This window comes from Colwellia sp. C2M11, assembly GCF_018860915.1.
Lineage (GTDB): Bacteria > Pseudomonadota > Gammaproteobacteria > Enterobacterales > Alteromonadaceae > Colwellia.
The window spans coordinates 1-115,343 of record NZ_JAHKQD010000048.1 but is presented as its reverse complement, the minus strand read 5'-3'; the positions used below and the strand labels follow the sequence as shown (position 1 = coordinate 115,343).

Here is a 115,343-nt window from a genome sequence, read left to right as displayed (position 1 = left end):
TGTTACTAAGGCAACTAGGCTCATAACAAATAATGCTATAATCCATAAGTAATATTGTTGCTGTTCAATAAAGTCGACTTCGTAACCTTGGGTAAGTTGATTACGTTTAGAAACAGCAAAATAGCCTACGATAGTATCATCAACGATTACTTCTGTTTTGCTGTATTCAATTTCCTCAATATATTTACCAACCACCAGGTTTTTATTATGATCAAGTAATGCATAAAATGCTTCATTTTCTCGGGGTGGTGGTGTTCTTTCCTCATGGAAGTCATTTCTAGGTGGCCGACCTTGTTCTTCTGCAGGACGCATTGGTGGCGGGCGACGAAAAGATAAATGTTCAGGTGAGCGACTTTTTTGTTTTGAGGTAAAGTTACTGTCAGCAAGTTGCTTGGAAACTAAGCGGATAAATTTACCATGACGTCCTTTCATGCTAAGCCAATTATTTTTTATCTGATATTCTTTAGCTAGCTCGATTACTACGGGCTCTAGCGCTTCTATTTCTTTGGTATTTACATAGTTAATCATGCCTTTACCAATGCTCCATTGCATCAGGAAGACTAATAAAGCGACGAGTAAAAAACTAAAGCTAAATAAAATCAAAAATAATTTATTTTGAATTTTCATTTGAAAATACGATCCTAGTCCAGTCGGGATAAATCAAGTGTAATATCGCAATATTCACACTTTTCAACAATGCTTAAGCATAACTAAACAATGTGCAAACTATGTGCATAAACCAGAAATAATGGAAGTAAAATAACAGAACCAATTTTTATGATTTTATTCGGCGCGTGTTACGTTATTTCTGCCATTGGATTTACCAAGATAAAGTGCTTTATCAGCACTTAACACGATTGAATCTACCGAGGTTTCTTGTGCTTGAGATACAGTGACAACACCTAATGTTAAGGTAATAAATGCGCTAGTTATTGATTTTTCGTGGACAATTTTCAGATTTTCTACTGCCGAGCATAAGCGCTCCGCAACAAGAGTTGATTCGGCTATTGAGGTATTTGGTAGAATAATGGCAAATTCTTCGCCACCATAACGGCAATTGGCGTCGGTAATACGGGCTACATTTTCAATAATGCATTGAGCTACTTGCTTAAGACACTCATCTCCTTTTTGATGTCCATAAAAATCATTAAAAAGTTTAAAGTGGTCTATATCAGCAATAATAAGCGAAAGCGGTTGTTTTTGACGGCGATGTCTACTTATCTCTTCAGTTAAGCGTTTATCAAAATACCGTCGATTATATAAACCGGTTAAGCCATCTTGATAGGTAAGTATTTCTAATTGCTTATTTACTGCTATAAGGTCTTTAGCTTGGGCATTCAATGACGCAGTTTTTTCCATGACTTGCTCCTCAAGTGCAACAACAAACTTTTTCTGTCTATCAATTTCTTTTTGTTGTAGTCGTGTTCTAAAATAAATAAAGATAAATATCGTTAGAATAGAAACTAATACGTATAGACTATAAGCCCACCACGTTTTCCAGGGAGGGGGAGATACAACGAGGTCAATGGACAATATTTTCTTGCCCCATTTACCGCTACTGTTTGTTGCTTTCACCAATAATTTATAGGTACCACCATCTAAATTGTTAAAAGAAACTACATTCCTATTGCCCATGTCAATCCAGTTTTCATCGTATCCTTCTAATTTATAGGCATACATATTTTTAGTGGGAGAAACAAAGTCTAATACCGAAAATTCAAAAGAGAAAAAATAATCAAGATAAGATAGTTGTATTTCACTGATATAAGCGTGAGGTGTATCAAGTTTGACAGGCTTACCCATTTTATTGAAACCAGTTAATACAATATTAAATTCATGATCATTTGTTTCAATAGGTGAGGTACTAAAAAATTCAACACCTCGTTGACTACTGGTAAAGAGAGTTTCATTAGCAGCTTTTACTAGACTACCAGGGTAATAATTTAGGCCTAATAACCCACTATAGCGATCAAAGTTAGTTACCTCTTCGGTTTGCGGATTTAATTTTGAAATTCCTTTGTTAGTTGTTAGCCACAAATTGCCATTGTTATCGTCGGTAATTGCACGGATTAATGATGTGGGTAACCCATTTTTCTTGCCAAAATGTTTAAACGTTTTAGTTTTAGAGGTATATAAATTAAGCCCTTTTTGTGTGGCAATCCACAATTTTCCATCTTGTGATTGATAGATATCTTGGACGATCTTCCCTAATAAACTACCTGTTTTATTTATATCATGCTTAAATATAGTAAACTTTTGATTCTCTTCATCCCAAAGGTTTAACCCATCACCAGTACCAACCCAGATCTTTTGTTCATTGTCTTTATATATTTTTAATACTTCTGGGTGAGATAGGCCCAAAGCGTCATCTAAGTGGGTGAAACTATTAGTTGATGGATTATAGTGATATATACCGTTTTTATATGTTCCTATCCAAATAATGCCATGGCGATCAATGTTAAGTGCTCGTATCTCTCGAAACTGTTTGTAATGTGGATCTGATGGAGGATATTTTACTAATTGAACTTGTTTAGTAATGAAGTTAAATTTAGCTAAGCCATCATCCTGTCCAAGCCATATACTGTTTACTCCATCTGAAACCATAATAGGCTTATCGAATAACCTATTTCCTTCATAGCTATTCTCATTACTAAAAATATTTGGTGATAATGTTTCTAACTTTTGTGATGATACGTGCCATTTATACAAGGCAGATAATGATGATGCAATTAACACATCGCCATTAGGATCAGCAGTGATGCCATTAGGAGCTGTTAAATTATTACTATTAATATTTTTAAATTTTCGTTTTGGTATTATTTTGTAAATACCGTGATTCTCATTAGTAACCCATAATGTTCTGGAGCTATCTTCAAAAGCTATTCTTAAACCATGACTGTATTCAAGCTCAAATTTTTCAATGTGGGAACTTGAGTGTCGTTGATGAAATAAGCCTTTACTCGTCACAAACCAAATATTACCTTTATGGTCTTCAATCATTGAATTGACTTGACCTAAATTTTGATCGATTAACGTTTCTAATGAGCTAAAAGTACTATTTACTTTATCAAATATAAAGGGCCCTTTTTGAGTGCCAACATAAATTTTATTTTTTGACGTTTTTAAAATGCTTCTAATTTCGTTTGCGCCTGTAGGCGTTAAATTTTCTGGGTCTGGGAGGAAATGGGAAAAAGTATGGTTCCGCTTATTATATAAATTTAAGCCAAAGCTCGTCGCTATCCAAAGGCTATCACTATCGTTATCTTCAATATCCCATATCCTATTATGAGATAAACTTGATTCGGTGCCTTCAACTTTTTGAACGTGCTCAAAGCTATTACCGCCAAGATATTTATTCAAGCCATGTTCATAGGAGCCTAACCAAATAGTACCTTCTTGATCGTGATACAAGCTTTGTATGCGGTTAGATGAAATAGAATCAGCACGTTTTGCATCATGAATAAAATATTTAAATTCTCCGGTAGTAGGATCATACAGGTTAGCGCCACCTCCCCATGTACCGATCCATATCTTTCCTTCACGGTCTAACATCAGATTGCCAGCATAATTATGGGATAAACCAGTAGTACTAATACCGTCAGACTCAAAAAGAGTGACTTTACGGCCGTCGTAGCACATAACGCCATTTTCACCGGTACCAAACCAAAGTAACCCTTGAGTATCTTGAATAATGGAGTAGATTTCTGACGCAACAAAACCATCTTCTGCTGTTAACATTTCAACAGAGTATTCGTTAGTTAGTTGTGAAGGACGTTCATTACTGAAAGCAGGTAAAATAATGCCAGTAAGAAATATAATAAAACATGTAAATTTATTAAAAAACAATAAAATATATCCCCTAAACCTGAATGTGCTAACAATAAAGTGCGTTTAAAATATAATAATATTATCTTAGTGTATTTAACTGCGTATTTCTATCATCAATCAATATAAGGTTGCTGGTAAGTTAATATAATAATTGCTGATACTATTGTTAATGAGGAAACTTAGCTCTATTAATGTAGAGCTAAGCTTGCTTAGTAAAATAAACAGGAAATGATTAAACAGATAATTCTATACGCGGTTGTGCGTTTTCGCTACTGTCTATTTTAGGAGAACATAATAACAGCCTTGATGAAGCAATGCCGCCATGCTCTATAATATAATCTTTAAACGCGGCTTCTCGTTGCTCGGCAATTTCTTTGAGTTGATTAATATGTTTTGCATCTGTTATTTTGGTGCCAGCACTCAGATTAATATCGCCGGGGACACTAATACCACAAATATTTACTCGGGTTTTTTCTTTATCTTGCATTAAGGCGATAAAACCTTGTAAGTAGGCCTGTTGTGCTTCATTTGGTTCTATTTGTTTGGTTTGATATATTAAATCATCAAAACGTAATTTTAAGGCAAATTCACCTACGCTCATCGCAACAGAAACAACATTTGCATAAGGGACGAATGTCGTCATAACGTACTCTTTTGTAGCCATCCAAATAGCTTTTTGGGTTATTAAAGTGACGATACTACTCATACCAAAATTTGGATCTGAGGTTGAACCTGATAGCGGCACATCAAGCTCTACATCACCATGACCATCTTTAAGCATGCCAAGCGCCATATTAAAAGGTAATGCGCCTTGCTCAATCAGAGAGCCTGCTTCATCACTGCCTGCTACCGCTGTTTCTAAACTTCGTAATAGAATAAGGATCTTACCATTAAGCTCTTCCCCTGTTAGCGTCACATTAATATCAGTATTGAGTTGACCACTTTTTAGTTCCATATTTACTGCTTTTTTCATGTAGCGAGAAACTGCTGGTAATGAAAGTTCTTGTAAAGAGCCTTCTAAATGATGTTTTTGAGTTTGAGAAAAGGGCAGGGTGAACCCCTTAAAATCAAAGTGAGCATATTTATTAATGCGGCCTTTTAATTCGAATGGTGTTTGCTCTTCTTGTTTGCTAACTGCATTACTTAATGCACCTAGTGTTAGTGTGTCTATAATCACTTTACTTTGCATCATAGGTTCAACACTATGATCTAACAGTGTTAGCTGGTTATCATTTATTAATGAAAACTCGTTTAATGAAATAATAAAGGGAGCGTCTTGTGTTGGGTCTGCAACTTCAACAACGGCGACCATTTCTTCTTGCGCTTCATCTTTTTCAGATCCATCTTTTGCTATAGGTAATGACACTAAGTTAGCTAACGCACTTTCTTCATTTAAAATTAGGTTACTTTGTAAGCTATCTAAAATGATTGTATCGATAGAGAGTTGTTTGGCATTAGCAAATACATCTTTGACACTAAATTGTTTTAAAGTCACGATAGGGGGATGTACAGTATCTTCATTTTTTGACCCATAAATTTCGTCAACAATAAAATTTGCTATTTTTACTTGTGGCTCGCCGTTAGTTAAATAAAAGCTAATATCTTGTAATGCTAATTGCTTAATGTAAGCTAATTTTTGACTGGCTTTTTCATAATGCACCTCTGCATCATTCAGCGTTACTTGGCTCATACCACTTAACTCAGTAATTTCATCGCCACTGAGTGTCAGCAGTAGATCATCGATATTTGTTTCAAAGTTTTTAAGGGTAACAAATTGTTGTTGATAACCAACAATAAGGTCTGTGTTGCTAAGTTCAGCTTTATTCACATGTAATTTAACTATATCTGACGCGATAGTTAGCTTTTGCTGACTTGTAAAAGAAAGCAAACCACTTAATTCAGATAGTTCGGCGACGTAAGGTTGTACTTTTTGAATTGGGTAACCGTTGAGTGATAACTGACTATTTACTTCACCTTGTCCGTTATCAAACACTGCATCAGCTGTTAGTTCCAGTGCTGTGCCATCGACAACACTTTGCAGACTTAAGAGCGCCGTTTGAGATTTAAGATCAGCTTTTACTTGGCTAATTAATAGCTCATCGATGTTTATCTGGTGATTAATCTCGTTATTATTGAGTTCAATATTGACTGTATTTAATGATAATCGTGGCAATATTAGCTGAAATGGAAGTGGCTCTGATACAGTTTCAGGTGTTTTTTCTTCAGGTGTCGCATCACTTTCTTTATTTAAATCAATACCTGCAATGATTAGCTGAGAAGGCGTTTTTACAACGTTAAGATAAGCATCATTTAGTTCAAATTCACTAACGACAACCTCGTCGAATAATAAACGATATAAGGTTAAGCGAACGGTTAACTTATCTAAAGAAAATACTTTTTTTTCTTCATTACTAAATAATGCAAAATCTTTAATCGTTAATTGGCTTAAAAAGGGGTTGTAGTAAATGCTCGCTTCAGACGATAGTGTTAATCCCTGTTCTTGTAATACAGGTTCAATAAAATACTTACTAACAGGAGATGAAATACCCCAAATAATCAGATAGATACTTATAAAAATTGCGGGGATTATTTTTAGTGATTTATGTGAAAACAGTGATTTTTTTGGAGTAGAAGCAGGTGTGTTCATAGATAAGTAAATACGTCTTTGTTAATATATTTTTATTCAAAATAAGGAAGTTCAATAATAACAGATAAACCATTATCTGCGTTATTTTTAGCAAAAATTTCACCTTGATGTGTGATAATGGCTTGTTTCGCTATTGCTAAACCTAAGCCTGTTCCACCTGTCGCCCGATCTCTGGCAAGATTAACTCGATAAAATGGTGTGAACAGCTGCGTTAATGATTCTTCAGGTACACCATTACCCTTATCGCTAACGACTAAAATAACTTTTTGCTTTTCTATCGATAATTGAACGTTAATAGTACTTTGCTCTGGGCTATATTTCACCGCGTTGTTAAGTACGTTACTAATGGCACTTGTGAGTAAGGTTTGATCAGCTAATAACATTATTTTAGCGGGAGCATTATAGTTAATACTGATCGACTTTTTATCCGCAATAAATTGTTCATCGTTTATGATATTTTGTATTAGTGTTGAAAGGTTAACTTGTTCATACTCTGCTTTTTGCAAGGTATTCTCTAAGCGAGATAGCACTAATACATTTTCAATCATGTGATCTAATCTATCTATTTCTCGTTGACAACGTTGTAAATATTGCTCACGTGCTTGTGGCGTTGTTGATTCTTGTTGTGCTAACCCCAGAGCCATCTGAAGCCTTGTCATAGGTGATCGTAGTTCATGTGAAACATCACCTAATAAGCGTCTTTGTGAGCTTTGGTGTTGCTGTAATTGCTCTGCCATTTTATTAAAACTATTAGCTAATTGTTCTAACTCGCCGCTAAGCTGACCTACGCCTTCAACACGTGAATCAAAATCACCTTGGCCTAATCTTGTTGTCGCTTTTTTAATTAATCGAATAGGCTTACTAAATGAATGTGCTAGTAGCAAACAAAGTAAAAAGCTAATCAAGGTTGGCGTCACAATACGCAACCAGTAGGGAAGTGATTGAACAATTTGACTAATGTTTGGTTTGTGAACTTTACGCGAAATAAATAGTTGATAAGGTTGATTATTAATATTGATTAGTACGGGGCCTACTATTTCCGTATGCGAAAAAAAGCTAGTTGTGGGTTGCGTAAAAGTATTCTCGCTAAGGTAATCGGTTAATACGCGTTGAAAATTTTTCGGTAATGGGATAGCGCTAACAATCCTTGAATTACCATCGATACTTTTTAACCAAATATTAAATGGGGTTAGAGCAAGTCTTTTTTTTTGTAGCGTTAAGAATTGCTCAATATTTTCTGCTTTATTACGCTTGATACGTTTTGCCATTTTATTGAGCTGATAAAGTTCATCAGGTTTTGATTTATGACTAACTACTTCACGAATAACATCATTGGATAGCTGCTGTGAAATCCAGCGTGTGCTAATAATAGATGTAATTGCAATGAGCCAAAACCAGACAAATAGTTTAATGGTAAATGAAGATAATAAGGTTTTTATTTTAGAGGAGGCTTTGATTAGGGACATGTTAACTATCTTCACCTGTTAAGAATAAATACCCTGCACCGCGGACGGTTTTTATTTTTTCAGTGGTACAAAATGGTAGAAATTTTCTACGAATATTACCAATATGTACATCAATGCTACGATCAAATGGACTAAGCTTTCGGCTTAATACTTTTTCTGAAATAGTATCTTTAGAAATAATTTTGCCGTGATTTTCCAATAATAAGGTTAATATTTGGTATTCAGTACCTGTGAGTTCAATTGGGTTATCATGGCAAGAAGCTGCTCGGATAGCATGGTTTAGTGCTATATCATTTACGGTTAAAATAGATTTTTCTTGTTCGTGACCTGCTTCAAGGGGAGACTGGCCTTGTTGGCTCGCTAATTGAATCCGGCGTAAGATGGCATTTATACGTGCTAATAACTCTTGATGGTGAAAGGGCTTTGCTAGGTAATCATCAGCGCCTAATTCTAAGCCTCTAACTTTATCGTTATGATCGCCTTTAGCTGTTAACATTAAAACTGGCGTTTTATGCTCTTGACCCAGCGCCTTCAATACTTCAAAACCATTAAGTTTGGGCATCATTACATCAAGTAATATTAAATCGTATTGATTCGTGAATGCCTGCTCAAGTCCTGACTGACCGTCAAAGCAACAATGAACAAGGAAGTCCTGCTGAGCTAAATAATCGGCTAAAAGCTCTGCTAACTCATGATCATCATCAATTAATAATATGTGCTTTTTATTCAAGAGAATTTTTACCTTATGTTAGAAGTACAATCATTTTACCTTAATCATTATTAACTTGTACTTCATTGTGTAACCTTTACTTAATCTTTACATTGGCTTTGCGTTTCTTTGCATTGAATTACTTATACTAGCTTTCGTGAAATTTATTTAACCTTTGGAGCCAACAATGAATATTACTAAACCAATGAAAACTATTGTTTCTATTTCTGCAGTCTGTGCCGTATTAGCTTTTACCGGTATGTCTAACGCCAATGTATCATCAGAAGATAATGTGGAGACTAAATCACATAAACATTATCAAAAAAGTGAACGTCATCATAGAGGTAAAGATATGATGAAAAAAATGAGTAAATATCTTGGCCTTTCTGAAGAACAAAAAACTCAGATGAAAGCGATTAAAACTGCAGCTAAAGAGCAAGATGTTTCTTTACGAGCAGAAATAAAACAATTCAAAGAAGCTGAAAAACTATTGCTACAAGCAGAAAAATTTGATGAACAAACCTATATCGCTTTACATGACTCTTATAAAGAAACGTTTGCGCAAATGGCATTAGCCAAAGCAAAAACGAGAAATGCAATGTTTAATGTCTTAACGCCAGAGCAGCAAGTAAAGTGGGAGAGTAAGATGGAGCAAAGAAAAAGCAAAATGCAAAGAAAAGGAAAAAATAAAAAGGCAAAAAGTGAAGATGTTAGTGAAAGCTAACTATGTAAACTAAACGCAAACACCTTAGACATTTGGCTTTCTACCGGCTTCCCGTTAACTTTAGCGGGTAGAAATCGCCATTGTCTTATTGCTGAACGAATTGAATTTTTAAAATAACTGACTTTTTGTTGATTGATAAATTGAAGGTTTTTAACCTTACCATTAATGTCGATAGTAAAGTTCACTTCCACTTCAAGCTCAATACCTTTACGTTTGGCGATATTTGGATAAATAGGGTTTACAGATTTTAGTTTTTTCGCATTACGTCTAATTGGTGCAATAGTTATAACTTTATCTTCTGGTTCTATATGAGCACTAGCTGAAGTAACAGCTGTTTTACTGATAGCATGATTTAATAAGCTTGACTCTTTTGATGTCTCGTTCTTATCGGCATTAGTCGTAAACTCATTATTTAGCACCGAATTGTGCGGAGATTTTTTGCTGGCATGATTACTAATAAATGTATTCGATAAATGTGAGTCATCTCTTAATTGTATTAGCTCTTGTTGATAAGCGCTGTTAGACGTTGTTCGTTCAAATGCTTTTGTCACCATTAATGAATCATTGTTTACATTATTTTTACTTAATTGTTCAGGTTCAGTTGCAGTATTTTGCGATGAATTCTTTAGCTGAATAGGTTCATTGGAATTAGGCTGTAAATTATTTAAAGCTAATGAATTACGTTTAATAATATCCATGTCTGATTTTTTTTCTATTGGCCTATCCACAGATACTAAAGTCGTTAATATATTATTCGTTGATAGCTCTTTTTTACCTAATACCGTTTTAAAGGTGTTATCAGCAGGTTTATTAGGTGATGGTGTTGTAATACTAGGTAGATTTTCACTAAAAATAGGTGAGAGCAGTGTTACGTTATTGTTGAGCGTGTTTTGATTTTCTTCACTTTTGGTTGTTTGTTTCCACGGTGTTTCATCTGGCCAAAGGTCCAGCAGTGGCATAGTCAGTAATTGTTTGCTTGACAGCAATACTATCGAGAAAATAATGGTAGCACTAGCAAACCATTTACTGATGTTATTATTGGGAGCGCAATGATGGTCAACTAAACGAATAACACGTTGTTTTAAATCACCGCCTGACGCTGCCATGGCCATATTAGGTATCGTATTATTGTGAATTTTAGTACATAAAGAAGCGGTATCTGCTAATGTGTGTGCATAAGCTATTGCGTCACCGCAGTGTTGTACGGCAATATCATCGCTACAATATTCACGTTCGTTACGCATTTGTTTAGAAACCCATGATACCGCCGGGTGGAAAAACAATAATATCTCGACCAACGTCTGTAAAAAATTAACGAGGTAATCATGACGTCGAATATGGGCAAGTTCATGCAAAATCAACATTTCAAGTTGTGCATTATTTAAACCGCTGATCATTGAAGCAGGAATTAGTACAACAGGTTTAAGCCAGCCAATGGCCATTGGCACATCAACTTTTAATGAAATCAATAGTCGTGGCAATATGCGTAGACTGATTTGTTTTGCCAATTCATCAAAGCGCTTTTGTAACTTATCACTTGGCTCTACCGTACCTTGGAGCGGAAGTTTATTAACAGTAGATATTTCTATTAATAACTTACTTGCTAATAAGGTCACAGTTGCCAGCCATAAAATTGATAAATAAGGCAATAATATATTAAGGGTTTCTATTAACTCTTTATAATTAAATAGCGAATCAGGTTGTTCTAATTCTTGTATAAATTCATTTAACGCAAAAGAGTTAACAAAGAAGTGAGTTGACGAAACCTCTGTTTGATAAATAACAATAAAAGTTATCAGTGGTAGTAGTAAATTAATCAACATAGCAAATGCAGATAAGGCATAACGCAATTGAGGTTTACTATTATTGAAAATAAGTAATGCTGATTTTAGTACGATAGCCACTAATAACCCTTGCCACAAAAAGTGCAATAAGGTGAGTGCTAAACTAGTTAGCAATGGGCTAGTAAATACGTTATCTAACATTTTTATTGTTAAGCTATTACTGTTAAGTTTCTTTTTCTAAAGAATTTAGAAGTTGACGAATATCATTAATATCTTCTGCAGATGTTGATTCATCGATAGCGCGCATCACTAATTTAGAGGTTGAGCCGCCAAAAGCTTTGCTGATTAAGTCTTTTATTAACGATGATTGTGTATGCATTTCGCTATTTGCGGCAGCATAAACATGTGCTCTATTTGTTTCATCACGAGTTACTAATGATTTTTCATGCATTATTTGTAGTATTTTTAGTACGGTTGTATAACCAGTTTTATGTGTCTCAGTTACTTCTTCGTGAATTTGTCTGACGGTAGCAGGCCCCATTTGCCAAAGAATATTGAGTAATGATAACTCAGCTTCTGTTGGCTTCACTGCGGATTTTTCACGTGCCATGTTTCTTGCCCCAATTATTAATTTTATTTTATGCCCAGAGGGTTGGAATTTTAGTTGTAAAAGTGGTTACGAATATAATCGTAAAACTTGGTTGTTAATCCTATACTTTGTGGAATTAATGAGCAACCATTAATTTAAGCATCACTTTTTTCGACTAAATCTGCATAATGCTCACCTAATCTTGTCACGGTTTCAGGTCCAGCATTAGCGGCAAATTCAACCATGTTGGGGGCGAAGGTACTGACAACAGTAGAGCCTAACTTGAAACGGCCCATTTCATCACCTTTTTCAAAGGTAATTGCATCAATCCCTTTTGCTGGATATTGCCATCTGAAAATATCCTTTCCTGCTGGTGGTGTAATAGTGCCTGCCCACGTTGTTTCTATGCTTGCGACAATAGTTGCGCCTACCAGTACCATAGCGAAAGAACCATGCTCGGTATCAAATACTGTTACCACACGCTCATTGCGCGCGAATAAATCAGGAACGTTATTCGCAGTTAATGGATTCACTGAAAATAACTCACCAGGTACATAAATCATTTCACGTAATGTAGCCGCCATAGGCATGTGAATTCGATGGTAGTCTTTAGGTGCTAAATAAATACAAGAGAACTTACCTTTTTGAAAAGGAGCGGCCGTTCTAGCATCACCACCTAACAATGAGGTAAGGCTGTAATTAAAGCCTTTGGCTTGAATTAATCTTCCTTCAACAATATCTCCTTGCTGAGATATTGCGCCATCAACGGGATAACATAAAGTACTTGAGTCTGAATCAATAGTACGGGCACCTTCTTCTAATTCGCGCGTGAAAAAGTCATTAAAGGTGGCAAAATCTTTTGCATTTTTTAATTTTGCTTCATTCATGTTGATCTTGTATGCCTTGATGAACATATCAATGAGTTTAGTGGTTAACCAACCCATTTTAGCAGCAGCTAATTTTCCCACTAAACGAGAAATAGCATGCTTAGGCATGGAATATTGCAAGGCAATCTTAATTTTATCGCTGAACTTAGTCGTTGAAGATTGATTCTGTGAAGACACTTTTTTTCCTTTATTTACTTAGTTTTAATTTATTTGGTAATTAATCATTAAACCGTGAAGTTAATTTGTTGTCACCTAAGCTGGCGATAATACGGGTAAAGCTAGCAAGTCGTTTAGGGTGAATTTTATCCTCGGCAGCTGAGGTCAATGCACAACCAGGATCATTTTTATGTTTGCAATCTCGGAATTTACATAATCCTTGAAATTGCTCAAACTCTTTAAAGCCGTTAAAGACTTGATCAGGCGTTAAATGCCATAGGCCAAACTCTCTAATCCCTGGGGAGTCAATTAAGTCACCACCTTCTTCAAAATGATATAATCGAGCGACAGTTGTTGTATGTTGCCCTAACCCAGAGTTTTGTGAAACCTCTTGAGTAACTACGCCAAGCTCTGGCATTAAAGCATTCACTAATGTTGATTTTCCCACACCTGATTGACCAACAAAAATACTAATATGCTGGCTCAATTGAGTTTTTATTTCGCTAATACCTTCATTAGTTTGACTGCTACCATAAAGTATCTGATAGCCTATTTCTCTATAGATTTGTAATTGTTGTTCAATTTCATCTTGCTCGTTTTGGCTTAGCTCGCTAAGTAGATCTATTTTGTTTAAGACAATAACTGGCGTTATGCCCGTTTGCTCAGCAGCAACTAAGTAGCGATCAATAATGTCACTGTTAAATGCCGGCAATACAGAAGAAACAATTAAAATTTGGCTAATATTAGCTGCAATAGGTTTTACGCCATCATAAACATCAGGTCTGCTTAATACAGTCTCACGATCATGCACGGCTTCAATAATGCCACAAATGCTATGTTGAGTTTCTTTGCCTAAACGCCAAAGTACTTTATCGCCACAGACTAAAGTTTTGATAGAACGGCGTAAATTACATCGGTATATTGCACCATCATCACCCTCTACATCCGCATGTTGACCAAATCTACTGATCACAATACCTTGTTGAGTAGCACCTAGCTCTTCATCTTCCCACTGAACTTTACCGCCACTAGCGTTTACTTTCGTGTGCAATTTTTTGTCGTGATTAGCTTTAATGCGTCTTTGCTGACCATTAGTTAATTTTTTCTTAGCCACAAGTCTTAATCATTTTGTTTAATCCTAGTTATTTGTTCGCTATTATACTGATAATTACTAGCTATTGCTTGTGCAATTTTTAAGGGATATTTATGACGTGTAACAATACCAATTTAATTTGGCTTGATTTAGAAATGACTGGGTTAGAGCCTGAAATTGATGTAGTGCTCGAAATTGCTACTATTATTACTGATAGTCAGTTAAATATTTTAGCTGAAGGCCCCGTTTTTGCCATTCATCAATCAGATGATGTGTTAGACAATATGAGTGAATGGTGTATTGAACATCATGGTCAGTCAGGTTTAACTAAACGATGCCGTGAGAGTAAGATTAGCCTAGCTGAAGCTACCGCTCAAACTATTGCCTTTGTTCAACAATATGTGCCGAAAGGTGTTTCACCAATGTGTGGTAATAGTATTGGTCAAGATCGACGTTTTATTAATAAGTATATGATTGAATTTGAAGAATATTTTCATTATCGTAATTTGGATGTAAGTACAGTGAAAGAGCTTGCTCGTCGCTGGAAACCTGAAGTATTAGATAAAGTAGTAAAAACGGGAGCTCATTTAGCTTTAGATGACATTAGAGAGTCGATCGCCGAGTTAAAAGTCTACCAAGAGCACTTTTTCAAAATTTAACTAATCATTTGTCACTCTTTGGGCGTTAACTTAATATTGAATATAAGTGCCAGTGATAATATTGTAAAAGTCAGTTTATTTAATGCGCACATCAACTTGATGTGCGCTATGCTCTCACTATATTTCGTCTGTAAATTAGTAAAAATATTCACTTAATCTTTATCAATCTATTATTATCATTGTAGTTTGGTATAAACTAACGTCATTAAGGGATGTAGAATAAAAAAACACTATGAGTAATATTGACGGCGTTGCAGAGCATATTGAAAATAACACTGAGCAGAAGCAACACCATAAGAAAATTAAATTAAAGCTTTTTTATCAAAAATTTAGGTTTAAATTTGTAGCATTATGTTTTTTAATCATCATTACGATAGGCTTAACCTCTGCCTTATTTTACCAAACTAATGTGCAGGACAATGCGACACTCAAAAATCAATTAATACCGATAAAACAAGCGTTAAAACAAATTAACGCGTTGCAAGCAGTCGAGCAATTAATTGAAGATATACTCCAACCGGATAATACTGGCAATTTGGTTAAGTTACATGATGAATTAATTATATTAAATCGTAACTTACTGCAAGCGCATAGCGACAATAAACAAGTTTTTCAGCAATGGCTAGATAAAAACTTACTTGCTGAAGATGTTGTTTCACGTGTGCAAGACAGCTATACCTATAATCAGCAGCTAAGGCAAAGCAGCATTATTCAATTGCAACTAGTGCTTTTTTCTATCCAGCAAGTTATCGATGAGCAATTTGCTAGCCAAAAAATACTAAATGAACAATTAGAAGTTGAGCAAGCAAAAAATAGAGTGACTTACAGTCGAGCTAATCTATATGTGCAACTGGCTCAAAAATCGAATGATTTACAACAATTAAAAACGTTATTAATTGATGTTTTAATGCGGTTTAAAGCATTGAATACCAATACATCGCTAACCGTTTTTGAGGAATTACGTCTTCAGATGCGGCAATTGTTTACTCAGCATCAACAAATTATAAGTGATGGGTTAATAAAGGGCATTCTTGATGTTAATCAGCAGTTTGATACGTTGGAAAAAATAGTATTAACAGAACAAAAATCAATACCTAAATGGCAAAGTTATATTCGTTTAGTTCAAGATTATCAAACTAATTTAAAAGAGCAACAAGAAGGTGTTAAGCGGCTATTATTAACCCCTTACAAGAATGATATTCAAACCGGTGACATCAGCGTTATAAAGGCTTTTTTGGCTAGTTATACTATAGAATTATCAGAAAAAAATATTGTTAATATTTTGTTGGCTAGTATTGCTCTGTCGCTACTTTGTTTTTTCTTTTTATTATGGCGATTACACAAGCAAATTAAGATTTCAGCGCAGCAAGGTGTTGAGAGCATTGTCAACACCATCAATAACGCACCAAATAAAAGTGTTGTTGCTAATTGCATTGAAACGCAAGTCATAATCGATCATTTAGAGAAAACTTCAGGTCATTTAGAAAGTCATGAAGAGCCGCAGCATAATGAAGATGAATGGCAGGTATTATTAAATAAATATCAAGCTATTGAACAAGTGTTATCACAACAAGAAAAAACTATTGAAGAGCTACATCAAAATGCAGAACAGCAAAAATTACGCTTAACCTTGCAAATATTTGATGAAATGCAACGTTATCAATTTTTAAAGAAATTAATAGTACAAGTCATACAACAACATCAAGAATATTGCCTAAATGTTAATGTATTAAATGCCACCCCATTAACTACCAATAAGGGGCATTTAATAACGCAATTAATGTGTTTATATCAGCAATTTTCAGGTTTACATCTAGCGTTAGAAATGAAATCAGATAAATCACGTTTGACATTGACCGATGTGAATTTAATTGATGAGATATATGCTGCTTTATTTAACAAGCAACAAGAACAGCATAAATATGACAACAAATTGTTCGTACGTTGTGATGAGCGCTTACTCAGTAAGGTAAAAGTTGACGATAATGTATTTCAGCATTTTATCAGTTTACTTATTGATATCGTATTAACGAACTGTAGAGCAAGCCAATTATTATTACAGGCTCAATTACAAGATAAGAATGAAGGACAACAATTAGTAAACTTGTCGGTTATTGTCAACACAAGCCCTTTAAAAACGCTGCCTACCTTAATTATGCAGTTATTAAATTCTGAATCTGTTTCGCGCATAAACTCACCGTTAATTGATGCTTTTAATCTGCTACTTACTAAGCAGCATGGTGAAAATATTAGTGCGGAACTTGTTGATGATGGCTATCAACTCAGTTTTGATTTACCTTTAGCCGTTGCTGCGCCTGAAGATGTTAGCAAAAAAATCACCTTAAACGGCACTAACATCATGGTATTGTCAAATAATGTGGTGTTAGCTGAGTTGATTGCAACTATTGTTTTATCTGCCCATGGCAAACTTGAACGAATCACCCAGTTTGATAGTTTTAAAAGTCAGTTTATTGAAGAAAAGCTTAATCGCAAGAAATTTGATGTCGTCGTGGTCACAAGTGATATAGCAGTAACTCAGCTTGATTTCATTATTCAACAGATTAACTTATTACCTGAGTCTGTAAAACCTAAGTTGATGGTGCTTCAATCAAGTGAACTTAACTATGAGCGCTTCGGCTTTTATAATCAAGCAGAGCAAATATTTTGTAAAGATAGTTTTGTTGAAAATATCTTGAAGCTGCTAAAAGGCGACCGTTTAACGAATCAATTATTTCCTTATGAGTCTTTTGTCTCTCATGAAGCATTACCGGCCGAGTTGCCGTTATTACTTGCTGTGCAATCGCCACAAGCCTATCAAAACTTACAACGATTACTACATTGGCTTGGTTTTCATGTGAAAATCGTTGCTAATGAGTATGAACAAGCAATACTTTGGAAAACAGGTGTATACAACATACTGGTTACGGAATTTCCTGAATCAGCTTTAATTGAAAGAGCAACTACAGCAAATATTAGTATTGGGGTTTTATCCTTAACTGATATGTTACCTAAGGTTGGAAATAGAGCACCTTTCGCACAATGGCTTATTAATCAATTGAATTTTACCGATGAAATTACATTGGTAGAGTTAGCTGAAGCATTGGCACCGTGGCTAAAGAAAAAAAGAGATATAAAGGGAGAGCTTGCACTAAATAAATCGAGCAATCAAGATAAATTGGCTTTGCCAGAAGAAGGTTCTGATGATGTTGTTATTACTGAAGTTACGCAATTATTAACAGATAACGCTGCTGTTTTTGACTTTGCTCGCTATTTACAGCATCAAGGTACTGTTGAATTAGCATTGTTTATGCTTGACGAGTATACCCAAGATAATCACCAACAGCTTGATGCGTTAATTGAGGCGATAAAAGAAAAAGAGTTAGCGCAAGCACACGTTGCTATTGCGGCATTAGCGTTAAATGCTGCAATACTCTCAGCACCTCGGCTACAATTATTATGTACACAATGGTCAAAATTATTAAGCGGTGTCGAAATACCTAGTAGCCTAGAAAAGGTTAATGCCTTACTAAAAGAAACTCGAGTTGTATTAACTGAAATCGACGAATACGCAGAAACGCTTTAAATATTTAGCTAACAGTCATTTCATTAGGTATTGTAATCTACCTTGGACATTTTTAAACCTGTATAGTTGAACGATTATGCATCTCTAGGAAGCCCTTTTTCTACTGAACGAATTAATCTAGCATTAAGTCGTTCAATCGGGCTTTTATTCATAACGTCTTTATTTGGTTTACTTAGGTTTTGCTGTGCTATAGCCCAATGAATATGCTCAGCAACTAATTCGGAAGCAAGTGGTAACTTATCTTCCAATGCTTGAACAATTTCAGCATCCCAAGGAGCATTACCTAATGCTACGGCAATATTACGTTGCCAGCTTTGAAACCCTATTCGTCGTATCGGCGAACCTTGAAAAACATCTAAAAAGTAAGTTTCATTCCAAGAAAATAGCGTTAAAAGTGTTATTTCATCCAGTTGATTTCTCGCTTGAAAATCATCTTCTAAACTCAGCTTTGCGTATTTGTTCCAAGGACAAATAAGTTGGCAATCGTCACAACCATAAATTCGATTACCCATTAATGGTCTCAATTCTATTGGAATAGGATCAGGAGATTCAATGGTAAAATAAGAAATACAGCGTCTGGCATCAACGACATAAGGTTCTACGATAGCTTTGGTTGGGCATATTTTTATACAAGCAACACAACTGCCACAGTCATTGACCGATCTTTCTGTGTTTTTAGGTTTAATTGATGTTATTGGCAGTGGTATATCTATAAGCAGTTCACCAAGAAAAAACCACGAGCCAGCTTCTTTATTGAGTAATAAGGTATGCTTACCCACCCAACCTAAACCCGCTTTTTCAGCAAGGGGACGTTCTAATATGGGGGCTGAATCAACAAATGGACGAAAATTGAACTCTTCACAATGTTCAGCAATTTTTTTGCCTAATGACTGTAGCCGTTTTCGCATCAGTTTATGATAGTCTCGCCCCAATGCGTAGCGGCTAATATAAGCGTGATCTTTCGCTTTCAAAATACGAGCGCACTTGGCGTCAGTAGGCAAATAGTCTAATCGAACACTAATAACTCTAACCGTTCCTGGTACCAACTCTGCAGGACGTGCACGCATTAAACCATGACGCGCCATATATTCCATATTGCCGTGATAACCATTTGCTAACCACTTTTCAAGGCTTCTTTCATGTTGGGATAGGTCAATATCAGTAATACCTAATTGAGAAAAGCCTAATTCCTTACCCCAACACTGGATTTTTTCAGCCAATTGGGAATAGTTGATAGCATGAGTATCTGGGATTGTTTTTGTCATTTTTTAAATAAAATAACCAATACAAATAAAGTATGGTTTAGTATAGCTGCTAGGTGTAAATGATTGATGAGTTTACCACAACAATCTCGAGCAAAATATAAGTGTCAGAATACTTCACTTTACCGGTTAGTATTTTTGTGGTTGGTGACTTTATTCCATCGGCTAAATAACCAAATAATATTTACTTTTATAAGAGCATAAATATTTTATAGTTACCTCCGAGCCTGTCTATATTCATGGCGCATCAGATGATATTATTATCAGTTACTATGATTAATGTAATATCACCTATTCATACTATTGTAAGCTTTCTAGGCATAGAATAGCTAACCTAACGATTAATAGAAAATTTTGAGAAAAAATGAAAAAGTTAGAGTACCTTTTACCCGATGAAGCCGCGACAATTGCTATGGGCGATAGCTTAGCTAAAGTATTACAGTGGCAAAATGAACAACAACAAGCCCAACAATCACTGGTGGTTTTTTTAAATGGTGACTTGGGGGCTGGAAAAACAACACTTACACGTGGTTTTGTACGTGGAATGGGGCATAAAGGCAACGTTAAAAGCCCAACTTACACCTTAGTTGAACCGTATGAATTACCGCCGTGGCAAGTTTATCATTTTGACCTATATCGTCTAGGAGATCCTGAAGAATTAGAATATATGGGGATTCGCGATTATTTCGCTGATAATTGTTGTTGCTTTATTGAATGGCCAGAAAAAGGCGCTGGCCTCTTGGCTAATGAGGATATAATCATTAATATGGTTTATCAAAATGAGCAACGAGTGATCGATTTACAAGCTTGCTCTAAACGAGGTGAGGATGTTTTACAGCAATTGGCATTAACATATGGTTAATGTGATGATTGCTAAAGCAGTTTCTGATAGGTTTTGTGAGAATATCTTGAGCATTTATATCACTTAAGATTAGTAATTAAAAATTTTTAAGGTTGGTTATGCGTTTATTACCCTCCATAGCGTCTATTGTATTTTGGCTTTTATTAGCTGTAGTACTCTTATGTACAAATAATGCCTTAGCAAGCACTAATAGTATTGATGGTATTCGTGTTTGGCCGGCACCAGAAAATACGCGTATTGTTTTCGATCTGAAAAGTAAACCTGATTATAAATATTTTACTTTAAGTAAACCGGACCGCTTAGTTATTGATTTTAAAAACACCAAAAATAATGTTGCGCTCACAAAATTAGCTGAAAATGATCCACGAATTCAGGTATTTCGTACCAGTACTGCCAAATCAACAGGCAGTACTCGACTAGTATTAGAACTATCAAAAAAGTACCCATTAACTGTTTTTCCTTTGGCACCTGCAGGACAGTATGGAGACCGGTTAGTTATTGACTTACATGATAAAAATAAATCAACGCCTATTACTGAAAATAACAGTTCTAATGGTAAACGAGATATAGTTATTGCGATTGTCGCTGGGCATGGTGGTGAAGATCCTGGTTCTATTGGTGCTAAGGGTACATATGAAAAAAGGATAACGCTATCAATTGCTAAAAAGCTCGCTAAGATGATTGATCAACGAGATGGCTTTAAAGCGGCGATGATCAGAACCGGCGATTACTATGTAACACATAGTCGAAAAACAGAGCTAGCGAGAGAAAACAAAGCGGATTTACTTATTTCTATCCATGCTGATGCTTTTGTATCATCTAAACCGAGTGGTGCTTCAGTATTAGTACAATCATCTAGACGGGCTAATTCTGAATTTACTCGTTGGATTGCAAATAGGCAAGATGAGTCAGAATTATTAGGTGGAGCAGGCGATACCATTAAATTAACAAAAGATAAAAACTTAGCTTTTACGCTTGCTGATATGAAAAAAGAATACACTATGGCCAGTAGTTATGAATTTGCATTGCATGTTATTAAGGAATTAAAACAAGTAACTAAACTCCATAAAAAAGAACCTGAAGGTTTGAGTTTAGCCGTTTTGAAATCATCTGATATTCCCTCTGTATTGATAGAGACAGGCTTCATTTCTAACCCAACCGAAGAAAAAAATCTTAATAGTAGAACTCATCAAACAAAACTTGCGAATGCCATTTTTAAAGCGGTTGATAGTTATTTTACGAGCAATGCTCCTCAAGGTACCTTAATAGCAGCTACGACCATGCGAAAGCATAAAGTACGTAGTGGTGAGTCTTTGTCGGTACTCGCGCAACGTTATAAGATATCTGTGGCCAGAATTAAAGCGGTCAATAACTTAAAATCTAATGTACTTCGTATTGGTCAGACTTTAAAAATTCCCCGTGCAGGTTAGCACTGTATTGTAAATTTAAAACCTAAAAAATAAGAATAATCATGACAATAGCGATACTTCCAGCACGATTAGCGAACCAAATAGCGGCCGGAGAGGTCGTAGAACGACCTGCTTCAGTTATTAAAGAGCTTGTTGAAAATAGCTTAGATGCAGGCGCAACCAATATAAATATTGAGGTTGATAAAGGTGGTGTTAAACGTATTCGTATTAGTGATAATGGTGCTGGCATTGCCAAAGACGAATTAACATTAGCATTAAGTCGTCATGCAACAAGTAAGATAAAAGATCTAAGTGATTTAGAGGCGATAAACAGTCTCGGTTTTCGTGGTGAAGCATTAGCAAGTATCAGTTCAGTGGCAAGATTAACTTTAACGTCTAAGCCTAAAGCCCAAGCAACAGCATGGCAAGCGAGTGCTGAAGGTCGTGATATGGCTGTGAGTATACAGCCTGCCGCACATCCCGATGGTACAACTATCGAAGTATTAGATTTATTTTTTAATACACCTGCAAGGCGTAAGTTTTTACGTACTGAAAAAACAGAATTTAATCATATTGATGAAGTGATAAGGCGTATTGCATTGGCGTGTTTTGACGTTAGTTTTTCTTTAACACATAACGGAAAAATAATTCGTCAATATCGCGCTGCAATGACTAAAGCACAAAGTGCCAAGCGTGTTGCTATGGTATGTGGTCAAAAGTTTGTTGAACATGCGGTAGAAGTTCACTGTCAGCATGATGATATGTTGTTTTCTGGCTGGTTAGCAAAACCAAGCTTTGCACGTAATCAAAATGATCTTTGCTATAGCTATGTTAATGGCCGAATGATGCGTGACAAGTTAATTAATCATGCGATTCGTCAAGCCTATGCCGACTTATTACCACCAGATACTTATCCTGCATTTGTGTTGTTTCTAACTCTTGATCACCGTGAAGTTGATGTGAATGTACATCCAGCTAAACATGAAGTGCGTTTTCATCAAAGTCGCTATGTTCATGACTTTATTTACTCTGTGTGTCATAAAGCATTAATGGAAAATAATCAGCTGTTAGATTTTCAGGAAGAGCACCTGCCAGTAGAGAATCAAGTTGAACCGATACATGAAAGTGTGCAATATGATCGTCCTGATTATATAAAACCATTAGCTCAAATAAATGAAAAAGCATATAGTCCGCGTTCTGCGACAACCAATAATTATACTGCTAGTCCAAGAATAACTAAGTCTGCGGTAGAAAATTATCAAAAACTGATGACTCCAATAGTACATAATGAAAGTGAACCTACAAACAAGGTTGCAGAGGGAGAACTTTCTAACCCGATTACTGCTTTAAAAGTCCAACACCATGCTGAAACGTTCTTTATTGCTATTGAGCAAGGGCAATATGGTATTTTCAAACAAGACAGCAGTTTACGCTTACTTTCATTAGCCACCTTAGCGTACCAATTACACAAAAATAAAATTCTCTTACATTGGCAGTTAAGTGAAACAAAACCTAATAAAGGGTTAATTAGTCAACCTTTATTATTGCCTGTTGTGATAAAACTATCAGAGCAGCAAATGAGAGCAATACAACACTATCAGTCTGAATTAGCGTTAGCGGGCATTGTTGTGACTGTAAACGATAAAGGTAGTAAAGGGCGATTACAGATACGACAGTTTCCAGCTTTATTGCGAGAACAAGATGTAAGTACAAGTTTTATCAAAATTATTGAAAAATTATTATCATTTGACCACGGTGACAAACAACCAAAAGAGCGTGATAAAAGTATCATTGCTGCGCTAGCTAGTGTGATGGTTGCTCAACACTATAGTGAAGAACAAGCCCAAGCTTTATGGCTAGAAGCAAAAAAAACACTATCAACACAAAAAATAGATGCCGTACTCTTGAAATCTGTCCCGCTAGACCTTACATCTCAAGTTAAGCAATTAATATCTATTACTGAGTTGGACGTAACACATTAGTTAAGTTACCAGTATAGTTAACATGAGATTCCAATTTAGTGTCGACAAAAAATGTAGCCAAGCAACCACCTGTTATTTGTTTAATGGGGCCAACAGCATCGGGTAAAACCGCATTAGCTATGGCTTTGTCTGATGCTTTGCCTTGCGATATTATTAGCGTTGATTCAGCCTTAATCTATCGAGATATGGATATTGGCACAGCTAAACCTAGCGCGGATGAATTATCGAAATACCCTCATCGTTTAATTAACCTTCGTGATGCAGCGCAAAGCTACTCTGCTGCTGATTTCTGTCATGACGCATTAGCTGAAATAGCGAGTATCAGAGCTAATAATCGAATTCCTTTGTTAGTTGGGGGAACTATGATGTATTTTAAGAGTCTCATTGAAGGGATTTCACCACTACCTGCGGCAAGTAGTGAAGTGCGTCAACAGATAGAAAGGGAAGCTGTAGAGCATGGGTGGGAAGCAATGCATGCGCAATTAGCGCAAGTTGATTCCGTTTCGGCACAAAGAATTCATCCAAATGATCCTCAACGATTAATTCGTGCATTAGAAGTATTTCGCTTAACAGGTAATACTTTGACACAATTGACACAAATTAAAGGTAATAAGCTCGATGGCGATATATTACAATTCGCCATCACACCGAAAGAGCGCAGTACTTTGCATGAACGAATTGAGTTGCGATATCAACAAATGATAGAGCAAGGATTTGAAAAGGAAGTTATTGAGTTAAAAAAACGCAATGATTTACATGAAAATTTACCTTCAATCCGTTGTGTTGGTTATCGTCAAATGTGGCAATATTTGAACGGTGAATATGGTCATGAAGAAATGATTTTCAAAGGTGTGTGTGCTACAAGGCAATTGGCTAAGCGCCAATTAACCTGGCTTAGAAGTTGGCCTGAATTGCAGTGGTTAACAACAGATGATGAAATGAATTTGTCAAAAGTGTTAGCTGCCGTTGGTAAATGTGATTGATATAAAAAACCTAATAAACATGAAAATTTAATGACATTTTTATTAGGTTAAATAAAGGTGAAAACAGTTGTTGTATCACATTATTTAGCAATAATTGGTTAGTTAAAGCTATATTTTGTCTGTTTAGCGACAGTTTTCACTACGTAAATAGTTACAATAATATTCTCAATAAAGATAAATATACTGGTAATCATTAAGCAATATTAAAATATTGATGTATAATTAACTGGTTATGTATTGGGGAATAGCAAAAATTATCATTAATCAAAAATAATTTTGGTTAATAACTTTTATTTAATAATAAGAAAAAGGAGCCATAAAATGGCAAAAGGTCAATCTTTACAAGACCCATTTTTGAATGCGTTACGTCGTGATCGTATTCCAGTTGCAATCTATTTAGTCAACGGTATTAAACTACAAGGGCAAGTAGAATCATTTGATCAATTTGTGATTCTATTAAAGAATACCGTTAGTCAAATGGTATATAAACATGCTATTTCAACCGTAGTACCAGCACGTGCAGTAAACACAGCACCGGCGGCTAATCAGTCAGAGTCAGAAGAGTAAAAGTTACTTATATTTTGGTGCTAAATTTTACTCAGAACAACTTATCTTTTACGCATAGGTTGGTATTCGCGTTATTTGAATGTGACTTTTTAGAGAATTTTTTTATCCTGTCTCGACAGTCATTATTTCTAAGGTTTAATGCAGTTGTTTGACCGTTATCAAGCAGGTGAACAAGCAGTGCTTGTCCACCTCGACTTCCCAGATGAAAGTACCCGTGAAGATTTAACTGAATTTAAAATGTTAGTTTCTTCTGCAGGCGTAAGCGCGTTAACCGTTATTTCTGGTAAACGTAGTACTCCACACCCTAAATTTTTTGTTGGCTCAGGAAAAGCCGAAGAAATAGCAGAAGCTGTTCGTTTGTTTGACGCTAATGTTGTGCTATTTAATCATAGTTTATCGCCTTCCCAAGAAAAAAACATTGAAGCTTTATGCCAGTGCCGTGTAGTAGATAGAACTTCACTTATTCTTGATATTTTTGCGCAGCGAGCGCGTACACACGAAGGTAAGTTACAAGTTGAATTAGCACAATTACGACATATGAGTAGTCGATTAATTCGTGGCTGGACTCACTTAGAGCGTCAAAAGGGTGGTGTAGGTTTACGTGGACCAGGCGAAACGCAATTAGAAACCGATAGACGTTTATTAAGTGAACGTATGGTGATGATTGGTAAACGTTTAGAAAAGGTTGAACGACAAAGACAACAAGGCAGACGTTCAAGAACGCGTGCTGAATTGCCAACAATATCGTTAGTTGGCTACACTAATGCAGGAAAGTCTACGCTATTTAATCTATTAACGGCATCAGATGTTTATGCCGCTGATCAACTTTTTGCAACACTTGACCCAACCTTGCGACGAATTGAGCTTGAGGGTATTGGTGGTGTAATTTTAGCTGATACCGTTGGTTTTATTCGTCATTTACCTCATGATTTAGTTGCTGCATTTAAAGCGACATTAACAGAAACCCGTGAAGCTGAGCTATTAATTCATGTGGTGGATATTTCAGATGATAGGCGAAGTGAAAATATTGAACAGGTGGAGCATGTTTTATCTGAAATTGAAGCAGATGAAGTTCCACAGTTAATTATTTGTAATAAAATTGATAATTTAGATGATGTTGCTCCTAGAATAGACCGAGATTATCAAGGGCGGCCCATAAGAGTTTGGCTATCAGCTCAAGCTAATATTGGTATTGATTTATTTTTTACCGCACTGACTGAACGTCTAGGAAGTCAAATAGTTGAAACTATGTTAGTTATTCCGCCAACAGCGGGAAAACTTCGTGGAATATTATATCGATTAAACAGTATTCAAAATGAGCATTATGATGATGAAGGTAACTGTCATCTTAATTTAAAACTACCTAAACGAGAATGGAATCGACTAGTCAAACAAGAAGGCAATGACATTGAACAATATGTCCAATTAAAACCCTAATTTCAACTTCAATAGGGCATATATTGTAAATTAATGTGTTAATACTCATATTGAGTCTTATAAAAGCGATCGTTTTATCATAAACTTGAATTTATTTGATAGAATCATCAATAAATATTTTAATAATTACTAACCTAGCGGAGAAATACATGGCTTGGAATGAACCGGGGAATAATGATAAAGACCCCTGGAAAAATAAAGGTGGTAAGAACCAAGGCCCACCAGACTTAGATGAGTTACTTAATGATTTAGGTAAAAAAGTCAGTGGCATCTTTGGAGGCAAAGGTGGCGGAAATTCTTCAGGAGGGTCATCACCCTCAGGTAAAAGCATGTCTACTATTGGTATAAGTTTAGTACTTATTATTGCAATAGTTGTTTACGCATTTAGTGGTTTTTATACGATCAAAGAAGCAGAAAAAGGCATAGTACTGCGTTTTGGCCAGTATGCTGGCACAGTTGATCCAGGGATTAACTGGAAGTGGACTTTTGTTGACCGTATTATCCCTATCGATATGCAAAGTACGCGTGAAATGCAGTCATCAGGTTTTATGCTAACGCAAGATGAAAATGTTGTTCAAGTTGAAATGCAAATTCAATACCGTGTGATGGATGCACGTAATTATGTATTTAGTGTTACTAATGCTGACGATAGTTTGAATCAATCGCTTGATAGTGCGTTACGCTACGTTGTTGGCCATGCAAAAATGGATGACATTCTAACTAGTGGTCGAGAAATTATTCGCCAATCTGTGTGGAAAGAGCTTGAAGAAATTATAGAACCTTTTAATTTAGGTTTGATTATTGTTGATGTTAACTTTAAAGATGCTCGTCCGCCTAATGAAGTGAAAGATGCATTCGATGATGCTATTGCTGCACAAGAAGATGAAGTACGTTTTTTACGTGAAGCTGAAGCTTATGCGCGTGGCATTGAACCTCGTGCTCGTGGTCGTGTGAAACGTATGGAACAAGAAGCGCTTGCCTATAAAGGACAAATTGTATTAGATGCAGAAGGTGAAGTTGCTCGTTTTGAAAAAATTCTGCCTGAGTATCAAGCAGCACCAGAAGTGACTCGCCAGCGTTTATATATTGCAACGATGGAAAAAGTTTATAGTAATACCAGTAAGGTAATGGTTGATGTTGATGGTGGAAATAATATGATGTATTTACCACTTGATAAAATTATGCAGCAGCAATCTACTACTCAGCGCACAACGCCTCAACCATACTCACAGCCACAAGAGCAGCCAAGTGTGAACTCTTCACCATCAACTTCTGGTCGAAGTGATAGATTCAATAATGGGAGTAACTAGATTATGAAAAACTTTATTATTGCTATTGTCGCATTAGTATTTATCTTAGTTGTGTCTTCTATGTTTGTTATCTATGAAGGTCAACGTGGTATTGTGTTCCAGTTTTCAAAAATTAAACGTGATTCGGTATCGGATCAAATGTTGGTATTTGAACCAGGTTTACATTTTAAAATTCCATTTATTGAATCGGTACGTAAGCTAGATGCACGTATTCAGACGTTAGATGAAGCGCCAGATCGTTTCGTAACATCAGAGAAAAAAGATTTAATGGTTGACTCTTTTGTTAAGTGGCGCATTATTGATTTTTCTACTTATTACCTACGTACATCAGGTTCAGTTGAAAATGCTCGTGCCTTACTAAAGCAGAAAGTAAATAATGGTCTTCGTACTGAATTTGGTAATAGAACGATTAAAGAAATCGTGTCAGGTGATCGTGATGCAATAATGCAACAAGCATTAGAAAGTGCAGAAAGTAGCCGTGAAGATCTTGGTATTGAAGTGGTAGATGTACGTATTAAAGCTATTAATTTACCTACTGAGGTTAGCAACTCTATTTATGATCGTATGCGTGCTGAACGTACTGCTGTAGCAAAAGAACATAGATCACAAGGTCAAGAGCAGTCGGAAATAATTCGTGCCACGATTGATGCTAAAGTTACTCTTATGTTAGCTGAAGCGAAAAAGAATGCTTCAACTACACGTGGTGAGGGTGATGCAGAAGCATCTAAAATATATGCATCTGCTTATGGTAAAGATGCTGAGTTCTATCGTTTTTATCGTAGTTTAGAAGCTTATGAGAATAGCTTTAATAGCAAAAGTGATATCATGGTTGTTAAACCTGATAGTGACTTTTTCCACTATTTAAAAGACGGTTCAAACAAATAATCTGAGAGTAAAATTACTTTGAGTTTGTTTATCTATAAAGCCAGCATTTTTGCTGGCTTTTTTATATCCAGAACGAAAGTATGAGCAAAGGATAGACCAAGTAAAAGTAGTTGTTAGAGAAGAATATATTAAGCCGAGCTCAGGTTACTTGATTTATTATCAAATGTATAAAATGTTGCGGCTAAAATAGCGAGACACATTGATAAACAGCCGCAATATGATGTTAGCGTTTTTTATATTTACGATTTTTAAGCTATGTTTATCACAATAGTTCATAATATTAGTTAAAAAAGAATAAAGATAAGCCCTTAACATCAAAGGCTATTTTTATATTTATTAAATAAACAGTTATTTGTTCTTGGACTACAATTTGATTTTTGTTAGAATCCCCGCCTAATTTTCTTATGAAATAGTCAAAAATGGGCAAAAACGTAGTTGTTCTAGGTACCCAATGGGGTGACGAAGGTAAAGGTAAGATCGTTGACTTACTAACCGATAAAGCAAAATATGTTGTTCGCTATCAAGGCGGACATAATGCAGGCCATACTTTAGTGATAGACGGTGAAAAAACCGTACTTCATCTAATTCCATCAGGTGTATTACGTGATAACGTAAAATGTCTTATTGGTAACGGTGTAGTTTTATGTCCTAAAGCTTTAATGACAGAAATTACCATGTTGGAAGCTAAGGGCGTTCCAGTACGTGAACGTTTGCTAATTAGTGACGCATGTCCGCTAATTCTTCCATACCATAATGCTTTAGATGCTGCTCGTGAAGTTGCACGTGGTAATAAGCCTATTGGTACAACAGGGCGTGGTATTGGTCCAGCATACGAAGATAAAGTTGCACGACGCGGTTTACGTGTTGGTGATTTATTCTGTGCAGAGACTTTTGCAACTAAATTAAAAGAAATTGTTGAATATCACAACTTCTCATTGGTTAACTATTATAAAGTTGAACCAGTGAATTATGAAGAAGTACTTGCTGATGCACTTGCTGTTGCTGATACGATTAAAAAGATGACTGCTGATATTTCAGAAATCTTAGATCAAGCACGTATTGCAGGCGACTCTATTATGTTTGAAGGGGCTCAAGGAACATTACTTGATATTGATCATGGTACATATCCTTATGTAACATCTTCAAATACAACGGCTGGTGGCGTTGCTACTGGTTGTGGTTTTGGTCCACGTCACTTAGATTATATTCTTGGTATCACTAAAGCTTACACTACTCGTGTTGGTTCAGGCCCATTTCCTACAGAGTTAGATGATGAAATTGGTAATCATTTAGGTACTGTTGGCCATGAATTTGGAGCAACTACGGGCCGTGAACGCCGTTGTGGTTGGTTTGATGCTGTTGCAATGCATCGTGCAGTTCAAGTTAATAGTGTGACAGGCTTTTGTTTAACTAAACTTGATGTGCTTGACGGTTTAACAACCTTAAAAATTTGTACTGGTTATAAAACTGAATCAGGCGATATTATCACTGTGCCGCCAACGGCTGCTGAAGGTTACGATAAGATCACACCGGTATATGAAGAAATGCCAGGTTGGACTGAAAATACAGTTGGTGCAACATCAGTTGATGATTTACCAGCTAATGCCCTTGCTTATATTAAGCGCATTGAAGAAGTTACTGGTATTCCTGTTGATATTATTTCAACTGGCCCAGATCGTAACGAAACTATTATTAAAGTTAATCCGTTCGTTTAATCACGAAACTTATTACTTTAATCGCATAAACCTTAGGGTTAAAACCTGTCAGTGAAATACTGACAGGTTTTTTTTTGTCTTTTTAAATTTTTAAAAATTGTAATGTAATTAGCTAGCTTGTTATTCCTTGCCAGCATTAGTGTTGTTTCATCGTACTTATCTACTTACTTATTTATAGCTAAAGTCAAGGCCAATGATATTGATTCGCATTTTGTTTTATGCTCTAATTGCGCTCATTTATTACAAGTATATTTAAATTTTTAGGGGATATTCATTATGCGGACCACAAAGTCATCGCTATCGCTAGCAATTACATTAGCTTTAGTATCATTAAATACAGTTGCTGAACAGCAAGGTGGTGGTGAAGAAAACGAAAGCCAAACAATTATGCCAGCAATGGAAGTTATTGATGTGGTAGGTAATGCCAATTCGGTAATATTAGATCATACCGGATCTGTTGTAGTGGTAAATCGTCAACAAATTGAGAAAATTCAACCACTATCTACTGAAGATATTTTACGTCGTATTCCGGGTATTAACACTAAAAGTGAAGAAGAAACCTCAATTGTGGCCAACTTTGGTATTCGTGGCTTATCTGCGAGTGAATCTAAATCTCTTATGTTAGAAGATGGTGTTCCTGTAGCACCTGGCTTATTTATTGGTAATGAGCGTTACTTCAATCCTCGTATTCAACGCATAGAGCAAGTTGAAGTATTGAAAGGCTCATCGTCACTTCGCTATGGTCCATCAACTATTGGTGGTGTAGTAAACTATCAAACAAAAACACCTGATGATGGTGTCATGCTGACAGGTCGAGCTGGTTCGTTTAATATGCAAGAAATCAGCTTAGAAGCTGGTGGCAAGAACGAATCAGGTGATGCTTTTGCTGGTGTTGTGGCAACACATGCTACCAGTGATGGTTTTATGGATAAAGGCTATGAAATGACTGATGTTATGGCTAAGGCTGGTGTTATTTTAGCTAATGGTCAAAAAATTGGTCTTAAAATTTCACGTTATGAAAATGATGCTGATATTTCTTATCGTGGTTTGTTAAAGGATGATTATTTAGCTGGTGCTGATTACAACCCAGGAGCAGATGATAAATTTTTAACAGATCGTACCGCGTTTGATATTAACCATGAGTTAGCTATTTCTGAGCAAGCTACTTTGAAAACGTTAGTGTATTGGAGTGAAGTAAGCCGTGATTATTGGCGTTATGATGTTGATACTGATGCTTCAAACGATGCTGGACGATGGGTTTATCAAGACACGTTAACGGGTAATAACCGTTCATTCGAACGTGTGGGTATAGAAACTCGCTTAACACTCGATCATCAGTTATTTGGTCTGACAGCAGATAGTGAGTTCGGCTTACGCTTTATGCAAGAAGAATCAAATGATACGCGCATCCGAGCTACACGCGCTGCTGATCGCACAGGTGTTAATGATCGACATAGAATTGATTCTGCAGACAGTTATGCTGCACATGCACAAACACGTATTGAATTAAGTGAACGTTTTGCGATTACCCCAGGCTTACGAGTTGAATCATACGAGCAAAAGCGTCTGATATTAACTGAAGATAATAGCACGGCTAAAACGACCAATACTGAAGTTTTACCAGGTGTTGGGGTAACCTATAACCTAAGCGACTCAGCACAGGTTTATGGTGGCGTATATCGTGCATTTTCACCTGCTTCTAATGGTGTGGCACTTGATGGCCTTACCGATCAAGATTTAGATGGCGAACGTTCAACTAATTATGAATTAGGGCTTCGTGGTAATAAGGGCGATATCAATTATGAGGTTGCTGCCTTTGCTATGGATTTCAGTAATCAGGTAGTGACGGGTAACAGCGATCCAAACTTATCACAGTCTAACGGTGGTGAAACTGAGCATTTAGGTATGGAGTTCATGCTAGGCTATAACCTGGGTGGTGGTTTCAGTATTGATACTAACGCTACTTGGGTTCCTACTTCAGAGTTTAAAAGTGGTGAAAACCAAGGTAATCGATTACCGTATGCGCCAAAAATAGTCGCTAATCTTATATTGAACTACCAATATGAAAGCTTAAGCACAGCCTTAACTGTTCATCATCGAGGCGAACAATATGGTGATGCGAGTAATATTGAAGAGATCCCAACAGATGCGGCAGGCGGAATTTGGGGTGGTTTAATGCCATCTTATACGTTGTTAGATCTAACGGCACAATATAATTTAGCTAATAATATACGTTTATTTGGCGCTGTAAAGAACTTGACAGATAAACGTTACATTACTGGTTTACGCCAAGGTATTTATGTTGGTCCAGAGCGCTCATTAGAAGTTGGCATAAGTTACAAGTTTTAAGTAAGTGACCTGAACTATAAAGTATTAATATTAAAATTTTTAGTGTTAGAAAATAAAGCATAGTCTGGGTAACCGGCTATGCTTTTTTTTTGCCAGCATAGTTTAGGTGTTCTAATGCTCTAAATCCAGGTGGTAATCGATGTCGTTATTAAGTTACTTTAACCTGAACTCGGTTTAAGATGTTTTTAATTTATTAAACCGAGCTCAGGTTACTTTAGGTAAAGTGATTACAAATTTACATCCACCTAACGTCGAATCACTTAGCGTACAGCTTGCTTTATGCCATTCACAAATTCTTTGAACAATTGCAAGGCCTAAACCATAGCCCCCTTTTGTTTGGTTTTCACTGCGATTGCGGTGCGATTCTAATCGAAAGAAAGGTTTAAATATTTTGCTTCTATCTTCTTTAACAATTCCTGGTCCGTCATCCTCAACGATTATTTCTATGTGATGTTTGGATACTAATAAGCTTATTTCAATCGTACTTTTCGCATAACGTAGTGCGTTGGTTGATAAGTTTTGTAGTGCACGTTCAAGCAGGTGTTCATTACAATGGTAATAACAGGGTTTAGGTGTTTGCCATTTTATTTGCAAATCATCAAGCCTATGCAACTTGTAGACTTGATGAGTTATTAACGCTGTTAATTCCACCGGTGACTTTTTAATATCTTGATTAATATTTTCTAAACGGGCGTAACTTAACATTTCATCAATCAGTGCTTCTATCTCACTAACATCTTGTGCCATATCTTTACGCTGCGCTTCGTTTGCCCCTTCAAGCATAGCAAGAGAGAATTTAAGTCTTGATAAGGGGGTACGTAATTCATGAGAAACTGCATTAACCAATTGCTTTTGATCCGATAATAGACGAATAATTCGATGAGCCATATCTTTAAAGGTGATGACAATTTGCTTGATTGGAGAGTGGTGATTTGTCGATACATCGACATCCAGCTTACCATTGGCAATATCTCCAGCCATATCGGTCAGTTGATTTAAGTCTCGCCATAAAGGTCTAGTCCATAAGGCAATAACACCGGCGAGTAATAAGTAAGAAATACATAAGAAAATCCACTTGAAGTGTTGATTATGAGTTTCTAGCTGGTTATTTCTAGTGAATGGTCCTAGTTGGTAAACAGTTGGGCTATCTAAAATTTTAACATAGAGAATAACGTTATCTTGTTCATCATAATTTAATACTATATTTCCTGATAATAATTTTTCTTCTTGTTCACTGAGCCAAGAAAAGTCACTCATGGGGGCTACTACTATTGGTACTTCAAGTGCTGTGCTAAGGAGTTTGATTGTTGAATCAGTTGATTGCGACTTTTCTTGATGTAATAAAGGTAAAAATTTTGCCACTTTTTCAAGGTGATGCCATTGTTGATTAGCGGGAGTTTCTGCATCAACAAAGTGCAACCAAAGTTGCTCAGATAGCCAATTAATTGATAATAAACCGATGATTATAACTAGGTATAAATTGATGAAAAGGCGATTCAAAATTATGCTACCAGCCTAGTGGTTATCATTGGGTTGTATGTTAGAAGCATGGTTTTCTTCCCAAGCACTACTACTAAACAAGTAACCTTTACCCCAAACAGTAATAATACGATATGGATTTTTAGTGCAATCACCTAGCTTTTTTCTTAAGCGCGAGACTCTAACATCAACACTTCTATCTAAACCATCATATTCTCGACCGATCATTTGCTTATGAATATACTCTCTACTTTGTGGTTCCCCCGCATTAATTGCCAATAACCAAAGTAGTTCAAATTCGTGGCTAGTCAACTCAATTGGCTCAGATGATAATGTTACTTGTCGCGATGTTTTAAATATACTCAATTGGCCAAAGGTTAAATTGTCTACTGACATTTTTTCACTGTGTTTTTTACGACGCATCAGCATGTTTATTCTGGCTAGAAGCACATGAGGTTCAACAGGTTTGATGATGTAATCGTCGGCACCTATTTCTAAACCCAGTACATGATCAAAATCGCTGTCTTTTGCAGTTAGAAATATTATTGGCTGAGCATAGCTATTACGAATTTTACGGCAAACAGAAAAACCATCTTCTTTGGGTAGCATGACATCTAAAATAATCAAATCTGGAGAGTGTTTTTGTAGAAAATTGACAACATTATCTCCTTGATGAAGCATCGATACTTGAAAACCATTTTGTTTCAAGAATTTAGCAATAAGATTAGCTAAACGTAAATCATCTTCGACAAGTAATATATGTCCCATTAGAAAAAGCTCCAATTTGCACGTAACCGACGACGATATTTATTCGGTATTGCCGTATTAATTTTTACGTTTTGGTTGGCAAATATTTGTTGATCGTTTTTTAAGGTAAATTGCATATTTTGATCAAGATAAATTTCGATATCTGTATTAATATCACGAGCATTTTGCCAACAAGTTAAACGTAAATCATTTTGAAACAGGCAAGCATCGATTAACTGCTCGCTTTGCCAGGCTACTTTTACTGTCATTTTACAGGTATCGCCAAGCTTTTTTACCATACAAACCGTAGGTTTAATGACTAATTTTGTGTCTGAATATGCGGCTACTGATTGTGACAAACTACTTAATATCAGAAAACCAAGAATATTTTTAACATTGCTAGAAGTCATAGGTGACTCCTGCAAAAATAGTATTAATATGATTATCTTTTACTAAAGGACTATCAGTCATATTACTATCTAAAAATACACGTTTAACATTAAATTTTGCGCTCCAATCTGCAGATATTTGATGTACTAGCGCTAAGCGGAAGTAAGGGTTAATACTTAATTTCCCTTGATAGGCTTGGGTTTTATTTTGTGCTTTTGCTGGTGGTACGCCATAGAAATAATCGACTAAGTTTTTACTGTTAACATTCGTACCAAAGCTATATGACATTCTTGTATTGGGTAACTGCTCAAATTTTAGCATCCGATTTAATTGAAATTGGCCATTAAACCCGTTATAGACATTATTTATATCGTGGAGAATTTGCACTTCAACATCAGTGCTTGAATCAATAAACCAATTTAACTGAATGCCACTATCTACAGCCCAGCGTTTACTTGAAACATCGTCAATAGTAATTTCTGGTACAATACTGTCATTGTCATTGTTGCCCTCAGCATTGTCTACTTCATCCTTATCAACAATATTACTTGGAGCACTACTGTCTAAAAAAATATTTTGAGGATGCCAGCGGGTAAAGTAAGCTTTTTCATGGTTTAGTTGGATAATTGTACTGACAACCAACTGTTGACCATTAAATAAGGTATAACCTAAGGTGTTATTTTCAAAAAATATTTTCTCACCATAGTAACTGATTTCAGGAATAAGGATTAAAGGAGTATTATCACCACCATTTAGAGGATTAGTATAGACACCAGCGCCTACTGAAACTGCAAAATTCCATTCTCCAACAATTGCACACTGGTCAGATTCTTGATTACAATCAGCTCGGCAATATTGGCTAAAGAGTAATAAGAGTAAAAAAAAATATTTCAAGTAATAAGCTACCTTTGGTTTAGAGTATATCCACTCAAGCTAGCCCTGGTAAACATTTGAATAAATCGATCCAAATATAAGTTTAAGGGGTATAACCAGTAATAAAAGATACGTTTTTATTCATGATTTATGAAAGAGGTATCTTGAGCGACATTACTGTATAATTTACCACGGTTTGACACTATTGCTAGCTTCAATTACATCCAATTACATTTGGTTGCATTTAATAACAATATAAAAAATCCAGTAAGTATTAATTACGTTATATAATGTTCATTAGTATAAATTATATATGAATTACATGGAGAACAAAATGTTGGATAAAAAGCTAATACTTCTCGGTTATTTTTTTCTGTTAGTCGGTTGTGGTAGCGATGAAAAAACAGAAGCACCTGTTGAAGAAAATATTCAAGTAGTTCCTTCGCTTAATGATATGTCTATAGCGTTAACTCCTTTGAAAGCTGCAAATCCAACAGATTTTGAGCACCATTTAAAAAATGGGGTTTATCTTAATAGTACTCAAAAAACTGGTTTTTTAGAGCCCATTAATGCTGATACTGCCAACGCTACTGAATCGATAAGTAATGAAGGCGGTCAACAAAGTAATTATTCATTGACGATCAACCAAGAAGCTGGGGTAGCTGAAGGTGACCGCTTAAAATATGACGGCGAATATATGTATATTGCCAATGATGACTCTTATCAACAGCAAGGAGCGACTCAAGAGACATCAAAAACATCAATACGCATTGTGCAACGCAATGAAGAAGGTGGCCTTAGGGAAATGTCCAACACTGTGGTAAGCAAAGCCGCTTCATCGATTAATAGCTTATATTTGAGAGAAAATACACTGGCTGTATTGTCGAATATTTATGATTACTCTATTGCTAATAGCATGCTAACTTCAACTATTGCTATTGATATGTTCTTTCCTACAGAACAAAATTTCAATTTGTCGTTATTAGATGTTAGCAATCAAGCAGCACCTAATATAACAACTTCTTATACTATGGATGGTTCTATCATTGATAGTCGACGTGTCGATAATGTGTTGTATATTGTGAGTAGTTTCTCACCTTATGTTTCAGGACTTCCTTATGCAACAACTGACGCTGAAAAACTGGAAAATTATCAACATGTATTTGCGTCTAATATTAGTGATTTTCTCCCACAGTTAACAGATTCAGAAGGTAATACCAGTAACTTAGTTGAACCAGAAAATTGTTATTTACCAGCAAACTCAACCGATAAAGACGGTTTTAATGGTATTGTAACCTTAACAACCGTTGATTTAACTCAACCTGATAGCATCTCTTCAGTTTGCATCAACACGCAAGTATCAGGGCTTTATGCTACGCCTACGTCTGTCTATTTATATGGCACGGATTATCAATATGAAAATAACCAAACGACAGAAACATCTATTATTCATAAATTTTCAATTGCGAAACAGGATATTGATTATGTTGCCTCTGGTACATTAGATGGTCGTTTTAATTGGGGGTTATCAAACCTTAGGTTTAGTGAAAAAGACAATAATTTAAGGGTTGTTACCACTAAAGGTAATCAAAGTGTTGGTTATGAGCATCGCCTAAATATTCTTAGTCCATCAGGCAACCAGTTAAAGCTTGTTGCGCAACTTCCGAATGACACCTACCCAAATAAGATAGGTAAAGTAAATAATGAGGGTATCGTACAAGAAGATATCAAAGCTGTTCGTTTTTTTGAAAACAAAGCCTTTGTTGTTACCTTTTTAGATACTGATCCACTATATGTACTTGATCTTAGTGACACAGAACAATTAAAGATAGCAGGTGCGCTCGAAATTCCAGGTTACTCTTCTTATTTACATCCGATCTCTGATAACTTGTTAGTGGGTATCGGGCAGAATGTTGATCCTAATAGAATGGTGTTCATTGATGCTATCGCGATTGATAGTGCAGAAAGTATCCCTATTATTGAAGGAGCTAAAATTAGTTTATTCGATGTTAGTAATATGAATAATCCTCTTGAGATTAATTCGATTGTTTATAAGGATGGTTATACGCCTGTTGAATATAATTATCATGCACTGACTTACTTAAAAATGCCAAATGGCACACATCGTTTTGGTTTACCCGTTGAAAAATGGTTGACAGAAACGGTAGTGAATCTTGAAACAGGTAATGAGATAGATATTTGGACTAGAGATAATGCGTTACAACTTATTGAGGTTACAGGTGATGATACCGATGCCTTATTAGTTGATAAGGGCAGTGTGAATGCTCTTATGGCATTAGAGCCAACATATATTTCTGGTTGGGATGACCGAGCAATATTCCATGGTGATGATATTTATTATTTGCATGGTAATAATATTTGGAAAAGTTTTTGGCAAACGCCGGAATTAACTACTGGCCCATTTTAAGCGCTAAACCTCGTTACTATGAGTTATATGAAGAGTAGCCACTATAATAATTAGTGGCTAATTTCTTTATATTCTAACCACAATAAAAATTCTTGGTATTGTGCAGTATTATTTTCTTTATGTTCTTTCCATTTTTTGAATAAAGCGAACTCAGCTTTCTTTGATAATGCCGGTGCAGTAGGGATGATATCTTCTACAGAAGTGTTGCCTTGTTGTTCAGCGTGCTTTTGAGGCTGTGCTTCAGCGGTAAGGTTATCAGTTTTTAGTATGGTAAATGCTCCTTTTTTACCGGTAAATAGTCCTGGCTCTTTTTCCATTTCATTATCAGCTAATGTAGCAGAACTTATAGTTAATAATGTAATAGCGATACCTAGCGTATGTTTCATCGTTTTTCTCCAAATAACGAGTAAAGGATAGCAGGTAAAATACCATGCTACCCTTTAATTAATAATGATTAAAACTTAACTAAACCACCTAAAACTAAAGCGTTAAAAGATTCTTGATCATCAGTATCGCCTTTTGTTGCTTGTGCCCATAATTGTACACCAGCTAAGGGTTTAAAGTTATACGCTAATGTTGTACGAGTATGGTCAGCACCAGATACGCCTGCAGCATCTTCAGAGCTGTAATTACCCATACTAATACTGACGGCATGTTTATCTTTGGTGTAGCCTAATTTCCAGTTGAGATACTCTCTTGTACTGTCATCAACCTGATCCGCTGTGCCATAAGTAGCAGTAAAGTTAACACCAGATGAATGTTTATAACCAGCAAGTATACCTCGGCCTTCTGTTGCGCCTAAGAAGCCTGCTGTAGCATTTTCATCTATATTTGCTTGTGGGTCATCATCACGATCAACATCACCGTAATCCACATTCCAAATATTTACTCGCCAGCCATTAGCGACATATTTAATTGCCACCTCGTAGCCGCTCGCTTCACTCATTTGGGCGTAGAATTTAGCACCGTCTAAAAAGGTTGGTGATTCATAAATAATACGCTCATTAAAAATAGACTGAGCTTGTACAAGTGGTGTTTGACTCTCAGCCGCTGGACCGCGACGACTTGCACCAAAACGCTGACTCATCCCTAATGGATCTGACCACCAAGTACCTGATTGATCAACATCAGAAATAATCCAAGTAATCCCCGCACCTGTACCTAATTTTACTTTACCAAAATCACCGGCTATAGATAGTTCTTGGATACGTGTACGTGAATTTCCCTCAGTGTGAAGGACATTAGAAACGCCTTCATCTAAACCAACCTCTAACTGAGCACCAAACTTTACATTACCGTAATCAAATGTGCCTTTAAGGCCAAAATTTGATTCTGCAAATTCATGACGACCAAAATATACATCCTTCGAGGTATCATCTTTTAGCATATTGTAAGTAATTCGTCCGTAAACTGATACATCAGCTATAGCTGAATTTGTCACCAATAAAGAACTGCCAATTGCTAAAAAGAGTGCTGTTTTTTTCATTATCATATCCCCAATTTTTTTTATGTTTTTTATTATGTTTTTCTTATGTGAAGATAAAGTATTCAGGCAAAAATAAGACCAGTGCTAGAACCATTATCTGCATTAGGATAAAAGGAATTACACCTTTATATATTGTTGTTGTTTTAAGTGAGGGCGGCGCTACACCTTTTAGATAGAAAAGGCTAAAGCCAAATGGTGGTGTTAAAAAGGATGTCTGTAAATTCATTGAAATTAAAATGGCAAACCACACCAAATCTATTTCTAACACCATAGCGACAGGTACCAAAATAGGTACAACTAAAAACGCTATTTCAATAAAATCGATAAAGAAACCTAAAATTAATATCGCTAACATAGACATCAATAAAAATGTCCACTTATCGCCAGGTAAGTCTAAGAAGAACTCTTCAACAATATATTCACTACCCGAGTAGCTAAATACCATAGAAAATGCAGTTGCACCAATTAGTACAGCGAAGATCATCGATGTTACTTTTACTGTTTCTTTAGATACATCGTTTAATTTCTTGAAAGAAAAACTACGATAGAAAACAGCCAAAACAACTGCGCCTAAAGCACCAATAGCAGAAGACTCTGTTGGCGTTGCAATACCTGAAAAAATAGATCCTAAAACCGTTACGATAAGTAATAATGGTGGAATAATATCTTTTGTCGCTTGCACTAAAAGTTCAGCTTTACTTTCAGTGATCTCCATAGGAGGACAATATTCAGGTTTAACTTTACCTAAAACTAAAATATAAATGGTGTAAACAACAATGAGTAACATACCTGGAAGTACAGCAGCTTTAAATAAGTCGCCAACAGGAACACCCATCACATCGCCAAGAATAATTAAAATAATTGAAGGTGGAATAATTTGACCCAAAGTACCTGAGGCGCAAATAACACCAGCCGCAGTAGGTTCATGATATTTATTCTTAAGCATTACTGGTAAAGATATAACCCCCATTGCCACAACACTCGCGCCAACAACACCGGTAGAAGCCGCTAATAAAGCACCAACAATAATAGTTGAAATAGCAACACCACCAGCAATACTACCAAACAGCTTCGCTGAAGATTCTAGTAAACGTTCAGCTAAGCCCGTTTTTTGCAAAACGATCCCCATGAAAACGAACATAGGAATTGCCATTAAGGTGGTATTCTCCATTACACTCATAATGCGGTATGGCATAAATGAAAAAAGATCTAAGCCTAAGGCAAGTACACCCACCAATACTGATACGCCAGCAAATGTAAAAGCAACTGAATAGCCAAAGAATAAAAATAGTAAAGCGACGACAAATAAAATTAAACCCGTCATTATTTCTCTCCTTTTTCTGGAACAAGAGTTGAAAGGCTTTTAATTTGAGTGAGCACTACATATAAAAGACAAACGAGTAAATAAATAGATGAAACAGGAATAACACTACGGATAATCCAGCGATGAGGTAATCCACCCGGATCTGCACTGCCTTCAGCCATAGTGTAGGCTTCTAGTGCATAGTCCCAGCTGAAATGTAAAATTAATAATGTAAATGGTAAGGCAAATAATAAAGAGCCGGCGATATTAATGATAGCTTGTGATTTTTTAGACAGTTGATCGTAAATAACATCAACTCTGACATGGCCATCTTCTTTCAATGTATAGCCAATACCGAACATAAACATAGCCGCATAAAGGTGCCATTCAAGCTCTTGCATTGCAATACTGACATCATTAAAGAAGTAACGCATTACCACATCGTAAAAGACGTTCAGAATCATCAAGATCATTAATACACTGCAGAGCGAGCCAACAGCGTTGATAAATTTTTCAAGGATATTTAATAAGGTTTTCATAATAATAACCTCCATAGTTACTTACTTAAGCAAAGTAAGTAACTATAGATTAGAGGGACGTTCTACTTAGCGCTAAAGCTGTCTAAGTAGGCACGGTCAGAGAAGTTTGTCCAAGCACGTACTTGTTCTTGGTAGCTTTTGATTGAGTCTAAAATTTCTTGAGTTTTTGGATCTTTACTTGCAAATTCAGCAAGTAATTCACTGTTAGCAACTTGGATTGCATCCATTACTGGTTTAGGGAATGTACGCATTTTCACATTAGGGAAATCTTTTTGGATTGTTGCTAAGTTTTTACCACTTTCATGCGTTGATTGGGTATACATGTCGTATGCCGCTAACTTCATTGCTGCAACTAATATTTTTTGTAAATCTTCAGGTAATTTATCATAAGCTTTTTGGTTTACCATAAACTGAAGTTCAGTTGCAGGCTCATGCCAGCCAGTGTAATAGTATGGTGCTATTTTATGGAAGCCCATACGTAAATCTAATGAAGGTCCAACCCATTCTAACGCGTCAATGGTATTACGTTCTAACGCTGTGTATAGCTCACCTGATGGAATATTAGTAGGTTTAGCACCTAACTTAGCTAATACTTCACCAGCAAAACCTGGAATACGCATTTTCAAACCTTGAAGATCTTCAACAGTGTTGATTTCTTTGCGGAACCAACCACCCATTTGGTTACCTGTGTTACCACCAGGGAACGACATAATGCCGTATTTGTCGTAAACCGACTTCATTAGCTCCATACCGCCACCATGGTAGAACCAGGCGTATTGTTCAGCCGTTGTCATACCAAAAGGAACCGTGGTAAAAAACATAGTGTTAAAGTCTTTACCTTTCCAATAATATGATGCTGAATGACCCATTTGGTATTGGCCATTTTTAACAAAATCGAATATACCAAAAGCAGCTTTATGCTTATTAGCAGAATCGATTCGAATAGTGAAACGACCGTTAGATAATTCTTTTACTAACTTCGCCATATTTTTTGGTGCATCACCGAAGATAGGGAAATTAGGCCCCCATGTTTCAGCTAATCGCCATCTAACTTTCTCATCGCCAGCAGCATTTACCAGTCCAGAAAATGCAACTGATGCAACTAACAACGCTTTTATAATCATTGATTTTGACATTGTAATCTTCCCCATTTTGCGTTTAATACGCTTATTAAAGTTCGTATATTCTCGCAAAAATGGGGCATGTTAACTATTCGTATAAACACTTACTTACCTACCTAGTTATACGATCTATACTAGGTATTAATACGTAGGTAATAGTACGTGTTCAGTATCAGTTGATAGTAAAGTCTTCTAATATTTGTGATGATAGTTGACCGGCCGAATACAAATGGTTATTTGCATTCTTTTATAATAATCAACAAGAAGATTCCTTGATTAAATAACAAAGGTAAATCATGACACTACCACTACGACTTTTATATATTGCTATTTTTCAGGTGATTTTGACCTCAATCATTACTTATTATTTGGTTTCTAATGAGTATCGAGAGCTTTCGGTGAAAACAGTAAAAGAGCTTGAAATCTTTTTAATAAAACAAAAAGAGCAAGAGCTAAAAAATTACACTTCTATTGCGCTTACTTCTGTAGAGCATATGTACCCTATAGACAAAAATAATGACGATAAAGTAAAAGGCGTAGTGGCGGATATTGTTGAAAATATGCTCTATAACGGAGACGATGGATACTTCTTTATTTATGATACCAATGGCAATAGTGTCGTTCATCCCAAACAGCCTAATCGAGTTGGTCAAAGCTGGTGGGATTTAAGAGATGACAACGGTGAAATGATCATTCAAGTATTAATAAAAAATGCGCAAAAAGGTGGCGACTTTTATCGCTACAACTGGTCAAAACCATCGGAAGGTCAACCTTCAGAAAAAATGGGTTATTCAACCATGATAGAGCGTTGGGATTGGATGATAGGAACAGGCGTTTATTTAGATGACGTATATAAACAACTCAATGAAACTAAAAATGAAATTAGCCGACATATCAACAGAACCAAAAAAATTATTTTAGTGGTCGCACTATCCTCTATCTTCTTTATTTTTCTTTTTGGTATTGCGGTCAACCTTAGTCATAAGAAAAGGGCTGAAGAAAAAATAAATGAATTAGGCCAAAGAGTTATTGATGTTCAAGAAGAAGAAAATCGTCATATATCGAGAGAGTTACACGACGGTATTATTCAAATATTGGTTTCCATAAAATATTCTTTAGAAGCAACTCGGTTGACGCTACTTAAAAATAAACAAGAAAAACCAGAGCCGCTTACGCATGCGGAAAAAAATCTCGCTTTCGCTATTCAAGAAGTACGCAGAATTTCTCATCATATGCACCCGCAAGTACTTGACGAATTAGGCTTATCTGTTGCCATCGAGTCTATCGCGCAAGATTTTTCTAAACGGACTGGTGTAGCGATTCAAGTATTCAAACCTACATTAAGAAAATTATTACCTGACTTTATCAACACCACCCTTTTCAGAGTGGTGCAAGAAACCTTAACGAATATTCAAAAACACGCAGAGGCCAAAAGTGTTATTATAAGTTTATCAATACAGGATGACTGGCTAATATTAACAATAAAAGATGACGGTAAAGGCTTTGATATTGAAAATAATAATACTTCCTATGAAGGCATTGGCTTAAGAAATTTAGCTGAGAGAGTTCAATATCATAAAGGTGAGTTTGACATAAAATCATCGAAAAAAGGTACACTTATTACCGTCAAAATACCAATGGCTAGTTTTGTAAATCATTTCAACGCAGCAACAATAAGAACGAAAGACGATGATAGATAATAATAATAAGTCAAAAATTTCTGTCATGCTTGTTGATGATCACCCTATGGTACAAGGTGGTTTAACGGCATGTTTAGCATTTTATGATGATATTGAAATTGTGGGGGCAACAGATGACGGAGCTGAGGCTTTAAGTAAAGCAAAAGAGTTAAAGCCTGATGTTATTATCATGGACGTAAGTATGCCGAAAATGAACGGAATCGATGCGACTGAGATCATATCAGAGCAACTTCCAGAGACGCGTGTACTTATTTTTAGTATGCATGATAGACCAGAATTTGTTCGAAGTGCTATTGATGCTGGCGCTAGTGGTTATGTGCTCAAAGATACCTCGTCTGAAGAAGTTTACTTTGCGATCAAAGCGGTAGCTAAAGGTAATACTCATTTTAGTAGCTCTATCTCAAAAATGTTAATTGAAAATCCAATGCAAGCTGATAATGAAAGGTTAACCACACGTGAGCAAGTTATTCTTTCACATGTGGCGAGTGGCTTATCAAGCAAAGAAGTCGCCCGTAAGCTAGATATTAGCTTTAGAACCGTTGATGCGCATCGTCGAAATATAAAAACGAAATTAAAAGTCGAAACGCTAGCAGAATTAGTACGATACGCCGTTAACCATGGCTTGATTGAAAAAAACAAATAGCCCTAAAGTTTATTGATCTTATATTGTTAAGTGTTCTGTAAAAGGGCTATTTACAAACTTAACAGTATTTTATTGCTCATAAAAATACGTAATTATTCGAATGCTTGATTATAAAAAAGTTGTTCAGATAATGATATGTTTTCAGAGTCTATTTTTGCTTTATAGATCAATACTTCAACTCCTGATTCAATCGCTTCTTGTAGTAAGTCAGCATATTTTTGGTCAATATGTGCGGCAACTTTAAAACTTGTGATGCCTGTGTGTAATACGGTAAATAATAATACGGCTCGATGACCACTTTTTACAATACTCATTAGCTCTCTTAAATGTTTTTGTCCTCGAGCTGTAACGGCATCGGGAAAGTAGCCTTGATCGCCATCAAGTAGAGTAACACTTTTTACTTCAATATAGGTTTTCGCTTTTATAGTGCCAGTAATATTAGCGTTATTAGGATTACTTAATAAAATATCTATACGACTATTTTCTTCCCCGTATTTCACTTCTCTTTCTAACTTTGTAAAGCCTTGTAATTCTGTAATCGTACCATTGAGAATTGCTTCTTCTGCTAGTTCATTTGCTCGAATCGTATTCACACAGATAAAGTGATTTTTTTTAGTTTGTGTTAGCTCCCAACTGTGGGGATATTTACGTTTAGGATTAGTAGATGTGCTATACCAAACCGTATCTTCAGGTTCAGCACAACCAGTCATCGCACCAGTATTGGCAACATGCATTGTAATAGGTGAGTTATCTGCTAATGTCACATCAGCAAGGAAACGCTTGTAGCGCTGAATTAAGGTAGCAGGTTGTAAGGATAATTGCATAGGTAAACGTTATCTAATAAATGGAATCAACTTAGTATAAAGCTTACGATAAAAAGTGCTGTTAACAAAGGTGAAGTCTTTAGTTTATAAAACTATTTAGCCAATTTCGAGCAGGCTTTATATCACTAAAAAAATTAAATTGAATAGAACAGCTTTGATATACGCGTTGTAATTGCATTTGTAAAATATCAGCATGTGCACTATTAATAATAACAGCAGCAATTGCAATCATGCCGTTATCAACACGATATTCTGTTGTTTCAACCAATTTTTGTTCTGCTTCTGGGGTAAAAAGGCTGTTATCTTGAAAAGAAATTAAAGAAGCCCAAGGCTCATCACTCATTTTTTCGGTAATAATTTTTATATCTTGGTGATACTGTTCAGAAACAGTGTCATTAAAAGCGCCTTGTATATCAATAAGTAAAATATTACTTTGCCGCTCAATAGTATAAACTCCGTCTTCCGGTAATTGCATTATAGTGTCTACTTTACGCTAATATTATTGTGCACTATTGATAGCAACTTTATCGCTATTTGCCAAGTAAGCATATTTTATTGCTATTGCAAGTTAATAGAGAATTTAGCTTGTTCCTCTTGAATATTTTTTCTGTTACATATCAAATGATATTCTCTGGTCGATCAGCCTTGTAAATATACAGAGTGTTATTACAATAGTTATTAGTATAATTATCGTGTATTTGTTTTTTAGATTAAGAGTATCTATTTAAATCACTTTAATTATTATGCTTTTTACTAAATAATAGCTTCATTAAATGCCAACATGTAAATTTAAATAAATTAGTATCAAATAAGGAATACAAATGTCTGCTCAAAATGCAAATTTCGAAAATAAAGAAGGTCAAAAAGTTCCTTCAGTAACATTTCCAATGTTCGTTAATGGCAGTTGGAGTGAACGCGATACCCAAGAAATTTTTGCTGGAAAAACCGTTGTTGTTTTTTCATTACCTGGCGCTTTTACACCAACTTGTTCGTCAACGCATTTACCGCGTTACAATGAGCTAGCAAGTAAATTTGCGCAAAATGGCGTAGATGAAATTATTTGTGTATCAGTCAATGATACCTTTGTGATGAACGCTTGGGCTGCAGATCAAGATGCTGAAAATGTTAGTTTTATCCCCGATGGCAATGGTGACTTTACTGATGGTATGGGTCTACTTGTTGCTAAAAATGCTATTGGTTTCGGTAATCGTAGCTGGCGCTATTCTATGCTAGTTAAAGACGGTGTTATTGAAAAAATGTTTATTGAACCTGATTTACCAGGCGACCCGTTTGAAGTTTCTGATGCTGACACTATGCTTGCTTACATTAACCCTGAAGCAGTTCAAACAACGAAAGTTAGTTTGTTTACAAAACCAGGTTGTCCACACTGTGCTAGAGCTAAAACATTATTAGCTAAACAAGGTTTAGCTTTTGATGAATTAACCTTAGGCGATGAAATTAGTATTTCAGCTATGCGAGCAATCACTAATGCTGACACTGTGCCACAAGTTTTCATTGACGGAAAACATATTGGCGGTGCAGATGATTTAGAGAAGTATTTCTCTTAAGCATTCATTGTTTGCAATACTAAGCTCTATAGTTTGAGCAATAAGCGTTAAATAACTCCTAGCTTGTTATTTCTGTTTATTCAGTCAACTAAAGGCATCATATCTTTTAACTTGTTTAAAAGTGTGGTGCCTTTTTTTGATGTATTTTTGTTATAATATTAATTATTGTTAGTTAGCAAGTATATTCAATCTAGTTTAAAGTTTTGACGTAAAACTCCTTGGGCAAGAGAGAGAATTGCGCAGCTTTATATTTTGAAAAGACATCATTTATCTAGTGAAGGAGCACAAGAATAAAAGATATAGCCAAAAAGACTATGAAAATACTGGAATAATTCATCAAAATAGCCAATTATATCGCTTCTTTTTATTTCAGTAGCAAAATATCATCATGACCACACCTAATCATTATATTCTTACTTGGCAATGTCCGGATAATACAGGCGTTTTAGCAAAAGTTTCACAAAGTTTATTTGAGCATGGCGCTTTTATTACTGAAACTTCGCAATATAGTGACCCTTATACAGAAACATTTTTTTCGCGTATCGCCTTCGATGATCGAAATTTAACGGTATCAGCAAATGAGTTTATAGAAGCTGTAGATGAGTTAGCTAAACCACTTAATATGGAATATAAGCTTCGTAATAAAAACGATGTACCTAACGTCGTTATTGCTGTTTCAAAGGATGATCACTGTTTAGTATCATTATTAACTAAATGGAAATCAGGTGTTTTACCCATTAATATTGTTGCCGTCATTTCTAATCACCAAGATTGCCAGCCACTTGCTAAATGGCATGGTGTTCCTTTCCATTATTTACCAATTACGAAAGAGACAAAAGTAGAGCAAGAAGCCGAAATACTCTCGTTAATGAATAAATGTGATGCGGATTTACTGGTACTTGCACGTTACATGCAAATTTTATCTGATGATTTATGTCGAGAATTAGCGGGTCGTGCTATTAATATTCATCATTCTTTTTTACCAAGCTTTAAAGGGGCTCGCCCATATCATCAAGCACATAAGCGTGGTGTAAAAGTTATTGGTGCAACAGCGCATTATGTAACAGCTAATTTAGACGAAGGACCTATTATTGCGCAAGAAGTGAAACCAATTAATCATACTTTCACTATCGAACAGATGGTTCATATGGGCCATGATTTAGAAGCAACAGCCTTAAGTCATGCGGTAAGGATCCATGCTGAGCAACGCGTCTGTTTGAATGGTGATAAAACAGTAATACTTGCCTAGCTCTAAAACTTAGCTATGGAATTTAGCTATTCGAGTCTAGATATTCAAATCGAACATAACTTAGCGTTGTAATAATTTCTATACAATCAAGCGTAGTGAATTGCTGACGTTTCATAAGTACTTAAATAGGGCTAAAATTAGCGAACTTAACTAAGGTGTGATTAAAATTAGATCATACTTTAGCTAAGTTTAAGAAGCCCTAATGATGATAAATATTGAAAAAATTCACCACGTCGCTTATCGTTGTAAAGATGCCAAAGAAACAACCGATTGGTATAAAGATAAGTTGAACATGGATTTAGTGTTAGCAATTGCTGAAGATGAAGTTCCTTCGACTAAAGCGCCTGATCCCTACATGCATATCTTTTTAGATGCTGGCAATGAAAACGTGCTCGCTTTTTTTGAAATTCCCAACTCGCCTGATATGGGACGAGATGAAAATACACCGGCTTGGGTACAACATTTAGCCTTACGTATTGAAAGTGTTGAAGCACTCATTTCAGCAAAAAAAACATTGGAAAGTAAAGGTGTCGATGTTTTAGGGCCAGTCAATCATGGGGTGTTTAAGTCAATTTATTTTTTTGATCCTAACGGGCATCGTTTAGAGTTAGCTGCTAACACAGGTACGCCAGAGCAATATAAAGAATTGAATCGTGTGGGTTATGATATGGTTGAAGAGTGGTCGAAAACCAAAAAAGCACCACGACATGCCGCTTGGTTGCATGAATAAAAGCAGTTAGAAAAGCACATTATTCAAAACCATTCATACGGTTATCCAAAACTAGAAACTATCCATTACTTTTTAACGGTTAATGGCGTAAAATAGCGCAATTAATCGTTAAAAAAGTATCATATTCATGTCTCGTACAAAAAAATCTAGAAAACCAGGTGGCGCGCCAACAGCGAAAGCCAAATTAAGTAAAGTTGAATTATCTAATATTGAAAAAAGAGTGCGTAAAAAAACAGGTAAAAAGCCGGGTAACCGCCAACAAGAAGCACAGCTAGATAATAATTTAGAGCAAAAGGCTAATCTGAATAAAGATCCTCGTATTGGCAGTAAAAAAGCTATCGATTTAGGCGCTCCTGTAAAGCCAGCTAAAAATGAGCTAGTTAAAGCTAAAGTAAAAACCAGTAAACCGAAACAAGATCCTATTGCCGCATTACGTTCTGTAAATGATGATACTGATGTGGAGCTTAGTTTAGCGCAAGAATTAGCTAATATTGAAGAAGATGAGCAGTTACAAGTTATTTTGGCTAAACAAGAAGATGGTATCGATTTAACGCACGAAGAAGTTAACTACTTTAACAACATGATGGAACGTCATGAAGAAATAAGCGCTGAATTAGATGATGAAGAAGACGAAATCATCAACACGAGCATTAGCTCTGAAGAAGATTTATGGGATAAGTTAGACAATTCCACTTTACCTGATTCAACTAAATAACATAATAGCTAAGGTTAATGAATATGAATCCATACTGGTTTATTGCCGTTGTTGTTGCGGTAATTATCGTTTTAAGCTTAGCATTTTATGCAGGTAAATTGTTGAAACAATTGAGTGTACAAAAACGCGCCCAACAGCAAAATGAACTACTGCGTCAGCAAGCCTTAGCTAAGCATGATGATAAAATACTTGCTAGTGTGCAAATCATTGTACGTGCTATGCAAGAAGAGCAGTGTGATTTTAGTGAGGGATGTTGGCGTTTGTCAGTATTACTTGATTCTTTAAAATTGAGCAGTGAATTATCCCAACAATTTCCTGCGATATTTCAACAATATGAAGAAATAAAGCATCTTTCAATTCTTGGTGATAGAAAAAAACTCGATAAAAAACAGCGGATGAAAGAAGATTATCAACGTATGACTAGTGAAGCAAAATTACATGATGATATTGTGACAGATCTTGGCTTATTGAAACAGTATGTCACAGAAAGAATCAGTGCCTTAAAGGCTTCAAATTCAGTTACGTAACTACAGACATTAATGTGGGTTATTTAACATAAGAAGCAAGTTTAAATAACTTACACATTTCGATCATTGCTTGTGTTGAATCAATAAACTCGAAATTAATCTAAGTATAATACGCGTTATTAATCGCTTTAGCTTAGATAAATTACGGGTAACATCATGCAAGCAAGTCAATTTTTCGATCATCAATTACTCAGTAAATATAACACCAGCGGCCCTAGATATACTTCATATCCTACTGCGTTAGAGTTTAATGATGAGTTCAAGCATGATGACTTTATTCAAGCGGTAAAAGATTCACCTAACCGTGAATTATCGCTATATGTGCACATTCCTTTTTGTCATACCCTTTGTTATTACTGTGGTTGCAATAAAGTAATTACTCGCCACCGTGATAAAGCTGATATATACCTTGATTATTTAGCGCAAGAAATTGCCCTACAAGCCCCATTATTTACTGAGTATAAAGTTAAACAGCTACACTGGGGTGGTGGTACACCAAGCTTTTTAACACATAAACAAATTACAACCTTAGTAGCGTTATTAAAAGAAAAATTCGAATTTTCTGATGACCTTGAAATGAGTATTGAGATTGATCCTCGCGAAATTCAGATGGATTTAGCCGAACACTTATTTTCATTAGGATTCAACCGGTTAAGCTTAGGTGTACAAGATTTAGATTTAAAAGTACAAAAAGCAATAAACCGTGTGCAGTCAACCGAGTTTATTGGTGAATTTATTGGTCATGCAAAAGCGGTAGGTTTTCAGTCTGTTAATGTCGATTTAATTTATGGTTTACCGCATCAAACCTTAGAAAACTTCAAAAATACTTTAGACAAAGTGCACGAGTGGAACGTTGATCGTATTTCATTGTTCAGCTATGCCCATTTACCAAGTCGCTTTGCTGCACAGCGTAAGTTACGTGATGAATGGCTGCCTGATGTAAAACTAAAATTTGCCTTAATGAAGTTATCAATAGAAACACTTTGTAGTTATGGCTACGATTTTATTGGTATGGATCATTTCGCTAAATCGAACGATGAGCTTTCTGTTGCTCAACGTGATGGTACTTTGCATCGTAATTTTCAAGGTTATACTACCAAAGGCGGTTGTGATTTACTGGGGCTTGGCGTGTCATCGATCAGCAATATTGGACGTTCGTTTGGTCAAAATACTAAAGACTTAAAAAGCTATTATAACGCGATTGAAAGCCAACAACATGCACTTGAGCGTGGCGTTAGTTTAACTGACGATGATATTTTACGTGGTGAAGTTATTCGAGAGTTAATGTGTAACCTTTATGTTAGCAAAGTAAAGATTAGTGAAAAATATAATATCAACTTTGATGACTATTTTGCTGAAGATTTACCGTTATTAACATCATTTATTGAAGACGGTTTAGTTGAAAATAATGTGAAAGAAATTAAAGTTGAGCAAAAAGCTCGATTACTTATCCGTAATATTTGTATGAGCTTTGATGCCTATATGAAAAAGCATATTAACCAACAACGTTTTTCTCGGGTTATTTAACTTAGCCAAGTATCATGTTTTAAAGTTAATACTTGTATAAAACTGAAAGAAAAAGCCTGATAAAGAATCAGGCTTTGCAATGAGAGTGCATATATATTCAGTTTCTAAGTTAGTTAATCGAAGTTAGTTAAGGAAAGCAGCTTTAAAGTGTTCCTATTACGCCTTCTCGTCGCTTGTCTGCTGCACCTTCGAGTGTGCCATCAGGCTTGCGCATAATCACACTTAATCCTGAATTTTCTCCTCGTGATGAATCAACATCAAAGCCCATGTCTTTCATTGCTGAAATTAATGACTCTGGAGCAGCATCTTTTTCTAAACGAACGGTTTTGCCTCGGGCAACCATATTGGGTAAGTCAACAGCAGCTTGTGGATCTAAACCCCATTCAAACACACCTACTAAGGTTTTAACGGTATAGGCGATAATGTTGTTACCACCTGGAGAGCCTGTTGCCATTAAGAATTCACCTTCTTTATCTAACACAATTGATGGCGACATTGACGAACGAGGTCGCTTGTTTGGCGCAACCGCATTTACAATGGCATTGCCGTCTTTATCATGATGTTGAAAAGAGAAGTCAGTAAGTTGATTGTTTAAAAACATACCGCCAACCATACGCGTAGTACCAAAAATGCTTTCAACCGTTGCTGTCATCGACACAACATCACCTTTTGTATCTACAATGACAAAATGAGTTGTACCATGTACATCTTGTGTAGCATCAATACCGGCCGTTGTTTGACTAGCTGAATCGTTGTATGCCCAAGGATTGCCTACCGCATATGTCAGGGGGGTGGCTTTATCTGAAATAAGTTGAGCGCGTTTCGCTAAATATTCTTTATTTAACATGCCCGTAATAGGCATATCGACAAAGTTAGGATCGGCAATAAATTGATCTCTGTCGGCATAGGCGAGTTGTTGTGCTTGCGCCATAACAGCCCAATTTTTTGGATCATCAGGACCTGCCGCACTTGGGCGTGGACCATTTTCTAAAATGCCCATAATCATGCCAACAGCTAACCAAGATGACGGCGGCGGCGCGCCACATATTTGAGCATCTCGATAATCTTGACACAATGCAGTGCGCTTAACAGCTTTATAGGCGGCAATATCTTCAGCAGTTAAAGAACCCGCTCTAGGCTCTCGTTGAACCATAGCCGCTATTTTTTGAGCAATATCGCCATGGTAAAACTCCGTAGGGTCTTTAGAAATAATTGCTAGTGTTTTTGCGTACTCAGGATTTTTTAAGAGATAGCCAGTTGGGTGAGGAGCTCCCGCATCGTCATAAAAATATTCAAAAGCATCGGTAGGGCCTTCTTCAGGCGTACTTGGGATAAATTTGCCAAAACGCTCTAACATACCGTATAAACGTGGAGAAATTTCAAAGCCTTCAGTGGCTAGTTTACTTGCATAGCTAAATAAGCTGCCCCATTCTAATGTACCATGATCTTTATGAGCCATAGATAGCATAGCTACAACTCCTGGTGCACCGGTAGATAAACCACTGGTTTTCGCTTGAATAAATGGCATAGAATCACCATTTTCTAACATAAACATATCTGGTGTAGCGCCACTTGGTGCTGACTCACGGCCGTCATACACAGCTAATGTTTTTGTTTCATTGTCGTAATGCACCATAAATGCACCACCAGCTAAACCGGAGCTTTGAGGTTCAACAAGACTCAATACTGACTCAATAGCGATAGCTGCATCTACTGCCGAACCACCGCTTCTTAACACTTCTAGTCCAGCTGCTGTAGCATGAGGATTAGCTGTTACCACCATAGCTTGTGGCTTAGGTTGTTCTATTTTTTGCTCCGCTTTTTGTTCTGTTGGTATTTCAGCCGAACCGCACCCTAAAAGAGTGGTTGATAATACCGCTAACGCGAGCATGTGAAACTTCATAAGTTGTTCCTTATAGTTGAAACTTTACCATTAAGATCGGGTGTTTAAGACCTGATGGGCGAATAGTACATAAAAAAGGAGCAAGCCACGTTAAAAAAGTTAAAACGCACAAAAAGCCCTAAAATAATATATACCATTACTTTATTATCATATATATGTCTCTACTTACAATGAACTTATGTTAATAACGCATAATTTATCGTTTAATATCAATTACCTTATGTTAATAATCTCTAGAGATAGAATGTCAGCCTTAAATGGGGGGGACTTAGATAATGGTTGTTGTCCTTAAAGTAGGAAAACTATCCAACTAGCGTATGACTTAAAATAGAATAAAATATTAATTTAAGTCATATTAATTTAAGTTATATTATTTAAGTTATTCACGGTATCCTAAGCTGACGTCAGCTTAACTTAAGTCGCAATTTTAGTCGCAATTTTAAATTTTTCCCAAACTAAATTGATACCCAGCACTGTTAAAGATTAATTCAGTGTCTTTGCCTGTGTTAACTTCTTTGGCTAAGTCTACCCATTGGTAATAAACATTTCTATGTACCTTGGCCAACAATTCACGTCGAACAGTGACATAGAGTTCACCATTATCATTGCTTGTTATTGGATGGTTATCATCCAGTATAAATTCATTACCAACATTATTAGTTACTACCATGGTTGATTTGCTGTCATCTTGCCAGCGCCATTGCGTTAGTACAAAAGGAACATCTTCAACGGTAATTTTTATTTTTTCAACTGGCGTAACAAGGTAATAGTCGTTTTGCTCTTTTTTTAGCACAGAAGCTAATAATTTTACCAAGGCAGGACGTTTAAAAATGCTACCTGCATAAAACCAATCACCATTAGCTTTTATTTGTAGATCCATTTCACCACAATAATCAGGATTCCATAACTCAACAGGTGGAATTTTATCTCCCTGTGCTTTTATTTGTGCGGTAATTTTATCTAGTGACATAAGGTTTTCCTGCGGTTAGCCTGATATTAATCTTAGCAGTAATTTTGATAAATTGATAAAGGTGTAAGGTGATTTATCTGTTGTGTAAAATCATATCAATTCTATTGAATACTTATGCAAATTGAGGCACTATTTACCCACTTAAACAGAGCTCGCTGTGGTGCAGTTTATTTATATAAGCTACGTAGCGATAATGATCAATTGATCAAGGAACATTAATGAAACCGAACACTAAGCCGAACATTAAACCGGCCAACCCTAACTTTTCTTCAGGCCCATGTGCAAAACGTCCAGGTTATGATCTTGCTGCACTTAATACTGATAGTTTAGGTCGTTCACATCGTAGTACTATCGGTAAAGCACGTTTACAAAAAGCGATTACTGAAACCTTACGTTTATTAAACTTACCAGAAGGTTATAAAGTGGGTATTGTCCCAGGCTCAGATACAGGAGCTATGGAAATGGCCATGTGGTCATTGCTAGGTCAGCGGCCAGTAGATGTTTTTGCATGGGAGTCATTTGGCTCGGGTTGGGGCACAGATATCGCTAAACAGCTGAAATTAGACGATACTCGTATCTTTACTGGTGAATATGGCGATTTACCTGATTTTTCGCAAGCCAATCCTGACCACGATATTATTTTTACTTGGAACGGAACAACGTCAGGCGTGAAAGTTGAAAATGCCGATTGGATCAGTGAGCAACGCACGGGATTAACCATTTGCGATGCCACTAGTGCTGTATTTGCTATGGATCTTGATTGGAACAAAATAGACGTGGCAACCTTTAGCTGGCAAAAAGTGCTCGGTGGTGAGGGGGCTCATGGCATGTTAATTTTAAGTCCTCGAGCGGTAGCAAGATTAGAGTCGTATACACCAGCTTGGCCAATCCCTAAGATCTTTGCTTTAACCAAAAATAATAAATTAATTGATGGCATTTTTAAAGGCGCCACCATTAATACACCGTCCATGTTATGCGTTGAAGATTACCTTGATGCATTAAATTGGGTTGATGAAATTGGCGGTTTGTCTGCGGCGGTTGCAAAAAGTGAAGCTAACCTAAAAGTACTATCGGATTTTGTGGCGCAGAATGACTGGATAAACTTCTTAGCTAAAAGACCTGAAATTTGTTCAAATACCAGTGTATGTTTTGAATTAAAAGCGAATGCTGAGCAAGTGAAAAAAATTATTAACTTACTCGAGCATGAAGGTGTTGCTTTTGATATAGGTGCTTACCGTGATGCCCCTGCAGGTTTACGTATTTGGGCTGGTGCAACCGTTGAAAAATCTGATTTAGTTGCCTTACTACCTTGGTTAACGTGGGCGTATCAACAAGCAACAGCATAATATTATACCTGTATTTATCGTAATAAAAGCGCGAATAGGCCCTTATTTTTAGCAAGTAAGATTAATCGAAGAAAAATAATAGCAAATCTCTTCGATTAATTATTATTTTTACTTGCACAAAGCACGATAACTCATTAAAATCCGCGCATTGTTTCAAACCTAGAAACAATATTAGTAAAAATCAGTGGTGGCTATAGCTCAGTTGGTAGAGCCCCGGATTGTGATTCCGGTTGTCGAGGGTTCAAGTCCCTTTAGCCACCCCATCTTTTGCTTCTTCCTGAAGTAATAGATAAAAAGTTATAAATGTCGGTGATTAGCGCAGCTTGGTAGCGCACTTGGTTTGGGTCCAAGGGGTCGCAAGTTCGAATCTTGCATCACCGACCACTTTTGATTTCTATTTCTCAAGTTTCAGAATAAACATAAACAAATCTATATACGCCCAAAATTATCGCTTGGTATTTTCTATGTTCAAGAATAATCAACTTTATTAATTATATCCTTAGCTTATGCAAGATTTACAACTTGATAAGTAATACCTTGAGTCGTATTCTGTTTGCGAGACTTTTTGCTGAATATTGTTACCCGTTATTCACAAAATCATACTTAGTACTTGAAATTATACTTAATCAGCTCAATTTCAAACCTATCACTATTAACAGAGTAAATATATGTCTGAGTTATTAAAAAATCTGCAGTGGCGTTATGCCACAAAAAAAATGAATCCGAGCAAAGCTGTCAGCGAAGAAAAAGTTGATTTTATTTTAGAGTCTATTCGTTTGAGTGCTAGCTCTAGTGGTTTACAGCCTTATGACGTTATTGTGGTAACTAACCCTGAAGTACGCGCACAAATTTTGCCTCATGCATGGAGTCAACAGCAAGTAACAGACTGCTCTCACTTATTAGTATTTGCCGCATGGGACAATTACACCGCGGAACGCATTAATACTATGTTTGATCTAGTGAATGAAAAGCGTGGATTCAAAAATCAAGGCTGGGAAGATTACCGCCAAATGTTACTAAATACTTATCCGGCACGTGATGCACAAACAAACTTTGAACATGCAGCACGTCAGGCTTATATCGGTTTAGGCTCAGCGTTAATTGCAGCGGCTGAAATGAAAGTAGACAGCACGCCAATGGAAGGTTTTTTACCTGAAAAAGTTGATGAAATACTCGGTCTTAAAGAGCGTAACTTAAAATCAGTATTATTACTTCCTTTGGGCTATCGCGAAGAAGAGGGCGATTGGCTAGTTAACTTAGAAAAAGTTCGACGTTCAACAGATAGTTTTATCACCTACGTTAAGTAATGAATGTTAACTAGCCTGCAAAACCAATGTAGGCTAGTTAAAACTTAACAACATTGATCTAATACTAATGTTGGTGAGATGAAGGTAATGAATTTCCTTTACTGTCATAAAATCCAGAAGCGCTATGTTCAATAAAACCTAGATTGATCATTTTTCTAAAAAATGGGTCTGATTCATTGTCACCAATATCAGCAAAATCTGTTGATTGATAAGATGATAGTATATCCAATTGTTGTTGAATCACTTTTTGGTTATGCGTAGCGTCAGTTAATTGCCAGTTTATCGTTTTATCTGCGGATACACTTGTCATACGTTTCATTATCTTCTCTTCAGGAAACCACCATATATCAACAGTTTTTGTTTTTTCTTTTTGTTGATAATGTTCTAATTTTTCACAACCTTCACCTGTTTTTTCGATAAGCGTTGCTTGCTCTGTAAATTTTGGATGCAATAGCTGCGCATGATGATCCCAGGCTTGATTAGTGTTTGTCTTTGTTGCTTCGTATTCAATCGCACGCTTGTCATCAATAAAGTAGGATGTTTTTTTCATATTATTCTTGGGTAGCTTTGTCCATTGTGTTGCGACTGTCTTGTTACTAATGTGGAAAGCAGAATTTTGAGTTCGTAATAGTATTAGCTCATTTCTATTATGTGATGTCTGATCTTTGGTTATTTCTTCAATGCTATATGTCGCCATTATTGTTGTAGATTGGCAGTCGTCATTAGCTGACACGAAAGCCGGAAGGGCCATTACTGCAATAAGTATTAGTGTTCTCATCTGATTCATCTTAATAGTTTGTTAATGTAAGGATAGGTTGAAGTGACAGTGAGCATAATCTTGGATAGCGTAGTGCTAGCTTATTCATACCAATCTCACTAGCTATGTGATCATTTCTACTTGCTAAAATCATCAACTACATCGTTATTTATTTAATAATCAGCACAACGAGTTATTGAAATAAATGCCTTGTATTTGTCAATTTTTTCTATGTATAAAATTGTTCACCTAATTAATGAAACTGGTATAACTAATAAAGAATAGGGCATTAGCCCCACTCTTTATCGATATCTAACTTAATTTGCTCAACTCAGCTAGGCTACTTTGATGTGCCGGAAAGGTTAGCGGCATAATCCATCACATGAAATATGAAGTTCTGCTCATTAGTACCGGTAATTAAATTAGCACCAGGTCCTATGGCAAAAATGCCAACATCTTCACCAGCATGTGTTTCACTACCTAGTGGTACGAGTGACTCTTGGTGGAAGCCAGCAGTGGTTGTATCAACACTTGTTAAGTCAACTCGACCCGTTACTGGCGCTGCAAGATAGCTCGCATCAGCATCTGTTTCCGTACCTAAGTTTCTATAACCAAGACCATTAGTGTAACCGACGGTTGTGTAAGGCATATTGTCAGATGCTAGGCTTGCTTCTGTTTCACCAATACCAACAACTTTACCTAAAATAGGATTGCCACGCTTTGGGTAACCTGCAATGGTAAAAACATGACTGTGGTCCGCAGTAACAATAATCAGTGTATCTTCTTGGCTGGTTGCATCTACTGCTGCTTGTACTGCTTTCGCAAACTCAATGGTGTCGTTTAATGCGTTGTAAGCATTACCTGCGTGATGAGCGTGGTCAATACGGCCTGATTCAACGGTAAGGAAGAAGCCTTCTTCGTTATTATCAAGAATACCTATTGCTTTTGCTGTCATCTCTGACAAGCTTGGTTCACCTGCAATATCGTTGCTACGATCAGCTTCATATTGCATATGTGATTCGTTAAATAAACCAAATACGCGTGTTGTTGTGTCAGGATTGATGGCATCGAATGAGGCTTGGTCAACGATATAAGCACCATTAGTGTAGTGAGCTCGCCATTCAGCCGTTAAATCACGGCCATCAGTACGGTCACCCTCAATAGCGCTGACAGCATCAATGCTATTGAAGCTAGCATCTTTAGGTAAAAAATGACGACGACCGCCACCCATAACTACTTCAATACCATCAACATCTACACCAGCATATCGAGCTTCTAAGTTGGCTTCAAAGTTAACTAATTGTAATGCAATATCTTCGCAGCCGGCGCGCTCCGCATTGTTATCTATATCCATATCGGATATATCTTCCCAATTACGCTCTGCTGATTTTGCATAGGTAGCCGCTGGTGTTGCATGAGTAATACGAGCAGTAGAGATAATACCGGTAGATTTTCCAGCAATCTCAGCTAACTCTAAGGCAGTGATCATTTCTATATTTTTAGTGCTAGTGCAATTACCACGCACAACATCTTCATTCACACCTAGCACACCGGCATCAGTTTTTATGCCAGACATCATCGCTGTCATCGTGCCAGCTGAATCAGGGGTTTGTGCATCAACATTGTAAGTTTTTGCTAGCCCTGAAAAGGGGAATTTATCAAAGCTTAGCTGATTTTCTTCGCCTGTCATGCCTTTGTTCTGACCATCTAAGATACGGGCAGCAGTGATAGTTGAAATCCCCATGCCGTCACCAACAAATAAGATCACATTTTTCGCCGAGCCTTTAAGCGCAGTTATTTCAGCAGCTGTCGAGGCGCTTGTTATAGATACGTTAGTGTTACCGGCTAATTGCGCATCTATTTTGTTCCAAATACTTGTCGCTTCATCAATTTCGGCAGCACCTTGTTTAAACCAAGGATTATTTAAACTAGTCAGTAGCTCGTTGCTGTTTACTTCAGTTGTATTGGTCGCACAGATAAATTCGGTTGCTGTTATTTCTGTGTTATCTAAAATGTTATTATTGTTAACATCTAAACCAGAGTCAATTTGTACACCACTGCTTTTACAATTCTCATTCCCGATTGGTAACTTTGTTTGTGCAATTAAGGCACTATAGCCATTTATTCCATCAGCGCCGTTATCGCCATCAGCACAAGCGGATAAGATAAGTACTAAAGATGCTGCAATTGTTGATAATGTATATTTGTTCATCATAAAATCCTTAAGGGCCTATTGACCAACTAAATCAAGTGCACGATTGATCAAATGAAAAACAACGCTTTGTTCAACTGAACCTTGAACAAGGTGTGCCCCCGGGCCTGATGTATGAATAGCAACATCTTCTCCAGCATGTGTTTCACTGCCTAATGGCACGATAACTTCTTGGTGATAGCCTGGCGTTGTCGTATCAATTGCTGTGATATCTTGTCTACCGGCAACAGGCCCTGATGTATAAGATGCGTCTCCATCTGTTTCCGCCCCTAAATCTCTAAAACCTAGGCCATTGCTATAACCTAATGTGGTGTATGGTAAACCGTCAAAAGCCTCTGAAGGACTGGTTTCACCAACGCCAACCACTTTACCTAAAATAGGGTTGCCACGCTTTGGATAGCCAGCAATCGTAAATACATGGCTATGATCTGCGGTAACAATGATTAATGTTTCTTCATCATTGGTTGCTTCAATTGCGGCTTGAACAGCATTTGAAAATTCAATAGCATCAGTTAATGCCGTGCTTGCACTACCGGCATGATGACCATGATCAATTCGTCCTGACTCAACCATTAAGAAATAACCTTTATCGTTATTATCAAGAATATTGATCGCTTTTTCAGTCATTTGAGAAAGACTTGGCTCGCCAGCAATATCATTACTGCGATCTGCTTCGTATTGCATATGAGATTCATTAAATAAACCAAAAACACGGGCAGTAGTTTCAGGGTCAATACTATCGAAACCTGTTTGATCAATAACATATTTACCATTTGGGTACATGGCACGCCATTCTGCTGTTAAATCTCGACCATCCGTGCGATCGCCTTCTATATCGCTAGCAGCATCAGCACTATTATAAATTGCCTCTTTTGGTAAGAAATGACGACGACCACCACCCAAAACAACATCAATACCGTCAACATCAATACCTGTATATCGAGCTTCTAAGTTGCTTTCAAAGTTAACCAGTTGTGAGGCAATGTCTTCACAATTTGCACGTTCAGCATTATTTTCAATGTCCATATCTGAGATGTCTTCCCAGTTACGATCTGCTGACTTTGCGTAGGTTGCTGCTGGCGTTGCATGGGTTATACGAGCTGTTGAAATAACGCCTGTAGATAAACCTTTTATTTCAGCTAACTCTAATGCAGTAACAACTTCGTTGCCTTTTACTGATGCACAATTGCCACGAATAATGTCTTCATTGACTCCCAAAACACCGGCATCGGTTTTTAAGCCGCTTATCATTGCCGTCATAGTGCCGGCGGAGTCTGGTGTTTGTGCATCTACATTATAAGTTTTAACTAATGCCGCATAAGGAAAGGTTTCAAAACTTAAATAACCTTCTTCACCTGAATTTCCTGCTAATTGCCCTTTTAAAATACGCGCTGCGGTTAGCGTTGAAATGCCCATACCATCACCAACAAATAGAATTACATTTTTTGCTTTTGTTGATCTTGCTTGCTGTAATTTTTCGGTAAGTTTAGTTTGTGCTTCTTTATACCAAGTATTATTCAGCTGTGTATCAGTTGTCGCTGCGTATGTTGTCGAAGACAATATACCAGCAATCATTACCGATAAGCTTTGTTTGATCATTTTCATTGTGACCTTATGCTGTGTTATTTAAAAATAACACAGCATAAGTAGTTATGATGAATATAAGATGATGTTTATGTGACGGTTACTTTACAGTGATATTTCATTTTTATGTCAAAATGGCTATCTAAATGACCGTGTTGTTATTGATTGAATAGAATGGCTGCTTATTAGCGATGAACAAAAGATTAATCAATTAGTTAGTTAAAGAAAAGTTACAGCAATTAGCGTTAATATTACTCAATTGTTATAACTTTTTAGTTAGTAAATTTTTTAATGCGCTATCAATGCTTGGGTAGGTAAAGCGGAAGCCGCTGTTTTTTAATTTAGTCGGTTTTACATTTTGTCCAAAGAGTAATAAGTCTGCCATTTCCCCAAAAATTAATTTTAAAATAAAGGCAGGTGTTGTGAGCATACAAGGCCTATTTAATGTTTTTGCTAAAGTACGAGAGAATACATTATTAGACACTGGCTGCTCAGCTGTTATATTGATAAAACCTTTAAGGGAAGGTGTCTTTTGAATATGTAATATTGCCGCTACCATATCGTCAATATGTATCCATGACATCATTTGTTGCCCGTGACTTATTTTCCCACCTAAGCATAATTTAAAAGGTAATAGCATTTTAGCAATTGCCCCTTCGTGTTTATCTAACACAATACCTGTTCGTAAAATTGCAATACGGGTGTTTTCTGATTTTGCGGCTAGCGCTAAATTTTCCCACTTTGAGCAAACTTCATAGGTGAATTCTCGATGGTAATCTGTAAACTCCTCATCAATAGAAAGACTGCCTTGCCTGCCATATATGCCAATAGCACTACCTGAAATAAAAAGGCTCGGAGGATTTTTTGCTGTTTTTATCAGGGTAGATAATTTTTCTGTAATATCCCAACGGCTTTGACATATCTGTTTTTTTTGCTCAACAGACCATCGTTTATTTGCAATAGGCTCGCCAGCTAAATTAATAACTGTATCTATATTCTCAATAGTTGAAAGATTTAGCTCATCAATAACATTAATATCAGTGCCTAATGTTTTTACGGCTTTACTGCAGTTTCTAGTGAGAACGGTGATATTGGTATGGCTTTGGCGTAAAACTTTGATTAAGGCTTTACCAATCAGCCCTGTTCCACCGGTAATAAGAACATTCATAAGATCACCTTATTAGATTATTTTTAACCTGTACTGGGGTGGCTACAGGCTACAGGCTATAACGATGCTACTGGTTAAGTGTTGCAGCTACATTTATATTACAAGCTTCATTGAATGTTTTTTATTCAATAAGCGTTATTTGGCAAGTGTTATTCGACAAATGTTATTACGTAAGTTTAATTATGAACTGGTTAAAAAACTTCTTACTTGGTTGAGCGCGCTAACTGAAAACCCGTCATCGTACATGTACAAAATAATACCATTTTCATCGAGTAAAATGACTCTGGCACTATTGGGATTTTCGTTGCCAGTAAAAGCTTGTACCTTTTCTCCATCGCTATAAACAGTAATAACACCTTGCCATAAATCTTTTGGAATACCGGCACGCATACCGTTATCAATCATGGTGCTAAACATTCTCGGGAACATGCCTGTTATCGTTGGTATTTCATAAGTATTAACCTTTGTTGAGGTCATATCTAAGCCAATTAACCATCTATCAATATCAAATTGTGAATTTTGTTTATAGCCAATAAGTAAGAGTGTTTTTTCTCCTTTAAAGTCACTTGGAATATTCACTTGCTGTTCTTCAAGATTTTCTCCTGTAATTGAAGGGAATTTTTCCCCTACCTGGGATTGATTAGCATAATGACTACTACAACTTGCTGTTAATAATGTGAATAGGCAGATAAAAAAGATACGCATGTAAAGTCCTTAAGGATTGTTATCCGTGTTGTTTGTCATAAAGCGCTATTTATTATAAAAACCGCTATAGTCATGATATACGCTCATCCACTTAAATTAGTTCACAAATATTAAAAAATAAAGCGAAGTTAAGCGGATAAACAAACTAAACACTTAAAAAATAGGCAGATAATAAATCTAAAATACGCTAAACAACGTATATTGAAACAATAGGGTTAATTTATTAGCAGGAATAACGAAATCATGATCAAAAAAATTATTGTATGCCTAGCACTTGTTGTCTCTTTATCATCTGCCGCGCAAAAGCCTGTTGATAGAAGCGGCTTTATATATGGCCTTGGTTTAAGCACAAGTAAAGAGGTATATAAAGGCTATAACAGACGAAATATAATAATACCCATTATTGGTTACCGAGGTGAAAAGCTAAACGTTTACGGCCCTTTTGTTAGTTACAAAGTGGCGAAGGTTGCTGATCTGAACGTCTTAGTGCAAGTTGCACCAAGGTTTCAGGGATTTGATGAAGATGACAGTTATATTTTTGCCGGTATGGCCGATAGAAAAATATCTATGGATGCGGGTATAGGCTTAAAGTATCAAAAAAATAATTGGAAGGTTGGCTTATCATCAATGTTTGATGTATTGAATCGTTCAAATGGTGTTGAGCTTTCTTCTACTATTGCACATACGTTTAGATTTGGCCCTTTATTTGTCGAGCCTAACATGGTATTGAGTTATTTAGACCGTAATCATATCGATTATTATTATGGTGTAGGTAAAGATGAAATTAATGCTAATAGAGTTGAATATACTGGTAAGAGCGGTATGAACGCCGGTCTTGGTTTATCTATTTCCACACCTATTCTTTTAGGTGGTTTTACTCAATTTAGCCTTCAGCATACCTGGTTTTCTTCTGAAATAACGGACAGTCCATTAGTTGAAAAGCATTCTAATTTAAGTATCAGGCTCTTATACAGTCGAAAATTTTAATCACTTTTTGAGTCGCCAATTTTAGCCTTACTTTGTCTGCTGGTGTAAATAAGTCGGCTATAAGTAATCCACATTCAAGTTTCAACCGTATTACCTACAAAGTTAACAATTATTATTAATATGCTACTTAATATTATCGGTTTCAACATTGCATGGTTTGGGCTAATTCTTTTAGAAAATCGCTTTATTCCTATAGTTATTTTATGGATAGGATTACATTTTTATTTTTGTAAACAGCGAGCTGCAGAAGCTAAATTAATTATTTCTGTTGCAACAATAGGTATTGTTATTGATTCAGCCTTATTATTTTTTGATGTTTTTCAATTTAAAGATCAGTTAGTTATTCCATTATGGTTAATGATGTTATGGATCGCCTTTGCCGCAACTATTGCTCATAGCTTACAGTTTTTATCGCGAGCTAAAGTATTCCAGTTAATGGTTGGTTTTATCTTCCCACCGCTAAGTTATATCGCCGGTGAATCGTTAACATCAATGACTTTTGGATTCGAGGTTTTGACTACTTACTTTATCTTAGCTGTTATCTGGTCAATATTAATGGTGTTGTTTTTTCATTTAAAGAAAATGTTCTATTTTCAGGAGACAAATAATGTATAAACCGGGTCTAATAATATTGTTGGTCTTTATCTCTATACTGTTCGAAGTTCAGGCTGACAATAATCAAAATGTTAAGGAAGAAAAACCAGCTGAAAGCTTTAACAAACTGAACTTTACAGGACCGGGCTTTAAAGAACTTGGCTTTACAGAAGTGGGTAATGCTAAGTTTACATTTTTATTTTGGGATATTTACCATAGTACCCTTTATACAAAGTCAGGCTCCTATATACCTGAAAACCCACCCGCAGAACTGATTTTTGAAATAGAGTATTTAAAAGATATTACTGCAGCAGACCTACTTGAGCGCACAATAGAACAATGGCAACACTTAGGTTTTTCAAAAGCTCAATACAATCAGTTTATACCTAAACTAAAAGCAATATGGCCTGATATTTATGCAGGCGATAAGTTAGCGTTGTCGGTTCAAGATAATAAATCTATCTTTTATTTTAACAATCTCAAAGTAGGCGTTATTGAACGAGCAGAGTTTAGTCAACTATTTTTAGCCATATGGCTGTCAGAAAAGACCAGTGAACCTGAATTGAAGGCTGAATTATTAGGAGAAAACATCGATGAATAAACTTATTCAGATGGTATTAATTTCGATTATCGCCTTTTTTCTTGCTAGCTGTTCAACGGCATTACAGGATTATAAAGAAACAGAGGTACCTTTTGATATTAAACAATACTTCAACGGTAACGTAATAGCTTGGGGCACTGTACAAGATTATTCTCAACAAGTGACAAGACGTTTTTGTGTTGAAATTATCGGTACGTGGGAAGGTAATAAAGGCACCTTAGCTGAAAAGTTTTATTTCAATGATGGTGAGGTTTCTTTTCGTAATTGGCAGCTAACTAAACAAAAAGATGGCAGCTATCGCGGCACAGCTGAAGATGTTGCTGGTATTGCTATTGGAAAACATCAGGGTTTTGCTTTTCAATTTAAGTATGATTTGCTGCTAAAGCTTGATGATGAAACGTATCAAGTCAGTATGGATGATTGGATGTATCAAATTGATAAATATCGAGTAATGAATAAAACCTCTATGTCAAAATTTGGTATTGATGTCGCAGAAATTACTTTGTTTTTTGATAAAGAATTCTCGCAAAAAACATGTCAGTAAGGTAATACTTATTTAACTTGAACTCGGTTTAAGATGTTTTAATTTATTAAACCGAGCTCAGGTTATTTAGTGTAAATGCATTGATAAGTGATCATTTAGTCGTGTTGATTCGTATCTAATAGCTTCGTATCTAATAGCTTAACAACAGGAGCGAACTACTTATGCAAAAGGTAAAGACAAGGTTACCTATTTTTCCATTACCTGTATTTATATTACCAGGTGGAATTACTCGTTTGCGTATTTTTGAACCACGTTATTTGAAAATGGTAAAAATAGCAACGCAAGAACAAGGCTTTGTTATCTGGTTAAATAGTATTGAATCAGAGGACTCTGATGCAATTAATACTAAGGCAGAAAACCCTGACTTAAAAACTATGGAGCCAAAAGAGCCTGATACTCTTTGGGGGAGTTGGGTTGAAATTATTAATTTTGACCAAGGTGACGATGGTATTTTAGAAATAGATGTTCAATGTAAGTCGCTAGTGAATATTTTATCGAGCGACCAAGATGAGGATGATTTGCACTTTGGGGTGGTATCTGAGAGATCACATTGGTCACAAGAAATAGAACAAAGCACTACAGATACTTTGTCACAATCACTAGATAACGTCTTTGATAGTAATACTATGCTCAATAAGCTTTACGTAGAAAAAGCCACGCATAATGCTAATTGGGTGGTAGCAAGATGGTTAGAGCTTATTCCGGTCGACTTAGCTATTAAAACCTCTTTTGTACACAGTCATAGCTATGAGGAAGCAAAGGGGTTTGTGCAGTCTATTATTTTTAACGAATAGCAATAATGTAAATCACTTTTGAGTAAGCAGAAAAAAGTAAGTAAAAAAATTTGTGATTAAGTGATCTTTATTAATTAGGAGCCGTATAGGTATATAAGTTTTAAAGCAGCTCTTGGTGATAAAAGCAATGCAAACACACTTGCTAAGTAATGTGACATCTGATAAATCTACTCAGATGCCAGAAAAAATAGATCATCCTCAACTTTGTCAATGGCTTGATGCTGTTGCTACTTCGCGAGACAAAATTGCATTTACGCATTTGTTTAAATTTTTTGCACCAAAAATACAGCGCATTGCGCGTAGTAAATTCCCTAATGAAACCCAAGCAAGTGAGGTAGTTCAAGAAACCATGAGCAATGTTTGGCGAAAAGCGCACTTATTTGATAAAAATAAAGGAGCCGCCACTACATGGGTTTACACCGTTATGCGTAATGTCACTTTTGATATTTTACGTAAAATTAAAGGGAATAAAGAAGACACATTAAGCGATGATATTTGGCCAATAGCCGAAAGTATTGCAACAGAAGAAGAGTCTTTTGATGATCATCTTGAAAATAAACAGTTATTAACGGTTATTGATGAATTACCAGAAGCACAGCAACAAGTGGTGAAAGGCTTTTACTTTATGGAGATGTCACAAGAGCAACTAGCTGTTCATTTAAACTTACCACTTGGTACGATAAAATCTCGTTTGCGTTTAGCATTAGCAAAACTCAAAGTACAATTAGGAGACCATCATGATTAAACATCACCCTAAATTTGAGTTAATTCAATCTTTTGTTAATGGTGAATTACCCGCTTCATTATCTGCTGGCATAGCTATTCATGCTGAGATGTGTCCGAAATGTCGACATCAAATAGCACAATTAACAGACCAAGTAGCAGAAGTTAATTTTGAAGACGCTTATCAGGAACACTTGGCTGATGACGATTTAAATATGGATCAGATGATTGCAGCGATTACTGAGTCAGATGCTATCTTTTTACCACCAGAAAATGATGAAAAATCAGTCGTTTTTAATAATAAAACTTATGTGTTACCTAAAGCCTTAAATAATATGGTTATAGGCAAAGCTGCTAATATTGGTAAGTTATCTCGTTCGCGCATACAGTTGAATGAAAATGAAATTCATACCAGTTTATTACAAATGCAGCCAGGCGGCGGAGTACCTGAACATACACATAAAGGGTTTGAGTTAACATTATTGTTAGAAGGCTCCTTTGAAGATGCAAATGGTAAGTATGTTAAAGGCGACTTTATTATGCTTGACGGTTCTCATCAGCATCATCCGATTTCAAGAGAAGGGTGTTTATGCTACACAGTAGCGAATGATGCGCTACACTTTACACAAGGCATCAATAAGTTGCTTAACCCAATTGGCGCATTTATTTATTAAAAGGAACGCATCATGATTCACACAGTTGCAAAAGAAGATCTACACATTGGCGTAAGTGCTTGCTTAATAGGTGAAAAAGTTCGTTTTGATGCGAGTAATAAACCATCGAATTTTTGTATAAAAGAATTTTCTCAACACGTTACCTACAAAGCATATTGCCCAGAAGTAGCTATTGGTTTACCGATACCTAGACCAACAATACGCCAAATCAAAAAAGATGATGTGATTAGTGTTTCTAGACCCGATGGAACTGGCGACGTAACCGAGGCTCTTGTGGCTTACGGGAAAAAAATAGCGACTATGACTAGTGATCTAAGTGGTTATATTTTTTGTGCAAAAAGTCCAAGCTGTGGTATGGAGCGTGTAAAAGTTTATAGTCCTGAAGGTAATGCGCTCGTATCTGATGGGGTCGGAGCTTTCGCTAGAGAAATTATGACAGCTAACCCTTTATTACCTTGTGAAGAAAATGGTCGTTTAAATGATCCGCTTATTCGAGAGAATTTTGTCGCACGAGTTTACGCTTATAAGCATTGGCAAAATCTTGAAGCGTCAGGCTTAACTAAGCATAAACTAACAACTTTTCACAGTCAGTATAAGTATACAGTCATGAGTCATGATTTAGTTGCTTATAAAGGTTTAGGTCAGTTATTGGCAAGAGCCGATTTACCATTAGAAGAAATGGCTAAACAATATATATCAGAGCTTATGGCTGCGTTAAGCATTAAAGCAACACGCAAAAAACATGCAAATACCTTAGCTCATATTCAGGGGTATTTTTCGAAGCACTTACAAAGTAACGAAAGACAAGAATTATGTGCACAAATTGATGCTTATCGTAATGGTTTAGTGCCACTGGTTGCACCGTTAACGCTGATTAATCACTACTTGTTGCAACACCCAAAAGATTACTTAGCTAAACAAGCCTATTTATCACCGTATCCAGATGAATTAAGACTGAGATATGCCTACTAAAATTATCTTATACCGGTTACCACTCCCAAGCCTCTATTTTGAATGGTAACCAGCATATAAAGGAACTCCTTTGATACTTTGGTTTCGTAATGATTTAAGAACACATGATAATCCCGCCTTACATTACTTTTTGACTCAATCTCAGTCAAAAATGCCACGTAAGGCGATTTTTTTTATATCTGAAAAACAATGGTTAGCTCACGACTGGTCGCCTATCAAAATCGATTTTATAAAGCGGCATGCTCAGGCACTTGTTGAAGAGCTTGCAGATTTAGCTATTGAACTTGAATTAGTGTCAGTACCTGATTTTTCAGCGCAAATTACTTATTTAAAAAACTACTGTACCCGTAATAATATAGCTAACATTTTTGCCAATAGTGAGCTTGAATTTAATGAACGACAACGGGATCTTACGTGTATAGCGCAAGGTATTCCATTGACGCTTTATGAAGCTGATGTGATTGTGCCTAAGGGCAAAGTCTTAAATCAATCAGGTGACATGTTTAAGGTGTTTACACCGTTTAAAAAAGCTTGGTTGAAATACGTTCAGCAAGCGGGTTTTGAATACCTAGGCAAAGTCACTAGCACATCACTGTCGGATGAAAGTACTGCAACAGTTACCCAGGAAGGCAGTTTGTCGAGTGCCTGGCCGTTAGCTAAAGAATATGAACGCACTGCATTACCGACATTTTTTCAACATAAAGTTACAAGTTACGCGCAACACAGAGATATTCCTTCGATTAAAGGTACTTCAGGTATTTCACCTTATTTGGCTGCAGGCGTCATTAGCCCTAGGTACGTTTTAATTTCATTATTAAATAAGTTTCCAGATTTATTACTAGCATCTGATAGCGAAGAATTTTCTTGGTTAAATGAAATTATTTGGCGTGAGTTTTATCGCCACCTAATGTTTCATGAGCAAAAGTTATGTAAACACCTTTGTTTCAAAGAAAAATATCAAAACGTTCGATGGCACAATAATGATGTGTTATTTAAGGCGTGGTGTGAAGGAAAAACTGGTTACCCATTGGTTGATGCAGCAATGCGTCAGCTTAATCAAACCGGTTGGATGCATAACCGTTTAAGAATGGTTGTTGCGAGTTTTTTAACTAAACATTTATTGATTGATTGGCGTTTAGGTGAAAAATATTTTATGCAGCACTTAATTGATGGTGATTTAGCGTCGAACAATGGTGGTTGGCAATGGGCTGCAAGCACAGGGTGCGATTCACAACCTTATTTTAGAATTTTTAATCCGATAAGACAAAGTGAACGTTTTGATCCTAACGGCGATTTCATACGTAAGTATTTACCAGAGCTAAAAAGTATCCCTGATAAACATATTCATTTTCCAGAGCAGTATATTAAAAATCATAAATTGGCTATCTATGTAAAGCCTGTGGTGGAGCATAAAGAAGCAAGACTGAAGGCGTTAGCTTTTTATAAAGTGTAGCGTAGACCTTTACTATGTTATACGGCTGTAGTGATTGGCGTACTTTTTCTTATTTTTTATTACTGAAATAAAACATGATGGTATAAAAATGCAAAATAATGTGTCGAATAATATAACAGCTAATAAGCCTTTATGGTTGAGTAACTTTGTTAGCACTTACCAACGTCTTTCGACCGATAACCTCGAGTTGTTGTCGACTATCTACCATCAACATGTCACCTTCATTGATCCAATGCATCAAGTTGAAGGATTTGATGAACTTTATAAATATTTTGACAGCCTTTATCAAAATTTATCATCGTGTGTTTTTGTTATCGACAATGTTATTGCTGAAGGTGATGAAGCGGCTATTTATTGGAAAATGTCATATCAACATCATAAATTGAACAAAGGTCAGGTTGTTACTGTCTTTGGTACATCGCATATTAAGGGCAAAGACGATAAAGTTTTTTATCATAGAGATTACCTTGATTTAGGTGCTATGTTGTACGAACAGCTACCTTTTTTCGGTAAATTAACCAAGTGGATTAAAACTAAGGCAGCTAACTAATGTCTATTAAAACTATTTTAATCACGGGTGCAACGTCGGGCATTGGCTTAGCTTTATTTGAGAAATATGTAGCGCTTGGGCATCAAGTAATTGCCTGTGGTCGAGATGAAAAAAAATTATCTCTTTTATCGGCTAAAGCCTATAAAACTTATTTGTTTGATCTTAATGATGCTCAACGCATTGCACAGCAACTTGATGATGTTCCCCAAGTAGATCGGGTGATTTTAAATGCGGGTGATTGCCGTTATATTGATGATGCCAAGCATTTTGATGGTCAACTTTTTGCGGACATTATTTCAACAAACCTATCATCACTTGGTTGGCTACTGCAATTTACCTTACCCAAAATTAATGATGGCGGGCAGGTTGTTTTTATTAGCTCGAGTGCAACGATATTACCTTTTCCAAGAAGTGAAGCTTATGGCGCATCAAAAGCAGGTATGGATTATTTAGCTGATAGTTTGCGGTTAGACCTAGCTGAGCAGAATATTAGTGTCACCCTAGTACACCCTGGTTTTGTAAAAACCGCGTTAACGGATAAAAATGATTTTGAAATGCCGTTTCTTATTACGAGTGACGAAGCAGCTGCAAGGATTATTGTTGGTGTTGATAAGCGCAAAAATTATCTGCATTTTCCAAAACGATTAACATTGTTATTAAAACTATTATCTTTTCTCCCGTCATCTGTATGGCAAAGAATTATTTCAAGGAAGCATAACGCATGAAGCATATTGCAATCATAGGTTCAGGTATTTCAGGCTTAACGGCTGCTTATCTTTTGTCGAAAAAAAATCATGTTACCGTATTTGAAAAAAATGACAGGATCGGCGGACACACGGCGACAGTTGATATAGAAAAAAATGGTCAATCGTTTGCCATAGATACAGGTTTTATTGTCTTCAATGATAAAACCTATCCTAATTTTTTAGCTTTATTATCAGAAATAGGTATCGGAAAACAAGCAACACAAATGAGCTTCTCAGTGCATAACTGCCAAACAGGCATGGAATATAATGGGCACAATTTAAATACCTTATTTGCGCAACGACGCAATTTATTTAGACCTAAATTCTGGGGCTTAGTAACAGAAATACTGCGTTTTAATAAACAATGTAAAGCAATATTTGACTCGCAAAGCTACCAAGACGGTATGACGTTAGGTCAATTTTTAACAGAGAACAATTTTAGTGATTTTTTTGCTGAACATTATATTTTGCCGATGGGCGCTGCTATTTGGTCTAGCTCTTTATCACAAATGGAAGATTTTGAATTCAGGTTCTTTGTACAATTTTTCCATAATCATGGTTTATTAAATATTGCGGATAGACCGCAATGGTATGTTATCCCAAAAGGCTCTCGTAGTTATTTAAAACCGCTATGTCAGCCATTTGAAAATAACATTAAGTTAAATGCTGATATAAGTGGTATTTCTCGCAGTGATAACAAAGTACATTTGCATTTTAACCAAAACCCGAGCGAAAGTTTTGATGATGTGGTCGTCGCTTGTCATTCAGACGAAGCCTTAGCATTATTAAATGATGCCACAGAAGACGAAACAGCGATTTTATCGGCAATGCCTTACAGTGAAAACTCCGTTATTCTTCATACAGATAAAACGTTATTACCCAAACGTGAAAAAGCTTGGGCCAGTTGGAATTACCAATTAAGTCAAGATCGCAGTAAAGCCGCAAGTGTTACTTATAATATGAACATCTTACAAGGTATTGAAAGTGAGAATACTTTCTGTGTCACGCTTAATCAAAAAGAAGATATCGACCCTAACTTAATTTTGAGAGAATTTACTTATCATCATCCTATTTTCTCAAGCGAATCTATTCAAGCTCAACAGCAAAGAGATAAAATATGCGGTATTAATCAGACCCATTTTGCTGGCGCATATTGGCATAGCGGCTTTCATGAAGATGGTGTAAGAAGTGCTATTGAAGTCGCCAAACGATTTGGCTGTTCATTAGAACAATAGTGGTTAAGGTTAAAGTTTCAGTTTTTAAAGAGAAAAAATGACCATAAAATTCAGCGAAAGCAAAATTTATTTAGGCAATATTGTTCATCGACGATTAAGCCCCAAAAAGCATAGTTTTAACTATACTTTGTATATGTTAGCACTGGACGTTTCAGAAGTTGAAAATGCTAAAGAAGGGGTGGGTTTATTTGGTTTTTCATGGTTCCATCCACTACGATTTGTTGAAAAAGATTATCTCAGAAGTGAACCATATGGATTAAAGCAACGTATAACCAATAAAGTCATGCAGTTAAATGGCCATTCAGATATCAACCGAATCGTTATGTTGGTGCAAGTACGTTGCTTTGGACTCTATTTTAGTCCGGCCAATTTTTATTTTTGTTATGACAAAGATGATAGATGTACACAAATGCTTGCTGAAGTGAGTAATACACCTTGGAATGAAAGGCATTATTATTTAGTAGATTTGCTTGATAAAGCTAAACAGGTGAATGAGAAGGTTTTTCAAGTATCACCGTTTATGGATTTAGATATGTCTTATTATTGGCAGGTTAGAGCGCCTAATAAAGAGAGTAATAAACTCGTAATAAACATTGAGAATAAACGTACAAATAAACTTAATGGCAAAGTAGATAAGTTGTTTGATGTAAATTTAAACTTGGAAAAACAATCGCTTAGTCAACGTAACTTATTACGTGTGTGGTGTCAGCTACCAATGATGACTATCAAGGTTGTCTCAGGCATTTATTGGCAAGCACTAAAGTTATTTGTTAAACGTATACCGTTTATTGGTTATCAAAAAAAATAGTTATAAAACTGTAAAATATTAGGAGTATGAAATGGAACAAGTTGAAGGTGTTAGCGTATTGAAAGAAGCTACTTGGTTAGATCAGCGCTGTCGCTCAATTGTTTATTCTATTCTTGATAAGCTTACCTACGGACAATTAGAAATAGTTGAAGGATCAAAGCATCATCTTTTCCCTGAAACGGCAAGTAACCCAGATATACATGGTAAAATTCATATTCATGATATGAGTGTTTATCAAGATTTTGTTAAAGGCGGTAGTATTGGGGTTGCAGAATCCTTTATCGATGGTAAATGGAGCAGTCCTAACCTAACCAATGTTATCCGTATTTTTGCTAAAGCACAGCAGTTAACCGATTCATTAGAAGCAAAAAAGTCTTGGTCGAATAAACTAAAAAATGCTTTTTTTCATTGGCAAAACCGTAATACACAATCAGGATCGAAGCGTAATATTTTAGCGCATTACGATTTAGGTAATGAGTTATATACACGATTTTTAGATCCTAAAATGATGTATTCTTCAGCTATCTATCCAACAGAAAACAGTTCTTTAGAAGAAGCACAGTCTTATAAATTACAAACTATTTGTGATCGTCTTTCGCTAGAAAAAACCGACCACTTATTAGAAATAGGCACAGGTTGGGGCGGTTTAGCTATTTATGCAGCACAGCATTATGGTTGTAAAGTAACTACGACAACGATATCTGATGCACAATATGCATATGCTGAAGCGCGTATTAAAGAGCTAGGATTAGCAGAGCAAATTACCTTATTAAAAAAAGACTATCGTGATTTAACTGGTTCATTTGATAAAGTTGTTTCAATTGAGATGATTGAAGCGGTTGGATATGAATTTTTACCTAGCTTTTTCAAGCAGTGTAATGATCGACTAAAACCAGGTGGAAAACTGCTTATTCAAGCGATAACTATTGCCGACCAACGCTTTGAGTCATACAAAAGTAATGTCGACTTTATACAAAAATATATTTTCCCTGGCGGTTTCTTACCCTCTATCAATATATTAAGTCAGCACATATCTCAACATAGTGAATTAGTCATGGAAAGCTTAAATGATATTGGGCTTGATTATGCTAAAACATTAAATGATTGGCGTAAAAACTTTATTGCATCATGGTCTGACTTAAAACCATATGGTTATGATGAAACCTTTAAACGTTTATGGTTATATTATTTTGCTTACTGTGAAGGGGCTTTTTTAGAGCGCTCTACCAGTACTGTTCATTTAGTTGCAAGAAAATAGTGCTTAGTAATAATGATGAATATTTCACTGCTATTTTTTATTTTAATCAATCTATATTGAGCTGATTACAATAAAAAATAATTAGATCTTTGTTTATTAAACATTGTGTTATGTCTTTTATTAGTATATTTATAAGACAGTGTGTTTAACTTATCTCGAAGGTTGGAAGTGTTATATGATTAGTAAATGGAAAATTGAAAATCAATTAAATGGCGTAGTACTATCACTTACTCTTATTGCTTTTGTTGTTGTGGCAGTTGTTAATTATTATGTAGCAGAAAGAGAAGTAAAACACAGCACAGAATCAAGTATTAAAGCGCAACTACTCAGTAGCGCAAATCTTCTTGTACCTGCTTTTGAGTTAAATCTAAAGGCAACTCAACAGCTAGCGGAACAATTAACCGTAGAAATAAAGCCGGATCTTACGGTATCTTCAGAAGTCATTTCAGTTAAGGGTGAAGAGCTACCAAGTTTATATTTAAATGGAGAGCTATTGGCCGGTAAGTTTGAGCTGATTGATCAATTAACAAAAAAATATGAAATGCCGATCACCATTTTTCAGAAAACTAAAGATGATGACTTTATTCGTATTTCAACGTCTTTATTGAAAGCTAATGGCGAAAGAGCCTTTGGTACAAAGTTGGGGAAAAATAAACACCCTGGTTATAGCCAATTGATTTCAGGGAATGATTATTATGGTATGGCTAGTTTATTCGGTTCAAATTATGTCACCGCCTATATCCCCTTAAAGATAGATTCGAGTGATGTGAATGTTATTGTGTTTGCAGGGCTTAAAGTAACTAAAACATTAGAATCTATTAATAAAGCTATTACTGCATACTCGGTGAATAGTATTGGAGATATGCACCTTATTGATTCGAAAAAAATCTTGATCAGCTCTCAGCCAGAGCCTAATGATTTTGCCCAAATACAAACAGAAATTAATATGGGAAAATCAAGTGATTTTAACATTAATGGGAACAACATTTATTACCAGCATATAAATGGTTATAACTGGGCTTTGTTGATTATTGTTCCTGAAAAACAAATGACAATAATGGCAACTTCATTAGGTAAAGAAACAGGTTTAGTGGCGTTAGTTGCCATGGTGCTTATCGCTTTTTCACTTAAAATAGTGACCAAAATAATATTTAAAGACTTCAAACAAACTTTTCATGCTTTAGATCGGCTTGGTGCTGGTCAAGTCAGCAACTTGAATTTGGAATATAATAAAGACTCGAAAAAAGAAACAGACATACTATTGTGTTCAGTTGATGATATGGCTAACAAAATAGATCAGCTGATTTGTAAAGTTAAAGAAAATGCATCTCTAACTTATGACACAGCGAGTCATATACTTAAACGCTCGACCAATCATCAAGATGCAAATAAAGATGTAATGGAACGGGTTATTTCTATCGCTGCGGCAGTAGAAGAGCTTACAGCATCAATTGCTGATGTATCGGCACGCACAGAAGAGGCTGCTACCGCTAGTTCAGCAGCAACAAACTTATCAACGTCAGTTGTTGAAACAATGAATAACTTATCTAGTAATATTAATAAAACAAAGGTGAGTGTGGAAGCCTCTGTTGTTTCTATGGATGAGTTATCAGAAAGTGCAGCTAGGATTAAAACCGTAGTCGATCAAATTAACAGTATTGCAGAGCAAACAAATCTATTAGCCTTAAATGCCGCTATTGAAGCAGCAAGGGCTGGAGATTCGGGACGAGGATTTAGTGTTGTTGCTGATGAGGTTAGGCAACTAGCACAACGAACTCAATCGAATGTTGTTGATATAAAAGATGTGCTTGATGGGTTAGCAAATAATACCTTAACCATGGTTGAAAATATTAATAATGTTTCAACTGCTATTCTCGATGTTGAATCAGCAACTACAAAAACTGTTTCTCAATTTGAACTGGTAAATAACGATATAGGTAGTGTTAATATTCAGTTATCATCCATTGCCGCTTCTGCAACTCAGCAAAGTGCTGTTACAAATGAAATAGCTGAAATGCAATGTATTTTAAATAGCTCTGTAGAGTTAGCGACTGAGATTTCAGGCGAAGTATTAGCTTCTGCAGAAGATATAACAGTACAATCTCAGGCATTAAAGGAAACTGCTTCTGTGTTTAACTAGTACTTAATCACAGCACTAACACACTATGTTATCCTGCTTTCAATTATTGATGTTAACCAATGCTTAAAAGGAACGTTGTATAGTCTGAATGCGTCTAGCGACATAGGTATGGTTACGCAATTTAACGAAATATTTGACTAAACCAAACATATCTAGCTGCGTTGAATGACTAAACTCATTGGTTTACGTTTTGTTATTTTGTCTGCCTGGTAAGCTTATTATGTTTTAATTGAGGCATTAAATTAATTGCACTACCTCAATATTACAATCAATACTTATGCATAAGGAACGTTCAATTATCCATTATCTTTATTGATCCAATTATCCCTAATTTTAAGCCATGACTTATATTCTTTTTCACTATAACCACATGATAAAAATAACATTTTAACTTTACCTTTATCAACGAATTTATCTATGGCTGAATCAAGGCGTTTAGCAATATTGATTACTCGCGGGGTTTTATTGTAAATAGTATGAATTGTTTTTGTCACTAAAGCGGGTTGCATTGGGTAAATACAGCTGTTGTTAAGCTTTGGGGTTTGTCTCAGGTTGCAGTGTTTATTAGCAAGTGATTCTGTAAATATTGCGTATTGCAATTTACCTTTAATTAATAAATCAAATACTTTCTCAGAACTACTCTTATGATAAATATTCGTAAAACCAATTTCTTGAGCTATTTGCTCGGCGAATGATTTCGTGGTGACCCCAACGATGTCTTGGTGTTTATTAATATCTTTAAGCGTTAGGCTATGTGGCTTTTGAGAATATAAATAAAGGTTATCGATTGTTAAAGGCTGACTATAATAACTAAAATTTTCACGTTCTGCGGAATAATACACACCTATTAATGCATCCAGTTTTTTTTCTTTAATAAAATTCAACCCTCTTAACCATAAATCTTCTTTTGCATCTAACGTAATGCCTTCACTTTCAGCCGCTAATTTTAGCAGTAGCCAATTAAGCTTGTATGATCGTGATAATTTTAAATGATCGTCATGATTTACATATAAAGCAACTGATAAGGTTTCAGCAAAACTAAGGAGGGGGAAAAGGAATAGAAAAATAAATAATTTCATAAAAAATAAGCTAGTTGAATGTTAGGGTCAGTTGGTAAAGGTCTAATATAAATAGACGCGTTATGTACCTATTTTTTATTTTATTAAACATCACAACATAGTTGTTGGATTTACATTATATTATAAAAAATATAATAATTTCAGTTTTATCAGGCTAAAAATACAGTAGTATATTTTTAGCCTTCATATAGATCAATCTATTAGCAATTCAAGTGGAGACAAAGTAGAAATACGATGCCTTATCGATGAAGTGGATACTTTATTTTCTGTTAAATTTTAAAGTAAGCAATCTGAGTTTTTAATTGGCATGCTAAGTCGTTTAAAGAATGAGCAACATTGTTGTTTTTCTCTAATGAACTACTTGATGTATCAGCCATATCGGTAACACTTTTCATACCTTCATATAAATCGTCGATAACAATAATTTGCTCGTTGGAGCCACTGACCACTTTTTTCACATTCAATAACGAATCATTTGCTTTATTTTCTATTTCTTTTAGAAGCTCAACGGAACTAACGCCTAGGGCAAGGCCTCTTTCAATTTTAGGTAGCGTTGATTGCATCGCAACAACCGAATCTGCAGTTTCTTGTGTTATTTCAGTTAACATTGATTCAATTTCTGCGGTGGCAGAGCCAGTACTTTGTGCTAATGTTCTTACTTCATCGGCAACTACGGCAAATCCTCGGCCTGATTCTCCAGCTCTTGCTGCTTCAATGGCAGCATTTAATGCTAATAAGTTTGTTTGATCAGAAATACCGCTAATAACAGCAATAATACCGCTGATATCTTTGGTTCGTTGTTCTAATTTTTGTAACTTATCAAGGGCAACACTAACCGTTTCTAATACCATTTTAATTTCTGTTGCCGTTGCATTCACTGATTCACTACCTGCGGTACATGAATCTAAGGTTTCTGTAGAATTTCTTTCTGTTTGCACAAGCAACTCAGAGACAGCATATGTTTTCTCTCTCATATCGTTCAAATTATTGGTGGCTGCTGTCGTATATTCCCTTTGTTGTTGTACTAAAGACAATACTTCAGAAGAGCCCAGTGAAACAATATCAGTTTGTACATTCATATCGGTAGCAGCATTAGCAATATTACACATTATTGTTCTTAATTGGTTTTGTGTTTTTTGCAAAGAATATAAAACACTATTCTCATGTTTTGCTCTGATCTCTTGAGTTAAGTCACCTTCGGCAACTTTATACAATAATTTTGCTACATCTCTAGGTTCACCATCGAGCGAAACTTTTAAAGCTTTTGTTATACGGTAAACAATTATTCCGCTAATAAGGAAGGCTACTCCTGTTAACGCTAGCATAAGCCCTGCAAAACTTTCAGCAGTTTCCTTTACAAGAGCGGTTGCTTCTTTATTTTCTACTTCTTGGTAATCAATAAACTGATTAATTGCAGCTAACCATTGAGTAAAAGCAGGTCTTACTGACTCAAGCAAGATGAATTCAGCTTCTTTTTGATTACCGGCCTCTATCGCTGCAATAACATCACGCACTAACGGCATGGTGTTTTTTTCTATACGCTTAATTTTGTCTAGGATGATTGCTTCTTCAGGCATTGAGTTATTTATCATCATGTTATCAAGGGGAATTTTTGAGTCATTATAAAAAGTTTCTAAACGTTTTATATTACCTAAGGTATTTTGCAGGTCATTGTCATTGTTAATTAAAACGACATCACGAATTGCAATAGATCTATCATGAACACTACCCCGAAAATTAATGGCGTAACGTTGTTTCATTGAATTCTTATCGGTTATTAAGGTCATCGATTCATCAATAGTATTAACACTGCTAATACCGACGATAGTAATAATAATCATCATGAAAAGGACGATGCCAAAGCCCATCATAAGACGAAATTGTACAGTAGTACGAGTATAAAAATCAGCCATATATTTTCCTGAAATAGATTTTTTAAGTATATTAAACTGAATTTTTAATACCTTAAGAACATCTCAATAGTATAATCAAGATAGCAAAATAAGCTACAGTAACTGCAAATAAATACAACTATTTATCAGGTTGTCGTTGATTAGATGCTAAAACATTAATCTCTGTGAGTTATGTTAAAGTAACGGGATATTGTTTCGGCTCTTAGCCGAGTTATTTTAATGTTATCACTTGCTTAATGAAATTTACCATAATTACCTTCTGCTCCGAACGTCAATATCTTATACTACGCAGTCATCATTACTGAGACTTATATGACAAATAAACAACTACTACCTTTATTGATCTTAATGGTTATTTTTAGCCCGTTAGCTATCGATATCTTTTTACCTGCTTTACCTATTATGGCTAAAGAGTTTGTTGTGCCAATGACACAAATTCAGTGGAGCGTAACAATATTCATTTTAAGTCTGGGTTTTGGCCAGTTAATAAGTGGTCCCCTAGCAGATCGCTATGGTCGTCGTCCCGTTGCTATGGGCGGCATACTTATTTATGGTTTGGCGTCACTTATTTCTGCTTATGCCGATAGCTTAACCTTTTTTCTTATTGGACGTTTATTACAAGGCGTTGGTGCATGTGCGATAGTTGTCTCAGCTTTTGCTAGCGTACGTGACAAATACAATGCAATAGAAAGTGGTGTTATGTATTCTTATTTAAATAGTGCAATTTGTTGTATTCCGGCACTGGCACCATTATTAGGAAATTTCCTGACAGAGTCTTTTGGCTGGCGTAGTAATTTTGAATTTATGACAGGCTACGCTATCTTTGCTGGTGTTATTTTGTATTTTACGCTTAAAGAAACCAGACCAGAGCAGACCGCAAAACATAAACATCTTTTTAATCTGACGCATTTTATACCCGTGTTGAAACACCCTGTATTTTTGTTTAATGCTTTGGTGGTGATGTTATCAATGGCGATTATTATTGCTTATGTCAGTAGTTCGCCGGCGTGGTTGATTGTAAGGTTAGGTTTAGATCAGCAAAGCTTTGTCTTTTGGTTTAGTTTAAATGCTGTCATTAATATTGTTGCTTGTTTTCTCGCGCCTCGAGTTTTAATTAAATTTGGCGCAAGAATAACCATAGGTTTGGGTATGGTGTTATTAAGTATTGCAGGTTTGTTAATGCTAGCTTTATTGGATTTTCAAACACCTATTGCCTTTATGCTGCCAATAATGGTTAGCTCACTTGGCTTTTCAGTATTAATGGGAGCTTGTGCAGGGCAAGCACTGGCACCTTTTGGTGAAAAAGCAGGTTCAGCATCAGCATTATTAGGCTTTGTACAAATGAGTGGCTCAGCCGTTATTGTTTATTTATTACAATTATTGCCTTTAAATGAAGCCGAACAATTAGCCTGGTTGATGCTGACCATTATACCTGTGTACGTTATATGGAAGTTACCCCGAGTGAAAACCCATATAATGCTAGATAATTAAGCGTTTCAGTATTGATATAACTGATTTCAGGTTTATAGCGCACAACCTGAACTCGGTTTAATCAATCTACTTATTTGCTGATATCCATTGTTCACTATTGGCACCAACAACACACTCACCATTATCTCGCATGGCTAAACGCAACATACAACGTTTAGTGACATCAGAGAAGTTTTCCTCTGGTAAAAATCTCACTGAATCTACTAAGGCTCTACAATGTAAAGCGGTTTGCTCGTTTAAAGTATAATAAACCCACTTACCTTGTTTGGTTGGGGTGATTAAACCAGCTTTGTGCAGCATTTTTAGATTGCGAGAAACGTTATATTGCGTGTCACCAATAACATCCATAGCTTCAGCAACATTAATCCTCTGATCTATATGTACTAAAAGCCAAAACAAACGTAGTCGAGTGGGGTCTGATAAAGCTTTTAGTGCATCAATATACTTCTCATCCATCAGTTAATAACCTTTCTGATTGCGTTAAAATAATATAAAGCCATTATACCAACTCCAACAGAAAGGCTACATCGAAATTTATTTACTGACTTGTTTACACTAGGTATTGAAAGATCACGCCACCAAGAATAGCAGTAGTAAGTACAATAAAAACAAATGCTATTACGGCTTTTCTTTTTAGCACAGCAGACACAAGCGCGATTTCAGGCAGACTGGCACCTGTACCACCAATAATCAATGCTAAAGCTGGGCCTAAGGCCATTCCCTTAAGAATAAGAACACTTAATAAGGGGATTGCCATCTCAATACGTAAGTAAAGTGGCACACCAATAACAGCAGCGATTATAATTGATTGTAAATCACCTCCGCCAACATATTTTTCCACTAATTCTGCTGGTAAATACGCAGCAGACAAACCACTAATTAGTGCACCTAATAATACATAAGGCACGATCTTTTTGAATAAGGCTAATGCGAATCGCAATGCTTTGTGGATTTTTGATGGTTCAACTGACTCCATAACCAGAGTTGCAGATGAATCACAATTCATATTTATTGAATTAATCGATGGCTGTGTTTTTGATTGAGTAGCACAACTAGTTGAAGTAGGGCTAGTTGCAGCACATGCACTCGATGTTTGAACTGCTCCACCACAACTAGGCTGTGATGTAGGTCCTTCTAATTCTTCACCGCGTTTGATCTCATTTCGCCAAGGCGATTTAGAAATCAACCATCCACCTAAAACAGCTGCAGTAAATGTGATGACTAAATAAATAACTGTGATTTTTAAGCCAAAGGTTGCATAGATCATTGCTAATACGATGAAGTTACATAAAGGGGCTGAAATTAAAAAGCTTAATACTGTACCTAGTGAAGCGCCCATGGATGCCATGCCCATTGTAACGGGTACCACAGCTGCACTGCAGAAAGGGGTTAACATACCAAAGCTTGCGCCAAGTAATGATCCCCATTTTTCATGTTTAGTTAATTTTTTCTGTAGCTTATCTTGCGGAATGTATTCACGCATAAATCCGGTAAGAATAGAAACAACAGCAATAATAAGGACTAAAGCGCCTCCAACATGAGTAAACTCATTTAGCGCAATCATTAATTTTTCAGTATTCAAAACATTATCTCAAGTAATTGTGTAAATTGAACTACAAGATAATCACATATGCGCATTTATGCAAGTGTTATTTTTGTTACTAAATACTGTTAGTGAATATATGTTTTCAACTGTTATTACTGATATTATTTAAAGTCTATTGTAGAAAGAAGTAGCCAGTTAAAAGTAATATGCTTTAGTTAATAGGCGTAGAGTCATTTGAAAATGGCCATATTGCTACTTTAATAGCTTAATGCTATTTGAGTAACTTAAATCTTATAGCATTTAATCGTAATTATACGCCGCTTGGTCGTTTACTTCTGTGTAATTTGGTATAAGTAGTTACTCTTATAATTTGAGAGTTTGACGATAAACTAACAGGGCTTGCGAGCCTGTTTTATCTTCTTTTGCCAGTATTAAGTTATGTTGTATTTACAGCTTCAGGTAAGTGTCATTGAGATTTATCGTTTGCGTCAATGTTAGTTTAAATTTATAGGTTGGAATGAACATTAGTAACCATTTGTCACACTTGTTAACGCAATGGTATCCCAATAAGGATAATTGCGATTGGGTTTTAGCGACTATTTATAAAACGGAAGGCCCTTGTTATCGAAAAGCAGGGGCTATGATGTTATTTAGTAGTCAAGGTCATCAATTAGGTATGTTAAGTGGTGGCTGTTTAGAGTCTGATATTGCCGTTACTGCACGTAAAGTCATGCAAACGGGTGTAACAAAGCTATTGTGTTATGACGGCTCTGATGAAGATGATATGTCATTCCATTTAGGCATTGGTTGTGGTGGTACTATTTATATCATGTTGCAGCAGATTCATGCTGATAATGACTATTTGTCGTTAATTGATGTTTATGAAGCACTTAATAACCGTACTTCGGGTTACTTTTATCAGCGTATTGTTGACGATAATACTGATGGAAAAGCGTATTTTGAAGCTAAGTGTGTTACTGATATAGCTGAAACAGCTACGCTTATTTCAGCATCAAGCTTGACCGAAACAAACTTTGTTGCACCAAAAAATGAAAGCAAGACCAATAATATACTTATTAAAGACAGGGCGACTTGGTTAGCGACGCCTATTACTCCTGAGCCGCATTTACTTATTGTTGGCGGTGGAATTGATGCTAGACCTTTAGTTAATATGGCAAAGCAGTTAGGTTGGCAAGTTTCTTTATGGGATCCTCGCCCCGCAAATGCTCGAAAAGAATATTTTGCAAATGTTGATTATCTTATTAAAGGTGAGGCTGGCGTGTTAGCAACTTTTGTCGCTGATAAAAACGTTAATGCTGCGATTTTAATGAGCCATAATATAAGTATAGATGCACATGCATTACATGCTTTGGCACATTCAAGTTTACAATATATGGCTTTACTTGGGCCACAACATAGAAAGCAGCAAGTGATCATGCAAGCGAATATCAAAGAAACTATGTTACCTTTTGTATTTGCAGGTCCGGCGGGTCTTAATATTGGTGGCACATTGCCTGAAAGCATTGCATTGTCGATATTGGCTGAATGCCATGCAAATTTATTTAAACGCAATGCGCAATCATTTAGCCAAGTTTTATAACAGCTTTCACTGGCAATTAAATAATATCATCGATAATGTTTTTATAGTCTGTTATGTAAGAGTAGCCTTGTAGATGAGCGGCATTAATGTTCGGTAATGTTGAATCTGGATTTGCTACGGCAAGTAAATGTTGTATACCAAATTCCTTAGCGCTATTTAAAATTGTTAAATTATCATCAACAAATAATGTTGAATCATTCTCAAATTTTAAGTCGGCTTGTAACTTTTGCCATAAAACTTGTGACTCTTTAGTTGCACCATAGCGGTGAGTTGAGATTAATACATCAATATGTTGATCTAAGGCTGTTCTTTCAACCTTGAGCGACAAACTATCGGGGTGAGCATTTGTTAACAATACCACTTGTTTATTTGCTGCTTTAAGCGCAGATAAAAAAGGTAATGTATCTGGGCGTAGCGCAATTTTATGCTGAATTTCTTTTTTTAACTCAACAATGGGTAAATCAAGTTTATCAGTCCAATAATCCAAACAATACCACTCAATTTCTCCGGCCACTTTACTGGTTTCAATATGTAAATATCGTTGAGCTTCAGCTAAGGAGACATTGTGTGCTTGGGCGTATTTAGATGGGATATGGTTATGCCAAAAAAAATTATCGAAATGTAAGTCTAATAAAGTACCGTCCATATCGAGCAGAACTAAGTTAATTTTTTCCCAATTGAGCATTTAGAGGTTCCATAATTGATGTTTATCGTGTCATTATAGCGTTATGTAGAACGAAATACGCAAGCTTATGATAGGGAAAAATAAATTACCAAAGATCAATAGTCGAAATCAAGTGGCAAAAAGTCGTTTATTTGCTATTGAACAGCTTGAACTAACTTTTAGTAATGGCGAAGAGCGCCAGTATGAACGAATGGTTGGCTCTGGAAATGGTGCGGTAATGATAGTACCTATGCTCGACGCTGATACTATATTATTAGTAAGAGAATATTGCGCAGGTACTCATAGTTATGAGTTAGGTTTTCCTAAAGGGTTAATTGATCCAGGAGAATCACCTGAAGAGGCTGCTAACCGTGAATTACAAGAAGAAATTTTTTATGGTAGCAAGCAATTAAACTTCCTCTCTCAAGTGATGATGGCTCCCGCTTTCTTTAACGCAAAAATGGATATCTTCGTTGCTAGTGATTTATATCCTTCAATGCTTGAAGGTGATGAACCTGAACCCTTAGATGTTGTTCCTTGGCCAATTAAAGACTATAAGGCGTTATTACGCCAACCTGATTTTCAAGAAGCTCGCAGTATCGCGGCCTTAATGTTATTAATTGATTACCTTTCCCCAAGCAAGTTATCCAATCAGGATTAGAGATATGAGCATGAGTGACGAAAAGCTATTAAATATTGCCTTAGAAAGCGCTAAAAAAGCTGGCGTTGAGGTAATGAAGTATTATCGAGATCAGAGCTTTACTGCGAATATGAAGTCAGATAATAGCCCTGTTACGAGTGCTGATATAGCTTCTAATGATATCTTAATGGATCAACTTAAAACGTTAACGCCTGATATTCCAATTATTTCTGAAGAAGTTGGGGCCGTTCCGTTATCGCAGCGAAAAAACTGGCAACGATATTGGTTACTTGACCCTATTGATGGGACGGGGGAGTTTATTATTGGTAGCGGTGATTTTGCTGTAAATATCGCATTAATTGAGAATGGTTGGCCAAGTATTGGTGTTATTCATGCGCCTGATCATTGCCTAACTTATTACGGACAAAATAATTTAGGCGCTTTTAAGGAATGTAACCTTAAAACTAATAATAGTAGTCATCAAATTCATGTTGCAGAATATCAAGAACCTCGTCGTATTAAAGTAGCCATTAGTAAACGTCAGCGGATAGAGTTAATGGGTCAGTACTTGAATAAAAACTTTGACTTTGAGCATGTTGCATTGGGTAGTTGTTCATTGAAAAACTGTTTAATTGCTGAAGGTGGAGCTGACTGCTACTTACGTATAGGTGTTACTGGTGAGTGGGATACAGGAGCTAGCCAATGTATTTTAGAGCAGGCGGGGGGCACTATTATCGACAGTGAGTTTAATCCTCTTACTTATAATAAAAGGGATAGCCTACTCAACCCTGACTTTCTTAGCTTAGGAAATCAAAACATTCCTTGGGAAGAAGTCATTAAAGCCCATCGAAAAATTTATAGCGATTAGTACTGGCGATCAGGCTCTGCATAATTAACAGTAGTAATTATTTACGTTAGTGATTTATTGCCGCTATCCTGAACTTGGTTTAGGATCTCAATCGCTATAATGATCGTCGCAGATTAACTTTCTTCTTGTTTAAATTGATCACTTGGTAAAATATTAACACTTTCATGTAGTTCAGAGTAAACTAATACGGCACTACCTTGTTTTAACTGTAATTTTACCTGAGCTATTTTATTTGCTTTACTGGTATCGACAGCACCGTAGTCTGTGCCTTCACGTAAAATAAATTCTTCAATAATAGCATCTAGAGTATCTTCTTGAATTTGATCTAATGGAATAATCATTGGTTACTTTTGAGGAAGGTCGTACATTAAGAAAAGCTATTGTACGACATAAGCCTCGATTACTCTATCGATTAAAAAAACAGATTAGCATCCTGAAGTTAACGATTAAGAATCGTCACTAATATGTTTAATAAAGTAATAAACGTAAAATGCACAAATCCCCAATACAATAGCTAAGCCGCCAATAGAAAACATCACAACAGGATCATTCTTAAGCATAGTAATAAAATTCATAATTAACTCCTTATATTTATCATTAGGCTTAGTATAGTAAACCTCTAATATTTATAAGGTGATGTAGATCAATATAAATCGTTCTTTTTAGCCATTTCTGCTTTAATGGTTTGTTGCTCGATAATCTTACGGTAAATTTTATTCGCTTTTTCTACTGCTGCGTCTATTTTTACTCTAGATAGTTCTCGTTCATCAAGTATACGGCTAGTATTCGCATTAGGGTAACCATTCCAAGACGCGATGGTATTCCATACAAGCGACATTTCGGTACTTTTTTCTACGCCTTTGCCTTCACTATAAAGTAAGGCAAGGTTAAATTGTGCCAACGCGTGATTTTGATCTGCGGCATTTTTATACCAACGAGAGGCTTTGAAGTCATCTTGATCGACACCTGTACCATTTGCATACATAACGGCTAGATTAAACTGCGCACTTGCTAAACCTTTTTTGGCTGCTTTATAGGTTAATTGGTATGCTTTTTTTAAGTCTTGTTTAACTAGTTTACCTTCGGTATAAATTAAGGCTAGTTCGAATTGAGCATCAGAATCATTTTGCTCTGCAGCTAATTCAAATAATGCCAAAGCCTTCATACCATCTTTAGGAACGCCATAACCGTTTTGATAAACAAGTGCCATTTGATATTGTGCAGGTGCATAACCTTCAGCGACTAAAGGTCGAAATTGCTCAATAGCAGCATGAAATTCGCCACGGTTTAATTCGTAAATACCCTGTTCAAGATCATTACCTTGGCTTAGCGTAGAAAAACCACTTGCCAGTAAAAAAATAAATGTGCTTATATAATTTCGCATAACTTTTCTCTTTAATATTTTTTCATTAATAATAAGTGTTATTACATAACATAAAAACTGAACTCGGCTTAAATAAGTGTAGCTCAAATTTTTAATTTGAAGACATGATTTCTTCAATTTGCTCGGCTATTTCTAGCCAAAGCATTTCACTTTCTTCTATATTATCTTTTAAATTAGCCTGTAGCTTGAGTTGTGTTGTTAACTCTTTCTTGCGTTCAGCTTGATATATATCACTGTCACTAAGTAAAGCCTCTACTTGTGCTAACTCTTTTTGCCATTGAGCTATTTGTTTTTCTAACTTATCCGACTCTTTGCGTAATGGAGCAGACTTCTTACGTAATTCCGCTTGTTGTTGACGCAACTGTTTTTTGTCTAAGCCTTTATCTTCATTATCACTGTCATTAGACGTGTTTTCTATTTTATTATTAGTAAAGGTCTGTTTTTTGTCGTCGTTGAGCCATTGTTGATAATCATCAATATCTCCATTGAAGTCAATGACACTACCATTAGCCACCAAATAGAATTCATCAACACAAGATTCGAGTAAAAAGCGATCATGCGCTATTAAGATTATAGCGCCGCCAAAATCTTGCAATGCCATCACTAAAGCTTGTCGCATTTCTAAATCTAAATGGTTAGTAGGCTCATCGAGTAATAGTAGTTGTGGCTTCTCTAAAACAATAAGTGCTAATACTAAACGTGCTTTTTCACCACCAGACATATTAATAACAGCTTCAAGGGCTTGATCGCCACTAAAGCCAAACTTACCCAAAAAGCTTCTCGCTTGTGGTTCACCTAGTGCAGGCTTTGCACGAAGAATATGATCAACAGGGCTTGAACTAGCGTGTAATTGTTCTAATTGATGTTGAGAGAAATAACCTATTTTTAACTCTTGAGCACAATAACGTTCGCCATTAAGTAAGGCTATCTCACCGGCGAGTGATTTAATTAATGTGGATTTACCCGCGCCATTTCTACCTAATAAACCGATGCGACTACCAGGTACTAACGTTAAACCTACATCGTTAAGGATGATGGCTTCAGTGCTATAGCCACACTGACTCTCAGTGAGAGACAGTAATGGGTAAGGTAAGTTGTCTGGTTGTTCAAAATTAAAAGTAAATTGGCTGTCAACATGTGCAGGCGCTAAATTTGGTAGCTTTTCTAAACGTTTTAAACGACTTTGCGCCTGTTTAGCTTTACTGGCTTTGGCTCTAAATCTATCAACAAAGGCCGTTAAGTTGGCTGCTTCTTTTTGCTGTTTCTGAAACTGTACATCTTGTTGGGCTAAATGTTCAGCACGTTGTCTTTCAAAAGAGGTGTAATTACCGCTATAAAGCTTGGCGCGTTGGTGTTCAATATGTAAAATTTGATTAATCACCGTGTCAAGAAAATCACGATCATGCGAAATAAGTACTAGGGTGCCAGTAAAACGTTTCAACCAGCGTTGTAGCCAAATAACGGCGTCTAAATCCAAATGGTTGGTTGGTTCATCGAGCAGTAATAAATCAGCACGGCTTATTAATGCTTGCGCTAAGTTTAAACGCATTCGCCAACCACCCGAGAAATCTTTGACAGGATTGGTCAGTTGATTTTGTAAAAAGCCTAAACCATGTAATAACTCTCCAGCACGAGCAGGTAAGCTATAACCATGAATAGTATCTATTTTATTGATTAATATTGCTTCTAGGTTACCATCGTCATTGAGGCGCGCTTGCTCTAATTGCTGTTCTAGTTGGCGATATTCTTTGTCGCCATCCATTACATAGTCAAGGGCAGATTGCTCAAGAGACGGTGTTTCTTGCTTCACTGTTGCTATCGACCAACTGCTCGGTAAAGATAAATCTCCTGCATCAGGCGATAACTCTCCGAGTAAAGCGGCGAAAAGAGACGATTTACCACAGCCGTTACTACCAACTAAGCCCACTTTATGGTTAGGATGTATAGTGAAACTAGAGGCTGTTATTAGGTTTTTTGCACCTCTGTCTAAGCTTAAATCGCTGGCGGTGATCAATGTTTTGTCCTTATATAAATCATGAGTGAAAAATAGCTAAAAGCGCTGAATATAAAATACCTGTGCATTGTCGCTTTTCCTGTTGCCACTATTCAAGGTAAAATAACAATTATCCAGATTATTTATTACTTTAGTCATTTAAATAACTTATTAAGTAGGGCGATTACACATGAAAAAGCAGCAGAGAAAAAGATTTATTGCAGGGGCTGTTTGTCCTAAATGTAAGGCGCAAGATACGTTAGCGTTGACAAAAGAAGACGGTGTTGAAAAAGTGACTTGTGTTAGTTGTGGCGATCAAATGACACAAAGCGAGCCACAAGTTGAAGAGGTAGTACGTCAGCATGAGCAAGTGATTGGGGTATTTAAACCTTAATAGGTTTGTTATTAATCATAATTATTGTTAGTTGCACAGGATGTGCATGCAATGCTAATTTATCTCAAAGACAAGAAAGGATTACTTAGAGGGCTAAATCAATTTATATTATCTAGCCGTAAGTATTCCCTTTGAATGGTCTTTTTTATAATGCTAGCGCAGCATTATTATTCAAACTTACAGTAAGTAGCTTGAAATTATTCGTGATATTTCAACCATTGAAGATTTGCCTGTAAATTCAAATTTAACTTTACCAATTGCTGAAAAGTAAATTTCTAATTCAGAATCAAGATCGAAGGTGCCTGATGTCTCAATTGAATAGGCAACAATGTTTTTGTAAGGTAATGAGGTAAAGTCTTTTTTACTGCCAGTAATACCTTGTACGTTAACGGCGATAATTCTTTTGCTGGTAAAAATAACGCCATCACGCATCGATTTAAATGAATCAACAATTCGTTCATCATCTAACAGTAAATCATTTACTTTTTCTGCGTATTCAGCATTCTGCTTAAGTTTGAAAAAACCTTTATTATCGAAATCTATCATTGGATATCCTTTGTCATTAACACATGAGTTTAGTGATGTGTCATTGTTTGGTAAATATAAAATAAAGTTAACTCGAATAAACGGTAACGAGTCTTTGTATTTTTTGTCTGTAACAAGTATTCGCTGAAATTAGTATACGTTGGTATTAGGAAATTATCAGAGAGTATCGCCTTCTTCAAGCGAGAATAGCAAATCAATTATCGGCTGAAAAAATATAATAATACCAACCTCACTAACTATGTGATCATTTCTATTTGCTAAAATCACCAACTACATCGTTATTTATTTAATAATTATAACAACTAGTTATTGAAATAAATGCCTTGTATTTGGCAATTTTTTCTATGTATAAATTTGTTCACTTAATTAATGAAACTGGTATAAAAAAAGGTCTACGCTAATTAGCTAGATAAAGCTGAGTTCTGTGTAATATTTAATTGCCCAAGAAATAATAAAACCAATAATAAAAGAGTGAACTAGCGTTATATTGTTATTGGGCCTAAGCGCTTTGCTACAGCTATTACATATAAGAGGTTTATGCTTTATTAATACCATTAATGAATTACAGATTGTGCATAAAGTTAGCCAACAATAATAAAAATTGAAATTTATTTTTAGTAACCTAGGTCTATTTTGTCATCATATAACGATAATTAAAAATAGCAACATGAAGTACAGCGTAATAACTCTTAGCATTCTTTTTATTCTTCAGATCCCAATCGTATATGCTGAAGAAAAAAGTGAACTTAGCACTGAAGTCACAGAAGTGATTGAAATATCGGGGCGAGCGATTCAAAACCACAATATTTCGCCTAAAAATGCCATGGTCAATGGCCCTTTTGGGGATGACTTAGGTTTAGGTGATATTGCTCGCTCAATTACGCCTATCACTCAAGAAATGATGGAGCAGCTTAATATTACCAGTCTGCAAGATATCTTGGCTGTTAGCCCGAATAGTTATTCAGCAAGTGGTTTTGGCGCACCAAGTTTACCTACATTACGTGGTCAATTAGGTGAATTATTTCAAGACGGTATGCGTCGACAAGCTGGTAATAACGGCTTTGGTATTCCTTTATCATTTAATTCAGTTGATCAAATAGATGTTGTTAAAGGCGCGCCAACAGTATTGTTTGGTAGCAGTCAACGTAATGGTGGTTTTGTTAATTTACAATCTAAAAAAGCCTCTATTGATGAGCGTGCCGCAAAAATTAATTTAACGGCTGGCCGCTGGGATCAATATAGTGCTCAAATAGATGTTGGTGCACCGATTATTGAAGGTGAAAGTGGTATACGCGTAAGCGCTGAACATATTGATAACGGTAGTTTTTATGATTACAGTAGCTTTAAAAGCGACAGTATTTATACCGCCTTTCGTTTTTTACCAGACAGTCAAAGTACTTGGGATATTAATTTTGAATATTATCAAGTTGAGTTCACAGATAACGCAGGAATTAATCGCCCTACACAAGCGTTAATTGATGATGGTTTGTATATTACAGGTCAAGGTGTACAAAGTAATGGCAGCACTGTACCTGGTGCGGGTGCTATTGTTTCTCCTACAGGGCAAGTTAAAATAAACAGAAGTAATGTATTAACTGATCCAGATAATGAGAATGATGCGACTACCTTTTTGTTACATAGCACCTATACACGAGAATTAAGTGGTCAAACACGATTAAAAAATACTTCGTATTATCAGCACTTAACTCGTGATGAAATTGCACAAAATAGTTTTGTTGAAATAATTGATGGTGCTCATACTGCGCAAAATAGACTAGAATTAAGTCATAATTGGAATAATGAACAGCAAACTATCTTTGCAGTGGATGTGCGTTATAACAAAGTATTGGGTTACAGCCAATTTACCACAGAAGCGGATTTACCTATTGATTTAACGGGTCCTATTGAAAACCGTCGTATTCCGCTAACAACAGAGCAGCAAGCTAAATTAGTTGAACTACGCCCTGGTTTATTTGTTTCACCTGGTGGTCAGTACGACATTAATGGCGACAATGTTGGTGATTTTTCATTATCAGATACAACTGACTCAACAACTTGGCAAACAGGTTTTGCCATTCAGCAAGATAGCCAATGGAGCGAGCGTTTACGCACAAATTTAGGGTATCGTATTGATTTTTACGATGTGAAAGCTCGAGATCCTATCGCCCCTACAGGGCAAGAAGCCGCAAAAGATACGATTAATGAAACGTTACACTCTGGGCAAGCGAGCATTAACTATAAGCTAGATTCTGATATTACCGTGTATGCTGCGACTAGTTATAATCAAGCTACATCAAATAGTATGGCAGGTGGTATTACATTAGGGGCAGATAATTTAATTAGCGCACAAAACTTTGCTACAGATAATACGTTACATGAAGTGGGTTTAAAATATATTCCTAGTGACAGCTCTTGGTATGTTGATACGGCAATATTTAATCAACGTCGAAGTTTACGTAACCGAGATGGCAGCAACACCGGTATCGAAACCAAAGGTGTCGAGTTACAAGTATTTTATGATGCAGCCCCTTATTGGTTTAACCTTGGCTACAGCTATATTGATGCGCGTTATGACAACTCAACTAGTAGCCAAAGCTCAACACAAGTAGCGGATGCTTTTGATAACTCTCGTCCAGATATCATTGAAGGTACTGGCATCGGAGCGCCCAATTTTGCGTCATTTGAACGTTCAAACCGTCGATTACAAGGTATTCCAGAACAATCATTAACGCTAAATGGTGGTCGTTATATTACTGATAAATGGCAAGCAGGTTTTGCTGCCCTTTATACATCAAGTTATCCACTTGATTACTTAGCAACAGTACAAATTCGCGACCAATATACGTTAAATGTTAATTCTAGCTATACTATTAACAAACAAGCAAAACTACGTATTGATGTTAACAATATAACTAACCAAAAAAACTGGAGGCCTGTATTTGAGGGCGGTTATTTTGGTTCAACTTTGGTGTTTCCTGAATTACCTATTCACGCCAAAGTCACTCTACAATATACATTTTAAGGCAATACTTTATGTTAAAGAAATTACTCTTATTAATTATAGCGGTTACTTTGGTAGCACTATTCTTTCATTTTGATCTAAACCAACTATTAACGTTAGATGGGCTAAAAGGGTCAATGTCACAATTTAACGAGTGGCGAGAGCAATCACCTTGGTTAGTGATTGGCGGATTTTTTGTTTTATACGTTATTGTAACCGCACTTTCATTACCTGGTGCTGCTATTTTAACACTGGCTGCAGGTGCCTTATTTGGTTTAGTAGAAGGCTTGTTAGTTGCTTCTTTTGCTTCGACTATTGGTGCTACTTTGGCGTTTTTAGTCTCACGTTATTTACTGCGCGATTCTATCAAGCAGAAGTTTCCAGAGCGCTTAGCTGCTATTGATGCCGGTGTAGAAAAAGAAGGTGGTTTTTATTTATTCACATTACGTTTAGTACCCGTATTTCCGTTCTTTCTAATTAACTTATTAATGGGCGTAACTGCAATTAAATCTTGGACTTTTTACTGGGTAAGCCAAGTAGGTATGATCGCAGGAACATTTGTATTTGTTAACGCTGGTACTGAGCTTGCCAAAATAGATAGCTTATCTGGCATTTTATCTTTTAACTTAATTTTATCATTCGCTTTATTAGGAATATTCCCATTTATTGCAAAAGGAATCATCAACGTGTTTAAAAAACGTCGTGTATACAAAAATTATTCAAAACCTAAAAAATTCGACCGCAACATGATTGTTATTGGTGCCGGTGCTGGTGGCTTAGTAACAAGTTATATTGCTGCGGCAGTAAAAGCAAAAGTTACCCTTATTGAAGCGGGAGAGATGGGTGGTGACTGTTTAAATTACGGTTGTGTACCAAGTAAAGCCATTATCAAAAGTGCAAAAATAGCAGAGCAAATTCGTCACGGTGAGCATTACGGTCTAGAAAATGCTACTCCACAGTTTTCATTTAAAAAAGTAATGGCACGTGTTCATAAAGTTATCGCAGATGTTGCACCACACGATAGTGTTGAACGCTACACTAATTTAGGCGTAGAAGTCGTTAAAGGTTACGGTAAGTTAATTGACCCGTGGACTGTTGAAATTAAATTAAATGATGGTGGCACACAAACACTAACAGCTCGTACTATTGTTATTGCGACAGGTGCACGTCCATTTGTTCCGCCTTTACCAGGTATCGAAGAAACAGGTTATGTAACTAGTGATACATTATGGAGCAAGTTTGCTGAATTAGACGAAGCACCTAAAAAGCTTGTTGTGCTTGGTGGCGGTCCAATTGGTAGTGAGTTAGCACAAAGTTTTGCTCGTTTAGGTTCAAATGTTACACAAATCGAAATGGCAGAGCGCATCATGATCAAAGAAGATCTTGAGGTTTCTACATTCGCTCACGAAGCATTAACTGAAAGTGGCGTTAACATTTTAACTTCTCATCAGGCATTACGTTGTGAAGTGCGCGATGGTAAGAAATTCATTATTGTTAAGCGCCTAATCGAAGGAAAGGATAAAGAATTAGAAATTGAGTACGACGAGTTATTATGTGCTGTAGGACGTAGCGCACGTCTTAAAGGTTACGGACTTGAAGAACTAGGTATTGAAACTAATCGTACTGTTGTAACAAATGAATATTTAGAAACTTTATACCCCAATATCTTTGCAGCAGGCGACATTGTTGGTCCATACCAGTTTACCCATGTTGCAGCGCATCAAGGTTGGTACGCAGCAGTTAACGGTTTATTTGGTCATCTTAAAAAGTTTAAAGTGGATTACCGCGTAATTCCCTGGACAACATTTATTGACCCAGAAGTAGCGCGTGTTGGTTTAAACGAACAAGATGCAATTGATAAAGGTATAGATTACGAAATTACTCGCTTTGAATTTGAAGAGCTAGATCGTGCAATAACAGACAGTGCAACTAAAGGTTTTATCAAAGTAATTACGCCTAAGGGTAAAGACAAAATTTTAGGTGTAACGGTGGTCTCTGAACATGCCGGTGATTTAATTGCTGAGTTTGTTTTAGCAATGAAACATGGTTTAGGTCTTAACAAAATTTTAGGCACTATCCATAGTTACCCAACTTGGGCTGAAGGTAATAAGTATGCAGCTGGTGAGTGGAAAAGAGCCCATGCGCCTGAAACTGTTTTAAACTGGCTTGAAAAATATCACACATGGAGAAGAGGCTAATGTTATCTGTATTACAAACAGTTGGACAAACTATGCTTAAGCAGCTGAAACAACCATTAGGCGGTGTTTTAATTGTAGTCAGTGTCTTATTTAGCACTGTTAGTTTTGCGCAAGGTTTACATCAACCTTGGCAAGCATTATTAAGCCAACATGTTAAAAGTATTAATAATGATCATAGTACAGCGGTTGACTATGCTGGATTTAAAAAAGAAGAAGCGAAGTTAAATAGTTATTTAACTTCGCTAAGCAAGATTGATCAAGCTACTTTCGAACAGTGGTCAAATGCAAAACAACTAGCTTTTTTAATTAACGCATACAATGCATGGACAGTGTCATTTATCTTAACTGAATACCCAGATTTAAAATCAATTAAAGATCTAGGAAGCATATTTAGCTCTCCGTGGAGTAAAGAATTTGTTTCCTTATTGGGTAAAAAACGTAGTTTAGATGAAATTGAACATGAATTAATTCGTGGAAGCGGTAATTATCCTGATCCACGTATTCATTTTGCCGTTAATTGTGCCAGCATTGGTTGTCCCGCTTTACGTGGAGAAGCTTATACTGCTGAGGCTCTAGAACAACAGTTACAACAACAAACGATACGTTTTTTAAGTGATGACAGTCGTAACAAATTAACGACCAAAGAATTACAAATTTCATCAATTTTTAAATGGTATGGTGGTGATTTTGAAAAAGGCTTTAGAGGTTCGAATTCATTAACAAGCTTTATACTTTTATATAGCGATGTGTTGAACTTGACAGAAACACAGCAAAAGTTACTAAAGACTAATCAAGTTGATATTGACTTTTTAGACTATAACTGGGACTTGAATGCCGCGCGTTAAAAGCTTGTCATCTCCATTTAGCTATTTTATTACTACCCCAAAGCAATTATTTATTGTTGCTTTGTGGGGAAGTATTTTGTGCGTTTTAGTGAGTGTAACGAGTGTCAATGCAACTGTATCTGATGAAGCTATCCTTCATAAAGTTACACCTAGTGAACCTGTCGTTAGCATAGCATCAACTTTACATTGGCAAAATATTGAGAAAAAAGGTGAAAATCAGCCTGTATATTTTCATGCATGGGGTGGAGACGCTCAAATAAATGCTTATATTCAATGGGTTGCTCAGCAAGTTAAAGCACAGTACCAAATTGATTTACAACACGTAAAACTTAGTGACACCAGCGAAGCTGTGAGTCGTGTACTTGCTGAAAAGTCAGCAAATAATAACACGCAAGGCAATGTCGATTTAGTTTGGATCAACGGTGCTAACTTTTCGACTATGGCTGAACATTCTTTATTATTAAAAGGCTGGGCAGATCAATTACCTAACTTTAAGCTAACCGATCCTGAAAATAATCCTGCCGTTACCCTAGATTTTGGTGTGCCAACTCTGGGGATGGAATCTCCATGGGGACAAGCATCGTTGACCTTTTATTATGATCAACTGGCTACTTCTACACCGCCGCAAAACTTAGGTGAATTATTAACGTGGACAAAACAGCATCCTGGCCGATTTGGCTATCCAAAGCCGCCTGCTTTTTTAGGTTTGAGTTTTTTAAAATATGCTTTGGTGGTTTTGCACCAAGATAGTCTTACTGTTTTAAAAGATAAAAACGTAGATAAACAAAGTGGAGATAGTTATCAAGATCCGCTTTATGCCGCTGCAACATCAGAAAATATCGACGAAGTTTTACAGCCTTTATGGGCTTTTTTAGATGAATTACATCCTAATTTGTGGCGCAAAGGTAAACACTTTATGCAAACAGGTGTTGAAATGCGTCGTTTAGTGGATGATACCGAATTAAGTTTAGCATTTACTTTTTCAGGCCCTGAAATTCCGGCAGCGGTTAAACGTTACGATTTACCGCAAAGTATTCGCAGTTATGCTATGGCCGATGGCAGTTTAAGTAATACACATTTTGTTGGCATTCCTTATAATGCTAGCCATGCCGCAGGTGCACAACTTGTCGCCAACTTTTTATTGAGCCCACAAGCACAAGCTTATAAGCAACAAGCAGAAGTGTGGGGTGATAAAACAGTGCTTATTGCTTCTACGTTAACAGCATCACAACAAAACTTATTTAAAACACAAACACCACATCCAAGTGCTTTAGCTTTTAATAGTATTACACGTACCTTAAGTGAGCCTCACCCAAGTTGGGTTGAAGCTATAACGCAAGGCTGGAAAAAACGTTATGGAGTTACTCCGTGACTGAAATAAACAGCAGTAAAAGTACTATTCAAAAAAGTAAGCAAAAAAATAGCCAAAGCGGCAGTCAGTTAAATCATTCAACTGATTGGTTTACGCGTATGGTTAAATTTAGCCCTAAATTTCTACTGCTATTACTAATTGTGCCTGTATTTGGCGGCTTAATTGGTGTTTTACTTCCCGCTTTTGGTTGGGCACCAGCATTGAGTCAATATGATTTGGGCTTACAGGGCTTCAATGCTCTTTGGCAAACATCAGGTTTTGGCCGGATGATCGGTTTGAGTATTGCAACAGGTTTATTGAGTACGTTACTCGCTTTTGTTGTTACCTTGATGATATTAGGGGCGTTTTTTAATAGTGTGTGGTTAGATCGTATTCAACAAGTTTTAAGTCCTATTCTTGTTATTCCTCATGCCGCGGCTGCCATTGCGGTTGGTTTTTTAATTGCACCATCAGGTATGATTTCTCGTTTATTTTCTCCTTGGCTAAGTGGTTGGGAATTAGCGCCTAATGGAATGTTTCCGCACGATCCATACGGTATTAGTATCATTTTAGGCTTAACCCTTAAAGAGCTACCATTTTTATTATTAATGGCTTTAGGCGCTTTAGCTCAACCTGAATTAGGTAAGAAGTTGCGCCAACAACATAAAGTAGCGCTTAATTTGGGATATTGCCCAATGACAGCTTTTTATAAAGTTGTACTGCCTAGTTTATATCCTTTATTACGTTTACCACTTTTAGCTGTATTAGCTTACGCTAGTTCAAGTGTCGAAATGCCGCTTATATTAGGACCTAATACGCCACCAACACTTGCTGTTGCTATTATGCATTGGTTTAACGATGTTGATTTAAATTTACGTATTAAGGCCTCAGCAGGCGCTTTAATACAACTAGCATTAACAGGTGGTTTGTTAGCATTATGGCTTTTAGGCGAGAAATTGGTTAAATGCTTATTTTGTGAATCACTCACCAACGGTAAACGTGAATACGCTGGCTCTTACTGGCAAAAAGTGACAGGTGCGATAACAATATTAGTTATTAGTTTTATTGGCCTAGCTTTACTTGGTTTAGTGCTTTGGTCAATTGCAGGTTTTTGGCGTTTCCCGTCGGCACTACCTGATTCATTCACCTTATTACACTGGCAAAGTGCTGTAATGCAAATGGGCGAGCCTTTAGTTAATACTCTGGTTATCGGTATAATAACGACATTAATTGCGATTTCATTAACGCTACTTTGCTTAGAATCAGAGCAAATAAAAGGAAAGTTACTGTCACGCTTTACCAGTTTAATTATTTATATTCCTTTGCTTGTGCCTAGTATTGCGTTTTTATTCGGACTTGTTTGGATACAACAATTAATAGCAGTGCAAGTCAGTTTTATTAGCTATATTAATGTGGTGATAGCGCATTTGTTGTTTGTTTTACCCTATGTGTTTTTGTCTTTGGCGAGTAGTTACAGACAATTAGATTCACGTTTTGCTATTGTTGCTGCCAGTTTAGGCACTAAACCTTGTAAAGTGTTCTTAAAAGTAAAACTGCCGCAATTAATTGCACCGATCTTAATTGCGGCAGCATTAGGTTTAGCAATAAGTTTTGGTCAGTACTTACCAACATTATTAGCTGGCGGGGGACGTATAACTACCATTACCACTGAAGCTATCACCCTAGCTAATGGCGCAAGTCGACGTACCAGCGCTGTGTACGCACTTATGCAAATGTTATTACCGCTTATTGGTTTTATATTGGCGTGGGTTTTACCTAAGTTTATTTACAAAGTTGCACATCGTTAAGGTTATTAAATGCAATCATCTTTACATATAAAGAATTTACAATTGTTTCGTCAAAACGAGTTATTACTGAGTTTAAACGAACAAGTTAATGGTGGTGAAATTCTCACACTTATGGGGCCGTCGGGCAGTGGTAAATCAAGTTTACTTAACTGGCTAACGGGCGCTCTTCCATCTGGCTTTCATGCCAATGGAGAAGTGTGGTTAAACGATACTAATATTACTTTTACACCTGCACATCAACGACATGTTGGTGTGCTATATCAAGATGCTTTGTTGTTTTCTCATTTATCAGTGGCAGGTAATATCGCTTTTGCTATGCCGCCGGGTAATAAAAAACAACGTCTTGATAAAATAGAAGCTTCATTAGCGCAAGTTGGTTTGAAAGGTTTAGCTGATCGACACCCTGATAACCTCTCAGGTGGCCAACAAGCGCGAGTTGCATTGCTTCGCGTATTACTAAGTGAACCTAAAGCAATTTTGCTTGATGAGCCTTTTAGCAAACTAGATTCACAACTGCGCGAAGATACTCGTGAATTGGTGTTTGAGCAAATTCGATATCATCAACTGCCTGCAATTATGGTGACCCATGACCATAGTGATGCAGAAGCAGCCGATGGAAAAATTATTACCCTAAGTAAGCTAAGCTAAAGAGTTAGCTTAAATAAAACAGAGTAAGTTTGATGTTAGATAAATATATCACGCCCGTTATAAAGCCTTTGTTAACGCCTGTTGTTAGCTTATTGCACAAACGTAATATCACCGCCGATCAACTGACTTTTTATGGTTTTTTAGTTGGCATGTTAGCCGTACCCTTGTTAGCCTTTCAGTTATGGTATTGGGCACTTGCAGCTATTGTCGTTAATCGTATTTTAGATGGCTTAGACGGCGCGCTTGCTCGTTATGCTAATCAAAGTTCGAGTGCTGGTGGTTTTTTAGATATCACCTTAGACTTTTTATTTTATGCAGCCATTCCATTAGGTTTTATTTTTGCCGATCCTGAATTAAATGGTATCGCAGGGGCTGTCTTACTCGCGACATTTATTGGGACAGGATCAAGCTTTCTCGCTTTTGCTATTGCTGCTGAAAAATTTAAAATTGATAAACCACAATTTAAATATAAAAGCTTTTATTACCTCAATGGTTTAACGGAAGGTACTGAAACTATTGCATTATTTGTTGCTTTTTGTCTATGGCCGCAATCATTCTCATGGTTAGCGCTGTTATTTTCTTTTGCTTGTATGATCACTATTTTTACCCGCATACATGGCGGCTATAACACACTTAAAGAGCAAGAAGCGTCATTACAAGAAAGCGAACTATCATTAGAAAGTAGTTCACACATAAATACTGTTGAAGGTACTGAGGCTAAAAATGACTAACGAAGTTTGGTGGCGTCTTGGTTGTTTTTTTAGTGTACTCATTATTATGATGTTGCTTGAATGGCAAAAACCGGCACGACAATCTCCTCTTAGTAATACTAAGCGCTGGGCGGCTAACTTTGGATTAGTGTTTGCTTCTTCTGTACTTGCGCGTTTAACAATACCTGTTGGTTTAACCGTTATTGCGCTTTATAACATGGATAACGGTATTGGCTTGTTTAATCAAGTTTTCTATACCAATTTAAATTTATCAGATTGGTTAACAATCGTATTAAGTTTATTGATATTAGACGTAGTGATTTATTGGCAACATAGAATGTTCCATGTAGTGCCTATGCTATGGCGTTTACATCGAGTTCACCATGCTGATGCGCATGTAGATACAAGTACAGGGTTACGCTTTCATCCTATTGAAATTGTATTAAGCATTCTTATTAAATTAATTGTGGTAACAGCGTTAGGGATTCCAGCCATAGCGGTATTAATTTTTGAGATCGCTTTAAATGGTTTAGCTTTGTTTAACCATGCCAATATCCGTTTGCCTCAAGTTATCGAGAAACCTTTACGTTTATTATTGATGACACAAATCTTACATCGTATTCATCATAGCCAAGTAGTATCAGAAACAAACAGTAATTATGGTTTCAGTGTGATTTGGTGGGATAGGTTATTTGGTAGCTATAAAGACAGTGCAATTAAAACAGATCAGCAGTTAGATATTGGGCTTAAAGAATTTCCAGTAGATGAAAAAAACACCAGTTTACTGACATTACTTTTTTTGCCCTTTAAAAAATAAAAAAAGACAAATTAAATATAACTTTTTTGAAAGTTATTAAGTGTTATTCGGTCTATTAGTCAGCGAACAAAACTTTTATTTATTTAAGGAATTTATATGTCGAATACCACGCAATCAACTGAAAAAAGAGGATCTTCGCAGTTAGCAAATACTGATCTAGAAGAGAAGTTACAGTGGTCTTTATTTTTATTACGTTTAGGCGTATTTATTGTAATGTTTATCTGGACGATTGATAAATTTGTTAACCCAGGTCATAGCATTCGTATTTTCGAAGGTTTTTATAATATTGCTGGTTTAAGTGAAACAATAGCCTATATTTTAGGTGGTTTGCAGCTTATCTTAGTTATCGCTTTTCTATTTGGTATTAAAAAACGTATTACTTACGGTCTTATTTTTCTTATGCATGCAGGTTCAACATTTTCTGCTTACGAACAATACCTTGATGCATTCAAGCACTTATTATTCTTTGCTGCATGGCCTATGCTTGCTGCTTGTGCTGCTCTTTATTTATTAAGAGACGCTGATACTAAGTTTACAGTAGGAAACTAAACTGACCTCAAAGATCAGTAGTACAATATTCATATCAAATTAACACTGTTAATTTCTAGCTTGTGATATGAAGATGATTTAGTGAAACTAGGACTCGTAAATGCTCCTAGTTTCATTTCAAACTAAGCTTTTTCTAGTAGTATCAAGCTAATACTTTAATCTGATTTAAAGAAGTAACTCTTACATGAGTTTGAAAATAATACTTTGTTGTTTTTCTACCATCCACAGCTAAATGAATTTTTACACGCTTAGCCTCGCCAGTGACTTCAATCGTTTTATTAATAAAGAATATCTCAGGATAAACGCCATACTTTATCGTTAATGCATCAATTAATTTTGGGTGTATAGCGACAGAAATATTCCTTCTATCCCGGTAATTGGTTTCTGTATTTAAAAAGATAACATTATTTTGACTGCCCGCAGCTTTGATTAGGAATTGAAAAGTACCTTTCACACCTCTAGGGGCGTTTTCTTCAGTTAATGCTATTAAGTTCATCACACTGGCTACATCGGTATTTGAATTGACTGTTGATGTTGAACTACATCCGCTAAGTATTAGCATACACACTAAAATTAAATATCTCATTATGTCGACTTTCTCGTTAGGATTTTGTTATTTGTATTCGTGTACTTTATTGATATATGTATTTTCTTTAGGTGCTTTAGGTTGCTTAGGTGGTAAAGAGTCAACGTATGTAATGCAGATATTCACCCAAGATGCTAAATCATCATCAGCTTCAAAGCCATCTGGAAGAACAAAAACCATGCTTTTTATCGGTTTGCCAGTAAAATCCATTTCCTTTGCATAAGGTTGAGATAAGCACTTTTCGTAATTTTCTGGCCCTATACGAGCCATAAGCTTATCACCAATTATTCCACAGCACATGTGTTTAGAAAGTAAGAAACATAAACCGCCAAACATTCTTTTTACCACTAGATCTTGACGATCTTGTAAGTGTTCCAAAAGTCTTTCTTCTAAACCGCGATCAAATGCCATAATCAACTAATAATTTTTATGTGGGAGTTGGTATTAAGCCATTATTTTTAATGCGATATATGGCGAAAAATTCAGTAGTAGAATTGCTATTTTATAATTACCTAAATATTTAAAATATAGCGAAGGTAGCTCTGCTGGATTCATGCCCATCAGTTTACTATGAAGATTCGTAGTAAAGCTTTTAAACACCATAATGAATAATGCTGAAAATGTGTAAACACTCATATTAATTAAAGTGCACCACCCGAAAAAAGTAGTTATTTCAGTAATGTTCATCATTTATTATCTCCATAAATATTATCGTAATCACCGTTAATTGGGTTACTGGTTTCAGTCAAGTTTACATAATCTGATAGTACAAAATTTGTCGCGTTTCTTTGTCTTTACTCGAGGCCAATATCCATGATTGAAAAATGATGGCTAGCAATAGTAAATCTTTCACGTCGATAAAACCTATGTGCGGGAAATCGTTGAACACCTGAATCTAAGTGCAGATGCTGACAACCTATTTCTTGCGCATATTCTTTAAACCAGTTAATTAAGAAGGTTCCAGCGCCAGTTGAACGATGAGCATCACTTGTAACAAGATCATCAATATAAATATATTTATACCAAGCGAGATTTTCACCTACATTAAAGAGCAATACTAAGGCATGAAAAAGTCATAATATTATTTTTTTAATTTAACGGCTGTTCCAAAAACCATAATTTCAGATGAACCATCCATTATTGCACTTGTGGTAAAGCGAATGCCAACAATGGCATCAGCTTCTTTTTCCTGAGCACTTACAATAAGACGTTGAATTGCTGTATCTCGTGCGTCAGTTAACATCTCTGTGTAACCGCGTATTTCACCACCAATAATATTTTTTAAGCCAGCCATAATGTCACGACCAATATGCTTTGCTTGGACGACATTACCGGTAACGACTCCAACAATTTCTGCTATTTCTTTTCCTGGGATAAACTCAGTGGTTGAATAAATCATATAATTTCCTTAAAACATAATGATGATGAAGAATAACTCATTTATTATGAATTATCCGTGAAATAGGTGTACTTAATATATTACCTGTATCTAAATCATGTCTGTAGGAGTATAAAAATACTTTTTGCTTTGGCTGAATGAGCCTTTACTTGCTCAATGTTGAATAATTAAGTAATAGACTATTCTTTGAACTGGGTAATGCTCAGCTATAAAGCTATTTGCCACCAGCTATATCAATAAATGAGCCGGTAATAAATGAAGCTTCATTTGATAATAAAAAAGCGATAGCAGCCGCTACTTCTTCAGGCTTACCACCCCGCTGTAATGGTATTGATGATTTAACGCGTTCTACTCTATTCACTTCACCACCATCGGCGTGCATTTCTGTATAAATAAACCCTGGCCTCACACAGTTTACACGAATATTTTTATTTGCAACTTCAAGAGATAATCCCGTGGTTAAAGTATCAATCGCGCCTTTTGACGCTGCATAATCAACATATTCCGCAGGAGAGCCTAACCTCGCAGCCGCAGAGGATACATTAACTATTGCACCACCTTCTACCATTCTATTTATCGCTTCTCTGCAGCATAAAAAGTAACTTGTGACATTAGTCGTTAATACTTTATTAATTCTTTCTGCTGTCATTGCTGATATCGGCATTTGTGGAAATAAAATCCCAGCGTTATTAACCAAGTGTGTAATTTTACCCAATGATTGATCAATTGTATTAAAAAGACGAATAACATCCTTTTCTTGAGATACATCTGCTTGTACGGCAATAGCAACACCGCCATTGTCATTTATTTCAGCGACAACTTTATTTGCTTCAATTTCATTTGAAATATAATTTACGCAAACAGCATAACCTTGTATGGCTAAATGTTTAGATGTTGCAGCACCGATACCTCTGCTACCGCCTGTAACTAAAACGATTGGTTTCATGAATGCTCCGTTTAAAGTTATAGCTGGGCACTTTCGCTACTAAAGTGTGACCATACTTGAAAAGTACCAATGGCATACAATAGGCCAATAGTGAAAGTAATACCTGAGCTAACTAGCCAAAATGTTAAACTGTTTTCTGGAAACATGGGCATTATACTGACGAATGCCAGACTACGGATTAAGTATATGGCAGAGATTAAAACTAAGCCTAAACGAAGAAATGGCATTTTAAAAATTACTCGTGCACCTGATAGGGCATACAGAGACCAAACTGACAGTATAAGAACAATGACTAACGTGACTACAGTTGGATACCAATGACCATTTTCAGCCATTCTTGCCATTTGCTCCCCAGCACCAAAAAAGCGATACCAATTACCACCAAATATAATGCAGCCTAAATGAACTAGAGCGGCAAGAGCGCTGCATATCGAACCAATGATTAAAAATTTATTCTTATCGGTGCACACAATGTTTCCTTTAAAGCCTAATAGCTCATTAAGAGCCAATAACCTTTCTTTTAAATGGCTTATCTAATGGTTAATACACTCATTAGGTAAAAAGCCAAGTATTTAATAGCCTGCCAGGCATTAAAGCAAAAGTACCTGCCACTAATATGCCACCACAATACAGTATGATCATGCTTCGCTTATGACCACGAATATTTCCTTTTTTTATATAAAAATATGCAGCTGGAACTGCATACAATGTCAATAGACTAAGTAAGTGAATATAACCGAAATGGTTTAAAAAAGTTGAACCGAGTTGAGCTGGCATAAAGAGTGATATAATGGCCGTAATTAACATAAGTACCATATATATTTTACCTAGAGCTTTATGTTTAGGTGTTCCTTTGCGTTTAAGAAGTAAATAAGTTCCTATTATGAATGCAGGGACAACCGTTAATAAATGTAAGTAAGTTAAGTGAATATACCCCATTTCGTTTTTAATTTCCTTTTGAGTTTAAATAAAGCTTGTAGAATCAGCTAATGTATTGTTAAAAGTTAATAATACAATGAGTTAGAGTAAGCGACTAAGGAGTAAAAGCCAACTATTTTGTACCGATTTAAACTTACTATTGGATGAGTTTTGTCAGCCTAGCTCCATTTTCTTAATCGAATGGAGATAACAATACCTACAAGCTTTAGTGCTTAATTTTCTTCAATAGATGATTATCTTCTGTTTGTACTACTTGTTCTGCATGTCTTTTGATAGCAATTAACCAACCAATAATTAAGCAAGTGAGCATTGTTAATATATGTGGAAAATACAGATTTATATTACCATCCATCATAAGAAATAAATTGAGTTGGGCAATCACAAAGCTCGCAATAACTGAAAAAAAGAAATTAAGTTTTGAAAAATACGCGACAGAATAGGATAAAAGAATAGCCAATACGCCAAAACCTAAAAATTGTACAACTAAGATATCCCAGACCCACATAAACTTGATAAAGTTAGCTGGCATCGAAAATGCTGAAGTGTAACCCGTAAGATAAGCGCCTAGGTAGCCTAAGATCAACCCTGCAACCACAGAAGATAAAGTGCTTTTAGTCAAGTGCATGTTACATACCCTTGTATGAACCAGACTGTAATCAGTGTAAAAATAGAGTTAATTGTATTTCAGTCTATTGAGTTTTATTTTTTTAATGTACGTTTTTCAATTATACCTAAAGTTAAAAATATTATAGATGAAATTAGAAATACCCCTGAACCCCAAAAGTCTTGTTCAATAACATTGTAAATTAAACCTAACAACATAATAAATGAAGCACTTAAGTAATATTTAGAGGATGGTTTACTTTTCATTCATTCTTTCCTTAACTTGATAACTTATATACGTAGAGTCGATACTATTAACACTCTTATACTGAATAATACCAGTGTCAAATAACTATTTCACAACACTTTTCCCTTGTTGGCTGTCCAATTTTTTATACCACTTAACTGCTATATCTCCAAATAAAATTAGAAAGCCAGTACTTAAATATCCCATAAATAATACCAAAGTAATTGGGGGTATTTTTAAATCAAACGCCGTTGCGATAATCAACAAGATATTAGCCAAAATACCAGAAACAAAAATAGTTATACTTACCGAACTTGCATTTTTTACGCGTTCAGCAGAAGATTGAAGTGATAACAAGGCAACCACAAACCAATGATAGTTTGTATAAATCTCTTCCTTAGTGATAAGAATGAAAATCATTGTTACGATAAAGCTGAGAATTGGTAACAAGGCCACTAAATTCAAAAATTTACTCATCATTGCCTCGGGTGCTAATACTTAATGAGCAGATTGTTTATTGTAGAAATATTTCGTCATCATCGATATAACAAGCTTTTACAGGGGAAGGGGTATTACTCTTATCAATGAGCCAGCATTCTTCGTAAATAGAACAATAACAAAGTTCTATTTTTATTTGAGTATCTGCTTTTAGAAGGTCTTTTACCTTCTCACCTTTATATGAAACTGGAGTAACACCTTTTTGAGGTGATAAGGTCCGATTGCTAATATGCGACTGTATAATATTCTGAAAAGCCTCTATTTCGCTCCAAGTCTTTATATATTTAGTACCATATTTAATTTTTGCATATTTAATTAAAGCAGGGCCAGTACCATTATTACTTACGCCGTAACTAAAGGATGAATTAGGGTTAACGCTTCTGAATATTTCTAATCTAGGCCATACGGATGATTTCGCATATTCACGATCGATATATGCTGAATATATCGAAGTGAAAGCGGTGACTAAACCAATTAGCAGTGCCGATAAGGCAACTATCATGTCGGGGCTTTTATACCACTTAATACTATCCATAACTTATTACTCTTTAACTAATCTAATACTGGGGAAATAAGGGGCCAATTAACGGCAGGTTTAACGGCAAAAATTGTTGGTTAGCATGGTAAATAAAGTGCAATAACCAACAATATTTTCTGTAGTAAATTTGACTATTTGTTTGATCTTAAATTTGCAACTTCAACTTCTGCATTAGCATTACGAGCCGCAGCTGCAACCTCTTTCGTTACAACAGTTTTACCTATTGGTGAAAGTGAGATACCCGCAAGTTTCAAATGTTGTAAAGAAAATGGGATACCTATAATGGTAATAAAACAAGCTATAGCGGAAAAGACATGGCCTAAAGCTAACCAAAAGCCAGCAAAAATAAACCAAATAATATTACCTAACATTCCCAAACCACCAGTACCAATGTCTTCGGATTGTGTTAATTCATTACGAGCGATGGCTTCTTTACCAAAAGGAAAAAAAGAAAAGCCAGCCATAACAAAACAAGCGCGTCCCCAAGGAATACCTACAATACTAAGAAAGGCTATAAGCCCAAAAAAGCACCAAGCCAAACCCATAATTACGCCACCGAATATAAACCAAATTAAATTGCCAATTGTTCTCATTTTACTTCCTTATATTAAATTACAATAGTTGATTGATAACCTAAACAAATAGCCCTTCGTTAAGTGGCAACTTATATAGTGGTTAAAATAAGCGACGCAGCAACAAAAGCCAACTGTTTTTTGTCCCTGCTTAATTTTTTGAACTATAGACTACAGTATATATGCCATTATTAATTGCAAAATAGCTATGCTGCCCATGAGATACATAACCAATTTTCTAACTTTCAAAAACCTGACAACTTTATCATCAGAAATAGTAGCGAAAAAACCGCTCTTAAGTGACGCTGATAAATTAGCGTTTGTCACTGATCCTTTCGCTTCTCCCATAGCGTTTTCGGATAGTTTTTCCCACTCTTCTGGATAAGTTGAAGATAAATATTTACACATATCTTTGAATAACTTGATTTGAATAATAACAAGTAAAAAAATGATGCCTAATGGAATAAAATTATTCATGTACTTGAGTCTCCTGTACATATAACGTCTTGTTAAAAGAATGATGCGATATTATAAAAGCGTTTTAGGGGGAGTGTAATAGTTTGCTAAAATGTGAAACGAAATAGCATTTGGCAAATTGTGACGAGTCAGGCTTGAAACTCTTACTAGGTTCTAAATGCTAATAATTGCAAGCATATCGTCATTATCTTCATCCATGCCTACTTCTTTAAAGCCAAAGCTAGAATAAAAATTTTTGGCTACAGGGTTTTGTGGGCTGTAGCTAATTTCAATTTCTTTAAGATCTTTAACCTTTTTTATTTCATTAAGTGCTAAGTGTAATGCTCTACGGCCTAGCCCTTGATTCTGAAATTGTTTATCAATCATAAAGCGCCAAATTGATATTTTGTTTGATGTTTCTTGTACCCACATAAAAAAACCAACAACTTCGCCATCAGAGCATATCGCACGGGTCACATACCCCTCATAAAAAGATTCGACTAGAGACCATGTGTTTTCTGAAACAAACTCTTCTTGCTCTTTACTGACTTCAAGATCGCAAACCCGTTCATAGTTTTCTTTTGTTACAGGATGAAGTGATACTTCCATTGGTACTCCTTCTAAAATTGGCTAGTTAAAAATTTATTTGCGACTAGGCTCAAATGAATCATATCTTGGTAGCTTAGCATCTAATTCTTCCCAGTTTGCTTTTGACGAGACAAAATTATGAGATATAGGCCTTTCAGTAATATCTGAATCAAGAATTCCTAGCCTTATTCGATAACGGGTAGGATCTTGTTCATTAGAACTGTAAACAGGAGAACCACAGTTAGTGCAAAAATGCCTATTTCGGCCAGGTTTAAAAGAGAATGTACTTAAATTATTTTTACCTGAAGCAATCTCAAATTCAGCAGCGTTTATAAAGCCGTTAGTAGCAAAAGCAGTACCGCTATTTTTTCTACACAAAGAGCAATGGCAGTGGATGATATCACTAATTTCACCTTTAATTCTTATTTCAACTTCACCGCATAAACACTTTCCAAGGTACATAGTTTGATATTACTCCATTGATCTAATACCACATTAAGAGGTAAATTATAGTTGTTTAAAATAAGTGATTAAGGAGCAAAAACCAATAGTTATTTGTTTTTTTCAACTACGTGATATATGCCTTGATGTTTAACGTTTATTAACTCGACTTTTTTCAATGCCCACCTACCAATAGCTATACTCATTAATATTCTGACAGGGAAATAAATCAAAGCCGGAATACCAAACAACCATATTGCAATCTCTTTTGGCATAACGAGAAATGCTACTTGTTTTACCCAATATATAAATTCTACGTATTGCTTTAAAAAAGCATCTAATGAAAGGTAAAAGATAGTGATATCTGAGTTACTAATAACCCATAAAGCATAAAGGCCAAGGGCTCCATCAACAAAGCTACTAAGAAATGATGACCAAGCTATAAAAAGAAGAAAGATTCTCATTAAATTAATCTTTATGGATCGTATAACGGCTCGTTAACATAAACGACTAAGGCGAAAAAGCCAATAGTTTTTTATTTTAACAACTTATGGTTCGGCCAACCTATTTATTCATCGATTAATTTACTATAGATGATAAGTTTTATCTGTATCTGTTAGTTACGAGTGTTGGAACTAACCAGGTTAATTATGTCAAAGTAGATGTGCAAAAAACATAGTGTTTGTGAACGTTGCTCAAATTTATTTGGATTATCAGATTAGTATAAAAATAAAACGTCAATGATTTAAATGCTTTATAGCTAATCCTATATCATAACTAAAAGCCTAAGCTTTTAGTTATGATATACAAGGAGTTAAACAAATAAAGAGTAAGCCATTGATGAATATTATTGATTGATTCTTACGCTAATTTATTTTTTTAAAATAAATGTTGCACAAATTTAAAACTCACATTATTATCTCGCCGCTTCTTGATGATAGCCAATCCGAGTACATTACAAACTTAGTTTGTAGCAAGGCAATGAGCAACTATCCAAGAGTGAACTTGACTGTGCACAAGCACTATTGATATCACTTAACCGACTCGTAGATAAACCTTATTCGAGCGGTTTTTTAGAACGTAATTAATGCGTTCTTTTACTCGGAGAATACCATGGCTTTATCAACAAAATTAGAAGGCTTTCAAATCAAAGTACCTGCAGTTACGGCTGCGGCTAACGAAAGCGAATGCTTTACTTATACGCAACCGACCAATCAAGAAATTGAGCAACTAGCAGCACAATATGGTGCGCCTTTAATGGTGCTTGATTGCGAAGCTATTCGTCGCCAATACCATGCACTTAAAAATGCACTACCGAGCGTAACCTTACACTTTGCATTAAAACCTTTACCATTAGCAGCGGTGGTGCGCACGTTATTAACCGAAGGCGCAAGCTTTGATCTTGCCACCAGTGGCGAAATTGATTTAGTTGCAGGTGAGGGCGTACCAAGTGAGCGCACTATTCACACGCACCCTATTAAACGCGATAGCGACATTCGCCATGCATTAGCTTATGGTTGTACTGTGTTTGTGGTCGATAATATTAACGAACTAGAAAAATTTGTTGCTTACAAAGATCAAGCCGAAATTTTAGTACGTTTAAGTTTTCGAAATAAAGATGCATTTGCTGATTTATCTAAAAAGTTTGGCTGTAGCCCTGAAATGGCGATCGAAATCATTACCTATGCACAACAGTTAGGTATTAGAATTAAAGGATTATCGTTTCATGTTGGATCGCAATCGCCAAACCCAACTAAATACGTCGATGCAATAAACGCCTGTGCGAAAATAGTTCTACAGGTAAATGAATTGGGGTTACCTGCATTGAGCACATTAGATATAGGCGGTGGTTTTCCTGTACCTTACAGCGCTGATGTATTACCAATTGATGTATTTTGCGCGCCAATTAACGCTGCTCTTGCTCAATTGCCAGAAACCATGCAAATACTTGCTGAGCCAGGCCGCTTTATTGTTGCAAGTTGTGTAACCAGTGTGGCATCTATAATGGGGCAAGCGGAACGAGAAGGTAAAACATGGTACTACTTAGATGACGGTATTTACGGATCATTCAGCGGTTTAATGTTTGATGAAGCGGCATATCCAATCGACAGTGTAAAACAAGATTTCACGCGTTTTGAATCTGTACTTGCAGGTCCAACATGTGACAGTATTGATGTAGTAAGCGAATCGATTATGCTACCTAAACTAAATAATGGCGATTTAATTGTTAGCCGTATGATGGGGGCTTATACTCTAGCGACCGCTACCGACTTTAACTTTTTTAAACGCGCAGAAGTTGTGGTATTAAATGAACAACTGCACAAGCAAGAATTAACGGGCTAAAAGCCTAGCTGAAGTGTCTTAAAAAGGAGGAATTATGGAGGAATTATGGGACACCCAAGCTTTGATTCTAGCTGAAGTGGGAATTATGGGAAAAAGAGGAATTATGGGACACCCAAGCTTTGATTACCTAAGTTAATTTTTGTATTCTTTCTGTTATTTTAATGGAGGAATTATTATAGGAATTATGGGACACCCAAGCTTTGATTACCTAAGTTAATTTTTGTATTCTTTCTGTTATTTTAATCATACAAAACATAACTAAACAATCATTATAGATTTATTTTCTTAAATCATACTTTGCTGAGTCATTTTACTGAATTTCAGGCAGCACAAAAGAATTATGTTAGAGAGATAGTAATCAAGATTCTACGAGTGG

General features: G+C 36.1%; 109 protein-coding genes and 2 tRNA genes (1 of these 111 running past the window's edge). 56 read left to right on the top strand and 55 right to left on the bottom strand.

The features are described 5' to 3' along the window. The 5 genes from KO509_RS14510 to KO509_RS14490 form a co-directional block, all read right to left on the bottom strand. Positions 1 to 627: the 5' end (the start) of an ATP-binding protein gene (locus KO509_RS14510; RefSeq protein WP_215973980.1), read on the bottom strand. 849 nt of this gene lie to the left of the window's left edge; the window shows 627 of its 1,476 coding nt (coding positions 1-627); it begins with the start codon at positions 625 to 627; its stop codon lies beyond the left edge, outside the window. Positions 628 to 783: 156 nt separating this feature from the next. After that, the gene (locus KO509_RS14505) at positions 784 to 3,846 is read right to left on the bottom strand and encodes a ligand-binding sensor domain-containing diguanylate cyclase (RefSeq protein WP_215973979.1); all 3,063 of its coding nucleotides are present in this window, start codon (positions 3,844 to 3,846) and stop codon (positions 784 to 786) included. A 214-nt stretch (positions 3,847 to 4,060) separates the two neighbouring features. Further along, complete coding sequence (locus tag KO509_RS14500; RefSeq protein ID WP_215973978.1) at positions 4,061 to 6,475, bottom strand: DUF748 domain-containing protein; 2,415 nt, start codon at positions 6,473 to 6,475, stop codon at positions 4,061 to 4,063. A 32-nt stretch (positions 6,476 to 6,507) separates the two neighbouring features. Then, the gene (locus KO509_RS14495; protein WP_215973977.1) at positions 6,508 to 7,941 is read right to left on the bottom strand and encodes an ATP-binding protein; all 1,434 of its coding nucleotides are present in this window, start codon (positions 7,939 to 7,941) and stop codon (positions 6,508 to 6,510) included. A gap of 1 nt (position 7,942) precedes the next feature. After that, positions 7,943 to 8,671 (bottom strand): response regulator transcription factor, encoded by a 729-nt coding sequence (locus KO509_RS14490; RefSeq protein ID WP_215973976.1) that lies wholly within the window; start codon positions 8,669 to 8,671, stop codon positions 7,943 to 7,945. 166 nt (positions 8,672 to 8,837) lie between these two features. Between KO509_RS14490 and KO509_RS14485 the strand changes: the two genes are divergently transcribed. After that, the gene (locus tag KO509_RS14485) at positions 8,838 to 9,374 is read left to right on the top strand and encodes a Spy/CpxP family protein refolding chaperone (RefSeq protein WP_215973975.1); all 537 of its coding nucleotides are present in this window, start codon (positions 8,838 to 8,840) and stop codon (positions 9,372 to 9,374) included. Here the strand turns inward: KO509_RS14485 and KO509_RS14480 are convergent. From KO509_RS14480 to rsgA, 4 genes are all read right to left on the bottom strand, one after another. Next, positions 9,371 to 11,359 carry a M56 family metallopeptidase gene (locus KO509_RS14480; protein WP_215973974.1) on the bottom strand — a complete coding sequence of 663 codons (1,989 nt, stop codon included), beginning with the start codon at positions 11,357 to 11,359 and terminating at the stop codon, positions 9,371 to 9,373. The two genes, KO509_RS14485 and KO509_RS14480, sit on opposite strands and share 4 nt — an antisense overlap. Before the next feature lie 22 nt (positions 11,360 to 11,381). Further along, positions 11,382 to 11,768 (bottom strand): BlaI/MecI/CopY family transcriptional regulator, encoded by a 387-nt coding sequence (locus KO509_RS14475; RefSeq protein ID WP_215973973.1) that lies wholly within the window; start codon positions 11,766 to 11,768, stop codon positions 11,382 to 11,384. A 134-nt stretch (positions 11,769 to 11,902) separates the two neighbouring features. Continuing rightward, positions 11,903 to 12,742: an archaetidylserine decarboxylase gene (gene asd / locus KO509_RS14470; RefSeq protein ID WP_215974029.1), complete on the bottom strand. Its 840-nt coding sequence runs from the start codon at positions 12,740 to 12,742 to the stop codon at positions 11,903 to 11,905. Between the two features lie 109 nt (positions 12,743 to 12,851). Further along, a complete protein-coding gene (rsgA, locus tag KO509_RS14465; RefSeq protein ID WP_215973972.1) occupies positions 12,852 to 13,904 on the bottom strand; it encodes a small ribosomal subunit biogenesis GTPase RsgA in 1,053 nt (350 codons plus the stop codon). Between the two features lie 92 nt (positions 13,905 to 13,996). On the opposite strand from rsgA, the gene orn reads away from it, so the two are divergent. Together orn and KO509_RS14455 are read left to right on the top strand one after the other, a co-directional pair. Further along, positions 13,997 to 14,542, top strand: coding sequence for an oligoribonuclease (orn, locus tag KO509_RS14460; protein WP_215973971.1), 546 nt, complete (start codon positions 13,997 to 13,999; stop codon positions 14,540 to 14,542). A 232-nt stretch (positions 14,543 to 14,774) separates the two neighbouring features. Further along, positions 14,775 to 18,125 (top strand): hypothetical protein, encoded by a 3,351-nt coding sequence (locus tag KO509_RS14455; protein WP_215973970.1) that lies wholly within the window; start codon positions 14,775 to 14,777, stop codon positions 18,123 to 18,125. Between the two features lie 74 nt (positions 18,126 to 18,199). Here the strand turns inward: KO509_RS14455 and queG are convergent, their stop codons facing one another. Next, positions 18,200 to 19,390 carry a tRNA epoxyqueuosine(34) reductase QueG gene (queG, locus tag KO509_RS14450; RefSeq protein WP_215973969.1) on the bottom strand — a complete coding sequence of 397 codons (1,191 nt, stop codon included), beginning with the start codon at positions 19,388 to 19,390 and terminating at the stop codon, positions 18,200 to 18,202. A 361-nt stretch (positions 19,391 to 19,751) separates the two neighbouring features. Between queG and tsaE the strand changes: the two genes are divergently transcribed. The 10 genes from tsaE (at position 19,752) to KO509_RS14400 (ending at position 32,886) form a co-directional block, all read left to right on the top strand. Beyond that, positions 19,752 to 20,249: a tRNA (adenosine(37)-N6)-threonylcarbamoyltransferase complex ATPase subunit type 1 TsaE gene (gene tsaE / locus KO509_RS14445; protein WP_215973968.1), complete on the top strand. Its 498-nt coding sequence runs from the start codon at positions 19,752 to 19,754 to the stop codon at positions 20,247 to 20,249. Positions 20,250 to 20,347: 98 nt separating this feature from the next. After that, positions 20,348 to 21,679, top strand: a complete 1,332-nt coding sequence (locus KO509_RS14440; protein WP_215973967.1) for an N-acetylmuramoyl-L-alanine amidase — start codon at positions 20,348 to 20,350, stop codon at positions 21,677 to 21,679. A 41-nt stretch (positions 21,680 to 21,720) separates the two neighbouring features. Continuing rightward, on the top strand, positions 21,721 to 23,640 hold the full coding sequence (gene mutL, locus KO509_RS14435; RefSeq protein ID WP_215973966.1) for a DNA mismatch repair endonuclease MutL: 1,920 nt from the start codon (positions 21,721 to 21,723) through the stop codon (positions 23,638 to 23,640). A gap of 83 nt (positions 23,641 to 23,723) precedes the next feature. Next, entirely contained in the window at positions 23,724 to 24,623 is a 900-nt protein-coding gene (miaA, locus tag KO509_RS14430; RefSeq protein WP_215974028.1) for a tRNA (adenosine(37)-N6)-dimethylallyltransferase MiaA, read from the top strand. 321 nt (positions 24,624 to 24,944) lie between these two features. Continuing rightward, the gene (gene hfq, locus KO509_RS14425) at positions 24,945 to 25,190 is read left to right on the top strand and encodes an RNA chaperone Hfq (RefSeq protein WP_215973965.1); all 246 of its coding nucleotides are present in this window, start codon (positions 24,945 to 24,947) and stop codon (positions 25,188 to 25,190) included. Positions 25,191 to 25,334: 144 nt separating this feature from the next. Then, on the top strand, positions 25,335 to 26,627 hold the full coding sequence (hflX, locus tag KO509_RS14420) for a ribosome rescue GTPase HflX (protein WP_215974027.1): 1,293 nt from the start codon (positions 25,335 to 25,337) through the stop codon (positions 26,625 to 26,627). A gap of 149 nt (positions 26,628 to 26,776) precedes the next feature. Continuing rightward, positions 26,777 to 27,937 carry an FtsH protease activity modulator HflK gene (gene hflK / locus KO509_RS14415; protein ID WP_215973964.1) on the top strand — a complete coding sequence of 387 codons (1,161 nt, stop codon included), beginning with the start codon at positions 26,777 to 26,779 and terminating at the stop codon, positions 27,935 to 27,937. A gap of 3 nt (positions 27,938 to 27,940) precedes the next feature. Next, on the top strand, positions 27,941 to 28,822 hold the full coding sequence (hflC, locus tag KO509_RS14410) for a protease modulator HflC (RefSeq protein WP_215973963.1): 882 nt from the start codon (positions 27,941 to 27,943) through the stop codon (positions 28,820 to 28,822). A 419-nt stretch (positions 28,823 to 29,241) separates the two neighbouring features. Further along, positions 29,242 to 30,537: an adenylosuccinate synthase gene (locus tag KO509_RS14405; RefSeq protein WP_215973962.1), complete on the top strand. Its 1,296-nt coding sequence runs from the start codon at positions 29,242 to 29,244 to the stop codon at positions 30,535 to 30,537. Between the two features lie 276 nt (positions 30,538 to 30,813). After that, on the top strand, positions 30,814 to 32,886 hold the full coding sequence (locus KO509_RS14400) for a TonB-dependent siderophore receptor (RefSeq protein WP_215973961.1): 2,073 nt from the start codon (positions 30,814 to 30,816) through the stop codon (positions 32,884 to 32,886). Between the two features lie 204 nt (positions 32,887 to 33,090). Here the strand turns inward: KO509_RS14400 and KO509_RS14395 are convergent, their stop codons facing one another. From KO509_RS14395 to KO509_RS14380, 4 genes are read right to left on the bottom strand one after another with little or no spacing between them, the layout of a single operon-like run. Then, positions 33,091 to 34,386, bottom strand: a complete 1,296-nt coding sequence (locus tag KO509_RS14395) for an ATP-binding protein (RefSeq protein WP_215973960.1) — start codon at positions 34,384 to 34,386, stop codon at positions 33,091 to 33,093. 15 nt (positions 34,387 to 34,401) lie between these two features. Further along, positions 34,402 to 35,133 carry a response regulator gene (locus KO509_RS14390; RefSeq protein ID WP_215973959.1) on the bottom strand — a complete coding sequence of 244 codons (732 nt, stop codon included), beginning with the start codon at positions 35,131 to 35,133 and terminating at the stop codon, positions 34,402 to 34,404. Next, positions 35,133 to 35,522 carry a DUF3019 domain-containing protein gene (locus tag KO509_RS14385; RefSeq protein WP_215973958.1) on the bottom strand — a complete coding sequence of 130 codons (390 nt, stop codon included), beginning with the start codon at positions 35,520 to 35,522 and terminating at the stop codon, positions 35,133 to 35,135. Before KO509_RS14385 ends, KO509_RS14390 begins: the two co-directional genes overlap by 1 nt. Continuing rightward, on the bottom strand, positions 35,512 to 36,396 hold the full coding sequence (locus KO509_RS14380) for a MipA/OmpV family protein (RefSeq protein ID WP_215973957.1): 885 nt from the start codon (positions 36,394 to 36,396) through the stop codon (positions 35,512 to 35,514). Before KO509_RS14380 ends, KO509_RS14385 begins: the two co-directional genes overlap by 11 nt. A 313-nt stretch (positions 36,397 to 36,709) precedes the next feature. Here KO509_RS14380 and KO509_RS14375 point away from each other — a divergent pair, with 313 nt between their 5' ends. Next, positions 36,710 to 38,803 (top strand): beta-propeller domain-containing protein, encoded by a 2,094-nt coding sequence (locus KO509_RS14375; RefSeq protein ID WP_215973956.1) that lies wholly within the window; start codon positions 36,710 to 36,712, stop codon positions 38,801 to 38,803. 50 nt (positions 38,804 to 38,853) lie between these two features. On the opposite strand, the gene KO509_RS14370 is transcribed toward KO509_RS14375, so the two are convergent. From KO509_RS14370 to KO509_RS14350, 5 genes are all read right to left on the bottom strand, one after another. After that, entirely contained in the window at positions 38,854 to 39,189 is a 336-nt protein-coding gene (locus KO509_RS14370) for a hypothetical protein (protein WP_215973955.1), read from the bottom strand. Positions 39,190 to 39,257: 68 nt separating this feature from the next. Further along, positions 39,258 to 40,289, bottom strand: coding sequence for a porin (locus tag KO509_RS14365; protein WP_215973954.1), 1,032 nt, complete (start codon positions 40,287 to 40,289; stop codon positions 39,258 to 39,260). A gap of 43 nt (positions 40,290 to 40,332) precedes the next feature. Then, on the bottom strand, positions 40,333 to 41,613 hold the full coding sequence (locus KO509_RS14360; protein WP_215973953.1) for a TRAP transporter large permease subunit: 1,281 nt from the start codon (positions 41,611 to 41,613) through the stop codon (positions 40,333 to 40,335). After that, positions 41,613 to 42,131: a TRAP transporter small permease subunit gene (locus tag KO509_RS14355; RefSeq protein WP_215973952.1), complete on the bottom strand. Its 519-nt coding sequence runs from the start codon at positions 42,129 to 42,131 to the stop codon at positions 41,613 to 41,615. The genes KO509_RS14360 and KO509_RS14355 overlap by 1 nt, the downstream gene beginning before the upstream one ends. A gap of 62 nt (positions 42,132 to 42,193) precedes the next feature. Continuing rightward, positions 42,194 to 43,255 carry a TRAP transporter substrate-binding protein gene (locus tag KO509_RS14350; protein ID WP_252727613.1) on the bottom strand — a complete coding sequence of 354 codons (1,062 nt, stop codon included), beginning with the start codon at positions 43,253 to 43,255 and terminating at the stop codon, positions 42,194 to 42,196. Positions 43,256 to 43,548: 293 nt separating this feature from the next. Between KO509_RS14350 and KO509_RS14345 the strand changes: the two genes are divergently transcribed. Next, positions 43,549 to 44,952, top strand: coding sequence for a cache domain-containing protein (locus tag KO509_RS14345; protein ID WP_215973950.1), 1,404 nt, complete (start codon positions 43,549 to 43,551; stop codon positions 44,950 to 44,952). Beyond that, on the top strand, positions 44,942 to 45,595 hold the full coding sequence (locus tag KO509_RS14340; RefSeq protein WP_215973949.1) for a response regulator transcription factor: 654 nt from the start codon (positions 44,942 to 44,944) through the stop codon (positions 45,593 to 45,595). Before KO509_RS14345 ends, KO509_RS14340 begins: the two co-directional genes overlap by 11 nt. A gap of 92 nt (positions 45,596 to 45,687) precedes the next feature. Here the strand turns inward: KO509_RS14340 and sfsA are convergent, their stop codons facing one another. Next, complete coding sequence (gene sfsA / locus KO509_RS14335; RefSeq protein WP_215973948.1) at positions 45,688 to 46,419, bottom strand: DNA/RNA nuclease SfsA; 732 nt, start codon at positions 46,417 to 46,419, stop codon at positions 45,688 to 45,690. 79 nt (positions 46,420 to 46,498) lie between these two features. Further along, positions 46,499 to 46,894, bottom strand: a complete 396-nt coding sequence (locus KO509_RS14330; protein ID WP_215973947.1) for a hypothetical protein — start codon at positions 46,892 to 46,894, stop codon at positions 46,499 to 46,501. A gap of 346 nt (positions 46,895 to 47,240) precedes the next feature. On the opposite strand from KO509_RS14330, the gene KO509_RS14325 reads away from it, so the two are divergent. The 6 genes from KO509_RS14325 to hemN all read left to right on the top strand — a co-directional run bounded on the left by KO509_RS14325 (position 47,241) and on the right by hemN (position 52,735). Next, a complete protein-coding gene (locus KO509_RS14325) occupies positions 47,241 to 47,987 on the top strand; it encodes a glutathione peroxidase (RefSeq protein ID WP_215973946.1) in 747 nt (248 codons plus the stop codon). Positions 47,988 to 48,375: 388 nt separating this feature from the next. Then, positions 48,376 to 49,236 carry a formyltetrahydrofolate deformylase gene (purU, locus tag KO509_RS14320; protein ID WP_215973945.1) on the top strand — a complete coding sequence of 287 codons (861 nt, stop codon included), beginning with the start codon at positions 48,376 to 48,378 and terminating at the stop codon, positions 49,234 to 49,236. 205 nt (positions 49,237 to 49,441) lie between these two features. Continuing rightward, the gene (locus KO509_RS14315; RefSeq protein ID WP_215974026.1) at positions 49,442 to 49,966 is read left to right on the top strand and encodes a VOC family protein; all 525 of its coding nucleotides are present in this window, start codon (positions 49,442 to 49,444) and stop codon (positions 49,964 to 49,966) included. A gap of 127 nt (positions 49,967 to 50,093) precedes the next feature. Next, complete coding sequence (gene yihI, locus KO509_RS14310) at positions 50,094 to 50,681, top strand: Der GTPase-activating protein YihI (RefSeq protein WP_215973944.1); 588 nt, start codon at positions 50,094 to 50,096, stop codon at positions 50,679 to 50,681. Positions 50,682 to 50,704: 23 nt separating this feature from the next. Further along, the gene (locus tag KO509_RS14305; RefSeq protein WP_215973943.1) at positions 50,705 to 51,208 is read left to right on the top strand and encodes a DUF2489 domain-containing protein; all 504 of its coding nucleotides are present in this window, start codon (positions 50,705 to 50,707) and stop codon (positions 51,206 to 51,208) included. A gap of 156 nt (positions 51,209 to 51,364) precedes the next feature. After that, positions 51,365 to 52,735: an oxygen-independent coproporphyrinogen III oxidase gene (gene hemN / locus KO509_RS14300; RefSeq protein ID WP_215973942.1), complete on the top strand. Its 1,371-nt coding sequence runs from the start codon at positions 51,365 to 51,367 to the stop codon at positions 52,733 to 52,735. 142 nt (positions 52,736 to 52,877) lie between these two features. On the opposite strand, the gene KO509_RS14295 is transcribed toward hemN, so the two are convergent. Then, complete coding sequence (locus tag KO509_RS14295; RefSeq protein WP_215973941.1) at positions 52,878 to 54,638, bottom strand: gamma-glutamyltransferase family protein; 1,761 nt, start codon at positions 54,636 to 54,638, stop codon at positions 52,878 to 52,880. A gap of 439 nt (positions 54,639 to 55,077) precedes the next feature. Beyond that, a complete protein-coding gene (locus tag KO509_RS14290; RefSeq protein WP_215973940.1) occupies positions 55,078 to 55,608 on the bottom strand; it encodes a DUF1285 domain-containing protein in 531 nt (176 codons plus the stop codon). Positions 55,609 to 55,826: 218 nt separating this feature from the next. Here KO509_RS14290 and KO509_RS14285 point away from each other — a divergent pair, with 218 nt between their 5' ends. The 4 genes from KO509_RS14285 (at position 55,827) to KO509_RS14270 (ending at position 58,261) form a co-directional block, all read left to right on the top strand. Next, positions 55,827 to 56,954 (top strand): phosphoserine transaminase, encoded by a 1,128-nt coding sequence (locus tag KO509_RS14285; protein ID WP_215973939.1) that lies wholly within the window; start codon positions 55,827 to 55,829, stop codon positions 56,952 to 56,954. A gap of 187 nt (positions 56,955 to 57,141) precedes the next feature. Then, positions 57,142 to 57,217: transfer RNA gene (locus KO509_RS14280), tRNA-His, on the top strand. A 44-nt stretch (positions 57,218 to 57,261) separates the two neighbouring features. Continuing rightward, positions 57,262 to 57,338: transfer RNA gene (locus KO509_RS14275), tRNA-Pro, on the top strand. A gap of 284 nt (positions 57,339 to 57,622) precedes the next feature. Further along, positions 57,623 to 58,261, top strand: a complete 639-nt coding sequence (locus KO509_RS14270; RefSeq protein ID WP_159821887.1) for an NAD(P)H-dependent oxidoreductase — start codon at positions 57,623 to 57,625, stop codon at positions 58,259 to 58,261. 64 nt (positions 58,262 to 58,325) lie between these two features. On the opposite strand, the gene KO509_RS14265 is transcribed toward KO509_RS14270, so the two are convergent. The 5 genes from KO509_RS14265 to KO509_RS14245 all read right to left on the bottom strand — a co-directional run bounded on the left by KO509_RS14265 (position 58,326) and on the right by KO509_RS14245 (position 64,687). Beyond that, positions 58,326 to 59,039: a hypothetical protein gene (locus tag KO509_RS14265; RefSeq protein WP_215973938.1), complete on the bottom strand. Its 714-nt coding sequence runs from the start codon at positions 59,037 to 59,039 to the stop codon at positions 58,326 to 58,328. 319 nt (positions 59,040 to 59,358) lie between these two features. Continuing rightward, positions 59,359 to 61,230, bottom strand: coding sequence for an alkaline phosphatase (locus tag KO509_RS14260; protein ID WP_215973937.1), 1,872 nt, complete (start codon positions 61,228 to 61,230; stop codon positions 59,359 to 59,361). Positions 61,231 to 61,248: 18 nt separating this feature from the next. Next, positions 61,249 to 62,835 (bottom strand): alkaline phosphatase, encoded by a 1,587-nt coding sequence (locus KO509_RS14255; protein WP_215973936.1) that lies wholly within the window; start codon positions 62,833 to 62,835, stop codon positions 61,249 to 61,251. Between the two features lie 241 nt (positions 62,836 to 63,076). After that, on the bottom strand, positions 63,077 to 63,982 hold the full coding sequence (locus KO509_RS14250; protein WP_215973935.1) for a TIGR01777 family oxidoreductase: 906 nt from the start codon (positions 63,980 to 63,982) through the stop codon (positions 63,077 to 63,079). A 180-nt stretch (positions 63,983 to 64,162) separates the two neighbouring features. After that, positions 64,163 to 64,687, bottom strand: coding sequence for a hypothetical protein (locus KO509_RS14245; protein WP_215973934.1), 525 nt, complete (start codon positions 64,685 to 64,687; stop codon positions 64,163 to 64,165). Between the two features lie 243 nt (positions 64,688 to 64,930). Here KO509_RS14245 and KO509_RS14240 point away from each other — a divergent pair, with 243 nt between their 5' ends. The 15 genes from KO509_RS14240 to KO509_RS14170 all read left to right on the top strand — a co-directional run bounded on the left by KO509_RS14240 (position 64,931) and on the right by KO509_RS14170 (position 78,766). Next, a complete protein-coding gene (locus KO509_RS14240) occupies positions 64,931 to 65,674 on the top strand; it encodes a MipA/OmpV family protein (protein WP_252727610.1) in 744 nt (247 codons plus the stop codon). A gap of 120 nt (positions 65,675 to 65,794) precedes the next feature. Beyond that, the gene (locus KO509_RS14235) at positions 65,795 to 66,289 is read left to right on the top strand and encodes a DUF2878 domain-containing protein (RefSeq protein ID WP_215973933.1); all 495 of its coding nucleotides are present in this window, start codon (positions 65,795 to 65,797) and stop codon (positions 66,287 to 66,289) included. Next, entirely contained in the window at positions 66,282 to 66,869 is a 588-nt protein-coding gene (locus tag KO509_RS14230; RefSeq protein ID WP_215973932.1) for a chalcone isomerase family protein, read from the top strand. Before KO509_RS14235 ends, KO509_RS14230 begins: the two co-directional genes overlap by 8 nt. Beyond that, positions 66,862 to 67,413 (top strand): DUF3833 domain-containing protein, encoded by a 552-nt coding sequence (locus KO509_RS14225; RefSeq protein WP_215973931.1) that lies wholly within the window; start codon positions 66,862 to 66,864, stop codon positions 67,411 to 67,413. Before KO509_RS14230 ends, KO509_RS14225 begins: the two co-directional genes overlap by 8 nt. A 161-nt stretch (positions 67,414 to 67,574) precedes the next feature. Beyond that, on the top strand, positions 67,575 to 68,207 hold the full coding sequence (locus KO509_RS14220) for an LON peptidase substrate-binding domain-containing protein (RefSeq protein WP_215973930.1): 633 nt from the start codon (positions 67,575 to 67,577) through the stop codon (positions 68,205 to 68,207). A gap of 127 nt (positions 68,208 to 68,334) precedes the next feature. Further along, positions 68,335 to 68,952, top strand: a complete 618-nt coding sequence (locus KO509_RS14215) for a sigma-70 family RNA polymerase sigma factor (RefSeq protein ID WP_215973929.1) — start codon at positions 68,335 to 68,337, stop codon at positions 68,950 to 68,952. Then, positions 68,945 to 69,604 (top strand): ChrR family anti-sigma-E factor, encoded by a 660-nt coding sequence (locus tag KO509_RS14210; RefSeq protein WP_215973928.1) that lies wholly within the window; start codon positions 68,945 to 68,947, stop codon positions 69,602 to 69,604. Before KO509_RS14215 ends, KO509_RS14210 begins: the two co-directional genes overlap by 8 nt. A 12-nt stretch (positions 69,605 to 69,616) precedes the next feature. Then, entirely contained in the window at positions 69,617 to 70,576 is a 960-nt protein-coding gene (locus KO509_RS14205; protein ID WP_215973927.1) for a DUF523 and DUF1722 domain-containing protein, read from the top strand. Positions 70,577 to 70,646: 70 nt separating this feature from the next. Continuing rightward, on the top strand, positions 70,647 to 72,029 hold the full coding sequence (gene phrB, locus KO509_RS14200; protein WP_215973926.1) for a deoxyribodipyrimidine photo-lyase: 1,383 nt from the start codon (positions 70,647 to 70,649) through the stop codon (positions 72,027 to 72,029). Positions 72,030 to 72,117: 88 nt separating this feature from the next. Beyond that, positions 72,118 to 72,579 (top strand): nuclear transport factor 2 family protein, encoded by a 462-nt coding sequence (locus KO509_RS14195; protein WP_215973925.1) that lies wholly within the window; start codon positions 72,118 to 72,120, stop codon positions 72,577 to 72,579. Beyond that, complete coding sequence (locus KO509_RS14190; protein ID WP_215973924.1) at positions 72,579 to 73,304, top strand: SDR family NAD(P)-dependent oxidoreductase; 726 nt, start codon at positions 72,579 to 72,581, stop codon at positions 73,302 to 73,304. Before KO509_RS14195 ends, KO509_RS14190 begins: the two co-directional genes overlap by 1 nt. After that, positions 73,301 to 74,560, top strand: coding sequence for an FAD-dependent oxidoreductase (locus KO509_RS14185; RefSeq protein ID WP_215973923.1), 1,260 nt, complete (start codon positions 73,301 to 73,303; stop codon positions 74,558 to 74,560). Before KO509_RS14190 ends, KO509_RS14185 begins: the two co-directional genes overlap by 4 nt. A 37-nt stretch (positions 74,561 to 74,597) precedes the next feature. After that, on the top strand, positions 74,598 to 75,368 hold the full coding sequence (locus KO509_RS14180) for a DUF1365 domain-containing protein (RefSeq protein ID WP_215973922.1): 771 nt from the start codon (positions 74,598 to 74,600) through the stop codon (positions 75,366 to 75,368). Between the two features lie 31 nt (positions 75,369 to 75,399). Next, complete coding sequence (locus tag KO509_RS14175; RefSeq protein WP_215973921.1) at positions 75,400 to 76,626, top strand: cyclopropane-fatty-acyl-phospholipid synthase family protein; 1,227 nt, start codon at positions 75,400 to 75,402, stop codon at positions 76,624 to 76,626. 175 nt (positions 76,627 to 76,801) lie between these two features. Then, on the top strand, positions 76,802 to 78,766 hold the full coding sequence (locus KO509_RS14170; RefSeq protein WP_215973920.1) for a Cache 3/Cache 2 fusion domain-containing protein: 1,965 nt from the start codon (positions 76,802 to 76,804) through the stop codon (positions 78,764 to 78,766). A 296-nt stretch (positions 78,767 to 79,062) separates the two neighbouring features. Here KO509_RS14170 and KO509_RS14165 read toward each other — a convergent pair whose 3' ends face one another. Both KO509_RS14165 and KO509_RS14160 read right to left on the bottom strand, forming a co-directional pair. Continuing rightward, positions 79,063 to 79,845, bottom strand: a complete 783-nt coding sequence (locus KO509_RS14165; RefSeq protein ID WP_215973919.1) for a transporter substrate-binding domain-containing protein — start codon at positions 79,843 to 79,845, stop codon at positions 79,063 to 79,065. Positions 79,846 to 80,114: 269 nt separating this feature from the next. Next, complete coding sequence (locus KO509_RS14160; protein WP_215973918.1) at positions 80,115 to 81,758, bottom strand: methyl-accepting chemotaxis protein; 1,644 nt, start codon at positions 81,756 to 81,758, stop codon at positions 80,115 to 80,117. A gap of 312 nt (positions 81,759 to 82,070) precedes the next feature. On the opposite strand from KO509_RS14160, the gene KO509_RS14155 reads away from it, so the two are divergent. After that, positions 82,071 to 83,249, top strand: coding sequence for a multidrug effflux MFS transporter (locus tag KO509_RS14155; protein WP_215973917.1), 1,179 nt, complete (start codon positions 82,071 to 82,073; stop codon positions 83,247 to 83,249). Positions 83,250 to 83,315: 66 nt separating this feature from the next. On the opposite strand, the gene KO509_RS14150 is transcribed toward KO509_RS14155, so the two are convergent. Both KO509_RS14150 and KO509_RS14145 read right to left on the bottom strand, forming a co-directional pair. Next, positions 83,316 to 83,705 carry a metalloregulator ArsR/SmtB family transcription factor gene (locus KO509_RS14150; protein WP_215973916.1) on the bottom strand — a complete coding sequence of 130 codons (390 nt, stop codon included), beginning with the start codon at positions 83,703 to 83,705 and terminating at the stop codon, positions 83,316 to 83,318. A 94-nt stretch (positions 83,706 to 83,799) separates the two neighbouring features. After that, positions 83,800 to 84,831: a permease gene (locus KO509_RS14145; protein WP_252727608.1), complete on the bottom strand. Its 1,032-nt coding sequence runs from the start codon at positions 84,829 to 84,831 to the stop codon at positions 83,800 to 83,802. A gap of 481 nt (positions 84,832 to 85,312) precedes the next feature. Here KO509_RS14145 and KO509_RS14140 point away from each other — a divergent pair, with 481 nt between their 5' ends. Next, entirely contained in the window at positions 85,313 to 86,395 is a 1,083-nt protein-coding gene (locus tag KO509_RS14140; RefSeq protein ID WP_252727606.1) for an XdhC/CoxI family protein, read from the top strand. Positions 86,396 to 86,411: 16 nt separating this feature from the next. Here KO509_RS14140 and yrfG read toward each other — a convergent pair whose 3' ends face one another. After that, positions 86,412 to 87,080, bottom strand: a complete 669-nt coding sequence (gene yrfG / locus KO509_RS14135; protein WP_215973915.1) for a GMP/IMP nucleotidase — start codon at positions 87,078 to 87,080, stop codon at positions 86,412 to 86,414. A gap of 67 nt (positions 87,081 to 87,147) precedes the next feature. Here yrfG and nudE point away from each other — a divergent pair, with 67 nt between their 5' ends. After that, a complete protein-coding gene (gene nudE / locus KO509_RS14130; protein ID WP_215973914.1) occupies positions 87,148 to 87,720 on the top strand; it encodes an ADP compounds hydrolase NudE in 573 nt (190 codons plus the stop codon). 10 nt (positions 87,721 to 87,730) lie between these two features. After that, positions 87,731 to 88,567: a 3'(2'),5'-bisphosphate nucleotidase CysQ gene (cysQ, locus tag KO509_RS14125; protein WP_215974022.1), complete on the top strand. Its 837-nt coding sequence runs from the start codon at positions 87,731 to 87,733 to the stop codon at positions 88,565 to 88,567. 113 nt (positions 88,568 to 88,680) lie between these two features. Here cysQ and KO509_RS14120 read toward each other — a convergent pair whose 3' ends face one another. The 4 genes from KO509_RS14120 to KO509_RS14105 all read right to left on the bottom strand — a co-directional run bounded on the left by KO509_RS14120 (position 88,681) and on the right by KO509_RS14105 (position 91,965). Further along, positions 88,681 to 88,908 carry a YheU family protein gene (locus KO509_RS14120; protein WP_215973913.1) on the bottom strand — a complete coding sequence of 76 codons (228 nt, stop codon included), beginning with the start codon at positions 88,906 to 88,908 and terminating at the stop codon, positions 88,681 to 88,683. A gap of 105 nt (positions 88,909 to 89,013) precedes the next feature. Then, a complete protein-coding gene (locus KO509_RS14115; protein ID WP_215973912.1) occupies positions 89,014 to 89,142 on the bottom strand; it encodes a DUF3149 domain-containing protein in 129 nt (42 codons plus the stop codon). 68 nt (positions 89,143 to 89,210) lie between these two features. Then, a complete protein-coding gene (locus KO509_RS14110; RefSeq protein ID WP_215973911.1) occupies positions 89,211 to 89,951 on the bottom strand; it encodes a tetratricopeptide repeat protein in 741 nt (246 codons plus the stop codon). 91 nt (positions 89,952 to 90,042) lie between these two features. Beyond that, complete coding sequence (locus KO509_RS14105) at positions 90,043 to 91,965, bottom strand: ATP-binding cassette domain-containing protein (protein ID WP_215973910.1); 1,923 nt, start codon at positions 91,963 to 91,965, stop codon at positions 90,043 to 90,045. 169 nt (positions 91,966 to 92,134) lie between these two features. Here KO509_RS14105 and KO509_RS14100 point away from each other — a divergent pair, with 169 nt between their 5' ends. Next, complete coding sequence (locus tag KO509_RS14100) at positions 92,135 to 92,338, top strand: YheV family putative zinc ribbon protein (RefSeq protein WP_215973909.1); 204 nt, start codon at positions 92,135 to 92,137, stop codon at positions 92,336 to 92,338. Positions 92,339 to 92,515: 177 nt separating this feature from the next. Here KO509_RS14100 and KO509_RS14095 read toward each other — a convergent pair whose 3' ends face one another. Next, positions 92,516 to 92,884 carry a PH domain-containing protein gene (locus KO509_RS14095; RefSeq protein ID WP_215973908.1) on the bottom strand — a complete coding sequence of 123 codons (369 nt, stop codon included), beginning with the start codon at positions 92,882 to 92,884 and terminating at the stop codon, positions 92,516 to 92,518. Positions 92,885 to 93,551: 667 nt separating this feature from the next. Between KO509_RS14095 and KO509_RS14090 the strand changes: the two genes are divergently transcribed. The 9 genes from KO509_RS14090 (at position 93,552) to KO509_RS14050 (ending at position 104,811) form a co-directional block, all read left to right on the top strand. Then, entirely contained in the window at positions 93,552 to 95,906 is a 2,355-nt protein-coding gene (locus KO509_RS14090) for a TonB-dependent receptor (RefSeq protein ID WP_215973907.1), read from the top strand. Between the two features lie 11 nt (positions 95,907 to 95,917). Beyond that, positions 95,918 to 98,083: a bifunctional TVP38/TMEM64 family protein/FAD-dependent oxidoreductase gene (locus KO509_RS14085; protein ID WP_215973906.1), complete on the top strand. Its 2,166-nt coding sequence runs from the start codon at positions 95,918 to 95,920 to the stop codon at positions 98,081 to 98,083. After that, complete coding sequence (locus tag KO509_RS14080) at positions 98,083 to 98,928, top strand: DUF547 domain-containing protein (protein ID WP_252727604.1); 846 nt, start codon at positions 98,083 to 98,085, stop codon at positions 98,926 to 98,928. Before KO509_RS14085 ends, KO509_RS14080 begins: the two co-directional genes overlap by 1 nt. Continuing rightward, positions 98,915 to 100,300 carry an ABC transporter substrate-binding protein gene (locus tag KO509_RS14075; protein WP_215973905.1) on the top strand — a complete coding sequence of 462 codons (1,386 nt, stop codon included), beginning with the start codon at positions 98,915 to 98,917 and terminating at the stop codon, positions 100,298 to 100,300. Before KO509_RS14080 ends, KO509_RS14075 begins: the two co-directional genes overlap by 14 nt. Positions 100,301 to 100,398: 98 nt before the next feature. After that, positions 100,399 to 102,087 (top strand): ABC transporter permease subunit, encoded by a 1,689-nt coding sequence (locus KO509_RS14070; protein WP_215974020.1) that lies wholly within the window; start codon positions 100,399 to 100,401, stop codon positions 102,085 to 102,087. A 9-nt stretch (positions 102,088 to 102,096) separates the two neighbouring features. Then, on the top strand, positions 102,097 to 102,735 hold the full coding sequence (locus tag KO509_RS14065) for an ATP-binding cassette domain-containing protein (RefSeq protein WP_215973904.1): 639 nt from the start codon (positions 102,097 to 102,099) through the stop codon (positions 102,733 to 102,735). 32 nt (positions 102,736 to 102,767) lie between these two features. Further along, positions 102,768 to 103,466, top strand: a complete 699-nt coding sequence (locus KO509_RS14060; RefSeq protein ID WP_215973903.1) for a CDP-alcohol phosphatidyltransferase family protein — start codon at positions 102,768 to 102,770, stop codon at positions 103,464 to 103,466. Continuing rightward, positions 103,459 to 104,262: a sterol desaturase family protein gene (locus tag KO509_RS14055; protein WP_215973902.1), complete on the top strand. Its 804-nt coding sequence runs from the start codon at positions 103,459 to 103,461 to the stop codon at positions 104,260 to 104,262. The genes KO509_RS14060 and KO509_RS14055 overlap by 8 nt, the downstream gene beginning before the upstream one ends. A 96-nt stretch (positions 104,263 to 104,358) precedes the next feature. Next, the gene (locus KO509_RS14050) at positions 104,359 to 104,811 is read left to right on the top strand and encodes a hypothetical protein (RefSeq protein WP_215973901.1); all 453 of its coding nucleotides are present in this window, start codon (positions 104,359 to 104,361) and stop codon (positions 104,809 to 104,811) included. Positions 104,812 to 104,953: 142 nt separating this feature from the next. On the opposite strand, the gene KO509_RS14045 is transcribed toward KO509_RS14050, so the two are convergent. The 17 genes from KO509_RS14045 to KO509_RS13965 form a co-directional block, all read right to left on the bottom strand. Further along, positions 104,954 to 105,397 carry a hypothetical protein gene (locus KO509_RS14045; RefSeq protein WP_215973900.1) on the bottom strand — a complete coding sequence of 148 codons (444 nt, stop codon included), beginning with the start codon at positions 105,395 to 105,397 and terminating at the stop codon, positions 104,954 to 104,956. A 27-nt stretch (positions 105,398 to 105,424) separates the two neighbouring features. Further along, a complete protein-coding gene (locus KO509_RS14040; RefSeq protein ID WP_215973899.1) occupies positions 105,425 to 105,808 on the bottom strand; it encodes a TfoX/Sxy family protein in 384 nt (127 codons plus the stop codon). 33 nt (positions 105,809 to 105,841) lie between these two features. Then, entirely contained in the window at positions 105,842 to 106,087 is a 246-nt protein-coding gene (locus KO509_RS14035) for a DUF6868 family protein (protein WP_252727602.1), read from the bottom strand. 104 nt (positions 106,088 to 106,191) lie between these two features. Continuing rightward, the gene (locus KO509_RS14030; RefSeq protein ID WP_215973898.1) at positions 106,192 to 106,452 is read right to left on the bottom strand and encodes a GNAT family N-acetyltransferase; all 261 of its coding nucleotides are present in this window, start codon (positions 106,450 to 106,452) and stop codon (positions 106,192 to 106,194) included. Positions 106,453 to 106,478: 26 nt separating this feature from the next. Next, positions 106,479 to 106,796, bottom strand: a complete 318-nt coding sequence (locus KO509_RS14025) for a heavy metal-binding domain-containing protein (RefSeq protein ID WP_215973897.1) — start codon at positions 106,794 to 106,796, stop codon at positions 106,479 to 106,481. A 214-nt stretch (positions 106,797 to 107,010) separates the two neighbouring features. Beyond that, entirely contained in the window at positions 107,011 to 107,742 is a 732-nt protein-coding gene (locus tag KO509_RS14020; protein ID WP_215973896.1) for an SDR family oxidoreductase, read from the bottom strand. Between the two features lie 17 nt (positions 107,743 to 107,759). After that, on the bottom strand, positions 107,760 to 108,212 hold the full coding sequence (locus KO509_RS14015; protein WP_215973895.1) for a hypothetical protein: 453 nt from the start codon (positions 108,210 to 108,212) through the stop codon (positions 107,760 to 107,762). A gap of 82 nt (positions 108,213 to 108,294) precedes the next feature. After that, positions 108,295 to 108,681 (bottom strand): DUF2306 domain-containing protein, encoded by a 387-nt coding sequence (locus tag KO509_RS14010; protein ID WP_215973894.1) that lies wholly within the window; start codon positions 108,679 to 108,681, stop codon positions 108,295 to 108,297. Positions 108,682 to 108,886: 205 nt separating this feature from the next. Then, entirely contained in the window at positions 108,887 to 109,306 is a 420-nt protein-coding gene (locus KO509_RS14005; protein ID WP_215973893.1) for a hypothetical protein, read from the bottom strand. Between the two features lie 74 nt (positions 109,307 to 109,380). Continuing rightward, positions 109,381 to 109,551 carry a hypothetical protein gene (locus tag KO509_RS14000; RefSeq protein ID WP_215973892.1) on the bottom strand — a complete coding sequence of 57 codons (171 nt, stop codon included), beginning with the start codon at positions 109,549 to 109,551 and terminating at the stop codon, positions 109,381 to 109,383. Between the two features lie 85 nt (positions 109,552 to 109,636). Next, the gene (locus KO509_RS13995) at positions 109,637 to 110,011 is read right to left on the bottom strand and encodes a hypothetical protein (RefSeq protein WP_215973891.1); all 375 of its coding nucleotides are present in this window, start codon (positions 110,009 to 110,011) and stop codon (positions 109,637 to 109,639) included. A 34-nt stretch (positions 110,012 to 110,045) separates the two neighbouring features. Next, a complete protein-coding gene (locus KO509_RS13990; protein ID WP_215973890.1) occupies positions 110,046 to 110,564 on the bottom strand; it encodes a hypothetical protein in 519 nt (172 codons plus the stop codon). A gap of 134 nt (positions 110,565 to 110,698) precedes the next feature. Then, entirely contained in the window at positions 110,699 to 111,160 is a 462-nt protein-coding gene (locus KO509_RS13985) for a YccF domain-containing protein (protein ID WP_215973889.1), read from the bottom strand. Between the two features lie 150 nt (positions 111,161 to 111,310). Then, positions 111,311 to 111,616, bottom strand: a complete 306-nt coding sequence (locus tag KO509_RS13980; protein WP_215973888.1) for a hypothetical protein — start codon at positions 111,614 to 111,616, stop codon at positions 111,311 to 111,313. 153 nt (positions 111,617 to 111,769) lie between these two features. After that, the gene (locus tag KO509_RS13975; protein ID WP_215973887.1) at positions 111,770 to 112,204 is read right to left on the bottom strand and encodes a GNAT family N-acetyltransferase; all 435 of its coding nucleotides are present in this window, start codon (positions 112,202 to 112,204) and stop codon (positions 111,770 to 111,772) included. Between the two features lie 33 nt (positions 112,205 to 112,237). Further along, entirely contained in the window at positions 112,238 to 112,645 is a 408-nt protein-coding gene (locus KO509_RS13970) for a GFA family protein (RefSeq protein WP_215973886.1), read from the bottom strand. An 89-nt stretch (positions 112,646 to 112,734) separates the two neighbouring features. Then, positions 112,735 to 113,088 (bottom strand): hypothetical protein, encoded by a 354-nt coding sequence (locus KO509_RS13965; protein ID WP_215973885.1) that lies wholly within the window; start codon positions 113,086 to 113,088, stop codon positions 112,735 to 112,737. A gap of 649 nt (positions 113,089 to 113,737) precedes the next feature. On the opposite strand from KO509_RS13965, the gene KO509_RS13960 reads away from it, so the two are divergent. Continuing rightward, positions 113,738 to 114,967: a type III PLP-dependent enzyme gene (locus KO509_RS13960; RefSeq protein ID WP_215973884.1), complete on the top strand. Its 1,230-nt coding sequence runs from the start codon at positions 113,738 to 113,740 to the stop codon at positions 114,965 to 114,967. Positions 114,968 to 115,343: the final 376 nt, after the last annotated feature.

What these genes read in the sequence shown, in the direction of transcription:
- KO509_RS14500 (WP_215973978.1), bottom strand. Translation starts at nt 6,475, where the DNA reads ATGAACACACCTGCTTCTACTCCAAAAAAATCACTGTTTTCACATAAA.
- KO509_RS14495 (WP_215973977.1), bottom strand. Translation starts at nt 7,941, where the DNA reads ATGTCCCTAATCAAAGCCTCCTCTAAAATAAAAACCTTATTATCTTCA.
- KO509_RS14485 (WP_215973975.1), top strand. Translation starts at nt 8,838, where the DNA reads ATGAATATTACTAAACCAATGAAAACTATTGTTTCTATTTCTGCAGTC.
- KO509_RS14480 (WP_215973974.1), bottom strand. Translation starts at nt 11,359, where the DNA reads ATGTTAGATAACGTATTTACTAGCCCATTGCTAACTAGTTTAGCACTC.
- KO509_RS14475 (WP_215973973.1), bottom strand. Translation starts at nt 11,768, where the DNA reads ATGGCACGTGAAAAATCCGCAGTGAAGCCAACAGAAGCTGAGTTATCA.
- asd (WP_215974029.1), bottom strand. Translation starts at nt 12,742, where the DNA reads ATGCCTAAGCATGCTATTTCTCGTTTAGTGGGAAAATTAGCTGCTGCT.
- orn (WP_215973971.1), top strand. Translation starts at nt 13,997, where the DNA reads ATGACGTGTAACAATACCAATTTAATTTGGCTTGATTTAGAAATGACT.
- KO509_RS14455 (WP_215973970.1), top strand. Translation starts at nt 14,775, where the DNA reads ATGAGTAATATTGACGGCGTTGCAGAGCATATTGAAAATAACACTGAG.
- queG (WP_215973969.1), bottom strand. Translation starts at nt 19,390, where the DNA reads ATGACAAAAACAATCCCAGATACTCATGCTATCAACTATTCCCAATTG.
- tsaE (WP_215973968.1), top strand. Translation starts at nt 19,752, where the DNA reads ATGAAAAAGTTAGAGTACCTTTTACCCGATGAAGCCGCGACAATTGCT.
- KO509_RS14440 (WP_215973967.1), top strand. Translation starts at nt 20,348, where the DNA reads ATGCGTTTATTACCCTCCATAGCGTCTATTGTATTTTGGCTTTTATTA.
- mutL (WP_215973966.1), top strand. Translation starts at nt 21,721, where the DNA reads ATGACAATAGCGATACTTCCAGCACGATTAGCGAACCAAATAGCGGCC.
- miaA (WP_215974028.1), top strand. Translation starts at nt 23,724, where the DNA reads ATGGGGCCAACAGCATCGGGTAAAACCGCATTAGCTATGGCTTTGTCT.
- hfq (WP_215973965.1), top strand. Translation starts at nt 24,945, where the DNA reads ATGGCAAAAGGTCAATCTTTACAAGACCCATTTTTGAATGCGTTACGT.
- hflK (WP_215973964.1), top strand. Translation starts at nt 26,777, where the DNA reads ATGGCTTGGAATGAACCGGGGAATAATGATAAAGACCCCTGGAAAAAT.
- hflC (WP_215973963.1), top strand. Translation starts at nt 27,941, where the DNA reads ATGAAAAACTTTATTATTGCTATTGTCGCATTAGTATTTATCTTAGTT.
- KO509_RS14405 (WP_215973962.1), top strand. Translation starts at nt 29,242, where the DNA reads ATGGGCAAAAACGTAGTTGTTCTAGGTACCCAATGGGGTGACGAAGGT.
- KO509_RS14400 (WP_215973961.1), top strand. Translation starts at nt 30,814, where the DNA reads ATGCGGACCACAAAGTCATCGCTATCGCTAGCAATTACATTAGCTTTA.
- KO509_RS14390 (WP_215973959.1), bottom strand. Translation starts at nt 35,133, where the DNA reads ATGGGACATATATTACTTGTCGAAGATGATTTACGTTTAGCTAATCTT.
- KO509_RS14385 (WP_215973958.1), bottom strand. Translation starts at nt 35,522, where the DNA reads ATGACTTCTAGCAATGTTAAAAATATTCTTGGTTTTCTGATATTAAGT.
- KO509_RS14375 (WP_215973956.1), top strand. Translation starts at nt 36,710, where the DNA reads ATGTTGGATAAAAAGCTAATACTTCTCGGTTATTTTTTTCTGTTAGTC.
- KO509_RS14370 (WP_215973955.1), bottom strand. Translation starts at nt 39,189, where the DNA reads ATGAAACATACGCTAGGTATCGCTATTACATTATTAACTATAAGTTCT.
- KO509_RS14365 (WP_215973954.1), bottom strand. Translation starts at nt 40,289, where the DNA reads ATGAAAAAAACAGCACTCTTTTTAGCAATTGGCAGTTCTTTATTGGTG.
- KO509_RS14360 (WP_215973953.1), bottom strand. Translation starts at nt 41,613, where the DNA reads ATGACGGGTTTAATTTTATTTGTCGTCGCTTTACTATTTTTATTCTTT.
- KO509_RS14355 (WP_215973952.1), bottom strand. Translation starts at nt 42,131, where the DNA reads ATGAAAACCTTATTAAATATCCTTGAAAAATTTATCAACGCTGTTGGC.
- KO509_RS14350 (WP_252727613.1), bottom strand. Translation starts at nt 43,255, where the DNA reads ATGATTATAAAAGCGTTGTTAGTTGCATCAGTTGCATTTTCTGGACTG.
- KO509_RS14345 (WP_215973950.1), top strand. Translation starts at nt 43,549, where the DNA reads ATGACACTACCACTACGACTTTTATATATTGCTATTTTTCAGGTGATT.
- KO509_RS14340 (WP_215973949.1), top strand. Translation starts at nt 44,942, where the DNA reads ATGATAGATAATAATAATAAGTCAAAAATTTCTGTCATGCTTGTTGAT.
- sfsA (WP_215973948.1), bottom strand. Translation starts at nt 46,419, where the DNA reads ATGCAATTATCCTTACAACCTGCTACCTTAATTCAGCGCTACAAGCGT.
- KO509_RS14330 (WP_215973947.1), bottom strand. Translation starts at nt 46,894, where the DNA reads ATGCAATTACCGGAAGACGGAGTTTATACTATTGAGCGGCAAAGTAAT.
- KO509_RS14325 (WP_215973946.1), top strand. Translation starts at nt 47,241, where the DNA reads ATGTCTGCTCAAAATGCAAATTTCGAAAATAAAGAAGGTCAAAAAGTT.
- purU (WP_215973945.1), top strand. Translation starts at nt 48,376, where the DNA reads ATGACCACACCTAATCATTATATTCTTACTTGGCAATGTCCGGATAAT.
- KO509_RS14315 (WP_215974026.1), top strand. Translation starts at nt 49,442, where the DNA reads ATGATAAATATTGAAAAAATTCACCACGTCGCTTATCGTTGTAAAGAT.
- yihI (WP_215973944.1), top strand. Translation starts at nt 50,094, where the DNA reads ATGTCTCGTACAAAAAAATCTAGAAAACCAGGTGGCGCGCCAACAGCG.
- KO509_RS14305 (WP_215973943.1), top strand. Translation starts at nt 50,705, where the DNA reads ATGAATCCATACTGGTTTATTGCCGTTGTTGTTGCGGTAATTATCGTT.
- hemN (WP_215973942.1), top strand. Translation starts at nt 51,365, where the DNA reads ATGCAAGCAAGTCAATTTTTCGATCATCAATTACTCAGTAAATATAAC.
- KO509_RS14295 (WP_215973941.1), bottom strand. Translation starts at nt 54,638, where the DNA reads ATGAAGTTTCACATGCTCGCGTTAGCGGTATTATCAACCACTCTTTTA.
- KO509_RS14290 (WP_215973940.1), bottom strand. Translation starts at nt 55,608, where the DNA reads ATGTCACTAGATAAAATTACCGCACAAATAAAAGCACAGGGAGATAAA.
- KO509_RS14285 (WP_215973939.1), top strand. Translation starts at nt 55,827, where the DNA reads ATGAAACCGAACACTAAGCCGAACATTAAACCGGCCAACCCTAACTTT.
- KO509_RS14270 (WP_159821887.1), top strand. Translation starts at nt 57,623, where the DNA reads ATGTCTGAGTTATTAAAAAATCTGCAGTGGCGTTATGCCACAAAAAAA.
- KO509_RS14265 (WP_215973938.1), bottom strand. Translation starts at nt 59,039, where the DNA reads ATGAGAACACTAATACTTATTGCAGTAATGGCCCTTCCGGCTTTCGTG.
- KO509_RS14260 (WP_215973937.1), bottom strand. Translation starts at nt 61,230, where the DNA reads ATGAACAAATATACATTATCAACAATTGCAGCATCTTTAGTACTTATC.
- KO509_RS14255 (WP_215973936.1), bottom strand. Translation starts at nt 62,835, where the DNA reads ATGAAAATGATCAAACAAAGCTTATCGGTAATGATTGCTGGTATATTG.
- KO509_RS14250 (WP_215973935.1), bottom strand. Translation starts at nt 63,982, where the DNA reads ATGAATGTTCTTATTACCGGTGGAACAGGGCTGATTGGTAAAGCCTTA.
- KO509_RS14245 (WP_215973934.1), bottom strand. Translation starts at nt 64,687, where the DNA reads ATGCGTATCTTTTTTATCTGCCTATTCACATTATTAACAGCAAGTTGT.
- KO509_RS14240 (WP_252727610.1), top strand. Translation starts at nt 64,931, where the DNA reads ATGATCAAAAAAATTATTGTATGCCTAGCACTTGTTGTCTCTTTATCA.
- KO509_RS14235 (WP_215973933.1), top strand. Translation starts at nt 65,795, where the DNA reads ATGCTACTTAATATTATCGGTTTCAACATTGCATGGTTTGGGCTAATT.
- KO509_RS14230 (WP_215973932.1), top strand. Translation starts at nt 66,282, where the DNA reads ATGTATAAACCGGGTCTAATAATATTGTTGGTCTTTATCTCTATACTG.
- KO509_RS14225 (WP_215973931.1), top strand. Translation starts at nt 66,862, where the DNA reads ATGAATAAACTTATTCAGATGGTATTAATTTCGATTATCGCCTTTTTT.
- KO509_RS14220 (WP_215973930.1), top strand. Translation starts at nt 67,575, where the DNA reads ATGCAAAAGGTAAAGACAAGGTTACCTATTTTTCCATTACCTGTATTT.
- KO509_RS14215 (WP_215973929.1), top strand. Translation starts at nt 68,335, where the DNA reads ATGCAAACACACTTGCTAAGTAATGTGACATCTGATAAATCTACTCAG.
- KO509_RS14210 (WP_215973928.1), top strand. Translation starts at nt 68,945, where the DNA reads ATGATTAAACATCACCCTAAATTTGAGTTAATTCAATCTTTTGTTAAT.
- KO509_RS14205 (WP_215973927.1), top strand. Translation starts at nt 69,617, where the DNA reads ATGATTCACACAGTTGCAAAAGAAGATCTACACATTGGCGTAAGTGCT.
- KO509_RS14195 (WP_215973925.1), top strand. Translation starts at nt 72,118, where the DNA reads ATGCAAAATAATGTGTCGAATAATATAACAGCTAATAAGCCTTTATGG.
- KO509_RS14190 (WP_215973924.1), top strand. Translation starts at nt 72,579, where the DNA reads ATGTCTATTAAAACTATTTTAATCACGGGTGCAACGTCGGGCATTGGC.
- KO509_RS14185 (WP_215973923.1), top strand. Translation starts at nt 73,301, where the DNA reads ATGAAGCATATTGCAATCATAGGTTCAGGTATTTCAGGCTTAACGGCT.
- KO509_RS14180 (WP_215973922.1), top strand. Translation starts at nt 74,598, where the DNA reads ATGACCATAAAATTCAGCGAAAGCAAAATTTATTTAGGCAATATTGTT.
- KO509_RS14175 (WP_215973921.1), top strand. Translation starts at nt 75,400, where the DNA reads ATGGAACAAGTTGAAGGTGTTAGCGTATTGAAAGAAGCTACTTGGTTA.
- KO509_RS14170 (WP_215973920.1), top strand. Translation starts at nt 76,802, where the DNA reads ATGATTAGTAAATGGAAAATTGAAAATCAATTAAATGGCGTAGTACTA.
- KO509_RS14165 (WP_215973919.1), bottom strand. Translation starts at nt 79,845, where the DNA reads ATGAAATTATTTATTTTTCTATTCCTTTTCCCCCTCCTTAGTTTTGCT.
- KO509_RS14160 (WP_215973918.1), bottom strand. Translation starts at nt 81,758, where the DNA reads ATGGCTGATTTTTATACTCGTACTACTGTACAATTTCGTCTTATGATG.
- KO509_RS14155 (WP_215973917.1), top strand. Translation starts at nt 82,071, where the DNA reads ATGACAAATAAACAACTACTACCTTTATTGATCTTAATGGTTATTTTT.
- KO509_RS14150 (WP_215973916.1), bottom strand. Translation starts at nt 83,705, where the DNA reads ATGGATGAGAAGTATATTGATGCACTAAAAGCTTTATCAGACCCCACT.
- KO509_RS14140 (WP_252727606.1), top strand. Translation starts at nt 85,313, where the DNA reads ATGAACATTAGTAACCATTTGTCACACTTGTTAACGCAATGGTATCCC.
- yrfG (WP_215973915.1), bottom strand. Translation starts at nt 87,080, where the DNA reads ATGCTCAATTGGGAAAAAATTAACTTAGTTCTGCTCGATATGGACGGT.
- nudE (WP_215973914.1), top strand. Translation starts at nt 87,148, where the DNA reads ATGATAGGGAAAAATAAATTACCAAAGATCAATAGTCGAAATCAAGTG.
- cysQ (WP_215974022.1), top strand. Translation starts at nt 87,731, where the DNA reads ATGAGTGACGAAAAGCTATTAAATATTGCCTTAGAAAGCGCTAAAAAA.
- KO509_RS14120 (WP_215973913.1), bottom strand. Translation starts at nt 88,908, where the DNA reads ATGATTATTCCATTAGATCAAATTCAAGAAGATACTCTAGATGCTATT.
- KO509_RS14115 (WP_215973912.1), bottom strand. Translation starts at nt 89,142, where the DNA reads ATGAATTTTATTACTATGCTTAAGAATGATCCTGTTGTGATGTTTTCT.
- KO509_RS14110 (WP_215973911.1), bottom strand. Translation starts at nt 89,951, where the DNA reads ATGCGAAATTATATAAGCACATTTATTTTTTTACTGGCAAGTGGTTTT.
- KO509_RS14100 (WP_215973909.1), top strand. Translation starts at nt 92,135, where the DNA reads ATGAAAAAGCAGCAGAGAAAAAGATTTATTGCAGGGGCTGTTTGTCCT.
- KO509_RS14095 (WP_215973908.1), bottom strand. Translation starts at nt 92,884, where the DNA reads ATGATAGATTTCGATAATAAAGGTTTTTTCAAACTTAAGCAGAATGCT.
- KO509_RS14090 (WP_215973907.1), top strand. Translation starts at nt 93,552, where the DNA reads ATGAAGTACAGCGTAATAACTCTTAGCATTCTTTTTATTCTTCAGATC.
- KO509_RS14085 (WP_215973906.1), top strand. Translation starts at nt 95,918, where the DNA reads ATGTTAAAGAAATTACTCTTATTAATTATAGCGGTTACTTTGGTAGCA.
- KO509_RS14080 (WP_252727604.1), top strand. Translation starts at nt 98,083, where the DNA reads ATGTTATCTGTATTACAAACAGTTGGACAAACTATGCTTAAGCAGCTG.
- KO509_RS14075 (WP_215973905.1), top strand. Translation starts at nt 98,915, where the DNA reads ATGCCGCGCGTTAAAAGCTTGTCATCTCCATTTAGCTATTTTATTACT.
- KO509_RS14070 (WP_215974020.1), top strand. Translation starts at nt 100,399, where the DNA reads ATGGTTAAATTTAGCCCTAAATTTCTACTGCTATTACTAATTGTGCCT.
- KO509_RS14065 (WP_215973904.1), top strand. Translation starts at nt 102,097, where the DNA reads ATGCAATCATCTTTACATATAAAGAATTTACAATTGTTTCGTCAAAAC.
- KO509_RS14060 (WP_215973903.1), top strand. Translation starts at nt 102,768, where the DNA reads ATGTTAGATAAATATATCACGCCCGTTATAAAGCCTTTGTTAACGCCT.
- KO509_RS14055 (WP_215973902.1), top strand. Translation starts at nt 103,459, where the DNA reads ATGACTAACGAAGTTTGGTGGCGTCTTGGTTGTTTTTTTAGTGTACTC.
- KO509_RS14050 (WP_215973901.1), top strand. Translation starts at nt 104,359, where the DNA reads ATGTCGAATACCACGCAATCAACTGAAAAAAGAGGATCTTCGCAGTTA.
- KO509_RS14045 (WP_215973900.1), bottom strand. Translation starts at nt 105,397, where the DNA reads ATGAGATATTTAATTTTAGTGTGTATGCTAATACTTAGCGGATGTAGT.
- KO509_RS14040 (WP_215973899.1), bottom strand. Translation starts at nt 105,808, where the DNA reads ATGGCATTTGATCGCGGTTTAGAAGAAAGACTTTTGGAACACTTACAA.
- KO509_RS14035 (WP_252727602.1), bottom strand. Translation starts at nt 106,087, where the DNA reads ATGATGAACATTACTGAAATAACTACTTTTTTCGGGTGGTGCACTTTA.
- KO509_RS14025 (WP_215973897.1), bottom strand. Translation starts at nt 106,796, where the DNA reads ATGATTTATTCAACCACTGAGTTTATCCCAGGAAAAGAAATAGCAGAA.
- KO509_RS14020 (WP_215973896.1), bottom strand. Translation starts at nt 107,742, where the DNA reads ATGAAACCAATCGTTTTAGTTACAGGCGGTAGCAGAGGTATCGGTGCT.
- KO509_RS14010 (WP_215973894.1), bottom strand. Translation starts at nt 108,681, where the DNA reads ATGGGGTATATTCACTTAACTTACTTACATTTATTAACGGTTGTCCCT.
- KO509_RS14005 (WP_215973893.1), bottom strand. Translation starts at nt 109,306, where the DNA reads ATGCACTTGACTAAAAGCACTTTATCTTCTGTGGTTGCAGGGTTGATC.
- KO509_RS14000 (WP_215973892.1), bottom strand. Translation starts at nt 109,551, where the DNA reads ATGAAAAGTAAACCATCCTCTAAATATTACTTAAGTGCTTCATTTATT.
- KO509_RS13995 (WP_215973891.1), bottom strand. Translation starts at nt 110,011, where the DNA reads ATGATGAGTAAATTTTTGAATTTAGTGGCCTTGTTACCAATTCTCAGC.
- KO509_RS13990 (WP_215973890.1), bottom strand. Translation starts at nt 110,564, where the DNA reads ATGGATAGTATTAAGTGGTATAAAAGCCCCGACATGATAGTTGCCTTA.
- KO509_RS13985 (WP_215973889.1), bottom strand. Translation starts at nt 111,160, where the DNA reads ATGAGAACAATTGGCAATTTAATTTGGTTTATATTCGGTGGCGTAATT.
- KO509_RS13980 (WP_215973888.1), bottom strand. Translation starts at nt 111,616, where the DNA reads ATGAATAATTTTATTCCATTAGGCATCATTTTTTTACTTGTTATTATT.
- KO509_RS13975 (WP_215973887.1), bottom strand. Translation starts at nt 112,204, where the DNA reads ATGGAAGTATCACTTCATCCTGTAACAAAAGAAAACTATGAACGGGTT.
- KO509_RS13970 (WP_215973886.1), bottom strand. Translation starts at nt 112,645, where the DNA reads ATGTACCTTGGAAAGTGTTTATGCGGTGAAGTTGAAATAAGAATTAAA.
- KO509_RS13965 (WP_215973885.1), bottom strand. Translation starts at nt 113,088, where the DNA reads ATGAGAATCTTTCTTCTTTTTATAGCTTGGTCATCATTTCTTAGTAGC.
- KO509_RS13960 (WP_215973884.1), top strand. Translation starts at nt 113,738, where the DNA reads ATGGCTTTATCAACAAAATTAGAAGGCTTTCAAATCAAAGTACCTGCA.